Source organism: Brevibacillus sp. NPDC003359, from assembly GCF_042878995.1.
Lineage (GTDB): Bacteria > Bacillota > Bacilli > Brevibacillales > Brevibacillaceae > Brevibacillus.
Genome location: NZ_JBIAOR010000014.1, coordinates 1 through 115,343, shown reverse-complemented (window position 1 = coordinate 115,343; position 115,343 = coordinate 1). Strand labels below are relative to the sequence as shown.

The 115,343-nt window shown below is 45.9% G+C and carries 109 protein-coding genes and 4 pseudogenes; 70 read left to right on the top strand and 43 right to left on the bottom strand.

The window, feature by feature from the left end; translation table 11 throughout:
* The first annotated feature begins 209 nt into the window (after positions 1-209).
* A complete protein-coding gene (locus tag ACFYU8_RS25215) occupies positions 210-509 on the top strand; it encodes a DUF2089 family protein (RefSeq protein WP_390304976.1) in 300 nt (99 codons plus the stop codon).
* Positions 509-796: a hypothetical protein gene (locus ACFYU8_RS25210; RefSeq protein ID WP_390304974.1), complete on the top strand. Its 288-nt coding sequence runs from the start codon at positions 509-511 to the stop codon at positions 794-796. Before ACFYU8_RS25215 ends, ACFYU8_RS25210 begins: the two co-directional genes overlap by 1 nt.
* A 271-nt stretch (positions 797-1,067) precedes the next feature.
* On the opposite strand, the gene ACFYU8_RS25205 is transcribed toward ACFYU8_RS25210, so the two are convergent.
* Complete coding sequence (locus tag ACFYU8_RS25205; protein ID WP_390304972.1) at positions 1,068-1,337, bottom strand: hypothetical protein; 270 nt, start codon at positions 1,335-1,337, stop codon at positions 1,068-1,070.
* A gap of 225 nt (positions 1,338-1,562) precedes the next feature.
* On the opposite strand from ACFYU8_RS25205, the gene ACFYU8_RS25200 reads away from it, so the two are divergent.
* On the top strand, positions 1,563-1,946 hold the full coding sequence (locus ACFYU8_RS25200; RefSeq protein ID WP_390304970.1) for a hypothetical protein: 384 nt from the start codon (positions 1,563-1,565) through the stop codon (positions 1,944-1,946).
* A 159-nt stretch (positions 1,947-2,105) separates the two neighbouring features.
* On the opposite strand, the gene ACFYU8_RS25195 is transcribed toward ACFYU8_RS25200, so the two are convergent.
* The 6 genes from ACFYU8_RS25195 to ACFYU8_RS25170 form a co-directional block, all read right to left on the bottom strand.
* Positions 2,106-2,324, bottom strand: a complete 219-nt coding sequence (locus ACFYU8_RS25195) for a hypothetical protein (RefSeq protein WP_390304968.1) — start codon at positions 2,322-2,324, stop codon at positions 2,106-2,108.
* A gap of 391 nt (positions 2,325-2,715) precedes the next feature.
* The gene (locus ACFYU8_RS25190) at positions 2,716-3,030 is read right to left on the bottom strand and encodes a hypothetical protein (RefSeq protein WP_390304966.1); all 315 of its coding nucleotides are present in this window, start codon (positions 3,028-3,030) and stop codon (positions 2,716-2,718) included.
* 84 nt (positions 3,031-3,114) lie between these two features.
* Entirely contained in the window at positions 3,115-3,285 is a 171-nt protein-coding gene (locus ACFYU8_RS25185) for a hypothetical protein (protein WP_173621189.1), read from the bottom strand.
* Between the two features lie 454 nt (positions 3,286-3,739).
* Positions 3,740-4,720, bottom strand: a complete 981-nt coding sequence (locus ACFYU8_RS25180) for a BtrH N-terminal domain-containing protein (protein ID WP_390304964.1) — start codon at positions 4,718-4,720, stop codon at positions 3,740-3,742.
* 1 nt (position 4,721) lies between these two features.
* Positions 4,722-5,276, bottom strand: coding sequence for a PadR family transcriptional regulator (locus ACFYU8_RS25175; protein ID WP_390304962.1), 555 nt, complete (start codon positions 5,274-5,276; stop codon positions 4,722-4,724).
* A 264-nt stretch (positions 5,277-5,540) separates the two neighbouring features.
* Positions 5,541-5,672, bottom strand: coding sequence for a hypothetical protein (locus tag ACFYU8_RS25170; RefSeq protein WP_390304960.1), 132 nt, complete (start codon positions 5,670-5,672; stop codon positions 5,541-5,543).
* Between the two features lie 157 nt (positions 5,673-5,829).
* Here ACFYU8_RS25170 and ACFYU8_RS25165 point away from each other — a divergent pair, with 157 nt between their 5' ends.
* From ACFYU8_RS25165 to ACFYU8_RS25155, 3 genes are read left to right on the top strand one after another with little or no spacing between them, the layout of a single operon-like run.
* A complete protein-coding gene (locus tag ACFYU8_RS25165; protein WP_390304958.1) occupies positions 5,830-6,102 on the top strand; it encodes a hypothetical protein in 273 nt (90 codons plus the stop codon).
* 36 nt (positions 6,103-6,138) lie between these two features.
* Positions 6,139-6,312 (top strand): hypothetical protein, encoded by a 174-nt coding sequence (locus ACFYU8_RS25160; protein ID WP_390304956.1) that lies wholly within the window; start codon positions 6,139-6,141, stop codon positions 6,310-6,312.
* A 32-nt stretch (positions 6,313-6,344) separates the two neighbouring features.
* The gene (locus ACFYU8_RS25155) at positions 6,345-6,488 is read left to right on the top strand and encodes a hypothetical protein (RefSeq protein ID WP_390304954.1); all 144 of its coding nucleotides are present in this window, start codon (positions 6,345-6,347) and stop codon (positions 6,486-6,488) included.
* Between the two features lie 651 nt (positions 6,489-7,139).
* On the opposite strand, the gene ACFYU8_RS25150 is transcribed toward ACFYU8_RS25155, so the two are convergent.
* The 5 genes and pseudogenes from ACFYU8_RS25150 to ACFYU8_RS25130 all read right to left on the bottom strand — a co-directional run bounded on the left by ACFYU8_RS25150 (position 7,140) and on the right by ACFYU8_RS25130 (position 12,183).
* Positions 7,140-8,675 carry a thiol-activated cytolysin family protein gene (locus tag ACFYU8_RS25150; protein ID WP_390304952.1) on the bottom strand — a complete coding sequence of 512 codons (1,536 nt, stop codon included), beginning with the start codon at positions 8,673-8,675 and terminating at the stop codon, positions 7,140-7,142.
* Between the two features lie 473 nt (positions 8,676-9,148).
* Positions 9,149-9,424: pseudogene (locus ACFYU8_RS25145) on the bottom strand (transporter); the annotation flags it as partial.
* A gap of 252 nt (positions 9,425-9,676) precedes the next feature.
* On the bottom strand, positions 9,677-10,120 hold the full coding sequence (locus ACFYU8_RS25140; RefSeq protein WP_390304950.1) for a cell wall hydrolase: 444 nt from the start codon (positions 10,118-10,120) through the stop codon (positions 9,677-9,679).
* A gap of 150 nt (positions 10,121-10,270) precedes the next feature.
* A complete protein-coding gene (locus ACFYU8_RS25135) occupies positions 10,271-10,894 on the bottom strand; it encodes an acetate uptake transporter (protein ID WP_390304948.1) in 624 nt (207 codons plus the stop codon).
* Between the two features lie 206 nt (positions 10,895-11,100).
* Positions 11,101-12,183 carry a hypothetical protein gene (locus tag ACFYU8_RS25130; protein ID WP_390304946.1) on the bottom strand — a complete coding sequence of 361 codons (1,083 nt, stop codon included), beginning with the start codon at positions 12,181-12,183 and terminating at the stop codon, positions 11,101-11,103.
* A 330-nt stretch (positions 12,184-12,513) separates the two neighbouring features.
* Between ACFYU8_RS25130 and ACFYU8_RS25125 the strand changes: the two genes are divergently transcribed.
* Together ACFYU8_RS25125 and ACFYU8_RS25120 are read left to right on the top strand one after the other, a co-directional pair.
* Entirely contained in the window at positions 12,514-13,308 is a 795-nt protein-coding gene (locus ACFYU8_RS25125) for a glycosyltransferase family 8 protein (protein WP_390304944.1), read from the top strand.
* Between the two features lie 104 nt (positions 13,309-13,412).
* Positions 13,413-14,313 (top strand): annotated as a pseudogene (locus ACFYU8_RS25120) (glycosyltransferase).
* A 73-nt stretch (positions 14,314-14,386) separates the two neighbouring features.
* Here ACFYU8_RS25120 and ACFYU8_RS25115 read toward each other — a convergent pair.
* Both ACFYU8_RS25115 and ACFYU8_RS25110 read right to left on the bottom strand, forming a co-directional pair.
* Positions 14,387-14,728 (bottom strand): hypothetical protein, encoded by a 342-nt coding sequence (locus ACFYU8_RS25115; protein WP_390304942.1) that lies wholly within the window; start codon positions 14,726-14,728, stop codon positions 14,387-14,389.
* 82 nt (positions 14,729-14,810) lie between these two features.
* On the bottom strand, positions 14,811-15,257 hold the full coding sequence (locus ACFYU8_RS25110; RefSeq protein ID WP_390304940.1) for a hypothetical protein: 447 nt from the start codon (positions 15,255-15,257) through the stop codon (positions 14,811-14,813).
* 178 nt (positions 15,258-15,435) lie between these two features.
* Between ACFYU8_RS25110 and ACFYU8_RS25105 the strand changes: the two genes are divergently transcribed.
* Both ACFYU8_RS25105 and ACFYU8_RS25100 read left to right on the top strand, forming a co-directional pair.
* Positions 15,436-15,870: a HEAT repeat domain-containing protein gene (locus ACFYU8_RS25105; protein WP_390304938.1), complete on the top strand. Its 435-nt coding sequence runs from the start codon at positions 15,436-15,438 to the stop codon at positions 15,868-15,870.
* Between the two features lie 508 nt (positions 15,871-16,378).
* Positions 16,379-17,602 (top strand): chloride channel protein, encoded by a 1,224-nt coding sequence (locus ACFYU8_RS25100; RefSeq protein WP_390304937.1) that lies wholly within the window; start codon positions 16,379-16,381, stop codon positions 17,600-17,602.
* Between the two features lie 51 nt (positions 17,603-17,653).
* On the opposite strand, the gene ACFYU8_RS25095 is transcribed toward ACFYU8_RS25100, so the two are convergent.
* The 4 genes from ACFYU8_RS25095 to ACFYU8_RS25080 all read right to left on the bottom strand — a co-directional run bounded on the left by ACFYU8_RS25095 (position 17,654) and on the right by ACFYU8_RS25080 (position 20,061).
* Complete coding sequence (locus tag ACFYU8_RS25095) at positions 17,654-18,049, bottom strand: hypothetical protein (RefSeq protein WP_390304935.1); 396 nt, start codon at positions 18,047-18,049, stop codon at positions 17,654-17,656.
* Positions 18,050-18,065: 16 nt separating this feature from the next.
* Positions 18,066-18,227 (bottom strand): hypothetical protein, encoded by a 162-nt coding sequence (locus ACFYU8_RS25090; protein ID WP_390304933.1) that lies wholly within the window; start codon positions 18,225-18,227, stop codon positions 18,066-18,068.
* Positions 18,228-18,249: 22 nt separating this feature from the next.
* Complete coding sequence (locus ACFYU8_RS25085; RefSeq protein WP_390304931.1) at positions 18,250-18,420, bottom strand: hypothetical protein; 171 nt, start codon at positions 18,418-18,420, stop codon at positions 18,250-18,252.
* A gap of 318 nt (positions 18,421-18,738) precedes the next feature.
* The gene (locus tag ACFYU8_RS25080; protein WP_390304929.1) at positions 18,739-20,061 is read right to left on the bottom strand and encodes an esterase-like activity of phytase family protein; all 1,323 of its coding nucleotides are present in this window, start codon (positions 20,059-20,061) and stop codon (positions 18,739-18,741) included.
* A 142-nt stretch (positions 20,062-20,203) separates the two neighbouring features.
* Between ACFYU8_RS25080 and trpB the strand changes: the two are divergent.
* The 7 genes and pseudogenes from trpB to ACFYU8_RS25045 form a co-directional block, all read left to right on the top strand.
* Positions 20,204-21,235: pseudogene (gene trpB / locus ACFYU8_RS25075) on the top strand (tryptophan synthase subunit beta); the annotation flags it as partial.
* A 190-nt stretch (positions 21,236-21,425) separates the two neighbouring features.
* Positions 21,426-22,364, top strand: coding sequence for a nucleoside hydrolase (locus ACFYU8_RS25070; RefSeq protein WP_390305034.1), 939 nt, complete (start codon positions 21,426-21,428; stop codon positions 22,362-22,364).
* A 57-nt stretch (positions 22,365-22,421) separates the two neighbouring features.
* Complete coding sequence (locus ACFYU8_RS25065; protein ID WP_390304927.1) at positions 22,422-23,636, top strand: NupC/NupG family nucleoside CNT transporter; 1,215 nt, start codon at positions 22,422-22,424, stop codon at positions 23,634-23,636.
* A 142-nt stretch (positions 23,637-23,778) separates the two neighbouring features.
* Entirely contained in the window at positions 23,779-24,444 is a 666-nt protein-coding gene (locus tag ACFYU8_RS25060; RefSeq protein WP_390304925.1) for a CPBP family intramembrane glutamic endopeptidase, read from the top strand.
* Between the two features lie 135 nt (positions 24,445-24,579).
* Positions 24,580-25,158: a GNAT family N-acetyltransferase gene (locus ACFYU8_RS25055; RefSeq protein WP_390305032.1), complete on the top strand. Its 579-nt coding sequence runs from the start codon at positions 24,580-24,582 to the stop codon at positions 25,156-25,158.
* A 121-nt stretch (positions 25,159-25,279) separates the two neighbouring features.
* On the top strand, positions 25,280-26,155 hold the full coding sequence (locus ACFYU8_RS25050; RefSeq protein ID WP_390304923.1) for a radical SAM/SPASM domain-containing protein: 876 nt from the start codon (positions 25,280-25,282) through the stop codon (positions 26,153-26,155).
* Positions 26,127-26,396: a hypothetical protein gene (locus ACFYU8_RS25045; protein WP_390304921.1), complete on the top strand. Its 270-nt coding sequence runs from the start codon at positions 26,127-26,129 to the stop codon at positions 26,394-26,396. Before ACFYU8_RS25050 ends, ACFYU8_RS25045 begins: the two co-directional genes overlap by 29 nt.
* 271 nt (positions 26,397-26,667) lie before the next feature.
* On the opposite strand, the gene ACFYU8_RS25040 is transcribed toward ACFYU8_RS25045, so the two are convergent.
* The 3 genes from ACFYU8_RS25040 to ACFYU8_RS25030 form a co-directional block, all read right to left on the bottom strand.
* Positions 26,668-27,966 (bottom strand): MFS transporter, encoded by a 1,299-nt coding sequence (locus ACFYU8_RS25040; RefSeq protein ID WP_390304919.1) that lies wholly within the window; start codon positions 27,964-27,966, stop codon positions 26,668-26,670.
* Between the two features lie 23 nt (positions 27,967-27,989).
* The gene (locus tag ACFYU8_RS25035) at positions 27,990-28,601 is read right to left on the bottom strand and encodes a TetR/AcrR family transcriptional regulator (protein WP_390304917.1); all 612 of its coding nucleotides are present in this window, start codon (positions 28,599-28,601) and stop codon (positions 27,990-27,992) included.
* 146 nt (positions 28,602-28,747) lie between these two features.
* Positions 28,748-29,533, bottom strand: coding sequence for a class I SAM-dependent methyltransferase (locus ACFYU8_RS25030; protein ID WP_390304915.1), 786 nt, complete (start codon positions 29,531-29,533; stop codon positions 28,748-28,750).
* Positions 29,534-29,800: 267 nt separating this feature from the next.
* On the opposite strand from ACFYU8_RS25030, the gene ACFYU8_RS25025 reads away from it, so the two are divergent.
* The 9 genes from ACFYU8_RS25025 (at position 29,801) to ACFYU8_RS24985 (ending at position 40,109) form a co-directional block, all read left to right on the top strand.
* Entirely contained in the window at positions 29,801-30,499 is a 699-nt protein-coding gene (locus ACFYU8_RS25025) for a response regulator (protein ID WP_390304913.1), read from the top strand.
* A gap of 16 nt (positions 30,500-30,515) precedes the next feature.
* Complete coding sequence (locus ACFYU8_RS25020; RefSeq protein ID WP_390304911.1) at positions 30,516-31,631, top strand: sensor histidine kinase; 1,116 nt, start codon at positions 30,516-30,518, stop codon at positions 31,629-31,631.
* Positions 31,632-31,747: 116 nt separating this feature from the next.
* Positions 31,748-32,686, top strand: a complete 939-nt coding sequence (locus tag ACFYU8_RS25015; protein WP_390304909.1) for an ABC transporter ATP-binding protein — start codon at positions 31,748-31,750, stop codon at positions 32,684-32,686.
* Between the two features lie 15 nt (positions 32,687-32,701).
* Positions 32,702-33,832, top strand: coding sequence for an ABC transporter permease (locus ACFYU8_RS25010; RefSeq protein ID WP_390304906.1), 1,131 nt, complete (start codon positions 32,702-32,704; stop codon positions 33,830-33,832).
* Positions 33,829-34,977, top strand: coding sequence for an ABC transporter permease (locus ACFYU8_RS25005; RefSeq protein ID WP_390304904.1), 1,149 nt, complete (start codon positions 33,829-33,831; stop codon positions 34,975-34,977). The genes ACFYU8_RS25010 and ACFYU8_RS25005 overlap by 4 nt, the downstream gene beginning before the upstream one ends.
* A gap of 70 nt (positions 34,978-35,047) precedes the next feature.
* Positions 35,048-38,200: a hybrid sensor histidine kinase/response regulator gene (locus ACFYU8_RS25000; protein WP_390304902.1), complete on the top strand. Its 3,153-nt coding sequence runs from the start codon at positions 35,048-35,050 to the stop codon at positions 38,198-38,200.
* Between the two features lie 31 nt (positions 38,201-38,231).
* Positions 38,232-38,756 carry a DUF6933 domain-containing protein gene (locus ACFYU8_RS24995; protein WP_390304899.1) on the top strand — a complete coding sequence of 175 codons (525 nt, stop codon included), beginning with the start codon at positions 38,232-38,234 and terminating at the stop codon, positions 38,754-38,756.
* 189 nt (positions 38,757-38,945) lie between these two features.
* Positions 38,946-39,563, top strand: coding sequence for a TetR/AcrR family transcriptional regulator (locus ACFYU8_RS24990; RefSeq protein WP_390304897.1), 618 nt, complete (start codon positions 38,946-38,948; stop codon positions 39,561-39,563).
* A 12-nt stretch (positions 39,564-39,575) separates the two neighbouring features.
* Entirely contained in the window at positions 39,576-40,109 is a 534-nt protein-coding gene (locus ACFYU8_RS24985; RefSeq protein WP_390304895.1) for a GNAT family N-acetyltransferase, read from the top strand.
* 57 nt (positions 40,110-40,166) lie between these two features.
* Here the strand turns inward: ACFYU8_RS24985 and ACFYU8_RS24980 are convergent, their stop codons facing one another.
* The 3 genes from ACFYU8_RS24980 to ACFYU8_RS24970 all read right to left on the bottom strand — a co-directional run bounded on the left by ACFYU8_RS24980 (position 40,167) and on the right by ACFYU8_RS24970 (position 43,856).
* A complete protein-coding gene (locus tag ACFYU8_RS24980; RefSeq protein ID WP_390304893.1) occupies positions 40,167-41,912 on the bottom strand; it encodes a DUF4179 domain-containing protein in 1,746 nt (581 codons plus the stop codon).
* Positions 41,909-42,466, bottom strand: coding sequence for an RNA polymerase sigma factor (locus ACFYU8_RS24975; protein WP_390304890.1), 558 nt, complete (start codon positions 42,464-42,466; stop codon positions 41,909-41,911). The genes ACFYU8_RS24980 and ACFYU8_RS24975 overlap by 4 nt, the downstream gene beginning before the upstream one ends.
* Before the next feature lie 259 nt (positions 42,467-42,725).
* Positions 42,726-43,856: an SMI1/KNR4 family protein gene (locus ACFYU8_RS24970; RefSeq protein ID WP_390304888.1), complete on the bottom strand. Its 1,131-nt coding sequence runs from the start codon at positions 43,854-43,856 to the stop codon at positions 42,726-42,728.
* Here ACFYU8_RS24970 and ACFYU8_RS24965 point away from each other — a divergent pair.
* The 6 genes from ACFYU8_RS24965 to ACFYU8_RS24940 all read left to right on the top strand — a co-directional run bounded on the left by ACFYU8_RS24965 (position 43,828) and on the right by ACFYU8_RS24940 (position 49,394).
* Positions 43,828-44,583, top strand: coding sequence for a metallophosphoesterase family protein (locus ACFYU8_RS24965; RefSeq protein WP_390304886.1), 756 nt, complete (start codon positions 43,828-43,830; stop codon positions 44,581-44,583). The two genes, ACFYU8_RS24970 and ACFYU8_RS24965, sit on opposite strands and share 29 nt — an antisense overlap.
* Positions 44,584-44,711: 128 nt before the next feature.
* Complete coding sequence (locus ACFYU8_RS24960) at positions 44,712-45,695, top strand: polysaccharide biosynthesis protein (RefSeq protein WP_390304884.1); 984 nt, start codon at positions 44,712-44,714, stop codon at positions 45,693-45,695.
* Positions 45,692-46,774 carry an undecaprenyldiphospho-muramoylpentapeptide beta-N-acetylglucosaminyltransferase gene (locus ACFYU8_RS24955; protein WP_390304882.1) on the top strand — a complete coding sequence of 361 codons (1,083 nt, stop codon included), beginning with the start codon at positions 45,692-45,694 and terminating at the stop codon, positions 46,772-46,774. Before ACFYU8_RS24960 ends, ACFYU8_RS24955 begins: the two co-directional genes overlap by 4 nt.
* Positions 46,752-47,399, top strand: coding sequence for a response regulator transcription factor (locus ACFYU8_RS24950; RefSeq protein ID WP_390304880.1), 648 nt, complete (start codon positions 46,752-46,754; stop codon positions 47,397-47,399). Before ACFYU8_RS24955 ends, ACFYU8_RS24950 begins: the two co-directional genes overlap by 23 nt.
* Entirely contained in the window at positions 47,380-48,792 is a 1,413-nt protein-coding gene (locus ACFYU8_RS24945; RefSeq protein WP_390304878.1) for a sensor histidine kinase, read from the top strand. The genes ACFYU8_RS24950 and ACFYU8_RS24945 overlap by 20 nt, the downstream gene beginning before the upstream one ends.
* On the top strand, positions 48,789-49,394 hold the full coding sequence (locus ACFYU8_RS24940) for a pentapeptide repeat-containing protein (RefSeq protein WP_390304876.1): 606 nt from the start codon (positions 48,789-48,791) through the stop codon (positions 49,392-49,394). Before ACFYU8_RS24945 ends, ACFYU8_RS24940 begins: the two co-directional genes overlap by 4 nt.
* A 39-nt stretch (positions 49,395-49,433) precedes the next feature.
* Here the strand turns inward: ACFYU8_RS24940 and ACFYU8_RS24935 are convergent, their stop codons facing one another.
* Complete coding sequence (locus ACFYU8_RS24935; protein WP_390304874.1) at positions 49,434-51,053, bottom strand: DHA2 family efflux MFS transporter permease subunit; 1,620 nt, start codon at positions 51,051-51,053, stop codon at positions 49,434-49,436.
* Complete coding sequence (locus ACFYU8_RS24930; RefSeq protein WP_390304872.1) at positions 51,041-51,490, bottom strand: MarR family winged helix-turn-helix transcriptional regulator; 450 nt, start codon at positions 51,488-51,490, stop codon at positions 51,041-51,043. The genes ACFYU8_RS24935 and ACFYU8_RS24930 overlap by 13 nt, the downstream gene beginning before the upstream one ends.
* Positions 51,491-51,765: 275 nt before the next feature.
* Here ACFYU8_RS24930 and ACFYU8_RS24925 point away from each other — a divergent pair, with 275 nt between their 5' ends.
* Together ACFYU8_RS24925 and ACFYU8_RS24920 are read left to right on the top strand one after the other, a co-directional pair.
* Complete coding sequence (locus ACFYU8_RS24925) at positions 51,766-53,487, top strand: amidohydrolase (protein WP_390304869.1); 1,722 nt, start codon at positions 51,766-51,768, stop codon at positions 53,485-53,487.
* Positions 53,488-53,708: 221 nt separating this feature from the next.
* Entirely contained in the window at positions 53,709-54,185 is a 477-nt protein-coding gene (locus ACFYU8_RS24920) for a GNAT family N-acetyltransferase (RefSeq protein ID WP_390304867.1), read from the top strand.
* A 72-nt stretch (positions 54,186-54,257) separates the two neighbouring features.
* Here the strand turns inward: ACFYU8_RS24920 and ACFYU8_RS24915 are convergent, their stop codons facing one another.
* Together ACFYU8_RS24915 and ACFYU8_RS24910 are read right to left on the bottom strand one after the other, a co-directional pair.
* The gene (locus ACFYU8_RS24915) at positions 54,258-54,971 is read right to left on the bottom strand and encodes a response regulator transcription factor (RefSeq protein ID WP_390304865.1); all 714 of its coding nucleotides are present in this window, start codon (positions 54,969-54,971) and stop codon (positions 54,258-54,260) included.
* 35 nt (positions 54,972-55,006) lie between these two features.
* Positions 55,007-56,161, bottom strand: a complete 1,155-nt coding sequence (locus ACFYU8_RS24910; protein WP_390304863.1) for a sensor histidine kinase — start codon at positions 56,159-56,161, stop codon at positions 55,007-55,009.
* Between the two features lie 230 nt (positions 56,162-56,391).
* On the opposite strand from ACFYU8_RS24910, the gene ACFYU8_RS24905 reads away from it, so the two are divergent.
* From ACFYU8_RS24905 to ACFYU8_RS24825, 17 genes are all read left to right on the top strand, one after another.
* On the top strand, positions 56,392-56,775 hold the full coding sequence (locus ACFYU8_RS24905; RefSeq protein WP_390304861.1) for a MarR family winged helix-turn-helix transcriptional regulator: 384 nt from the start codon (positions 56,392-56,394) through the stop codon (positions 56,773-56,775).
* A gap of 38 nt (positions 56,776-56,813) precedes the next feature.
* On the top strand, positions 56,814-59,945 hold the full coding sequence (locus tag ACFYU8_RS24900; protein WP_390304859.1) for an efflux RND transporter permease subunit: 3,132 nt from the start codon (positions 56,814-56,816) through the stop codon (positions 59,943-59,945).
* 20 nt (positions 59,946-59,965) lie between these two features.
* Positions 59,966-61,195 (top strand): efflux RND transporter periplasmic adaptor subunit, encoded by a 1,230-nt coding sequence (locus ACFYU8_RS24895; protein WP_390304857.1) that lies wholly within the window; start codon positions 59,966-59,968, stop codon positions 61,193-61,195.
* Positions 61,196-61,201: 6 nt separating this feature from the next.
* Complete coding sequence (locus ACFYU8_RS24890) at positions 61,202-61,324, top strand: hypothetical protein (protein ID WP_390304855.1); 123 nt, start codon at positions 61,202-61,204, stop codon at positions 61,322-61,324.
* Entirely contained in the window at positions 61,325-62,776 is a 1,452-nt protein-coding gene (locus ACFYU8_RS24885; RefSeq protein WP_390304853.1) for a polysaccharide deacetylase family protein, read from the top strand.
* Positions 62,777-62,931: 155 nt separating this feature from the next.
* Positions 62,932-63,939: an ABC transporter substrate-binding protein gene (locus ACFYU8_RS24880; RefSeq protein WP_390304851.1), complete on the top strand. Its 1,008-nt coding sequence runs from the start codon at positions 62,932-62,934 to the stop codon at positions 63,937-63,939.
* Positions 63,940-64,113: 174 nt separating this feature from the next.
* Positions 64,114-64,881, top strand: coding sequence for an ABC transporter ATP-binding protein (locus ACFYU8_RS24875; protein ID WP_144617731.1), 768 nt, complete (start codon positions 64,114-64,116; stop codon positions 64,879-64,881).
* 13 nt (positions 64,882-64,894) lie between these two features.
* Entirely contained in the window at positions 64,895-66,772 is a 1,878-nt protein-coding gene (locus ACFYU8_RS24870; protein WP_390304848.1) for an FtsX-like permease family protein, read from the top strand.
* Between the two features lie 304 nt (positions 66,773-67,076).
* Positions 67,077-68,096 carry an ABC transporter substrate-binding protein gene (locus tag ACFYU8_RS24865; protein WP_390304846.1) on the top strand — a complete coding sequence of 340 codons (1,020 nt, stop codon included), beginning with the start codon at positions 67,077-67,079 and terminating at the stop codon, positions 68,094-68,096.
* The gene (gene fhuB / locus ACFYU8_RS24860; RefSeq protein ID WP_390304844.1) at positions 68,096-70,177 is read left to right on the top strand and encodes a Fe(3+)-hydroxamate ABC transporter permease FhuB; all 2,082 of its coding nucleotides are present in this window, start codon (positions 68,096-68,098) and stop codon (positions 70,175-70,177) included. Before ACFYU8_RS24865 ends, fhuB begins: the two co-directional genes overlap by 1 nt.
* A gap of 121 nt (positions 70,178-70,298) precedes the next feature.
* Positions 70,299-71,879 carry a helix-turn-helix domain-containing protein gene (locus tag ACFYU8_RS24855; protein WP_390304842.1) on the top strand — a complete coding sequence of 527 codons (1,581 nt, stop codon included), beginning with the start codon at positions 70,299-70,301 and terminating at the stop codon, positions 71,877-71,879.
* A gap of 117 nt (positions 71,880-71,996) precedes the next feature.
* Positions 71,997-73,031: an ABC transporter substrate-binding protein gene (locus tag ACFYU8_RS24850; protein ID WP_390304840.1), complete on the top strand. Its 1,035-nt coding sequence runs from the start codon at positions 71,997-71,999 to the stop codon at positions 73,029-73,031.
* 255 nt (positions 73,032-73,286) lie between these two features.
* On the top strand, positions 73,287-74,345 hold the full coding sequence (desA, locus tag ACFYU8_RS24845; RefSeq protein ID WP_390304838.1) for a Delta(5) desaturase DesA: 1,059 nt from the start codon (positions 73,287-73,289) through the stop codon (positions 74,343-74,345).
* 63 nt (positions 74,346-74,408) lie between these two features.
* Positions 74,409-75,551, top strand: a complete 1,143-nt coding sequence (locus ACFYU8_RS24840; RefSeq protein WP_390304836.1) for a sensor histidine kinase — start codon at positions 74,409-74,411, stop codon at positions 75,549-75,551.
* Entirely contained in the window at positions 75,548-76,147 is a 600-nt protein-coding gene (locus ACFYU8_RS24835) for a response regulator (protein ID WP_390304834.1), read from the top strand. Before ACFYU8_RS24840 ends, ACFYU8_RS24835 begins: the two co-directional genes overlap by 4 nt.
* Positions 76,148-76,491: 344 nt before the next feature.
* Positions 76,492-77,061: a helix-turn-helix domain-containing protein gene (locus ACFYU8_RS24830; RefSeq protein WP_390304831.1), complete on the top strand. Its 570-nt coding sequence runs from the start codon at positions 76,492-76,494 to the stop codon at positions 77,059-77,061.
* A gap of 227 nt (positions 77,062-77,288) precedes the next feature.
* Positions 77,289-78,506 carry a CynX/NimT family MFS transporter gene (locus tag ACFYU8_RS24825; protein ID WP_390304828.1) on the top strand — a complete coding sequence of 406 codons (1,218 nt, stop codon included), beginning with the start codon at positions 77,289-77,291 and terminating at the stop codon, positions 78,504-78,506.
* A gap of 39 nt (positions 78,507-78,545) precedes the next feature.
* Here ACFYU8_RS24825 and ACFYU8_RS24820 read toward each other — a convergent pair whose 3' ends face one another.
* Both ACFYU8_RS24820 and ACFYU8_RS24815 read right to left on the bottom strand, forming a co-directional pair.
* Entirely contained in the window at positions 78,546-78,737 is a 192-nt protein-coding gene (locus ACFYU8_RS24820; RefSeq protein WP_390304826.1) for a hypothetical protein, read from the bottom strand.
* Positions 78,738-79,111: 374 nt separating this feature from the next.
* Positions 79,112-79,879, bottom strand: coding sequence for a Matrixin (locus tag ACFYU8_RS24815; protein WP_390304824.1), 768 nt, complete (start codon positions 79,877-79,879; stop codon positions 79,112-79,114).
* A 234-nt stretch (positions 79,880-80,113) separates the two neighbouring features.
* Between ACFYU8_RS24815 and ACFYU8_RS24810 the strand changes: the two genes are divergently transcribed.
* Positions 80,114-80,827: an ROK family protein gene (locus ACFYU8_RS24810; RefSeq protein WP_390304823.1), complete on the top strand. Its 714-nt coding sequence runs from the start codon at positions 80,114-80,116 to the stop codon at positions 80,825-80,827.
* 60 nt (positions 80,828-80,887) lie between these two features.
* Here ACFYU8_RS24810 and ACFYU8_RS24805 read toward each other — a convergent pair.
* Together ACFYU8_RS24805 and ACFYU8_RS24800 are read right to left on the bottom strand one after the other, a co-directional pair.
* Positions 80,888-81,232 (bottom strand): annotated as a pseudogene (locus ACFYU8_RS24805) (Gfo/Idh/MocA family protein); the annotation flags it as partial.
* Positions 81,229-82,044, bottom strand: coding sequence for a Gfo/Idh/MocA family protein (locus ACFYU8_RS24800; RefSeq protein WP_390304821.1), 816 nt, complete (start codon positions 82,042-82,044; stop codon positions 81,229-81,231). The gene ACFYU8_RS24800 and the pseudogene ACFYU8_RS24805, both read right to left, overlap by 4 nt.
* A 70-nt stretch (positions 82,045-82,114) precedes the next feature.
* Here ACFYU8_RS24800 and ACFYU8_RS24795 point away from each other — a divergent pair, with 70 nt between their 5' ends.
* Positions 82,115-82,282 (top strand): Gfo/Idh/MocA family oxidoreductase, encoded by a 168-nt coding sequence (locus ACFYU8_RS24795; protein WP_390304819.1) that lies wholly within the window; start codon positions 82,115-82,117, stop codon positions 82,280-82,282.
* Between the two features lie 45 nt (positions 82,283-82,327).
* Positions 82,328-83,200, top strand: coding sequence for a sugar phosphate isomerase/epimerase family protein (locus ACFYU8_RS24790; RefSeq protein WP_390304817.1), 873 nt, complete (start codon positions 82,328-82,330; stop codon positions 83,198-83,200).
* A 104-nt stretch (positions 83,201-83,304) separates the two neighbouring features.
* Here the strand turns inward: ACFYU8_RS24790 and ACFYU8_RS24785 are convergent, their stop codons facing one another.
* Positions 83,305-83,658, bottom strand: coding sequence for a DUF805 domain-containing protein (locus ACFYU8_RS24785; protein WP_390304815.1), 354 nt, complete (start codon positions 83,656-83,658; stop codon positions 83,305-83,307).
* A 203-nt stretch (positions 83,659-83,861) separates the two neighbouring features.
* Between ACFYU8_RS24785 and speD the strand changes: the two genes are divergently transcribed.
* Entirely contained in the window at positions 83,862-84,671 is an 810-nt protein-coding gene (gene speD, locus ACFYU8_RS24780) for an adenosylmethionine decarboxylase (RefSeq protein WP_390304812.1), read from the top strand.
* Between the two features lie 447 nt (positions 84,672-85,118).
* Here speD and ACFYU8_RS24775 read toward each other — a convergent pair whose 3' ends face one another.
* From ACFYU8_RS24775 to ACFYU8_RS24755, 5 genes are all read right to left on the bottom strand, one after another.
* A complete protein-coding gene (locus ACFYU8_RS24775) occupies positions 85,119-86,828 on the bottom strand; it encodes a hypothetical protein (RefSeq protein ID WP_390304809.1) in 1,710 nt (569 codons plus the stop codon).
* Between the two features lie 184 nt (positions 86,829-87,012).
* Positions 87,013-87,678: an ankyrin repeat domain-containing protein gene (locus ACFYU8_RS24770; RefSeq protein WP_390305030.1), complete on the bottom strand. Its 666-nt coding sequence runs from the start codon at positions 87,676-87,678 to the stop codon at positions 87,013-87,015.
* A 100-nt stretch (positions 87,679-87,778) separates the two neighbouring features.
* Positions 87,779-89,248 (bottom strand): S-layer homology domain-containing protein, encoded by a 1,470-nt coding sequence (locus tag ACFYU8_RS24765; RefSeq protein ID WP_390304807.1) that lies wholly within the window; start codon positions 89,246-89,248, stop codon positions 87,779-87,781.
* A gap of 200 nt (positions 89,249-89,448) precedes the next feature.
* The gene (locus ACFYU8_RS24760) at positions 89,449-90,144 is read right to left on the bottom strand and encodes a response regulator transcription factor (RefSeq protein ID WP_390304805.1); all 696 of its coding nucleotides are present in this window, start codon (positions 90,142-90,144) and stop codon (positions 89,449-89,451) included.
* Positions 90,145-90,159: 15 nt separating this feature from the next.
* Positions 90,160-91,623 (bottom strand): sensor histidine kinase, encoded by a 1,464-nt coding sequence (locus ACFYU8_RS24755; RefSeq protein ID WP_390304803.1) that lies wholly within the window; start codon positions 91,621-91,623, stop codon positions 90,160-90,162.
* 170 nt (positions 91,624-91,793) lie between these two features.
* Here ACFYU8_RS24755 and ACFYU8_RS24750 point away from each other — a divergent pair, with 170 nt between their 5' ends.
* From ACFYU8_RS24750 to ACFYU8_RS24740, 3 genes are all read left to right on the top strand, one after another.
* Positions 91,794-92,591: a carbon-nitrogen hydrolase family protein gene (locus tag ACFYU8_RS24750; protein ID WP_390304801.1), complete on the top strand. Its 798-nt coding sequence runs from the start codon at positions 91,794-91,796 to the stop codon at positions 92,589-92,591.
* Between the two features lie 108 nt (positions 92,592-92,699).
* Entirely contained in the window at positions 92,700-92,948 is a 249-nt protein-coding gene (locus tag ACFYU8_RS24745) for a hypothetical protein (protein ID WP_390304799.1), read from the top strand.
* 706 nt (positions 92,949-93,654) lie between these two features.
* Positions 93,655-95,040, top strand: a complete 1,386-nt coding sequence (locus ACFYU8_RS24740; RefSeq protein ID WP_390304797.1) for an L-cystine transporter — start codon at positions 93,655-93,657, stop codon at positions 95,038-95,040.
* A 353-nt stretch (positions 95,041-95,393) separates the two neighbouring features.
* Here the strand turns inward: ACFYU8_RS24740 and ACFYU8_RS24735 are convergent, their stop codons facing one another.
* On the bottom strand, positions 95,394-97,025 hold the full coding sequence (locus ACFYU8_RS24735) for a peptide ABC transporter substrate-binding protein (RefSeq protein WP_390304794.1): 1,632 nt from the start codon (positions 97,023-97,025) through the stop codon (positions 95,394-95,396).
* Positions 97,026-97,248: 223 nt separating this feature from the next.
* Between ACFYU8_RS24735 and ACFYU8_RS24730 the strand changes: the two genes are divergently transcribed.
* From ACFYU8_RS24730 to ACFYU8_RS24705, 6 genes are all read left to right on the top strand, one after another.
* Positions 97,249-97,383: a hypothetical protein gene (locus ACFYU8_RS24730; RefSeq protein WP_390304792.1), complete on the top strand. Its 135-nt coding sequence runs from the start codon at positions 97,249-97,251 to the stop codon at positions 97,381-97,383.
* 665 nt (positions 97,384-98,048) lie between these two features.
* The gene (locus ACFYU8_RS24725) at positions 98,049-98,504 is read left to right on the top strand and encodes a MarR family winged helix-turn-helix transcriptional regulator (protein WP_390304790.1); all 456 of its coding nucleotides are present in this window, start codon (positions 98,049-98,051) and stop codon (positions 98,502-98,504) included.
* 33 nt (positions 98,505-98,537) lie between these two features.
* Positions 98,538-99,353 carry an SDR family oxidoreductase gene (locus tag ACFYU8_RS24720; RefSeq protein ID WP_390304788.1) on the top strand — a complete coding sequence of 272 codons (816 nt, stop codon included), beginning with the start codon at positions 98,538-98,540 and terminating at the stop codon, positions 99,351-99,353.
* 95 nt (positions 99,354-99,448) lie between these two features.
* The gene (locus ACFYU8_RS24715) at positions 99,449-100,753 is read left to right on the top strand and encodes a hypothetical protein (RefSeq protein WP_390304786.1); all 1,305 of its coding nucleotides are present in this window, start codon (positions 99,449-99,451) and stop codon (positions 100,751-100,753) included.
* Positions 100,754-101,496: 743 nt separating this feature from the next.
* Positions 101,497-102,756, top strand: coding sequence for an amidohydrolase (locus ACFYU8_RS24710; RefSeq protein WP_390305028.1), 1,260 nt, complete (start codon positions 101,497-101,499; stop codon positions 102,754-102,756).
* A gap of 60 nt (positions 102,757-102,816) precedes the next feature.
* Entirely contained in the window at positions 102,817-104,220 is a 1,404-nt protein-coding gene (locus ACFYU8_RS24705) for a M20 family metallopeptidase (protein WP_390304784.1), read from the top strand.
* Between the two features lie 88 nt (positions 104,221-104,308).
* Here ACFYU8_RS24705 and ACFYU8_RS24700 read toward each other — a convergent pair whose 3' ends face one another.
* From ACFYU8_RS24700 to ACFYU8_RS24690, 3 genes are all read right to left on the bottom strand, one after another.
* The gene (locus ACFYU8_RS24700) at positions 104,309-104,995 is read right to left on the bottom strand and encodes a class I SAM-dependent methyltransferase (protein ID WP_390305025.1); all 687 of its coding nucleotides are present in this window, start codon (positions 104,993-104,995) and stop codon (positions 104,309-104,311) included.
* A 130-nt stretch (positions 104,996-105,125) separates the two neighbouring features.
* Complete coding sequence (locus ACFYU8_RS24695; RefSeq protein WP_390304782.1) at positions 105,126-105,851, bottom strand: hypothetical protein; 726 nt, start codon at positions 105,849-105,851, stop codon at positions 105,126-105,128.
* A gap of 13 nt (positions 105,852-105,864) precedes the next feature.
* Positions 105,865-106,494: a YczE/YyaS/YitT family protein gene (locus ACFYU8_RS24690; RefSeq protein ID WP_390304780.1), complete on the bottom strand. Its 630-nt coding sequence runs from the start codon at positions 106,492-106,494 to the stop codon at positions 105,865-105,867.
* A 121-nt stretch (positions 106,495-106,615) separates the two neighbouring features.
* On the opposite strand from ACFYU8_RS24690, the gene ACFYU8_RS24685 reads away from it, so the two are divergent.
* From ACFYU8_RS24685 to ACFYU8_RS24675, 3 genes are all read left to right on the top strand, one after another.
* The gene (locus ACFYU8_RS24685; protein ID WP_390304777.1) at positions 106,616-107,599 is read left to right on the top strand and encodes a LacI family DNA-binding transcriptional regulator; all 984 of its coding nucleotides are present in this window, start codon (positions 106,616-106,618) and stop codon (positions 107,597-107,599) included.
* An 83-nt stretch (positions 107,600-107,682) separates the two neighbouring features.
* On the top strand, positions 107,683-108,552 hold the full coding sequence (locus ACFYU8_RS24680; RefSeq protein ID WP_390304775.1) for an AraC family transcriptional regulator: 870 nt from the start codon (positions 107,683-107,685) through the stop codon (positions 108,550-108,552).
* A 117-nt stretch (positions 108,553-108,669) separates the two neighbouring features.
* A complete protein-coding gene (locus ACFYU8_RS24675) occupies positions 108,670-109,164 on the top strand; it encodes a GNAT family N-acetyltransferase (RefSeq protein ID WP_390304773.1) in 495 nt (164 codons plus the stop codon).
* 438 nt (positions 109,165-109,602) lie between these two features.
* Here ACFYU8_RS24675 and ACFYU8_RS24670 read toward each other — a convergent pair whose 3' ends face one another.
* Positions 109,603-111,699 (bottom strand): sigma-54 interaction domain-containing protein, encoded by a 2,097-nt coding sequence (locus ACFYU8_RS24670; RefSeq protein WP_390304771.1) that lies wholly within the window; start codon positions 111,697-111,699, stop codon positions 109,603-109,605.
* A gap of 218 nt (positions 111,700-111,917) precedes the next feature.
* On the opposite strand from ACFYU8_RS24670, the gene ACFYU8_RS24665 reads away from it, so the two are divergent.
* The 3 genes from ACFYU8_RS24665 to ACFYU8_RS24655 all read left to right on the top strand — a co-directional run bounded on the left by ACFYU8_RS24665 (position 111,918) and on the right by ACFYU8_RS24655 (position 115,251).
* Positions 111,918-113,051, top strand: coding sequence for a M20 peptidase aminoacylase family protein (locus ACFYU8_RS24665; RefSeq protein ID WP_390304769.1), 1,134 nt, complete (start codon positions 111,918-111,920; stop codon positions 113,049-113,051).
* A gap of 30 nt (positions 113,052-113,081) precedes the next feature.
* On the top strand, positions 113,082-114,494 hold the full coding sequence (locus ACFYU8_RS24660) for a YfcC family protein (RefSeq protein ID WP_390304767.1): 1,413 nt from the start codon (positions 113,082-113,084) through the stop codon (positions 114,492-114,494).
* Between the two features lie 130 nt (positions 114,495-114,624).
* Positions 114,625-115,251: a class I SAM-dependent methyltransferase gene (locus ACFYU8_RS24655; protein ID WP_390304765.1), complete on the top strand. Its 627-nt coding sequence runs from the start codon at positions 114,625-114,627 to the stop codon at positions 115,249-115,251.
* Positions 115,252-115,343: the final 92 nt, after the last annotated feature.

Below are 115,343 nucleotides of genomic sequence, written 5' to 3'. Positions count from 1 at the left end.
ATCTACTTTATACACCCTCATATCCCTTAAAAAAATCATTATTACGCGTTTCTAAACTCTTCAAGAGCAAAAAAATGAAGTAAATATAACTTATATTCTTATATAAATTAATAAATAATTAAGATTTATGTTAAATAAAATTTATTTTTTGTTTTATTTAATTAAAGTTATGTGTTACTGTATTAATGAGAAAGGAGGGGAAATATGCCATGGATATAAAAAAAGTGCCTAACTGGATATTATCCTTGGAAAATGAGGATCTAGAATTCATAAAAAATTTAGTTCTCAAATCAGGTTCTTTGAAAGAAATCGCAAAAGTATATAAAGTGTCATATCCAACAGTAAGGATTAAGCTCGATAGATTGATTGAGAAAATAAAAATCAATGACGCTATAGATAATGAGGACTTCATCAAATTCATCAAAAACCTATCGATTGATGATCGCATAAGTGTAGAAGATGCAAAATTAATTATTGAAAAATATAAACAAGAAAGGAATGAGAAGTAATGGACTTTGGTTTTTATAATGCTTTTATAATTGCTGGTATTTTAGCTGTTCAATTCTTCTTTTCAACCAGGAACAACGTTTATTGGGGATCAGTTATACCAGTAGCCTATATTGTATTTTTAATATGGATGTTTGTTACTAATCGTATCGAAAATACTTTAGGTTTAATCCTGTACCTACTATTAGGGTTGCTTTTCCTTATTGCAGAATGGAGTGCAGGAAGAAAGTCCCTTAGCAAGAAGAGAAAAAAAGAATTGGATAAGATAAAAACTCACGATTTAAAATAGTTTATATTCAGAAGAAATCAAAGAATGGTCATCTCCTAGAATTAGATGATCATTCTTGTTATGTAAAATCAATTATCCTGCCCGTTAGTTCAATGAAATAAATGATAATCATCAATTCTGAACTTTAATACTTGATCTAGTGATGGAGTGGAAAGAAACTAAATATGTGCTTGATGCGTAAGACCTCGTATCCTAGAATTAATGTTTCGCACCAAGCTACATCATATTGATGAAAGCAAGTATATAGCCCCGACATATTGTCAGGGCTATATTAGTAGGTAGGGGGCGCATCATAAATTTTGTTATCTCTGAGCACTCCACACATGTTGAGAGTGTTGCGTGCTTGATATATAAGGGTTTTTGATCTGGTGGAAAGTGGATTGTTGACGAAATAAGGAGTCGGCATTTTAGCCGACTCCTTACGCTTTTTTATCCCGCATCCGAATAATGCTGTTAAATTTATTGGCAGCTTCTTTATCAGCGGATTGGAGCGCATGGCCATAAGTCCAAAGAAATAGGCGGCGCCGATCAGCAGCGCCACGATTGTCTATGACCTTCTGTTGTGGGATGAAAATCAAGTTGTAGACTGGTTGGATGCTCTAGGAATCATCAACAGAAGTCGGGTACTGGTCAGGCAATGGCTATGTTCAGCTCACGTTCTATTACTTCGCACACTGTGAATACTGCTTTAATGCAAATAATTGATAATATCCCTAAATTTGGTATAATTCAATTCATGAACATCCAAATATTAGGAGGTCTTACAATGAAAAAGAAGCTCATGTCTATTAGCCTTGCTACCTTATTAGTATCATCGTTTACATCTAATACGGTATTTGCTGCAAATCAGCAAGCAGAGGTTATAGTTGAATACAGTAATGATACCAAGTGGACGAGCGCGGTAAGTGGGCAAAATCAATATGGTCGAGTTACATTGATTTCGGAAGGTACTGGACTGGCAGGGGCGTTTGTATGGAAGAAATGTTCAGGAGACATTGACTATGTGGATACACAGATTCAACTTGGTACTGACTCTAGCTACAAACAAGATAGCAATAACGTATACATGCAAAGCGGATGCACGTACAAACTCGAAGTGAAAAACTATAACACTAATAAGGCAAAAGGGTATATTCGAAACTGGGACTAATCCGTATCTCGTCAAAAAGGACCATGAGGTTGACACATCCAAATTGTGTCGATCTCATGGTCTTTATTATTGATTTACCACGTTTCAGATTATTAAATTCACATCAAGCGGAAGAGAGCCGTGGATTACACAATCAAAGGAAAGCTACCACCGTAAACGTCATCCAGGATAAACTCGGCCGTGACTACCAAACAGTTCATGAACATGGCGATACACCCTGACATGGATGTCAGGAAACACGAATGCAACGGTTCCTTCATCAAGAGTTAATTTGTCAGATGGTTGTTCAATCACAAAAGGTATCTCAATAGCTTGTAGAGTCTCTTTCAAATAACTTACATCAGACCAAGGCACTGAGTAGTAAAATGATTTTTCCACGTGACCAACTCCTTGTGTATATTATGCCACGAGGAGACTGGAATAAAAAAGATGGGCACACAATCTCAATTTAGATAAAGATAAGCGATAAAAAAGACCATCCCTTGCCACTTTCATAGCTTTGGGACAGCCTTTTTGGAACTTTCATGAGATTAGCTACATCTAAGTGCAGATGCAATAAGGCAAATCGGGCAAACGTATACAGCCAGGTTGTTTTTCGCAAGGGAAAGGGTTACCTTTTGAGCTGATTCTTTTAAGGAGTTTCTTCCACATAGTTAATCACCTCCAATTAAAGGGAAATTTTACCATCAAATACATCTTAACATATGTAGGAAACTATAAAAATAGTAATTTTCCGAATATTCAAGATCGTGATTTAACAAATTGCTCATTATGTATCAATTGATTTGAATAAACCGCCAGTATGGAGATTGTAAATGAGTGTATCAAGTTCTTCATTTAGTTTTTTGAGATCCTCACCAGTGGCGTATTGAATTTGAGTTTGAATCTGGCTAATGATCCAAAACACATCACGTACAATTCTTCTACTTATTTCTGTTTTTGTACCTAGAAGTACACTGATTTCTTCAAGAAGATTGTATAAGGTATCAAATTTTTGTCTGTCAACAATGGAACATGGTCTTAAATCGCACAATATTTCGAGACACAAGTCTTCTAATCTCTTTTCTAATTGATTCAGCTGCATCTAAACACCTCAAAAATTAGTGGGATGATTTTAACAACATTATACAGATAAGAGTGCTGATAGTTAACAAATTGTGTACTAAGATTAATCACGGGTTTTAGGGAATTTCACCAAAACAACTATCATAAATGTTGCGATTGGGCCAAGTAAAAGTGAGATGAAAAACCAAACAAGTCCACTTAGATTTTTGCTCTGAGCCAAACCGGCATTAATAAGAGCTAAAGTCCCCCATCCAATTGCATATCCATTTTCCACTTTAACACACACCTTTTACAAATAATTACCAAATACATTACCGTCAACAAATCAATTGGTCAATCAGATTTAACAAAATGTAGTGTAGTGCTTAGCCAAAAATCCGTAAGGATTTTGAACAATAAACTTCTCGATTTTTCCTGGATTTCAACTCATTTTCTTCGTTTTTAAGCACTGACAGGGGCCATAAAAATGGGCCCCTTTTTAGCCATTTCGTGAGAAATTGCTGCGACACATCCCACGAGGTAATTATAGCGATATATCAAAATAGAAATTCTCGGGCCTGCTCACGAAACGGAAAAAATCGTACGCTAAGGAATGCTTTGCATGAAAAAAAACCGGACCTCACAAGGTAACCCGGTTCTCGAAATTGGTATAAGGGGTATCAATAAAAATCGCGTAAAACGTACGTTAAGCTTAATTCAAATAAGCCGACCTTATGTTAGCTTAGGAATTACAACAATAATTCCATAGCTGCTCGTTCTTTATCCGCAATCTCGAGCAAAAGCTTAGAAACCTGGTTTAGCTCCTGGTAGCTTCCCGTTCTTCCTGCATGGTAGATCAAAGAAGAAACGCTGGCCCACATTGGAGCGATTTCCGCGAACATCAATGATGCCTGCTCTAATTTTGGGTCTCCAAGCAGTTCTGTGCATTCTTTGAGAAAATCGCGATACAGGTTTCGAAACAATGCACCGCCGGTTCCCGCTCTTTCCATTAGCAACGCAGTTAAACATAGATCATGCTCAAAATTTTTGCTGCGCTCAGGCCACTTCAGAATTTCGCTGCTCATTTTCATAATGCCTTTATTCCCGATATTTCGAATGGGCGGATTCAAATAGTCATTCGCATTCTGGGTTAAGGACGCACGAATAGCAGGTACAAGCGGCGGAAGGGCAACAACCGACTCAATCGTGAAGGAACGATTTCGGGAGCTCATCGACCCCTTGGCATTGCGGGCCATGGCCAAATGATCCAAACGCGTCTTAACCAGTCCGCCCTGCTGTTTCGTATCCGCCATGTAGGCGTATTCGCCATCCATCCCATAGATCACCGCATAGTGGGCGGCAAAGTGCACTTTGTTTGTGAAATAATCCAAATAATAAGAGTCCAGTTTAAGTCCAACCGGTCTGCCGTGTTCGATGAAGCTCTGTACGTTCTGCCAAGCTTTGTCAACGGACGAAGTTTCTTGTATCCTGATGGTCAAGTTGAGTCGCGTGGCTAAGCAAGCAGCCAATTCATCCGGCTTCACTCTTCCTCCGATAAAAGGAAAGTCCAGCCCCTTTGAATCCCAATAAATGAATCCCAATCCTTGCCCGAGTCCGAATAACATGGGTTCTGAAAGCTGGACACCCGCAAATTGAAGCAAGTTCCCCATCGTCGTCGTCTCGCAATGTTCGCCCTGATAAGGAACGAAACCTTCAATGATTGTAGCCATGTTATTTCATCTCCTCCAATAATTCGTTGATTAGATGAACGACGAATGACCGTTCGCACTCAATAAGGCTCATAGCATGAAGGAAAAGCGCTCTTACATGCAACGGCAATTGAACGCCTCCTTGCGATTCGGACTTTCGCCCGATCTGTTTCGAAGTCTCCTTAAGAAAATCCAGCCGTTGCCGCAATGCTTCAATGGCTTCACCCTTCTTGATAAAAGGCAGAGCAGCCAGCCCAAGGTCGAACCGGGGGTCGCGTTCTCGCGAAGAAGACAGGCTGACAATGATTTGATTTCTTAGCAAGTCCATACCGGCTTCCATCATGATAAATCGTATCGGCATAGGTCCCTTACCGGATTTCTCACTGGAATCCTCTGACTCGATCAATCCTTTATCGTTCAATTTCTTCAGTCCTGTATATATCGAAGTCGTGCCGATATTCGCCCATTCCCGGTAGCCGCGCTGATCGATTAACTTATTGATGTCGTATCCCGACACTTGATTACATTCCGCGATAATTTGCAACAGCATAAATTCTACATTCGAAAGTTGATTCATGGAGAGACTCCTCATGATTTATATTTCACATATGTAATATAACGGTAGTATAATATAAGATCAATATCTTGTTCCTTTCGTTGCACACAAATCCACGGTTGGCAAGCATACGGTATTGAAATCAGGGAAATAGAAGTAGTTGCTTAACACATAGGTAATTGAGGAAAATGGGCTCAATTACCTACTTAAGACAAAACAAAAACCCACTGTCGCCAGTGAGTTGAAATTTTTTGTATTCCGAACTATGTTAAAAGACTGCTTTTCTCAGCAGGCCAAGCTGCAGCGTCCAACAAATGTTACGCACCATTGTGTCATATTAGGCTCGTGCAAGTCTGGTTTCGCTAGATTTACAAATGTCACTTGTACATCTAAATCAAACAAATCTTGTTTTTGCATTGTTAGCCCCTCCTAATAACATGGTTTTGTTTACAATAAACGGTAACACTAAAACGGTTTTTAGTAAAGTGCATGAATAGATATTTAGTTTTGTAGAGAGTACGGTTCCAGACAACTACATTTCGGTTCCGGTGACATTAGCGTTGGAAGCGGACTGTTGGCAATGGATGAGGCGGTGGGAGTCGTTACGTTCCGGCAGCAAGCACCGCGTGAAGTTGGAAGTCATTCAGAGCATGGCGCTGGTCATACTCTGGAGACCAATGAAACACCTGTGCGGATGACTTTCGAAAAAGTTGAAAGCATCGATGTAGTCATAAGACAGCTGGTAGAGGTCAGGGTAATGATGGTCGAAAAGATAGTCGGAATAGAATCAGGCTGCACTTGCAACGAAAGAGAATGCTGCCCGGAGTGCGATCCAGAAGAGAACTGAACAAAACAATCGATTTGTTAAATGGGAGGTAACGACATGCGGGAAATCAAGTTCCGAGCGTGGTTCACACTGAAAAACAAAATGGTTGGGCATGAGGATTTGGATCTTACCTACAGTAAGGACGAGGGGTTTACCTTCGCCTTCGACCACTCGTTACCAGTCGATGATGGGGATATTGACGAAAATCAGGAGCTTCTGCCGGCAATTTAACACAACATTACCTTTGGTAAGGAGGTGGGAACGTGGCAAAATCGACCGACCTGGAAGCAATGTTTTCTAAAAGCCACCCATCAGCCAAGAAGGGTTTTAATGCACAAGACAATGAAAGCAAGAGACAGCACAGAACACACTATCAAGAAGTTATTTTTCTTCTCCAGGTATCCTAGAGCGAATATGTAAATTGCCAATACAAAAAAACTAATGCTTCTCAAGATATTACTGTCTATGTAAAACCGACTAATGATAAGTAAAATTATTGCTATTGCGGCAAGAGCAAGAAACCACTTGGGACGTGCAAGGACTTTTTGAAACATTAAGACACCTCACCTTTTTCCGATATATTACCATTTTACCGTGGCGAACGATCAGATGACAACATCTATGCGAACCCGGAGTTGTTTCGTTCCATTTAACACAAGAGAAATTGTGTGAAATAGGAGCTGCCAAGTAATTTCATTTCTTGTTTAAAAAAGGGCAGCTAATAAAGCCACCCATAAACATTGAAAATCGGGCCAACTCTACTTAGAAAAAGCGACGACGACGTCGGCGGCGAAAGAAAAATCGACGGCGCCTACGGAAGAAGAAACCAAACATTACTCCACCCCCTCATCGTTTCATACCATATATGTAATCGAAAAGAGTAATAAATGATTGGACGAACCTACATGGAAATACATCTGTTTCCACGAATATGTGCTATCCCCTAGGCAAGCAATGTGAGGAACATCCGGAAACCGCTGTTCATTTGAATGAGGAATAAAAAAAGAAAAACGGCTGAAGTCCTTAATAAAAAGGATTTCAGCCGTTTATTTTCACAACTAATTAAATGTAATACCACCTGTTGGGTTTAATGTCGTTCCTCCAATTTCAACTTTAATTTCACCAGATAATGGAACATTGTATTCATCAATAACGGTTCTCCACCACTCCCAAGCAAGGCCGGTACATTCTTTCGCAAAAATCCTTATGTTTTTTGCATTAGGTGGCAGAGGAATGACTGTAGTGAAAGGAGCTGTTCTGTCTTGGTTGCTTCCTTCCCACTTTTTATGTGTTAGTACTTCTTCACCATTTTCATCATAGGAGACTTCATCCCAGGATACATCAAATTGAGCGACATACCAGCCATAGTGACCGAGGGATATTTTGCCTTTCGAATATTCTGTAGCTGTAGTCTCAATATAATCTGTATTGTTATGAACGGCAGCAATTGCATTATCTTTTAAGAAAACGCTTGTATATGAAATTGGATAGGCTGGGTTCTTTAGGCTAAATTCCGCATTATCTTTTATGATATTACGGATTTCACTAAAGTCTTTTGTAACAACCTTGTTATGCTCTTGTGAATCCCCGCCTAATACTACAGCAGTAAAGGAACTGTCTTCATAAATATCCTTGTACTCGGCATTCGTTTCTACACTGCCTTTATTCTGAAGCAAGGCTTTAAATGCTGCTTTTACGTCTTTGCTCTTAGAGGTTGTTTCTAATTTTACATAAATGGTTCTACCATAAGCTACATTGGATACCATAACAGGTGGGGATTGATCACTTACCCCTTTACGTTTTAAATCTTTAAAAGTAACACTATCATCAAAAAGATCTGATGGATCGTTAGGCAGTTCTGCATTTACCGTATAAAATATTTGTTTATATGCCGCCACCATCACTTTTTTCTCTCCACTAGAAATCGCATTAAAGTCAATTCCTAATGTAGAATCAAGATATTTAGCGTTAACATTTAGAGCACTTCCGATTTGAGATTTGCTATAAACCATTGATTCTGCATACTGCAATCGCGCAGGTAAAGTATGTGTTGCTGAATACTCATCGCTCCATTTAGAGACAAGCTCATCTACTGCTCCAGACACATTACCGTATGTTGGATTATCCACAGTAATTGAATTTTCCTTTTTCAAACCTGGTAAATCAATACTAATCGTCAAAGGTTTTCTTGGTACCAGTAATACACTAGGTTTATTTTCTGTAAAAGCTTGATTGGCAAGTTGTAATGCTCCTGGGTAAGTGCGATTAGTCATAGAATCAATAATGGAAATATCGACTGGAGAAGTTGCAAGTGACTTTTTTTTACGTTCTATGACGATAAACTTACCTTTTGGATTGATTCCTTCTTTTGGAACAAAGCTATCTATCTCATCACCACTTACTGCTAAAATTTCGTCATTATCATAGTCTAAGTCTGCTATACCGGTATTAATGTCGTCGGCGTTGCTTGTTTCACTGACTGAACTAGAATCAACTGTTTCGGCAAAAGAGATAACTGGATAATTTACAGTAGCGAAAATAACAGATAAACTAGCGATTAATTTGAAAATTCTAGTATGATTTCTAATCTTCATAAGGTATCCTCCTTTGAGATGTAAGCATAACTTCAATCAGATATGCTCACAGTAAATATTTTCCGGAATACTAACTATATCGGTAGTTTCTGAAATAATCTTTAGATTGAACCAGAAAAAGTATACGGTGGGGCATATTTTACAGCTTGTTCATACTGTTTACTCCGCACATGTGGATAGTGTTGCATGCTTGGTATATAAGGGTTTTTGATTAGGTAGAAAGTGGATTGTTGGCGAAATAAGGAGTCGGCGAAAATGCCGACTCCTTACGTTTTCTTATCCCGTATCAAATTATGAGTTTGTTATAAAAGAGGGGTTCAGTTGATGTTTAAATTTTTTTTTACATGGGGGCCATTTAACAAATTGTGTGCAAAGAAAAATAGCCGTTCTGTACGCAGCTTAAATAGGCTGCACGTTAACGACAAAGATAGTGCAGCCCATCGAATGGCTGGAAAAGGGAAGGGAGCTGTGGCTTAAAAGCATGTAAATGCAATAATTAACCGTAAATCAAATCCAGTTTGTCTCCAAGACCTCCCCGTCCATCTAAACCCTGCAACCGACCTAGAACCTATAAAAACGGGGAAAAACCAGAATTGCTCGCCATTTACAAGCCAAAGATACGTAAAACGAAACATACATCTTTCAATTGCCCTTGGATCACCTCTAAAGGGAGCGGGTTGTGGGGGGATGAACGATGGGGGAGGAGTTAACGGCTCTGGTACTTGTTGTGCTCCTGGCGGCTGACCCGGAGGTGGCCGAAATGCCATGAAAAATCACTCCTTTTACAATGAATTCTCAACAGTGTATGTTCAATCGAAAAACAATGATTGGGCAGGCCACATAGCAAATATTGATCCGCACGAAAAGCTACCTATGGATGTGACTAGCGTATTACACTTAGCGAATCATGCATGATCACATTCCAGCGCGAGCTTATAAAAAAACTGCCCCTTCTTTTCGCTTGGGGCAGTGCAATACCTGGGCTGTTTTCGCCCATAAAATTAAAAAGTATTATATACATTTTCACATTCTTTCGCGGTCGGCTCATAAAAACAATGAAGCTTGTATCGTCCTACGTGCGGCTGATTATACCAGGTTGGCGGACAAGGCAGGGGATTTTGCGCCGTTCCTGGACGAAAATACCAGAGGGAGAATTTGCCCGGCCAATGCCGCTCCCCATTCACAGCTCGTCGTGCCAGACGGCGTTCTCTATCTCTAGACCTTTGGTAGTACATACCATGTTGCAGAGCTTCAAACGCATGCGGCTGGTTGATCATTTGGGGAATGGTCCGTATTCCTTTAAAATCCGAGCAGTTCGCTCTTATTCGGTTAATGCCAACATTTCCAACAAGGAGCATACCCATTTCGCCTTCACCCACAGCTTCGGCTCGAAGCAACCTTGCCAACATGTCAATATCACTGCTCCTGGCTTTTACGACTGCCATCGGCTCACCTCTTTAGATTGTTCTAGGCCATCATATTGTAGATGAAGCGGATTTGTTACGCTGCTTTTTTGTTGTCTTTTAATAGACTTGCTTTTCAACAAATAGAAAAAGCCGCTCCATCCCGGATCGGCGAGATGTGCGGCTACTAAACTAAGAACGAGCTTTAAAAATCCCAAACGGACGCCCAACAGGAAGAAATACTTTGCCAAAGTGATTATTCAACACCGCTGCCCCTGCACCGTAGAAGGAGAGAAGAGCAATTCCCATCTCAGCATAAGCAGCCATTGGTTTGAATACGCCAGAAGCAATGCCAAAAGCATCAAAAGTCAAACCGACAAACAGGATGTCGATCAGTACGAAGATAAAGAACAATACCTTATGAGTCTCCATCGCTCCAATCGTCAAAAGAACGGAGAAGATGAGATATCCAGCGAAAGCAAAGCCGAGCTGTGCGCCGTCAGCATTAGCAGCGAGTGTCTCACCGAATACGCCTAGCTTCACAAGCCAGCTGCTGGCCGTCGCGAACCAGAAGAACGCATACGCTCCAAAAGCGGTCGTCCCGAATGTGTTGTTGTGCTTTGCATCGAGGATAGATGCGTAGAGTTGGGCAAAAGCACCGAGGAAGATAGCCCAAGGGATCACGAGTCCGAGACCTTCTGTTAGTCCAAGCTTTTGAGATGAAGCTACGAATGTAACGATAGCCAGTCCGAACAAACCGATCGCGCTCGGATCGGCTGTGACGATTTTGACGTTGGTATGTTGTTGACTGTTCATGATAGTAGTAAAAGCCTCCAATAATATCAGGGTACACCTGTGAAAGAATTTGACATTCTGCCGATTGCAGAACAACATTGATATATTCTAATCGAAAATATACTCAACGCATAGAGGGGAAATGAGCGAAAGTAAGAGGACTGTCTTAAGTAGAAATTGATCTTCTACCTAAGACAGTCCTCTTTGATTGCTTCAAAGTCATCACATCAGTCCTTATTTCCAAAGGAGTTATACGGCGTAAAGCGCAGGAGATCTTCCTGTCTTTTTTGCAATTTCGATAGCGGGATATGGTATGCCATATCGATAATTTTGCTTGCAACCTCAGCGCCGTTGGTAGGGATAAGACGAAATCTTTTTTGAATGACATCTTTATTTGCTAAAGCATACTGGATCTTTGGCACGAGATCTACCGGTTCCTGGATCGCTACCATATCACTATGGGCTATTTCTCTCAACATATCTATTTTTTGCTCGCGTTCTGCATCATCCGGCGGAAGGAAAAGCAATGGAGTGCCTGTAGAGATGCAATCTCCTAATATGCCCATGCCCGGTTTGCTAATGACCAGACTGGCCGCTTGTACAAGATTTTTGCCATTCGGGATAAGAGGGGCTTTGATGATCCTTTCATTGAATGGGTAATCTTCATCTGCCAATTGCCCAGCTACAACAAATCGATAACGGCCAGCAAGTGTGTTTATTTGATCATACCACTTCACGATCTGTTCATAACGGTTAGCGAGTCCGCCCCCCATGTGAATCAGAATAAACGACTCGTTCTGCTGAAGGCCTAACAACCGTCGCACTTCTTCCGGGGATTGGCTGATTTCCCTGGTGATTAAAGGAATAGGGATATAGATGCAGTTCATTTTCGGAGGGGTCTGCTTAGGCGGAATGAGATTCATGTGCAAAAAGATATCGGATTGATTGGCGATTTCTACAATGCGATTTTTATATTCCTGCATCGTAGTTGAATCATTTTTATCGATGATAAAGTCACTGTGATAGAGGGTCACGACCTTTGTGTTTCCACCAACTTTCCCCTCACTGCGAAATCGAGGCACATCGGAGCGCCAATCATTTATTAATAGTGTGGTTTGTTTACCTCCCTCGAATTTTTTGGATTTAAAGGTTTTCAACTGGATATCATTGTGCAGGTTTTTCGATAAATAGTCATGTGTTTCCTGAAACGCAAACACGTGAATGGGAAGACGTTGTTGCTGCAATTTTTCCGTTATGCTAATGCATCTACCGAGATGGCCCATACCTCTGCCAACCACAAAGGAGATCATATTTCATCACCCTTTTAAATAGGTACTTTCCTGTTCCCTGGTTTGGAGCTTGGACAAATTACCCACATGCATCTACTTTTTGAATCCTTTCTATAAGGTTATTGCCCGAGTCGTTCTCACAGCTAATATATTGTATGGGGAAGGTGTGAACATGCTCTAGTCGTATAACGGTTTTCATACCGATCTGAGAAAAAAGCCGCATTAGCGGAGGTAGGTAACTGTGAATTGTGCTCCCATCTAGGAATAATTAGGTATTTTCCTTACACAAACCAACGCTGTTCATGAATAGTGTGTATATATAGCTCAATAAGGATATGGGGTGGGAGAATAGTGGGCACGATTCATATTGTAACAGCCGTTAACGATGGATTTGCTGTACATCTCGCCGTTATGTTATATTCCCTTTTTGAAAATAAGGTTTCTAAAGACCCAGTCATCATTCACGTCATTGACAGTGAAGTCTCTGGGAAAAATAAATCCATCCTAACGAAAACTGTGAAACGATTCCATGCTCAAATCAATTATGTAACTATTGATCCGACCCTATATGATGGATTCCTCGTCCGTGATCATCTTACTCAGGAAACCTATCATCGAATTTCGATTCCAGACCTGTTGGACAAAGAACTGGAAAAAGTGATTTATTTGGACAGTGATATCGTGATTAAACAGGACATCACTCCATTATGGAACACAAAAATTGATCAATATTTGCTTGCAGCGGTGAAGGATTCTTGGCAAGGGGTAAATAAGTTAAGACATGCCGACCTAGCTATTCCAGATGACTGTGATTACTTTAATGCGGGCGTATTAGTCATGAATTTGAAAAAATGGAGAGAGCATGACATCTCAAATAAGATATTGGATTTCATGAAAAAGAATCAAAGTATTATTCGTTATCCCAGTCAAGATCCGATGAATGCGATTCTTCATGATAATTGGCTTCAACTTGATACAAAGTGGAATTATCAGTCCAAACATCTTTACAAAAGTAACCTTCGAATAGATCCGGCCATTATTCACTATACAGGGGAAGATAGTAAACCATGGTTGAGTAAAAAGCACCCGCTTCGCGATGAATATTTTAAATATCTCAAAAAAGTGAAGCAGTTATACAACGATTGATCTATTTTAAACGGACGGAAATCCCTTCGCGATGGAGAAATGATGGCTGGAGGGATTTTTGTGTTAACATTTTCAAACTGAGTATTCTTTTGGAGGTGGAGCAAGTGGCACGCGTACTGTATGTTACGATTCCAGCCGATGGTCACGTGAATCCTACATTGGGATTAGTGAAGCAGCTAGTCGACAACGGAGAAGAAGTCGTCTATATGTGCTCAGAAGAATATCGGGATAGGCTTGCCCAGACTGGGGCGCAATTCCTGACGTATCAACTGGATGAACAAGTATTTTGGGAGCTTGGTTTTAACCCGACAGAATTCAAACACCCACTTCATTTCACCGATTTTTTGCTGCGAGGCATTATTGAACCTCGCATTCCCGAGATTCTCAGGCAGACAGAAAACGAATCCTTCGATTACTTCGCGCCCTGATGCGCCTTCTTTTCCGTTTGAAAAGCTTCGCGCTCCATACGATAAGGTCGTATTCATTTCCATGGGCAGTATTTTGACCAAAGATGTGGAATTTTACAAACTGTGCTTTACAGCCTTTCAAGATATCCCGGTTCAATTCGTGCTTTCTTGCGGAAAAGACACGGAGCTGGGGGCGCTCGGAGACCATATTCCATCCAACTTCATCGTTGAGCCGTACGTTCCTCAACTGGAAGTGCTCCAGCAAGCCGATGCATTTATTACACATGCTGGCATGAACAGTACGAGTGAGGCTCTCTATTTTCATGTGCCACTCGTCATGATTCCATTAAGCTCCGATCAGCCGATTGTGGCGAAGCGGGTGGAGGAGTTGGGAGCGGGCATTATGTTAGAGAGAAGTCAGCTTACACCTGTAGTTTTGAAGGAGGCTTTGCTGCAAGTCTTGAACGAATCCACCTATAAAGAGTGTGCGATACAGGTAGGGGACTCCTTGCGTAACGCTGGCGGATACAAAGAAGCGGCAAGACGTATTATGGCTTTGTATTCGAAAAAAGAAAATGCAGGTACACCCCAGTCTTAACGGAGATATTCGTGCCTGATTAAAAATGAAAAGCTTCTTGCCTCCTTAATAGGAGAGGCGAGAAGCTTTTTTTCTATAACTTTTTCCATATGTTGAAATTGAGCAAATCAAGCGTCACCTGCAAGCTGCTGACTTTAACTGTTTGCGCCGAGGTATTATCAATTCGGTATGTGGCTGTCAGGGCGACGATTCCTTTATCGCTGAACCCTTGAAAAGACTTGACGTAAGCTGGCTCAATCGTCAGCTTTGCCCATTGATACCCTTGCAGTGTAATTATGATGTTGTCATACTGATCGCTCTTGTTTGGCTTGAAGGTAAAGAGTACTTGTTTTTTGGCTATTTTTTTGGTGGTGAGAAAATCTGTATAGGGTGGTTCAGGGGGCTGAGGCTTAGCAGCGGTACCATCCGCGAGCAAAAAGTCGCGACCGCCGATGCGCAGTATTTTTGGACTGGGCTGTTCAGGGAGGAAAAATAGGAGCTTTTTCGTTTTGCCATCCTTATAGGTGAGAGAGAGAGTTGAAAGACTCGTACTTGCCTTGAAGCTTCAGCCCAGTGGATGGTGTATATTTGATAAATTTATTACTGAGCGTGAGTTTGTTTCCTTTGATTTGATACGTCAGACATTTATCTTTACTGCAATTGAGTGCATCTATTCCGCCATCTGGGAAAGTTGTTGCCACCTGTTTATCGTTGATGAAGTAAAAATACTCCCAGCACAACGAGGAGCATCCTCTTGCTCCGCCCACATCCATCTCCCATTTTGCATAAAAGCCCTTTGGTACGAGATTGGCTGCGGCTAAAACATCAGTGTTTGTGGATGTCTCAGTCCTTTGCCCTGTGCCCCTTCTACGGATGGCACAAAGAGCAACAGTATGGCAGAGAGCATCATAACGCTGATCACCCAAAGGGATATTTTCTTCCTCCTGACCGCTAACAATAGGCAACCCTCCACTTCCTATCGATGTATAGACGGCAGGTTAACTGGCGAAATACCGTTCATTTTATTCATGGGGTGACGGGAACAGACCTCATTTTCGAGGAATTTATATGTGAGTAGGTGGTGTTATTTGTGTGACGTAGTGTCATAATAGAAGGATGATAGTCAGAAGGAGATAGATTCGATTGAATAATACAGAAATCAAAAATGAGTTTCCCCCGAATTTTGAGGAATTAAAAAAAGCCGCCAACCGAACGTCTAATTGGAGAGAGCGTTTCGAGGCTGTGGAAGAATTAGGTCAGTGGAAGCATGAAGAAACAATAAAATTACTGACGCGGATCATGAGCAACGATACTGTGTACAAAGTTCAAGAGGCTGCTTTTCATAAACTCAAAGCCTTTGGGGAAGGTGCCCGATTACCTGCTCAGAAAAAAGGCGACTTGATCAAAGGAGCAACAAAAGCTTTGGTAAGAATTAAGAAAAGCTTGCCAAAAGGTCATACGTTCGAGGAATTCAAAGAGAAGCTGCAAAAAATGAGAAGCGATATATATGATACGTACGAAGGGGAGAAAGGTGCTGACTTTGATCAGTGGCTGGAAAGTACGTGGGCCTCGTTATAAAAGGAGCAATAGAATAGCGGAGTATGGAAAGGGCTGTTCCACTGTAGTGGGACGGCCTTTTTACGAGGTTAGCGGGAAACATAGTATCAAAATTACCGATGCGACACATTTAGGGCAAAAAAGATTGTACGTATATATAAAAACGAGTGAAATAAGATCTACCGAGTATGCGAAAACCGGTGAAACTCGGTTAACTACTTGTGGACCACAACTTTTTCCGACGCAGTGTACCAATAGAGAGGTTTCTGTGACGTTTAAAAATGGTGGGGCCATCTGGCTATGTAGAATGTCCAAAACCATTAACCGGTACATGGAAAACAGATTTTGGAACCGCAATAGCAATCCATGGAATGGTACTCGTATTAGTTAGTATAAATGTGGAGATTGTGGCCCTATTGATCCGCATGACATCAGAATAGTGAGGAATAATAACGAGGATCGACCCTACACATGTGGCTAGAAAAGCATCTAGAGCTGAACTCAGATCGAAATGGGGCAATAGAAGAAAATGAAATTAGTAGGTTATAGTAATTTAATTCTATATAGCCTTGCTGTAGGAGGCGTTACAGGGCTTCTAACATGGAGTTTTTTAGCGATTGTTTCGTTAACGACTCACTTTATATGGTTTGATTTACCGAATGTGATTGCTGTTGAAAATTGGACCTTAATCGTGTGTGTGGTTGGCGGTGTTTTGGTAGGCTTATGTCAAAAGTACTTTGGTAATTACCCACGTAAAATGGATGATGTCGTTGCAGAATTCAAGGCAACAAAAAGAATTGATTACCGTTCAGGATATAAGAGCGCTATAACGGCAATTTGTGTTCTGTCCTTTGGTGCTAGTCTTGGTCCCGAGGCGGCTTTGGTAGGCATTGTGGGAGGGCTTGCCACATGGGCAGGAGATGTCATTAAATCCTTCGTCAAGAAAAAAACAGTCTTTAATGAACATGGAGATATTATGATTGAGTATAGTGTAGAGGCTACCATTGGCATGATCTTCAGGACACCGCTATATGGAGCGTCTACATTCTTTGAAGATAGAGAAGATTCCAGACGTATTAAGCTCATAAAGACACTGGTTTATTCAGTAACAACTGTTGCAGGGTTTTTCGTATTTATTCTTTTATCCAAGATCGATAACAGACAATTTTCGTTAGCGGATTTTGGTTCAGCAGCATTAGGCGGACATGAAATCATCGCTATCATTCCATTGATCCTTTTAGGAATCTTGCTCGGAAAGGTATACGAGTTTTTTGGATATATTCTCCCTACGATACTTCAACCACTTGAAAAATATAAGATAATAAAAGCTGTTATCGGTGGGGGAGTACTCGGGGTAATCGGAACTGTTCTTCCGATTACTTTATTTTCGGGGGAGCATCAGTTGACAGATTTAGTTGCAGAGTGGACGGATATGTCCCTTTATTTGTTAGTGGCAATCGGTATTGTTAAGTTGTTCTTAACAGAGGTTTGTTTAGCCACTGGTTGGCGTGGAGGGCATATCTTTCCTATTATTTTTGCAGGAGTAAGTATCGGATACGCCATGTCATTGCTATTTCCAATCGATCCAGTAACATCGGTCGCAATCGTTACTACTTCCCTCACAAGCACAATACTCCAAAAGCCACTAGCCGTATTATTGATTTTAATCATGATTTTCCAGGTCAAGCTGTTTCTACCGATGATACTGGCAGCCTATTTGCCCATGTATTTACGAAAGATGATACGAAGATAGCTTCCAGCCACAAAAACAGATCCATAAAATGTTGGATCTGTTTTTTTATGCTTATTGATCTAACTCAGGAACATCAGGTGTTTCAGTTGGTGTTTCAGTTGGTGTTTCAGTTGGTGTTTCAGTCGGTGTTTCAGCGAGTGTTTCAGCTAACATAATGGTCCTTGCCAGTGCGTTCGTCTCTAGCTGTAATTCTACTTGGAGTCCTTGTAACTCTTCGCGTAATGTTCTGAGTTGAGTGATCAGACTATTGAGGGTGAACGTGACGGCGATGAGATCATCTTCTTTTTCGCTTGGGGCTTTATTTGGATCAGTCAGTACAGCGAGTAGCACCGCGAAACCGAATGTAGCTCTCGCTTCTAAATTGATAATCGCTCTTTGAGTGGCCCGAATGCTTGTTGTTGTAGCAAAGATGTCTACTAAAAGGCTACTTTGAAAGTCAGTCAGCATGCAAATTTTCCTCCCTTCATGTCAGCAGCTGTCGAATGACGGCTAGTGTTTGTCGCAATTGTTCGTTAATATCCTCGAATTCATCTTCTATTTCGTCTGCCTCATGCAGAAATTGACGCGTGATGGTTTTTATGTTTTTCTCTATTTCTTCTAATTGTTTGCAAAGACTAGAACTCATGGTTCATACCTCCTTTTCCTATCTACGTGAGCAATGCTTGTTCGATTAATGCCTGGATCTCGTTGATTAGAGAGCTAGATTCTTCTGCTTCTTCTTCGCTCTCTTTTCTTACATGCTTTAGGCGAGATTGGAATTTTTTTAGAATCTCAGTGGTTTCCTCAATTTCTTCTTCTGCACATTTATTATTACTCATGGCTTTCCCTCTTTTCCTATTCAGGAGTTCTTCAGTGGTGCTATATATAGAATGCTGAAAGGAATGGAATGGTAATAGACAAGTATCAAGTAAGGTAGTCCATTTTTTGAGAGTCCTAGATTTGTAACTATAATTCGGTCGATGGGATGGCATACGTCTGTTCCGATGGGAGTTCTGGTGGTTTGGTCAGGAATCAGGCCGTCGAGCAGCAGGTAAAAACGGGGGAAAAAGATGGCATCATCAGCAAGTAGAGTTGATGGATTACCAAAAAGAAGCCCTGCCGCTTTTGGAAAGCGCAGGACTTCTTCTTTCTGTTTCTTATTTCAAATCCTTACCTACTTTAATCACATACATCTGCGTCGGATTGCTATTAATTTTAATCTTGCCCTTCTCGTCATAGCCATCTACGCCGAAATCATTGTCATTCACAATGGCAATCGTGTTTTTATCCACAATCGCCAAGCCTTCTAGCTTTTCATGCGGATAATTCAGCTTGGCTACATCCACCAGCAATTCCTTGGAAACCGGCACAATTCCTTGCTCTTTCACTTGGGCAACGGTTAGTTTTTCGAAGTCATGCTCACTTGTTGGTGTACCGAGTAAATTGGTTGCTTTCGAAAAATCAGCCTTGTAAATACGTTTAAGCTGTGCGGCTGCACCGGCATTTTTGTCGCGCTCGTCAATCAGTAAAACATCCTGGCTTAATGCGGCCAAGTCACTGATAACGACGTCTTTCTGTTTCACTTTCACGAAATCCTTAGCGTTCTCTGCGATGTACATGTACTCGCCTACGACTTTTTTGGTGGCCAGATCCATTTTTAGAATGCGCAAGTTACGGGAAGCTTCGCCTGTCTTTTTATCAGGGAGTGCCATCGGACTTTGAATCGAAGTATACAAGAACTTACCGTCTGGCGAGATCGTGACACCTTCGAAGCCACGGTTTGCAATACGTTTGGAATAGACGGCTGGCAGCGTATCAAAAATCTCCATCTGTGCGCCTGCGGCAAGCAAGGCTTCTTTGGCGCCCTTTGGTACATAGCGGCCCAGGATTGTGCCGTCGCGTTTTACTTGAATGATGGATGGGCGGTATTCGTCGGATATCCAAAACGTATCGTCGACTGGGTTGTAAGCGATGCCTTCCAAATCCAAACCATCTGGATCGTAACTAAGCTTCTTTGTTCCCGTTACATCGTAGGGGACTTCATCAGGGCCAGCGAGGTTCGGCAATCCGCTGATGTAGTTCGTTTTCGTAAAAGCGTTGATCTTGCCCTGTGGCAAACGCAGCTTGATTGTTTCCAAAACGTGAATGTTTCCGTTCTCCACTTTTATTTTGTACAAGCGTGGTGTGTAGTTTTGGTCAGGAAATGTACGCAGCTCGTCCTTGCCGAATTGGCCATTTGGTCCACGGTCAGCCAATGTATAAAAGATAGAAGGAGGATCGTTAGGAAGATGCACCAGACCGGAGAAGCCGCCTTCCTTAATACCCTCAGTAAGGACTGGGGGATTTTTCCACTCATGAATTTCGGCTACAACTGGTGCTCCCACTACATTTTGAGTTGCACCTGCTCCTTGTGTTCCGATCAATGTCAGAGCCGTAATTGTTGCGATCAGCAAGCCTTTTTTTTGAAAGTGAATCTTCATCAATATCCCTCCGAATGAAAAAACGACGTAGTGAACCGCTATTGTTAGAGTACCCGATCTATGTTGGGAAAATATGAAGCTGAAATGATGGTTTTGTAAAAAATACCAACATTCCGACACAACTAACGAATTCTGAATAATCGAAGAGTACAAGTATTATCTGAAAGAATATATAGGTCGGGAAAATCCGTTGACGTTTGCTCGTCATTTAACGGCAAAACTCGGCGGAGCCAAAATTTACTTAAAACGAGAAGACTTAAACCATACGGGCGCTCACAAGATCAACAATGTAATCGGTCAAATCCTTTTGGCAAAGCGGATGGGTGCAAAGCGTATTATTGCCGAGACGGGTGCAGGACAGCATGGGGTTGCTACGGCGACTGTTTGCGCGATGTTTGGTATGGATTGCGTGATCTATATGGGCGCGGAGGATACGAAAAGACAGGCCTTAAATGTGTTTCGAATGGAGCTTTTAGGGGCAAAAGTCGTAGCGGTGTCCAAAGGCCAAGGAAGATTAAAAGATGCGGTCGATGAAGCGCTGAATGATTTGGTTCAAAACTATCAAAACACGTTCTATCTATTGGGATCTGCGGTTGGTCCGCATCCTTTCCCTACGATGGTAAAGTATTTCCAATCGATTATCAGTGAAGAATCTAAGCGTCAAATCTTAGAAAAAGAAGGTCGTTTGCCGGATGCGGTCATCGCTGCTGTTGGCGGTGGCAGTAACGCAATTGGGGCGTTTGCCCATTATTTGGAGGAACCATCTGTTCGTTTGATTGGTGTTGAGCCTGATCAGGCACCTACCTTGACCAAAGGGGTTCCGGCTGTCCTTCATGGTTTTAAATGCCTTGTCTTGCTGGATGAAAATGGGGAGCCGCAAAAAACTTATTCGATCGCTGCTGGACTGGATTACCCTGGCATTGGCCCAGAGCACAGCCAGCTTAAGGTAAGTGGGCGCGCGGAATATTACACGGTGACGAATGAAGAAGTGCTGGCGGCTTTTCAAGAATTATCGAGAACAGAAGGGATCATTCCCGCCTTGGAAAGCGCTCATGCGATTGCTTATGCCTTGCAGCTGGCTCCCACTCTGTCCCCGGAGCAGATTCTGATTGTTAACCTGTCTGGAAGAGGTGATAAAGACGTCGAGCAAGTTTTCCATCTGTTAAACAAATAAAAACAGGCAGAGGCTGTCCCGAAAGTTGATTTTCTACTGGAGGGATAGTCTCTTTTTCGCCCATCGACTGTGAATTTCATTGTGAATATATATTTTTTAGTGAAACTTTAGTATTATTTTTTGAAGGGTTCCACATAATAGTGGTTTAATCGTACTTCATACAAGTTCATGTATGAGATGGGAGATAATGATGAAGAAAAACATTTACTTTAACCATGATGGCGGCGTTGATGATTTAATTTCTTTATTCTTGCTGCTCCAAATGGACAATGTGAATCTGACGGGGGTATCCGTCATTCCAGCGGATTGCTACTTGGAACCAGCGATGTTTGCCAGCCGGAAAATCATTGATCGCTTCGGTAACGGCGGTTTGGATGTCGCAGAGTCCAATTCCCGCGGGAAAAATCCTTTCCCAAAGGACTGGCGCATGCATGCATTTTATGTAGACGCACTGCCCTTGCTCAATGAATCAGGAGAAGTGATTACGCCAGTAGCGGATAAGCCTGCACATCTTCACATTATTGAAACGCTGCGTGCAACGGAAGGAAAAACGACCTTGTTGTTTACCGGTCCTTTGACTGACCTTGCGCGTGCATTGGATATCGATCCAACCATCGAAGAAAAAGTAGAGCGTTTGGTGTGGATGGGCGGAACATTCCGTGAAGAAGGAAACGTGCATGAGCCTGAGCACGATGGAACAGCAGAGTGGAACGTATTCTGGGACCCGGAAGCAGCTGCTCGTGTATGGGAAAGCGGAATCGTGATTGATTTGGTCGCACTGGAGAGCACGAACCAAGTCCCACTGACACTGGATGTTCGTGAGCGCTGGGCAAAAGAGCGCAAGCATATCGGTGTGGATTTCTTGGGTCAATGCTACGCAATGGTGCCGCCGCTTGTACACTTCTCGACCAACTCGACTTACTACCTGTGGGATGTATTAACCACAGCATTTGTTGGCAATAGTGATCTTGTAAAGGTGCAAACGGTTAACAGTATCGTCATTACAGAAGGTGCTAGCCAAGGCCGGACCGTTGAGACGGCTGACGGACGCCCGGTACATGTGGTCTATGACGTAGATCGTGATGCATTCTTTGATTACATGACAGAATTAGCGAAAAAAGCGAACTAGTACAAAGCAAGTCATCTTAGATATCGACACAGCTGGCGATACAGAAAGGATACGTTCATGCAATACATTTGGGGAGTTCTCGGCATCCTGGGAATTTTATTAATAGCCATTGCGTTTTCGAAAAATCGGAGAGCGATTAATCCGAGGACGGTCATTGGTGCGTTTGCCATTCAGTTTATTTTTGCTTTGGTCGTACTGAAATGGGATTTTGGGAAAAAGCTTCTGGAGTACTTGGCTTCGATTGTTCAAAGCATCATTGATTCGACGAATGCGGGAATTCAGTTTTTATTTGGCGGGATACTCGGTGCACAGAACGCTGGCTTTACGTTTGCCCTGCAAGTATTGCCGATCATTATCTTCTTCTCTTCCTTGATTTCGGTCCTGTATTATCTCGGAATTATGCAGTGGGCGACGAAAATCATCGGTGGATTTTTGTCTCGGGTGCTCAAAACGAGCGAAACCGAATCCATGTCAGCCTCCGCAAATATTTTCTTGGGTCCGATTGAGGCGCCACTTGTCGTAAAGCCTTATATTGAGAAAATGACCAAGTCCGAGCTGTTTGCTGTCATGACAGGTGGACTGGCGTGCGTTTCGGGTTCGGTTATCGGTGGGTATGCGATGCTTGGTGTTCCGATCGAGTATTTGCTGGCCGCAGCATTCATGGGAGCACCAGGTGGTCTGTTGCTTGCGAAAATTATGATGCCGGAAACAGAGCAGCCACACAGAGTGGAACGTGTGGAAGTAATGAAGGATACGGAGTCCAGAAACGTCATTGATGCGGCTGCTCGCGGAGCTTCGGACGGGCTAAAAGTAGCTGCTGGTGTCGGTGCGCTGTTACTCGCGTTTATCTCGTTGATTTTCTTGCTGAACTCAATTATTGGCTGGTTTGGCGGGTTAGTAGGACTAGAAGCGTTGACGCTTGAGCACATTTTAGGCTACCTGTTCGCGCCGATTGCCTTTATGATCGGGGTTCCATGGGAGGAAGCGCTAAAAGCCGGTTCTTTTATCGGGCAAAAGATTGTCCTCAACGAATTTGTTGCGTACACGGCTTTTGCACCTGAGATTGCGAATTTGTCGCAAAAAAGCGTTGTGATCATCAGCTTCGCCCTTTGCGGCTTTGCCAATCTGGCTGCGCTGGCTATGGTCATTGGTGGCTTGGGCGGATTTGCTCCGTCAAGAAGATCAGACCTTGCTGAGATAGGCTTGCGTGCGGTAGTTGCGGCAACCTTGGCGAATCTGCTGAGTGCAGCGATTGCGGGGATGCTCATTTAGATGATTTGATAGAAAAAAGTACGAGGGCTGGAGCGATCCATGCCCTCGTTTTTTTGGTACTACTCGAAGTTAGTACTACTCACTTTTGGTGTTTCCCGCTACAATCTTGTTAGTAAAAATCAAGCCTTGATTTGGTGGGGATATGATGAAGCATGTTCTGTTATTTCTAGGGCCAACGATCATGATCTTTTTGGGGTTACAAGTCATGAGTAGCGTCCCAGTCACGTTTCTGCTATTTTACGGATGGCTGTTTGTAGTTCCGTTTGTGGACATGATCGTTTTGAAAAGAAATACGTTGCGAGACACATTCAGGCAAATAGGATTGGTAACCAACCGCCGCAATATGTATCACGGCATTTTGACTGGACTTCTTTTCTTTATCACCATGATTCTCGCGGGATATTTCTTTCACAGTTTTCTGTTCGATAAAAATGATCTACAAAATTTATTGGTACAATGGAATTTCTCAGGCAATCTTGTCGTTTGGCTCATCCTTGTTTTGCTAGTGATTAACCCGTTTCTTGAGGAAATCTACTGGAGAGGATATATATTTAAAAAGCTAGAAGGAAAACGGACGAAGCGAACCATTATTTTACTGACGGCATTGTTTTACAGTCTGTATCATTTCCTCTCCATCATTCCGTTGTTTAGTTGGCCGTATAATATCGCGATGATTTTGCCAGTCTTTTTGGCGGGAATGATTTGGGGATATATGCGAAACAAGAGCAACTCACTGGTGGGTTCGATCATCAGTCATATCCTTGCAGATTCAGGGATTATGGCTGTCTATCTAGTATTCTTGAAATGAATGGTGCTGGTATGGAGGCAAGCTTCCATACCTTTTTCTATTGTGAGACATGTCTTATCGATTGGTTAAGGAGGAAAAAGAGTCATGTTGGAAAAAATAAGAAGTCAGGTAATCAAAAAAAATGGAGTTGAAATCATGAACGTAGACGTCCTTTTTAACCAGTTTCCCATTCGAAAGTCAGACGAGTACACCTTGAAGAAAATCGAAGAGCAGCATTTGGACGAAGTATTTGAAATCTACAGCAATGATAATGTATTTGCATACTGCGGCATTATCCCCAAGCATAAAAAAGAGACAGTGAAAAACATGATCGGGCATTTTGAGAGAGACTATCTGAAAAAATCCAGGATCAAATGGGGGATATTCGCCAATGATAACCCCGATCATTTGCTTGGCATTATCGAAGCCTTTGACTTTAATCAAAAGGTAAACATGGTGACGATTGGCTACTTCTTGTCTGAAGCGCATTGGGGAAAAGGGATTGCGACGGAAGCAGTAAAAATACTGCTCTCATTTTTGTTCATGGATGCCAACGTCAACAGAATTCAGGCAGAAGTGATGCCTCCAAACGAGACTTCCAAGAAAGTATTGTTGAAGAATGGCTTCACGAAAGAAGGGACGCTCAGACAAGCTACGCTATGGTCGGGCAAAGGAATCGTGGATGTAGAGATATACGGGATGCTAAAAGAGGACTACGAAAAAGGAAGGGGATGAGTGCTGCGAGTTATTGACCCCGATGTGCAAACCACCAGAATACACCGTTACCTGTAAAAGCTCTCCTATGTTACTATGATGGGTATGATCAAACATAGGTAGCTGGAATGGGGAAAACATCTTGAAAACATTTAAGAAAGTCTATATAGAAATCACCAGCGTTTGCAATCTCGCCTGTACCTTTTGTCCGCCAACGGAACGCAGTAAAAGTTTTATTAAAGTAGAAGACTTTGCGAAAAGGCTGGATGAGATCAAACCGCACACAGATTACATTTACCTGCACGTCAAAGGGGAACCGCTTCTCCATCCCAAAATTGATGAGCTGCTCGATATCAGCCATGAGAAAGGGTTCAAGGTCAATATCACGACAAATGGTACGCTGATCGCAAAAAATCGGCATAAATTACTTGGCAAGCCTGCGCTCCGACAAATGAACTTCTCGCTTCACAGCTTTGACGGACATATCGGCTCAACCAACCGCGAAGGATATTTGCGGGAAATTCTTTCATTTGTTCGGGAAGCCCAGGAGCATCAAGTGATTTTTTCTTTCCGTCTGTGGAATTTGACGCAGGATAACGCCACGAACATTCAAAAAAGTAGGAACCGCCAGACGCTCGAAGTGATTGAGAAAGAATTTGGTCTGGACTATCGAATCGAAGAAAAGGTAATGCCGGGCAGCGGGGTAAAAATCGATGACCGCGTCTATTTGAACCAAGATTATGAATTCCAGTGGCCGAGTCTGACAGCGCCTGAGGATGATGGAAAAGGCTTTTGCCATGGACTGCGCACGCAAGCGGCGATTCTCGAGAATGGAACAGTTGTGCCGTGCTGTCTCGATGGGGAAGGGGTTATTAATCTAGGGAATATCAATCAGACCTCTTTCGCTGATATTGTGGATGGCGAGCGGGCCAATAATCTGGTAGAGGGATTTTCTCGCAGGGAAGCTGTCGAGGAATTATGCAAAAGATGTGGGTACCGCCAGCGGTTTGGAGCGTAGCAAAAGCAAAACGTCCGAGTCACATGATTCGGACGTTTCGTTCATTTTTAGATTGACACTACTAACAACGGCGGTGACGACGACAGCGGAAGAAACAAAAACGACAGCGACGACGGCGGCGACGGAAGAAGAAACAAAACCGGCAGCGACGACGGCGGCGGCGACGGCGACAACCACAACGATCATGGTCGCGGTCAAAATCTTCGTCCACGTCTCTATCGATATCCCTGTCTATGTCTGAATCACAATCTTTTTCAACCCTGTGTTCTTTTTCTCGATCATTACAACCACAAGACATACATCCACCTCCTTTATGTTCATACCATATTCTATGAAAGCTGCTTGGACATGACTGGACGAACTATAGGGGAAAAAAGCTTGTTTTCATGCGCAGAAAAATGGCAATTGCCGCTATCCTCCCATAAGCCATGGGCAAACGTATTGGTAATAAACAAAAAAGATAGCCGATCCCAGAGCTAAGAGAGCTAATGAGAAAGGCTATCTATTTTTGCCTATGTTCTTCTCGCTTCCAATGCTTGTAGCTCCAGCTCATGTATCTTCCTCACACGCCCGATCATCATCCCGAGAATCGCAACAAGTATCCCCGAGACGACAAAGAGAAATCCAATCCCCCTGCCAGGCCCCGTTCCGATGATGTGCCCGACAGTTTGCCCGAGCAACCGTTTTGGATCAAATAACGGATTGAATACATGATCCGCCAAAAATCCTGCCGATCCAAATGCCAGTACGAACCCGATTTGTGAAATAGCCGTGATCATCGACCATACTCTGCCTTGCCGTTCATTCTCGACATTCGTACGAATGAGAACCTCCAGGCTCGTGTTCACAAAGGGAAGCGTGATGAAAAAGAGGAAGCCAAAAACCATGATCAGCCAAACGGAGGTGAACACACCCATCAGGGCATAAAACAAGCCAGCAAGTACGAGAGAGAAGGACAGCATGAACACCTTACTTTTTCCCATACCGAAAAGTCCGATCAAAAGGCTGCTGACGAGCATTCCCGATGCAGATACAGAGAGGGCGATACCGAGCGTCTTGGAATCAGTTATTGTGAGCATCATAGGCCCAAAAAGCGATTGCATCAGTCCGATGTAAAAGCAGACGACGGACATTAACAGAACTAACGAGAAAACCCCATTCTTGGAAAGGAGATAGCGGAAGGCTTCAGACATTTCCTGAAAAAAGCTTTGTCTTTCCTGTTTCTGGGGAGTGGCATCGTGTTTCATAATCAGCAACACGGCGCCGACAGCGAGAAGGAAGGTCATAATATCGATGAGTAATACGAGCTTGATATCAAAAGCACTGAGAAGAAACCCTGCAACCAGGGGAGAAATAAGATATTGAGCGGAATTTGCCAGTTGGATGAGCCCGCTTGCCTGCGAGTACAGCTCTTCCGAAACCAGATCGGAGACGGCGGCTTTAAAGGCTGGGTTTAGAATAGCCGCAGAGATTGAGCTGATGGCGACCCCAAAATAGATGTGCCATAATTCCATACGACCGGACAGCATGACAAGTAAAATGAACAAGATACCGACTATGGAACCGAGATCGCCAATGATCATCATTTTCTTGCGGTCAAATCTGTCTGCAAGCACTCCGCTAAAGGGAAGGAGAAGGAAGGAAGGGAGAAAAGAGAAGAGAATGATCAACGAATAGCTCATGGTAGATTGGGTCTGTTGAAAAACAAAGACACCCAAGGCAAAAGCGGTAAGTCCACTTCCGATAGCGGAAAACAGCTGTCCTGACCAAATGATCAGAAATCTGCGAAAGGCTGTATCATGAGCGTTCATTTTCTTTCCTCCTTTTTCATCCATTACAGAAACGAAAAGGACCCCGGTGCAGCTCCTAGTGACCTTTCAATCATCACTTGCATGGCTTGTAGTCGTTTTGACTGTTCATCTTGATCCCACTGAAAAATGCCTGATTCCAACAAGAATTGCGAGCCAGCGAGGAGAAACTGTACGGTCTCCAAGGCATTCTCGACATCAAAGACAGCTTCTTTATTCCCTTGTTCAATGACTTGCGCAAGGACAGGGGCGATTTTTAAGATAATGGCGATGTTCAGACGTTCGTGGAGTTCTCTGTTTTCAGGGCGATGCAAGCTTTCCATCCATTCGGCCTGCTTGTCGATTCCATGACTCTGGCTGCGCAGCATCTGGCGAACCTTATCCATGACGCTTAGGGTAGGGTCATCTGCCATTTTTTTATATTGTTCGCAAAGCGTATCGACCATGGACTGGACAAATGCTTCGAGGATTTCTTCCTTCGATTTGAAGTAGTAATAAAAGGTTCCTTTCGCTACGCCCACCTTTTGAATGATCGCATCTACTGTTGTATGGACATATCCCTGATTTCGAAACAGCTCCCCGGCTGCTTCCAATATTTCTGCTCGCCGTGTTGTGGGGTCTTTCACGATTCTTTTCATTTGCGCCTCCTTCGATTGTCAGTAAGTGGTTGGATACAGATTATCATATGACTGACCGTCAGTCTATAAGTGCGTGAAAGAAAAAGAGGAGTAATAGCCTCCTCTGTTCGGTATTGTGTATTTATTAGGATGATGGCAAACGTTCGTTATAATTTCTCGGCAATTATCGTGAATGTTTTCGGGATTCCTTTATCAAAAACTTCCGATGAAAGATTCGGGAGCTCTTCCAGCATTTTTAGGCACATCCCTTTGCTTGCAATGGACGTAACAATTTCCCCTAATGTCCAATTGCGTAACAATACTTTTGATTCAGCGTCATTCATCCCGTTCGAAATGAATTTGGAGAAGGCAATGTCCTTTTCCTCGAGAGAGGTGTCGAAATAATCGCCTGTTACTTTATGTTTGCGGATAGTAGCAGTCGTTCCGCGTGAGGAGATGAGTTTTGTGGATACCGGATGGAAATCTTGGAGGACGAGCACGCCGCCTTTTCGTAGGAGCGAGTTAACCACCTGGAATAATTCGGTTAAGTCCAAAAAGTAATGAAGAATACCGAATTCCATAAAAACGAGATCATACTCACTAGACAATACATCTGGAGGTAGCTGCAATACATCCGATACGATGTAAGTCAGGTCAACATCGGCAGCTGTAGCCAGTTCTTTAGCGTACTGCTCATTCTCATGAGAGAAATCGGCGATGGTCACGTCGGCACCTAGCAAGGCGAGCGCAACGGCTTTGTTTCCATTTGAACCGAGTAAATTGATAATCTTCTTGCTGCGAATATCCCCCATGTGCTCATATACTTTACCAATTCGCTTTTGGGGGTCTTCTTTTATTTTGACCGCTGCCTCAGCAGGTGTTCCAAATCGTTTCAGCCACGCTTGATAAGTCCCAGTGTTCCAAGCCGCTTTATTTAGTTGTGCTGTTTCCACAAATTCCCCTCCATCGAGTATTCCAATCAAAAACTGCCCCCGTTTTGTTGGTACGAGGGCTTAGGTAATTTATCATACTGACTCAATGCATTCGTGTCTATATATTTTCGAAGTGTTAATTTTTCCATGTGTGACCCTGAAATTGAGAACTATTGAGGGCGAGATTCTTCATTTGTTAAGCAAAGCAGGACAGTGGTAATATTGGGAAAAATAGATACGTCCGCTCTTTATGCGGTCGAGGGTTTGTTCGACGGGAGGCAAGCTGCTTTGAAAATCAAAGTGTTGATCGCAGACGACAATTCGTTTATACGGGAAGGCATGAAAATCATCCTGACGAGCTTCGAGGAGTTTGAAGTAGTCGGGATTGTGGAGGATGGGGTCGAGGCGGTGACGTTTTGTAAACAGAACGAGGTAGACGTCGCGCTTCTGGACGTTCGGATGCCGAACATGAATGGAGTGGAAGCGACCCGTGTGCTCACTGCCGAGACTACGGTCAAACCGCTCATTTTGACCACATTCGACGATGACGAATTTGTACTCGAAGCCATACAAGCGGGGGCACGCGGCTATTTATTGAAAAACAATGATCCCAACCGCATCCGAGACGCCATCAAGAGTGTCTATAACAACCATCATGTGCTGCAAGATGTCGTCCTGGATAAGATCAAAATGAACCTGAATACAGGGAAAAACAAGGATACAATGTCCACGACAGCTCCTTCCAAAGCGACAGCAGCCAACCCTACCGAAAGCAAAATCAACCAAAGCTTATTTACGGAACGGGAGCTCGATGTCATGAAGCAGATCGCGAAAGGGCTATCGAACAAAGAAATCGCCAAGAAGTTGTTTATTTCCGAGGGGACAGTTGCGAATTACATTACTTCCATCTTGAATAAAACAGCGCTTGAACACCGTACGCAGATCGCTATCTATTATTTGACGGGCGAAACGAACATGTCTGATTGAAAGGAGGTCACTACCGATGGGAATATGGACAATGGCTAATAAGGCAGCGGTGCTTGGGTTTATCATCGTGACTTCTTTTCTGGCTCATCCGACTTCTGAAGTTGACCCGTGGCAAATGCTTGTATACCTGTTGTATCTGGCTATCAATCTCACTATTCTTATTGTGAAACAAATGAATCATAAGCAATTATTTATGGGGTTATCCATCGGGTTCGTGGTAGCAAGTACACTTGTGTTGGACCCGTTATTTGTACTGCTCTTGCCAGTCCACATTTTTGAGCTCGCGTTCTTGGCAGGTAAGCAGAGGGTGGTCGTATTTGTGTGTATGTTGTTGCCCTTGTTCATCGTTTTGCCTGAATGGATGCCCTTGTATTTACTAACGGCCTTTCTTAGCTTTTTGCTGTACAGGTGTGGCAGTATGTTAACTGACAAGCTCGGCAGAGTAGAGGCTGAACGGGAGAAGATGAAAGAGGATTTACAAAGCTTGACCCGCTCCTTGAACGAAAGCAGCGAATACTTCCGCCAGTCGACCTATACGATTCAACTGGAGGAGCGCAATCGCCTTTCTCAACAAATCCATGACGATGTGGGGCATGCGGTGGCAGGTGCGCTCATTCAGATGGAAGCGTCGCGACTGCTGATGGCGACTGATCAGGACAAGGCATCCGAGCTGCTTCGCAATGCGATCGCGATATCGAAGGAAGGGCTGGAGCGAATCAGAGTGACACTCAAGGATGTGAAGCCACGGCCGGAGGAGCTGGGAATCAATCGACTCCGGTTGTTTGTCGATGAGCTGTCCGCCAGAGAGACGGTGACAGCCACGCTTACTTTTGATGGGGACATCGACGTCATTACACCGATTCAGTGGAAGATCATCCAGCAAAATGCAACGGAAGCGGTCACGAATGCACTCAAATATGCGAAGGCGACAGTGATTTCCCTAGAGGTACGGGTGCTGAATACATTCATAAAAGCAGTAGTCACAGACAATGGGGGCGGAGCAGAAAAGGTTGTAAAAGGGCTTGGTATTCTCGGGATGGAGGAGAGAGCTGCTTCCGCTGGTGGAACGGTGATTGTAGACGGTACGCGAGGCTTTAGCGTGACCACTCTGCTACCTTATCGCAACGAATGAAAAAGATCATGAGAAACAACATGAGGTTTCTCATACAGGGGGATGAACTTATGCACTGACATAAGGGCATCCTTTTTTATTACAATGCAGACATAACCACGAAGGGAGTGAGTTACGTGAGTCATGTATTGGAAATTCGTCAACTAACGAAAAAATTCGGTGATTTCGTCGCTGTCGACAATATGTCTCTGAACGTGCGTGAAGGAGAAATCTTTGGTTTCTTGGGGGCCAATGGAGCGGGAAAGAGCACGACCATCAACATGATCGCCTCCCTGTTGCGCGTAACAAAGGGCGAGATTAACCTGCTGGGAAAAAACATTGAGAAACACAAAAAATTCGCCAAAATGAACATCGGCATCGTACCACAAGATATCGCCATCTACGAGGATATGACTGCCTATGAAAACGTGAGGTTTTTTGCTGGCTTGTACGGACTGCGTGGATCACTGCTTCGCGAACGGACAGAAGAGGCACTTGAATTCGTAGGTCTCGGTGACAAATCCAAGAGCTATCCCAAAAACTTCTCTGGTGGGATGAAGCGTCGGTTAAACATCGCTTGCGCCATTGCTCATCGGCCGAAGCTGATCATCATGGATGAACCCACTGTCGGAATTGACCCTCACTCGCGCAATTATATCTTGAATTCGGTACGCAAGCTAAACGACATGGGCTGCACAATCATTTATACGAGCCATTACATGGAGGAAGTCGAGGAAATCTGCACGCGTATTGCCATCGTTGACCATGGAAAAGTCATCGCCGAAGGATCGAAGGAGCAGCTAAAAGCGATTATTACCGACACGAAGGAAATTTGGATTGGTATCAGAACGGATGAACCTTTGAACCTCCAGGCTCTTAAGGCGATTGCTGGTGTGACTGCGGTGCTTCAAGAAGAGAATACGATTAAAATCGTGTCCAAAGCGGAGATCAACAATCTGAATCGGATCATTCAACAATTGATCAAGGATCAGGTAGAAATCCGCTCGGTTGAAGAGCAAGCGCCGAATCTGGAGACTGTGTTCTTGACCTTAACCGGTCGAAACTTGCGAGACTAGAGGAGGGGCTTTGCCATGAACATATGGAATATCGCTGTAAAAGAAATCAAGTCCAGCCTTCGCGAAAAGAGAACGTTCAGTTTTATGCTAGCACTTCCCCTCATTCTGATGCTGATATTAGGTTCCGCCCTTTCCAATGCGTTCGATGACACAAGTACCGTAGGAGACATGAGCTTGCTGTATAAAAGCAACGGGACGGATGAGAAAGTTTCGACGGGATGGCATGCATTTATCACAGCGATCGAAAATAAGGGAGTTGAAGTCGTTCAAGCGGGACCAGACACAGACGGGAATGAAGAAGTTCGAGCGGACCGCTATACGGGTTACGCCGTCGTCAGTGATGATGGGATTGATTTTTATGGCAGCAGTAAGAATGCGATTGGAAGCAACATCCTTGCGGGGATGCTGACTGTTTTTGCCGATCGTTATTCGCTCGCATCCGCAGCCTATCAGGTAGATCCAGAGACTGCTTTGGCTACGATCACAACTGCCGGACAAAACGATGAATTTATTCGCGAGACGACCTTGCATCCGAATAAAAAGCCGAGATCAATCGACTATTACGCGATGGCAATGACAACGATGATCGGACTCTATGCGATGTTCAATGCCAGTTATTTATTCAGCGGAGAGCGAACGAACAAGACAGCCATTCGATTAATGGCAGCACCTGTAAGCAAAGGTACCATTTTTACCGGAAAAGTGATCGGTTGTACGGTGATCAACCTGTTTTTCGTACTCGTCGTGTTCTTAGTCAGCAAGTTCGTGTTCCAAGCAGATTGGGGTAATCACTACGGAATGGTTATTCTCGTGCTTTTGACAGAGGTGGTGCTTGCGGTCAGCCTGGGTCTGGGTATCAGCTTTCTTTTCAAAGGCGAAGGGGTAAGGTCAATCAACAATATTTTTACGCAAGTCGCCTCCTTTGCAGGCGGTGCCTATTTCCCTATTGATCAATCAGGCGGGTTCATCAGTCTTTTGTCCAATTTTTCTCCCCTTCACTGGGTAAATACAGGTCTGATGCAAATCATTTACACAGACAATCCGAAGGGCGCATGGTTTGCGATTGCGATGAATGTGAGCATTGCCACGGCATTCATCATCTTTTCTGTTATTACGATGCGCAGACGGGAGGGTGCTTTCGTATGAGTGAAATGGTATGGCTAATTCGGAAAACGCTGATGGAGACGTTTCGCAGCAAAAAAAACTGGTTCACCTACTTGGGATTGCCAATCGCAGGAGTTCTGTTGTCGCTTACCCTTTACAGCAATGCAGGCAGTGGCACGATCCATGTAGGAATCATCAATCAGGATGAGGACCAGATGATCACGCAGGACACGATCCGGTTTATCGAGAGATTGAATCATATCGAGGTCACCGTCATCGACGAACCTACGATGCGCGAAAAAATCGCCGCTGGTGAGCTGGATAGCGGAATTGTTTTCGAGCCGGGGTATGCTGCTAGTGTTCGAAAAGGGGCGCCAGCGCACTTGAATATTGTATCAGTAAAGGGTGAACAGGTTACTGCCTACGTGAAGGCCATGCTGCACAGTTATATCGGCAATCTTGCCGCTATTGGAAAAGCGGCACAGGCGGATGAGGCAAAGTTCACGAAGCTGTATTCGGCATACCACGAGCAAAGCTACAAGCTCAATACGGTAGCGCTTCAAGATACCTCGAACGTGACGCGTATGACGAATCAATCGATTGGTTTCCTCATTATGTTCATGATGTTTTCAGCGGTGAACATGTCGGAGATCATTTTAAAAGAAAAAGAGAATCGCACCTTTTTGCGACTACTTTCTTCGCCGATGTCGGCCAGATCCTATGTATTCTCGAATATCATCGTCAGCATTTTCATGTTGCTGCTGCAAATCACCGTGACCTTGCTCGTCATGAAAAATGTCTTCGGCATAGATGCAGGCGTCTCGTATAGTCAAATGATTCTGCCGTTGTTCGTGTTCGCGCTGGGGGCAATCGCACTCTCGTTGATGACTGTTGCCTTTGCGAAGAGTAGAGCAGGTGCCGGAGCTATTTCCAACCTGATCATCATCCCGACGTGCCTCCTAGCTGGCTGCTTCTTTCCCATGGAAATCATGCCGGACACCGTGCGCAAAATTTCAACATTCTTACCTCAGCATTGGCTGCTCGATACGGTGAATAAGCTTCAACAAGGGTACAGTCTGGGGAGCTTGTATTTGAACATGGTCATTTTACTCGCATTTGCTACTGTATTTGCCTTAATCGCCATCTATCGGTTTGGACGGAATAACGATAGTAGACAGTTTGTGTGAGAAAAATAGGACTACATGAACTGTAATATGACAAGGGATAATTCGAATTGTGTCGAAAGATGATCTTACTATGATAAAGCCAAGCAACTATAACCGGCGCAATTCAAAAGCACTCATAAGTAAGCATCTTGTGATTCTTCTCTTGTTTTTAGCATTTCTCCTAGGTCTTCGGACGTTCTGGTTTTCGTTTCATTCGTTTCCAGAGCATCCGCCTGTGGTTCAAGGGGTTCTTGATATGCGCGGGTGGGACTTTGAAAATTCCCCGTCTATTTCACTGGATGGGGAATGGGAGCTTTTCCCTGAATCTTTGATCACGCATGAAGATTTCAAGCAATCTTCGAATTACGAACGACAATTCCTTCAAGTGCCTGGCAATTGGAGCAGCGCTTTTTCCAGGGGCTCTCCGTCATCGTATGGCTATGGAACCTACCGTTTACGGATTTTGGTCGATCAACCGCTAAATCAGCCATACACCTTATGGGTTCCACAAGTGGAGGCATCTTCCACCGTAGAGGTTAACGGACAGATATTAGCCAGAGTCGGAGTGCCTGCAACAACAGCAGAAGATTACATTCCGCGGAAGCAATCCTTCACGGCTACGTACATTGCAGGTGATGCAAAGGTCATTGAAGTGCTTGTCCGATCTGCCAACTTTCATAATCCAATCGAAGGGGGCATCGTCAGATCGATTTACTTCGGGTCGCAGGCCGCTGTTGACACCGAACGTTGGTATTCTATCGGCTTTCAGATGACAACCTTCCTCATCTTGTTGCTACATGGCTTGTATACCGGCATCCTGTATATATTGAATGCCCGTCACAAAGAGTTTCTGGTGTTCTTGCTGTTGCTTTCTTGTGTAGGGATAAAAACTGTGTCTGATTATGACAACCTGCTGCTACTTTGGCTCCCCATCAATTATACATGGGCGATCAAGGTAGAAGTGCTCGCCTACATATGGCAGCCTTTGCTGTTGATATTATTGGTCCGAAGCCTATCTGAACAGGGGGAGAGAGAATACTCAAAACCGGTCAGGGCATATTTTTCCACGCTCAGTCTTTATTCGGCAGCCATCATACTGGGAACGGCTCAATGGGTGTATTTTTTAGCTGGAACGCCATTTTTGGTGTTTATTTATTTCAGTCCGTTTTTACTATTTGTATTCAGTATCAGCCGCATGCTAATGCAAAACAAGCATGACGCTGTGTTTTTGCTTATTGCTGCAACAAGTATTTTTTCCAATGTCTTTTGGTCGGCAATCATGGAATATCAAATCATGGATATCAAGTACGTTTATTATCCGCTCGACCTGATTGCTGCTCTTGTCAGTTTTTCTGCCTATTGGTTCAAGCGATTCTTTCGCAATTCAGAGGAAAAGGTAAAGCTGACGGAGCAATTGAAAGAAGCCGACAAGCTCAAAGACCAGTTTCTTGCCCATACCTCTCACGAACTGAGGACGCCATTGCATGGCATCATGAACATCGCCCAAACTGTCGTCAACAATGAAAAGAATGTCATGGGTGGTCGCAGCACGCAGGACATGGAACTTTTAATCACGATCAGCCGCAGAATGTCACATTTACTGGACGATTTGCTAGATGTCGTACGATTGCAGGACAAGCATATCGTGTTGCAGAGGAAGCCGTTGCATATTCAATCGATTGTTTCCGGTATCATCAGCATGCTTACCTACTTGGTAGAGGGCAAGCCTGTTCAACTGAAAATGGACATTCCGGAATCCATCCCGCCAATCTTGGCAGATGAAAAGCGGTTAGTTCAGATTCTGTTCAATCTTGTTCACAATGCACTGAAATTCACCGAAGAAGGATCTGTCGTCGTTTCTGCTGAGATCGTGAACGGACAGGTGGCGATCTATGTATCCGATACAGGAATCGGGATGGATGAGCATACCAAGGCACGTATATTTTTGCCGTATGAACAGGGAGCGCAAGCAACGAACGATGGAGGAGGAATCGGGCTTGGTCTCGCTATTTGCAAACAGCTGGTAGAGCTGCATGACAGTGAGCTCGGCGTCGAGTCTGAACAGGGAAAAGGCTCCGTATTTAGCTTTTCGCTGCCAGTGGTTAGTACAGATGAGATGAAAGCAGCAGAGAGCCAATATGTGGAGCAGATAGATAAGAGTCATCAAGTGGTGCCTATCAACCAGTTGAGGTATAGTGATGCCCCAGATATATTAGCTTTTCAGCAGACAGCTGCGCATGCATCTGTTGAAAGAAAGGCGAACATATTAGCGATCGATGACGACCCAGTTAACCTAAGGGTGCTGGATCGCATGCTCTCATCTTCGCAGTATCAAATCACCACGTGCACATCACCTAGAGACGCGCTCGATCTGCTTTTTACAGAGCAGTGGGATTTGCTTATCATCGATGTCATGATGCCGCATATGTCGGGCTACGAGCTGACACAAAAGGTAAGGGAGCATTTCTCCGTTTCCGAGCTTCCAATCTTGCTCTTAACTGCGCGCAGCCAGTCTGAAGATGTATACACCGGGTATTTGTCTGGTGCGAATGACTATGTATGCAAACCAGTCGATGGCATGGAGCTGAGATATCGCGTCTGGTCGTTGACGACGCTCAAGCAAACCGTCGATGAACGACTGCGCATGGAGGCTGCCTACTTGCAAGCACAGATCCACCCTCATTTCTTGTTCAACACGCTCAGCTCGATTATGGCACTCAGTGACATTGATACGGAGAAGATGCGTAAACTCGGGGATGCGTTTACCGCCTTCTTGCATATCAGCTTCGACTTTTTGAATACGGGAAAACAAGTAGCGCTCGCCCATGAGCTGGAGCTGGTTCAAGCTTATCTTTACATTGAAAAAGAAAGGTTTGGGGAGCGGTTAACGATCGAGTGGGATGTTGAACCCGGTATCGATCTTCTGATCCCGCCGCTTACCATTCAGCCGTTGGTCGAAAATGCGATCAATCATGGGCTTCTGACTCGATTAGAGGGTGGGACTCTCCATATCCGCATTGTCCGGCAAAAGAACGCTACTCTTTTTGAGGTGAAGGATGACGGTATAGGGATGGAGGAAGCGACTGTGCGGCAGATTCTTGATTTGTCGAGGAAGGAAAGAGGCGGAATTGGCGTGTCCAACACGAATCGAAGACTGACGCAAATGTACGGGAAGGGCTTGCGCATCACGAGTAAGCTGGGTGAAGGAACAACGGTGTCGTTTGTCATACCGGATCAGGCGTAAAGCGAAAAAAGTCGAGGTGAACTGAACAGACATGATTACCCTCCAATGCACCAAAAAGCTTGCAGAGGAACTACCCGTAACACTATCCGATAAAGAGAAAATTGTTTCACAGCCATTATACAGATGGCACGCTCACCTGATTTTACTGAATCGCAGAAAGTGTGTAGCGGTGATGAATAATGTGACCAGGTACAATTTCATCATCTATGGGTTAAAGAAAGCAGACTTTAAACGATTTGATCAGATATTTTTTGAAAAAATCTCTGAGAATCTTATCGCGGATGGCATAGAGCAATCGTTAATTCAGAAGTATTTGCATCATGCTAGTGAGGTCACTTTCACACAGACAAGTGATAGAAGCATTATTAGTCAATTGAACGACATGATTTTGTTGGCAAGATACGATATGGATAATAACTTAAGGGAAATCGGTGTAGAGGAATTGAATCAAGTCAATCGATTGTCGAATCAACATCCTATGTCTAAATTGCCGGAAATATTTCCACGCGATGCGATGCATCAGGCGTTACGAAATTTATCGTTGGTTAACACATAAATGGAAGACTTTTTAGCAGCTTTTATATAGGCACCGGAAGAACGGCGAGCATCCGCATACTCCCATGAGTAGGTAGGATGCTTTTTCCTTTTTATTTATTGAAAAACGACAATTATGTCGTTTATAATTGTGTTATCAAATAAAAACGACATTCATGTATATTTTGTTTGGAGGAGGTTGTGAAACCCGATGGCCCCAAGAGTAAGCGACGAATACAAAACGAAAAAGAAAACCGAACTGCTGCATGCCGCCAAGCGCGTGTTCCTCACAAAAGGCTATACACGGGCCACCATGCAAGACGTCATGGACGAGGCTGGCGTATCGCGCGGAGCCTTGTACGCCTACTTTGATAACCTGGAGCACTTATATATGGAGCTGCTGCAATTCGAGGATCAACAGGACGTACAGTTTTTCACGCCAATTACTGACGAAACGTCTTGGCAGCAAATGACGAAATGGGTCTACAAACAGCAAGGCGAGATTGAGAACATCGAACAAACACTATCCCAAGCCAACTCAGAATTTTTCCTGTCACTGAAAGATCAGCAAAAACAACAGAGCTATCCATACATCACGACTCGCTATGAAAAAATGGTGGATGTGTTGACAGCTTTTTTCGCGCATGGGACAGCGACAGGCGAGTTCAAGCCACAGCTACCACCCGAGGCGATCGCTCGCTATCTCATCTCGGTTATCGATGGACTGATGCTGGATACCACGCATTTGGGCGCAGAAAAAACGAAGGTGTCCGTGCAGATGGAAGCACTGCTGTTTTCTTTGAGAGCGATGCTGGGACCGGTTCAATAAGGAGGGGGAAGAATGTTGTTTCAATCAGAGAGAATCTATCTGAGAAAAATGACGGGAGAGGATGTGGACGTCTACCACACGTGGAGAAATGACGTGGAAGTCATGCGGACAACGAGTCCGTCTATGGACGTCTATACGTGGGACGATACGAACGGGTTTGTGAATCAGGTCATCCTGCATGCAAGCACATCGAAGAGCTACATGATCGTAGACAGCCAAACCAATCGACCGATCGGGATTACCTCCCTCATTCAAATCGACCTGAAAAACCGCAATGCGGAGTGCATCATCGATATTGGAGAGAAGGAATACTGGGGAAAAGGCTATGGACAAGAAGCGCTGAAGCTACTGCTGGATTATGCGTTCTTGGAAATGAATCTGCATCGGGTATCGCTTGGCGTCTTTTCCTTTAACGAAAAGGCGATCAGGCTGTACGAGAGGCTCGGCTTCAAGCAAGAGGGGATCTCACGGCAGTTTTTGTTTCGAGAGGGAAAATGGCATGATCTCGTGCACATGGGGATTTTGCAGCAGGAATATGTCACGTAAAAACAGAGGCTGGCGGTACGAAGGGTACCACCAGCCTTTTGCGTATGAGCGTTTCTCTTATTTTCCAGCGTAAATCGGTACTTTCCACTCCACATTTTTGTGTTCAACCATTCGTTTCTCGGAAGTAATGATCAGTTGCTTAGGCAGGGATGTGAGGTTTTCTAAGAATATGGAGCTTTCCAATATCGCCCGGCCATTCTTATACTCTGTTTTATGAATATAGTAGTCGACGTCTACGTACTTTCTCCCTGTTTCGTCTGAGATGGTCCAGTATTCAAAAGGGGTCATAGCAGCAGTATCTGGATCAAGCTTTCCCTCGAATGAAAGGTGGTAGCCCTCCAATTTCGTGGTGCTTCCATCGTCATTTACACGGTGTACACCGTCATAGCCTTCGATATCAACTACTGCGTTTGGATCTTTTTGATACTTCTTGAAGGTGAACTGATCTCCCTGGTCGTCCACTGCTATGGATTCTTTCTTCTCAAGCCGATCGGTGTCCAACTTCGCGTTAAGCGCAGCGGTTTCCTCTGTATATACAGACCCGAGCTTGAAGGTGAGGCTTTGGCTTTCGTCGATTGGTTGGAAGTAGTGGAAGTCTCTTGTTCCATTTTTAGTAGAGCGGGTATGATCCCATTTCAAATACGGGATGACATTGCTTTGTTTGCTGGCTTTACGGATGACAGTCTTGGAATCCCAAGCGGCGACGACTGTGCCCTTTTCATTGACTAACTCGTAGCTGTATTCTTTTCGCTGGTTATCCGTAGTCGAGCGATCTATGATCATTTCCACCCCACTCGGTGCAAACGTCATCTGTTTTACGTCCAGCTTGAGTCCTTGCGGAGTCGTGTATGTTTTGTTGATTTCATGTGTCTTCGTCGCGGCCTTTGCCTTTTTCATGTCAACAGGTACGGACAGCTTCCAGTTTCCTTTGATGTCGTCCAATTGTTTAATGTTGAACTCTACAATCAGCTCGTCCGGAATTTCACTGATATCATCAAAGTAGCTACGCAGCTCACGATCCAAGGACATGTAACCGGTATCTGTATGCATATCATTGTGCCAATCTTCATTTGGGTCTTCATTTGCAGACGCCTCAATAGGCTTCAGTACGTTCCCTTGTTTGTCTTTGATCGTAATGACTTGCTCCTTGTTATCTCTTCTGATCATTTCGCTCAAAAAACTGTCCATCGGTTTGCCATTCTTGTCTTTTACGATAGCGGCAATGCTGATGCGAAGAGGGTCAGCCATTACTTCGTTCACTTCAAAAGTGATACCTTGGTCGGTCGCACTTACATTCACGGTTTGAGCGAAACCTTTTTTGGCTGCTTGCTCAATACCAGAGTCCCTGGAATTTTGAAGAATACTATTGCTCACAGGCGCTACAGGATCAGCTTTGCCAATCGGGCTGTTCGTAAAAGCAGCATTGACATAACTAGCAAAAGTCGGGGAGACTAGCATTCCTCCCGATACGACGACGGTTAATGCAGCGGCGGCAAGTGTCATTCTTTTCATGATTGTGATACTCCTTTGTTTCCACGCTGGTGGTTGGTGTGAAGGCGTAGCAGGGTTCAATACTCTCACGGGATGAGGGGAGAGCATCTGAATAATCTTTTGATCCATATTTTCTGAGAGGGAGTCTTCCCACATCGTTTCTTCCGTTTGGTGCAGCTCATCGATCCATTGCTCCAGCTGGTGCTGGCAGTGTGTGCAATGGTCGAGATGACTTTCGACATTACGTTTGTTCACGGGCGATAAACGATCTTCCATGTAGGCGATCAGCTGTCTTTGCGTAAGGCAATTCAAAGCGGGGTACCCCCTTTCTTCTTCGGCTTGCTTAGCTGGTCTCGCAGCTTTTTCCTGGCATAGGAAAGGCGCATTCTCACGGTGTCCACAGACAGAGATAGTTTTTTGCCGATCTCTCTGTAGCTTAAATGCTGGAGATAGTGCAGATCGAGAATCGTCCTGTAGTTCTTGTCCAGAGCCATCATCTGCTGTCGCAAAGCATGACGCTGTTCTTTTTCCAGATAATCTTCCTCCGGGATTGGACATTCGTCTTTGACCTCGATATCCATCTCTGTTACGGAAGGCATTCGCTTTCGCTTCCGCAGCTCGTCAATTCCGCGATTAATCGCGATCCGATACAGCCAGGCAGAGAAGGAGTAGTTGGGTTTATAATCTGGCAGACTGTAGTACGCCTTGATAAAAACCTCCTGCACCATGTCTTCGGCATCATGAGAATGGTGGAGCGTGCGCCCAAGAATCGAAGCGATTTTTCCCTTGTATTTATTGACGATCAGAGCATAAGCCTCTTTATTACCTTGAAGAACCTCCGCAATGACCTCTCGATCGTCCTGCATGTTTTGTTACCTCCTTGCAAAAAGGTGCTGCGCAGCTTTTCCTTTTTGTGAAAAACGTCTCGACATTTTTCATGAAATTTAATCTAACCGCTTGCGGTCAAACAAAACGGGCATTAGTCCGTTTTCGTTGTTCAATAATATAGACGAAAAGAAGGGAGGACCCCTCTCAAGCTTTTTTCATAAAAATTGAAATTTGCATAGGAAGAGGATGCCTCTCTTCTTTCACTAGAAGGGCATCCTCTTTAAAAGTGTTGCTTTTTTACCGCGTAATCCGATAAACCTCTCCACTCAACCGTCCTCGGATTTTAAAAACATCCCCGACGGAAACAGCTATATCCTTAACACCTTTGATTAATATCTCTTGCTCCAGTCCTTCCACATACAGCGGGAAACGATTTCCGCCGATATCGTGTGTAAATAGTCTGTTTACACGCCCGATGACCTCGTGGAAGGAGCGATCTCCAATATGTCTAAGGGAGGGTTCCATACTTTTATCCAGTTTGGTCAGCTCTAAAACACTGAATGATATATGTTCCATGTACAGGGAAACCACAAGGTGATCGTTGACCTTTGTATGCTCTGAATATCCCCCTTCGCGCATGAAATCACCTGGGCAAAAATATTCAAACTGAAACAAAGAGTCATTGTTCAGCTTGCGTACATGCAAATCCCTAACATTTCCACCAAGCTTTATATCAGTAATGACACAGTCAAACTTGTCGTTTTGTTCCAAGTAGGCCCATCTATGCGTCATCTGCTGATTGAGCCATTTGAGATAATACTCTGCAAACGAATCACTGACAAAACGTGTACCCTGTCCATTACATGTATCGACGTAGTACAGCTTACCGACAAGCTCACCTGATACAATCATGACAATAAAATAACCGCAACCATCGTTATGCAGAGTGATAGTACCGTGAAGAGCTTCCGTGATCATGTGATCATATTCATCGTCTGTGATCGTATCGTCTTCCGTTTCGTCTAAATCTTCGTCAAAACAGCTATTGCATTTCTCCAGGGAAAAGGGGAGACGCATATATTCTAAGCCTACTGTTTTTCGTAAGCTTTCTTCCAAGCAATCCTTTGCATGCGACAATGACAGTGGGAACTGTTTAGAGTGTTTCCCGCCATTTCCGATGTGGAGCAGGAAATCTTTGTAGTCTTGCGGTAATACTATGTGAGCCGAAGCTTCGAACTGTTCGATCTGTTTCAATGTCAAAGGCTCATTCAAAACATACGGACAATTTCCGTCGTAGAGGCTGCGGTATTGGTCCAGCATTTCTTCGACCTTTGTTATAAACGCGCTTTTGGGAGCGATGTCTTTCATCCTGTCCAGCACCTCAATTGTAAAGGAGTATATGAGCTTGAGCCAAAACAACCATTCCATCGCAGTTATCTCCGACATACACAGCAACGCCTATGCATTAGAAGCCGTGCTGCACGACATTGATTCCCGCGGAATTCAAACCATCGTGAATTTGGGCGATACCTTATTCGGACCGCTTGATCCGCTCAAAACGGCGGAGCTCTTGATGGAGCGATCTACTATCACCCACATTATGGGTAATTGTGACAGATATTTACTAGGAGAGCAAATGGATTCCATTACGTTTCAATACATAAAGCCGCTGCTATCAGAAGAAATACTGAAGTGGATCGGGTCATTCCAAAAGCAATGGATTCATGATGAACTTTTGTTTTGCCACGGCACACCTTTTGCCGATGATGTGTACTTATTGGAGAGTATCGCTCCATATGGGATTGACGAGAAAAGCGCAAACGCATTGATGATCGAGCTGACAGGTGTCCAGCAGAAAGTCATTTTTTGCGGGCACTCGCATGTACCCAAATCCGTGTGGCTCCCAGATGGCAAGCTCGTGGTAAACCCGGGAAGCGTGGGACTCCCAGCGTATTTTGAAGAAGAACCGTACCCGCATTCGATGGAATCGAAGACGCCCCATGCCAAGTACGTCACAGTAAAACGACAAGGTGGCTCGTGGCTAGTCGAGCACGTATTGGTTCCCTATGATTTCGAGAAGGCAGCGAAAAGAGCGGAAGAAAACGGGCGCAAAGACTATGCGTATGCGATCCGTACGGGAAGAGCAGAGTTGTGAGGCCAAAGTGACGTCAGAGATCCTTTCTGGCGTCATTTTTTCATTTTCTCGTTATTTGTCACACTGGCGTAACACACGACCTCTACGATATTCATGTCAGTCACATGAATGCTTCGGAGGTACAGCAGATGAAAAACAAAACCATTTTAATAACGGGTGGTACAGGCTCTTGGGGTTGGGAGCTCGTGAAGCAACTCCTGCCGCAGCAGCCAAAAGAAATCCGTATTTTTTCGCGCAATGAAGCACTGCAAGTAGAAATGAGCCATCATTTTCAAGATAAACGACTGCGTTTTATGAATGGGGACATTCGGGATCAGGAGGAATTGATGCAGGCATGTCAGCAGGTCGATTATGTGTATCATCTTGCGGCATTGAAGCATGTCCCGATTTGTGAAAACCAACCGTATATTGCCTTGAAAACAAACGTGATCGGCACGCAAAATGTCATCGATGCGGCCATTGCCAACGGTGTGAAGAAGGTTATCTATGTCTCCACAGACAAAGCTTCCAATCCTTCCAGCACATATGGGATGACCAAGGCGATTGGGGAGCGGTTGATCATCCAGGCCAACACTCGTGATGTCATTACCCGGTTTGTTTGTGTGCGAAGCGGCAACGTTTTGGGATCGACAGGCAGTGTGATTCCCCTTTTCAAAAACCAATTGCAACAAGGATTGGATCTCGGTGTGACAGATGAGCAAATGACGAGATTTTTCTTGAGTCTGGAAGAGGCGATCCACCTGCTCTTTACGGCTACGCATAAAAGTCTGGGCGGGGAAACCTTCGTACTGAAAATGCCCTCTTGCCGGATCATGGATATAGCGGAGGTCCTCAGAGAAGAGGCGGGAGCGCAGGGCAGCCGTATTGTCACCATCGGTATGCGCCCGGGTGAAAAGCGCTATGAAATGCTGGTGTCCGAGATGGAAAGTGACAGGGCGATTGACCTGAATGACCAATACTTTGTCATCCTGCCTGCTTTTCCGCAAGACGAACTGCACGCCTATTACGCTGCATATCCGAAGGTCGACTTTTCCAGCTTCCATTCCGAGTCGATGGTCTTGACCAAGGAAGAGACGAGAGCAATGCTGCGGGCAGGAGGTTTCCTTTCATGAAGACCATTTTGTTTACGGGCGGAGGTTCTGCCGGGCATGTGACAGGCAATCTCGTTCTAATTCCCAAATGCCTGCAAGAAGGTTGGCGAGTGCATTATATCGGCTCAGAGACAGGAATAGAAAAACAGCTCGTAGAAACACAAAAAGCCGTACAGTTTCATAGTATCTCGACTGGAAAGCTGCGGAGGTACTTCTCATGGAAAAACGTGTCTGATGTTTTCCAGGTGCTCCGCGGTATCCTTCAAGCGTATTTCTTACTACGTAAAATAAAGCCTGATGTCGTATACTCACTGGGTGGCTTTGTTTCAGTTCCTGTCGTGCTCGGCGCCCGCATGAACAAGATCAGGACGATTATTCATGAGCCCGATGTGCATATGGGGCTTGCCAATCGGCTCTGTCTGCCTTTTGCAGATACAGTATGCACGACATTTGCGGAAACAAGGAGAAAGCTGAACAGCGAAAAAGCGATCCATGTCGGGCCGCTCATAAAGGAGTCGCTCAAGGCAGGTCAACGTCTGCGCGGAATCGCCGCCTGCGGGTTTCATGAAAAGCAGCCCGTGTTGTTGATCATGGGAGGAAGTCAAGGGGCAGAGACGATCAACCGCATCGTTCGCGGGTCGCTGGCGAATTTGCTGTCCCAATTCCAGGTCATTCATATATGTGGGCAGGGAAAGGTTGATTACTCTGTTCATTATCCGGGGTATAAGCAGTATGATTTCGTTGGAGAGGAACTGGCTGATTTATTGGCAGCCGCCGATGTGGTTGTATCCCGGGCTGGTTCCAATGCCATTTCTGAATTGCTCGCATTACAAAAACCGATGCTTCTCCTCCCACATACGAACGGAGGGGCACGTACAGGTCAACTCGTGAACGCCCAAAACTTTCAAACTGCGGGTTACGCAGATGTACTTTTACAGGAACAGATGACGACACAGATGTTTGTGGAGAGAATCCTCGCCCTGTACAAAAATCGCGAGACTTATCTGGCGAAAATGAGGAAAAATAAGGATGGAAGAGCAGTCGACAAGGTGTGGGCATTGCTAAAAGGAGTTGCACATGAACATTTTGATCGCGGATGATGAAGAATACATGGTCAAAATCGTGAAAGCCTACTTCGAAAAAGAGGGCTTCACTACGTATACCGCCAAAGATGGGCAAGAAGCGCTGAATATGTTGTACAACGAACAAATCGACCTGGCGATCCTGGACTGGATGATGCCCCAAATAAGTGGCATCGAGGTATGCAAGGAAATCAAGGCAAACAGTACAGTAAAAGTCTTGATGCTGACAGCCAAAGGGGAAATAGATGACGAGCTTCATGCCTTGCAAGCGGGAGCTGACGATTACGTACGAAAGCCATTTGACCCGAGAATCTTGTTAGCGCGCGCCAAAAAGATGCTGCATCTGGATGGGCAGTATACGTTTGGACAGATCAAGGTGGATTTGGAGGCGCAAAAAATATATCACGCTGGAGAAGACCTGCATGTGACCAACAAGGAATTCCAGCTCATGAAATACTTTGTGCAGCATGAAGGAAAAGTATTGACGCGAAAAGCCTTACTCGACCATGTGTGGGGATTCGATTATTTCGGTGAGGAAAGAACCGTGGACACCCATATTCGCCGCTTGCGAGAGAAGATCGGCGATAACTGGATAAAAACACATCGAGGGATGGGGTACAGTTTTGAAAATCCGGATAAATAAGATGGGACGGCGGCTGTTTGTGCAGATTGCCATTGTGGTTGCAGTCGTGTACGTTTTGTCTTTTCTTATTAACACGTTCTTTTTGCCGAAGTATTTTTTGTATGAGAAGAAAAATACGTTATCCGCGATTACTTCCCAGATGGAAGGCTTCACAGCAAATGCTCTGCAAAATGAGATCCAACGGCTTGAAAATGAGTACCGCGTCACGATCGTGTACACCTCGTATACGGGAAACAACAATGATTTGAACAAAGCTCTGCTTGCGCTTTTTGCCCAAAAAGGATTACCGCTCAGCAAGTTTTGGGTCACTAAGGAGACTGTTGCTTCCTTACAGGATGGAGAATACGTAAACAAGCTGTATATGCAAGAAAAATTGAAATCGAATGTACTCGTCCGGTTCATGATGAAGGAGCGAGTGGTTTTCGCGATCAGTGAATCGGTTGCGTATTCCAGTGATACGATTCGCATTGTGAATCAGTTCAATACGTATATTTTTCTGGGGGCGTTGCTCTTAACCGTTGTCGTGGGCGGGATGTTTGCCAAACGGATGATTGACCCACTCGCACAGCTGAAGGATACGGCGGAGGAGATTTCCAATCTGCGTTTTCAAAAGGCAGACATTCGGACGGGCGATGAGATAGAGGAATTGGCCCAGAGTATTAACCGGATGAGTGACAAGCTCCAACGCGCTCACGAAGAGCTGGAAGCGAGAAATCGGAATCTGCGAACGTTTATTTCGGATATTTCTCATGAGTTAAAAACGCCACTGGCTTTAATCAAGGCGTATACGGCGGGCATCAAGGATGGTCTGGATGACGGGACCTTTCTGGCGGTCATTGAAAAGCAGACAGACGGTATCTCGGAGTTGGTCAACAAGCTGCTGGAATTGTCCCGCTATCAAACGGATCAATATTCGTTTACTGCTGTCTCTCTCCAGGCTGTGCTGGAACAAACGCTGGAGAAATACCAGTTGCTTATCCAGCAAGAAGCGATTCAGCTCACGATCCAGAAGGAATCGGATGCGAATGATTGTGTGTGGGCTGATCGTGACAAGCTGGAAATGGTGCTGGGTAATCTGCTTGGCAATGCTGTTACGTATACGACAAATGGGCGCATTGATATTTCGATCAGACAGACGGGGGATACCGTCGTTTTTTCCATCAAAAATGGGGTCGGACGTATAGACGTCGCGCAATTGAAGCAAATTTGGGAGCCATTTTATGTGATCGAGCAGTCTCGCAACAAACAGCTTAGCGGAACGGGACTAGGACTCTCCATCGTCAAAGCTGTGTTGGACAAACATCAGGCTCTTTATGATGTGCAGATAGAAGGCGAGGAGATTGTGTTTGCTTTTTCCTTGCAGGGATGTTCCGTGGGGGGAGTTTCGTTATGATGCATCTTGATGATATCGTGAAGCAATTAGAATTGCACAAGCAATGGATTGATTCGATCGGGGAAACAGGAGAGAGATTAGTCGTCGATGAAGTAGACTTTCGCTCTATAGATGTAACAGAGTACCCTTTGGACCAATCTCGTTTGATCGCCAGTACATTTGACGGAATGAATCTAAAGAAGAAAGATTTCTACGCAGCGCACCTCTTCTCATCTACGTTTCGATCAACGAATTTAGAAAATGCCCTTTTCATTAAAAGCGAAGCGTCTTATGCAGACTTTACAAATGCGAATCTACAAAAGGCAAACTTTGTAAAATGCTCGTGCTTTGAAACCGTGTTTGCGCGAGCCGATTTGCGGAAGGCAAAATTAGTGAATGCACTCTTTTATCAGGCAGATTTCAGAGATGCCGATTTACAGGATGCAGATATCCGTAATTCTTCGTTTGAAGAAGTGTTAGTTAGGGGAGCGCAATTACAAGGTGTAATCGGATTAGAAGAAGCTTTTATCATAAGCATAAATATCGGTACCGCCGAGCAGCCAGTCATTCTTGTAGAGGAGGAAGCGAGAGCATGGCTCATGCGGCAAATCCATACGCCATGAAAAAAAAGGAAGAGGACAAGTGCCCTCTTCCTTTTCCCATTAAGCCTTCCCTGCTTCATCCTCCGGCTTCTCCCCCATATCCTTCCCACTACGGAGTGGAATTTCCTTCAGGAACAGCGCGATGATGACCGCGATTCCCGCTACAATCGCCCCAGTCAAAAACGTAGTCGTAATCCCATAGCTCATCGCTTCCCGGATCATATCCAGCATATGAGTAAACAGCGGTTGCAAATCGGGTGGCAGACTAGCTAGTGTGGCTTCAATTTTGGGTTGATCCAACAAATTTTGCGGATTCGTAAAGAGCGACAGCTTCTCTGCCAGAGCGGGGTCGGCTGCTGCGGGATTGTTCCCTTGGCCCATGGCTCCCGACAGTTGCGTCATTTTCGCAGACATGCTGGCACTCATGACGGTTCCCATGACAGCAATTCCGATGGTTCCACCGAGGTTGCGGAAGAGCTGCGAAGTTGCTGTAGCAACACCCAGTTGCTGTGGTGCGACTGCATTTTGCACGGTTAAGGAGAAGACCGGCATCGCAATCCCGATCCCCAGACCGAGAATGACCATGTAGATCACGAGTAAATAAATCGGTGTAGCTGGGGACATGAAATACATCAGCACCATGCCCAAAGCCATGATGGAAAGTCCGCTCAACGCCATCTTTTTATATTTTCCGGTCTTGGTCATAATTTGTCCTGCGAGTGCGGAGGTCGCGAGCATGGCAATAGACATCGGCATCGCCACATAACCGGCCATCGTCGGAGAGATGCCTTTGACTCCTTGGACAAAGAACGGCACATAGATGATTGCGCCCATCATCCCGGCATTCAGGAAGAATCCGACCAAATTGGAGACGGTAAAAATACTGTTTTTGAACAAGCCCAGCGGAAGCACTGGGGTCTTTACTTTCATCTCAATCATAATAAACACGATCAACGAAACGATTGTGGCGGCAAACAAACCAATTATTTGCCACGAGCCCCAAGCGTATTTGCCCGGCCCATCACCTGCCCATGAGAAGGCGAGCAGCATCGGTACGATGGTGAGCGTCAGGAACAGCGAGCCGAAGTAGTCGACAGACTCTCCTTCTTGCTTCGCTACCTTCGGGAAATGAATCATGATCAGAAGAAAGGCAATCACGCCAATCGGCAAGAAGATCCAGAACACCCAGTGCCAGTCGAGATGTTCGACGATATAACCGCCCATCAGAGGGCCAAGCACACTGGATACGCCGAAGACGGCACTCATGATTCCGCCCCATTTCGCTCGCTCGCGAGGTTCGTACAGATCACCCATGGCGGTAAAAGCAGTGGACATGATGATCCCTGCACCCGCCCCTTGAATCCCACGATACGTAATCAGTTGAAAAATATCGGTGGAAAACCCGGACAACAAGGCCCCGATACTAAATAACCCGATACCCGTCAAAATAAAAGGCTTCCTTCCATATATATCGGAGAGCTTCCCTACCAGCACAGAAGCGACAGTGGAGGTCAGCAAATAAATCGTAATCGCCCACGAATAGTAATCCATGCCACCCAGCTTCGAAATAATGCGGGGCATGGCCACCCCGATAATGGTCTGGTTGATCGCGGCGAAAAACATGGCGGTAATAATCGCGATCATGATCGTCACTTTCTTTTTCTCTGTCAGCTGTTGCAATCTTGATGCTCCTCTCTTTGTTGCTCTATATTTTTCAGAACCTGGCGATAGATGCGGACCAAGTGTTGCTTGTCATCATCAGATACGCCGGCAAAAAACTGTTCAATGGTGCTGCTTACCACGGCTTTATATTGCCGCAGGATGTCTTTTCCTTGATCGGTGATGTCCAGTTGCACGACGCGTCGATCCGTACTATCACGATTTCTCGTGGCATAGCCACAAGCAATCAATTTATCAGCGAGACTCGTAACGGCTCCGGGGGTAATATTCATACGTTCTGCTATAGAAGATGCCTTCTGCGGACCATTCACATCCAGAATTCGCAAAAGCATGGCTTGTGAACCTGACACGAGTGGGTCCAGACGCTTGTGTGACTCAGCCGAAACTTTTCGTTGGAGTTGAATATAAAGTTCTTCAAAATGGACTTGGCTTTGCATGGTACCCTCTCCTATTTTCGCTACTTAATTATATATGGAGTTAAATGTTTACCCCCTAAAACAATTACGAGTATACATCGATTCATGTAGGGAAGTCAAAATCAACCTTTTACCAATTTGACCAATTCAGTTGGTCATTATGTGATTAATTTCGTCAAAAATCGGGAAAAAATACTAAATTTCGACCTGATTTCATGGAATTTTCAGAGTTGCGATGCTACAATCAGTTTTGGCTTTCTTTTCATATCAGATAAATAGATAGGTGGGATCTTAACGTGTTTGGGAAAAAATTAACCAGCGCATTGCTCGCAACAGCGCTGATGAGCCCGATGTCGGCTTTGGCAGCTCAAGGGACGAAACAGCCAGCAGATGTCGTGTTAACCAACGGCGCGGTCTACACAGTGGACATAAAGAACAGCTGGGCAGAGGCAGTGGCAATTCGCGGTGACGAAATCGTCTTTGTCGGCGCAGATGAATATGCGAAAGCACACATTGGCAAGGATACGAAAGTAATCGATCTGAAAGGCCAAATGGTGCTGCCAGGCTTTATCGATAGCCATACGCATGCGAGCAAAACGACAGGACTCATTTACTCCATTGATTTGTTTGACGGAGGCTCTGTCGAGGAGTACGTTGCGACCATCGAGAAATTCGTAAAAGAGCATCCAAACGAACCAACACTGCAAGGTCGCGGCTGGAGCAATCCGGTAGTGCCTGGTATCGGTCCACGCAAGGAAGTATTGGATAAAATCGTGCCAACTACGCCCATCGCACTGACCTCAGATGATGGTCACTCTCTGTGGGTGAACTCGGCAGCGTTGAAGCTGGCTGGAATCACGAAGGACACGTCAAACCCTGAGGGCGGCATTATCGAGCGCGATCCGAAAACAGGCGAACCATCTGGAACGTTGCGTGAAAGTGCCATGGATCTGGTACTGTCAAAAATCGGCGGATACACCGTACAGCAATACAAGTCCGGAATTGAAGCCTACCAAGAAAAAGCAGTGGAACGCGGTGTGACTACGGTGCGCGACCCGGATATGCTGCGCTATCCGAATGTACTGGAAGCATATGAGGAGCTCGCGAAAGAGGACAAGCTGACCATCCGCTTCCGCAATGCGTTGACAGCGAATCCAGAAAAAGGACCTGAGCAGGTCGCAGAATTCGTAAAAATCCGTGAGCGCAATCAAAACCCGTTATTCCAAGTAAACGCCGTTAAAATCTTCTTGGATGGTGTCGTAGAAGGCGCTACAGCTTACTTGGAAAAGCCGTATGTCCATAAGGAAACAAACGGAGAATTGATTTGGAAGCAAGATGTTTACAATCAAACAGCTGCCGCAGTAGACAAGGCAGGCTTCCAATTGCACGTCCATTCTATCGGGGACGCTTCTACCCGCATTGCACTGGACGGTATGGAGCTCGCTGAAAAACAAAATGGCAAGCATGATGCTCGCCACTCGCTCGTTCACTTGCAACTGGTCAATGAAACAGACATCGAGCGCTTCAAAAAGCTGGGTGCAGTCGGAATTGTGCAGCCGTTCTGGTTTATGCAGGAAGAGGGCTACTACGATGAGATCGAAGTGCCGTACTTAGGTAAAGAACGCGCAGAAAAAGAATACCCGATGAAGAGCTTCCTGAATAAAGGGGTTCATGTAGCTTCTTCGTCTGACTACATCGTAACGCCAGAATTCAATCCACTGCACGGCATTCAACAAGGCATTACGCGGATCGAGGACGGAGTAACCGATCCGAGCAAAATTGCCAACCCAGACGAGCGTGCGACGCTTGCGGAAATGATCGCCAGCTTCACGATTGATGGTGCTTATGCCAATCACGTGGATGACATTACAGGCTCGATCGAAGTCGGCAAGAAGGCAGATCTCATCGTGCTCGATAAAAACTTGTTTAAAATTCCGGCCACTCAAATCAAAGATGCGAAAGTCGTGCTGACCTTGGTTGAAGGGAAGGAAGTCTATCGTCAAAAGGAAGCAAAGTAAGAGGGGAAAAATGGTCGTCCGTTGCGATGGCCATTTTTTTTTTGTGAGAGGAATCTCATCTGTCTTTGAGGAATAATTCATACGATTCAGATTCGAGCAAATGCTGGAGGTGTCTGACTTGACCCAAACAGAAGGAATCAAAACGATCAAACTGGAGATGGACGTAGGAGGCAATCCATTCGTCGTCCGCACAAAGGACGCAAAGGACGGTATCAATTAACATGAACATCCGCAGAGCAATCGGACAAGAAGCAAGCAAACTGAGCGAGCTAGCCTATCGCTCCAAAGCTTATTGGGGATACAGTGATGAATTCATGGAGGCCTGTCGTGATGACCTGACGTTATCGCCTGCCTATATCGAAAAGCACGAAGTATATGTGCTAGAGGATGAGGGAAGCATCAAGGGCTTCATGAGTCTGGAAGAGGATCAAGAGCAAGAGCAGTGGCTATTAGGTTTTTTGTTCATGGAACCGGAGGCAGTAGGAAAAGGGTACGGAAAGGCTCTGTGGCATCATATGGTAGAGATGGCACAAGAACTAGATATCCCAGTCATCACCATCCACAGCGATCCGTACGCAGAACCGTTTTACTTGTCGAGGGGAGCGAAAAAAGTAGGAGAAATCACGTCTACCGTTATCCCTGGAAGAAAATTGCCGTTGTTGGAAGTGGAGATCATAAAGGTACGGAGTATGGAATAGCTGTAGTCTGTTCCAATCAGCGACAACGCTCAAGCATGCTTTGGATGCTTGGGCTTTTTTACGTTTCCTTCCTTATTTCACGATTTTATACCGGATCGCCTTGGCAACTGCTTGCGTACGATCTACTACGCCCATTTTCTGCAAAATCCGATGGATATGCGTCTTGACTGTACCTTCTGTGATGAGCAAGTGCTGCGCAATCTGATCGTTGCGTTTGCCGTAGGATAGCTGCTCCAGTACGTCCAGCTCTCGATCGGTCAACTGATCAAACATGACAAGAGGGGGAAGCACAGAGTCTGGATTAGAGTCAGAATGAGATGCAGATTCGTGATTTTCTTGTTGAAACTGTAGAACCTCCGCAAGAGCCTTGGCAGCTGTAGCCGTGTAGAACAGTGCCTCTCCCTGATGGGCTCTGCGAATGAGGTCCAACATATCCTGTGAATCGGAATCCTTTAGCATATAGCCGACCGCACCTGCGCGAATACCATCTACGATGTAATCGTACGTGTCAAATGTTGTGAGGATTAACACTTTTACCGAAGGATGGAATCGAGTGATTTCTCGGGTCGCTTCAATTCCTGACATGTTCGGCATTTGTACATCCATTAAGACGACATCAGGGATCACTTCTCCTACGAGCTTCACGGCTTCTTCTCCATTGGAAGCCTCCCCGCTTACTTCCATATCCTTCTGCATTTTTATGACATACCCCAAGCCTTGACGGATCATCGTTTGGTCATCGACCAGGACCACACGAATGGTCTCTTTTTTGTTTTTATTTACCATGCTGGCATTCCTCCGTATTTATCGCTATTTGCTTATCAAAGCGGAAAGCTGATGTCAATTTGAAAGCCATGGGGTTCTCGAATGGAATAGGAAAGGTCTCCGTTTAATTGCTTGGCATGTTCTGCGATACCTATTAAGCCAATTCCCGGTTTGATTTGATGATGATTCGTAATAGTCCCATTGTCCCAAATAGAGAGGAATAGGAAGTTTTGCTTTTTTTCAATCGCGATGAAAATCTCCGTAGCATCAGAATGTCGAATGGAATTGGTAATAGCTTCTTGGAGAATCCGGTAAAGCGTAATCGTCATCTGCTGAGAGAGAGGAATGTCTGCATTGGGACTGATCAGATGCATTTTGATGTCGGTATGCTGTTGGGCTCGTGATAAAAGTATACGCAGTGGTGTGATTCCCAGAGATGATTTGTCTGCAGCTAATGTATGTACAGACGAGCGTATATTATCGAGGCTTTGCTTGGATACCGTAAGCATGTCTCGCACAGCCTCCTGTGCGTCACTCGGTCCGCCTTGCAGCATGTATTTCAAAGCATTCAATTGAACGATTAACGATGTGAGACTGTGTCCCAAGGCGTCGTGAACATCGCGGGCGATTCTGGTCCTCTCCTCCAGGACAGCGGCACGAAGTGTATTCACAGAGGCCGCTTGAAGTTCAGAATGAGCTTCTTGGAGTCCAACATGCGCCTCTTGCAGTTGTTTGAGATGCTGTTGACTCGATTCCTTTGCTTGATTTTGAAGAGATAATCCTCGTGCGCCGATATACCATCCGATATAGGCCACGACATAGCCGATTACCTCCTCAAAATTATAGTCTTTATAAAAGTACATGTAAGAAAAGGAGCATCCCCCAAAAAAAGTCGCATAGTACAATGCTCGGCGTTCAAGAATGTGAAATCCAATAAAAGCTGCCAATGGCAAGGATAGACCGATCTCTTTTCCTACATATAGAACTTTTATAAATGACACGGTACCAAGAACGATAATGGCAATGTCTTTTTGAAAAGGTTTCCAGTTCTTTTTGGGCCTGAGAAACATCAGCAGGAAGCAGAAGATGATGATCAGAGAGATGATAAATGGAATGGTGGGTTCATGCATGTAAGCAGTTGGAATGAGAAAAAATGAGATCAATACAAAAAAACAAATGAGCAGGAAACGGGAGCGAGTTGAAGCGTTCAAGAAGACAACCTCCTTCCTTGGAATACGTACCCATTATAGTTTCATTTTAGCATGCACTGTCGTCTATCTCCCGGTGTATGGTCTTCTATCTCTGGATAGATAAAATCGAAATCCACAATTTGACTATCTGATAGACTTCGGCGACGAATCGTATAAGTAAAATGTGATCTGTGGAGGGAACGCCTCGAACGAGAGGGTCCGAAAAATAGACGATAGGTAGGGAGGCTTTTATGAACGAACTGTTTCAGTTAGCGAAGATTCTACGGGAAACGAGCACCGTGTTTTCCACGCTTTCCTTGCAAGCATTGGATTCAAGTGATATTACCTGGCAACAAGTTCTCATTCTGGAACAAATCGCAATAAGCCCGAAGACAATGGGAGAAATCAGCAAGGCGATCAATCTGTCGTATAGTACGACCTCAGGATTAATCAGTCGGCTGGAACAGATGAACTTGGTGCGCAGATTTCGTGATAAATCGGATCGGCGAATTGTGTGGGCAGCATTGACGGAGCGTGTACCAGCGAATTGGGAGCTACAAGAGGGAAGTGCTTGCACACCTGCATCGCTTGATTCCTTGCGCGAGCTTATTTTGGAGAAAGAAATACTGAGCTGATACGTTACGCTTCCTATAAATAATGAGGTGAGAAAATTTTGAATATATCAGAACTGTCCATTAAACGTCCGGTCACGATGATTATGATATCCGTAGCCATCTTCATTTTTGGTTTGGTTACCTTTCCTCGATTAGCTATTGAATTGATGCCGTCGTTAAATGCTCCGGTTGCGGTGGTCGTTACGTCTGTTGAGGGGGCCGCTCCAGCTGAGGTAGAAAAGCTGGTTACCAAACCGATTGAAAATGCATTAGGTACGGTTCCAAATCTAGACAAGATCACATCGAGCTCGGTGAACGGCTCCTCCATGGTAACTCTTAATTTCAAATGGGGAACAGACATGGATCAAGCCACGCTTAACATGAGAGATAAGGTGGATTTGGTTCGAGGGAGCTTGCCGGATTCAGCTGGTTCACCAAGGGTGTTGAAATACGATCCGTCAAGCCAGCCGATTATTGACCTGGCTGTAACTGGCGATCAAGATGTCAACAAACTGAAAAAAATCGCAGATGATTTGATTAAATCCCGTTTGGAACGAATTAACGGTGTCGCTTCTGTCACTGTTACTGGTGGGCAAGAGCGAATCGTCGACATCATCGTGGACCCCGCCAAACTAGCTGCCTATGGATTGACATTGGATCAAATAAAGTCAGCACTAGAAAACAGTAATGTATCTGGATCAGCCGGAGCGATACGGGAAGGTGACGGAAAGACCAGTATCCGCGTGCAAGGAGAATTCACCAATGTGGACACCATTGCACTCACTCCGATCTCTGTCGGTGGGAGCTTCATCCGATTAAGTGATATCGCCAAAGTAACAGACACCATCAAAGAAGTGACCGAGCTGAGCTACGTTGATGGAAAGCCGAGCTTGGCAGTTGCTGTGATGAAAGGCACCGGCGGCAATACGATCAAAATCGCGAAAGAAGTAAAGGCAGAGCTGGAGAAGATTAATAGCACGCTTCCAGCAAATGTAGAAACGCGTATCGTTTTCGATACCTCGACATACATCCAGAGCTCTGTTGACAACACGGTGGTACATGCTCTAGCAGGTGGTGCCATTGGCGTACTCATGCTGTTCTTCTTCTTGGGCAGTCTGTCGTCAATGCTCATTGCGGTCATTGTCCTGCCTGTATCGATCATATCAACCTTTCTCTTGATGTATATGACAGGTCAAACAATCAACCTGATTTCCCTGGCAGGTCTCACGCTCGGATTGGGATCATTAGTGGATTTCGCGGTCGTTATGCTGGAAAACATTTTCCGTCAGCGGGAACAGGGCAAGAGTATGATGGAAGCGGCATTGGTCGGCTCCAAAGAAGTAGGAACCGCAGTGATGGCTTCCGCATTGGCACAAATTTGCGTATTCTTACCGATTGCGCTGACACAAGGTCTTGTTGCTGAGCTGTTCGCACCGTTAGCTTTGACGGTCGTTTTCTCACACATCGCAGCGCTCGTTTTCACGTTCTTGCTGGTTCCGATGATGAGTGCTCGCATGTTAAAAACAGTACCGGAGCATACGAATCACGAAAAATATCGAGGCTTCAATCCGCTGATCTGGTTTAATATCGGGTTCCATAAAGTGGAAAAAGGCTATCAAAGGGTACTCAAATGGGCATTGGGTCATCGAAAAACGGTGATTGGATCTGCTTTTGCCATGTTGATTGGCTCATTGATGCTAGTTCCATCTCTCGGAGCAGGATTTTTCCCAGAAATGGATCAAGGATTAATCCAGGTAGAGATCAAGTTACCAAAGGGTACCGTTTTGACGGAAACAGAAAAAGTGATGAAACAGGTAGAAGAAGTGGTCAATCAAGTGCCAGAAAAGAAATTGGTCAAGTCTTCGATCGGGGGTAGCGACGGTACTTCAGAGAGTGGTGCATCTACTTCTCATAAAGCAACAATCGATCTGCAAGTTGGAGAGATTTCTACGAGAAAGCGATCAACAGAGGAAATTGCTGTGGGCCTGCAAGAGCAAGTCAAGCATATTGCAGGAGCAGAAATCAAGGTGCTATCCCTTTCTGGTGGTATGGGGGGCGGACCAGCAATCTCCATTGAAATTCGCGGAGATGATCTGGCCGTCTTAACGGAACTGAGTGAGATTGTAAAAGGGGAAGTAGCCAAGGTACAGGGAACGATGAACGTATCTACCAGTGTCCAGGAAATGAGTCAGGAGTTCGATGTGAAGGTCAATACAGAGAAGGCGAGCTTGTACGGATTGACAACAAATGAAATCCTTTCTGCTGTGCGAACTTCTTTCCATGGTCAAACTGTTACCCAGTATCGTACAGGTGAAGATGAAATTGATATAAATCTCAAGCTGCCAGAAGACTATAAGGAAGATATCAATTACTTGAAGAACCTGCGTATTTCCACGCCGACGGGTGCACAAATCAGCCTCACTTCCGTAGCGACCATTAGCAAAGTCGATGTACCGCCATCGATTGAGCGCAAAAACATGACGCGTGAAGTGACGGTCACAAGCGATATGATCGGGGATAACTTGCAAGCGGTCTCGACAGAAATTACGAGTATCGTCAATAAGCTGAATGTTCCGGACGGATACACCATCGAAATTGGCGGGCAAAGCGAGGATATGGGAAATTCTTTTGTAAATCTGGGTCTCGCGATTGTTTTGTCCGTCGTGCTTGTGTACATGGTTATGGCTGCTCAGTTTGAATCCTTTTTCAGTCCATTTATCATCATGTTCTCGGTTCCTCCGAGCCTTACTGGGGTCATATTGGGACTTTTGTTTACAGGCACGCCTATTACCGTATCTGTCTTGATCGGATACATTTTGCTGATCGGTCTGGTCGTCAACAATGCGATTGTATTAATCGACTTGATCAATCAATTGCGTGCAAAAGGTTGGGAATTACATGAAGCGATTTTACATGCGGGGCCTGCTCGTCTGCGTCCGATTTTGATGACAACGCTCACGACGATTATGGCCATTGCACCGCTTTCCGTTGCAGCAGGGTCTGGTTTAGAGCTGCAAGCGCCTATGGCTACTACCGTCATGTATGGTCTGATCTTCTCCACCATGATCACACTGATACTCGTACCTGTGGTTACGGTATGGTTTGACGAAATGGGGCAGAAGCGACGCAACAAACGTAAGCAAAAACAGGAAAAGAAAATGATTGCCACTTTGGAATCGACAAACGCATGAGAAAAGAGGAGGAACCATTCATGATCATAAATAAAAGAATCGCGATTGTGGCGCTACTTTCCCTTACCTTGATCACAGGATGCGCAAGCCAGGAAGATGCAGCAACAACTGCTCCTCCACCAGAAGAAACGGTTACCCCTGTAAAGGTTGAAACGGTAGTACAAGGCGTTGTGACCTCTGAGTCCGGACTGACAGCAAAATTGGCACCGAGTGAGGAAGTGCAAATGTCACCCAAAACCAGCGGGAAAATTACGTCTCTACCCGTAAAGCTGGGTCAGCTCGTAACAAAAGGTCAATTATTGTTTACACTCGATACGAATGAGCTGTCTAACAGCGTAAGAGAACAAGAAGCAGCTCTCCGTGTGGCAAATGCAAACTTAACGCAAGCAGGCAGCACCTCTGACCAAGGCTTGGTGGAAGCACAAAATGATTTGACAGAAGCGGAAAGAGCGCTTGCGGACGCAAAACTAAATCAACAACGTAATCAGAAGCTGTTTGAACAAGGGGCGATTGCTGCTGAGAAAATGGAAGAGGTAAATTCAACGCTCACAAAAGCCCAGATTTCCTATGACAATGCAAAGCAGAAGCTGCAAAGCGCGAAACAAAAAACAAGTGTGCAAGTATCGGCAGCTAGTGTATCGGAGTCACAGGTCAGACTGCAAAATGCGCGAGAGCAATTGGCGAACGCCACTGTCGTCTCTCCGATCGACGGATTTGTCGCAAGCGTGACTGGAGCAGTTGGACAGATGGCAGGCCAGCAAGCAATTGTGACCGTCGTCAAAACAAACCCACTTGTGGTCAAAGCGAATTTGTCCGAAGCAGATGTAACGAAAGTAAAGATTGGAACCGTTGTAAAAGTAAATGTGCAGTCAACAGGAAAAACGATTGAGGCAAAAGTAACGGCGATTAGTCCCGTCATGGATTCGCAGCTCAAAGCCTATCCAGTAGAAATCACGATCCCAAATGCTTCTAATGAATTGAAGTCCGATATGGTCGTGAATATTACCTTCTCACAAGGTTCAGAAGGAGCGAAGTCACTGGTCATTCCTCGTAAGGCAGTCTTTGATCGGGAAGGCAGACAGTACGTGTTCAAGCTGGAAGGGGAAACAGCCAAGCAAGTGGAAGTGTCGACGGGCAACTCGACAAGCGAGTTGATTGAAGTGGTGTCCGGCCTAGCGAGCGGAGAAAAAGTCGTGGTAAAAGGACAGACACTGCTTACGGACGGCGGCAAGGTGAGTATTCAGGAGTAAGCAGAAATGGACGAAAAAGAGGCGGAGCAGATCCGCCTCTTTTTCTTATCAAATGGAAAGATTATCTACTCTACCAAAATTGCCAAACAGAGTATAATTTTAGCTATGGCAGTTGATAAGGAGTCATAAATGATTATTTCCACCAAACTGTGCAAAGGGATTGTCCTGCTCATGACAGTCGTGCTCGTCTCCGGATGCTCGATGTTTGCGAGTAAAGATGAATCCACTGAGCGCCAGAAGATAGAGAAGAAACAGAAAATCACCCGATACACGGGTGAAAAAAGCAAGGTGCTGTCTCAAGTATACACGGGGCGCAAGGAACTAGCTCTGACGTTTAACGGCATGGGCGACGATAAGATGATGAAAAGTCTTTTGGAGCAGCTAGATGCTCATAAGATCAAAGCAACCTTTTTTCTCCCGGGTATGCGAGTCGCCGAGGAACCAGACATCGCCAAGGACATTTTGGCTCGCGGTCATGAAATCCAAAACAACACACTGAATCAACTGGACATGAGCAAGCTCAGCTACGAGCAAATCTTTCGGGAGATTCAGTTGAGTAATGAGGTATTCAAACGCGAGACGGGTATTTCGCCTCGCTATGTGAGAACCAAATCCGGCGATGTGACTGATGATGTTCGTTTGGCAGCGGCCCATCTCGGGATGGAAGCGGTCGTCAGCTACAACATCAACCCAAAGGACCGTGATTTGCAGAAAGACGCCAAAACCATCGGAGATTACATAGCTCGCTACATGTCCAGGGGCAGCATTATCTCACTCAATACAGATATCAACCCTGAGGTGATTCCTGCCATTCCGTTGATCGCCAAGGCGGCAGCAGATATTGGCTACCAGTTTGTTCCGCTCAGTGAGATGGTGAAAAACGGCGGTGAACGCAAGCCGCTGGAACAAATACCAGGCTTTGACGCGGCGAAACTGAATCCGAACTACGAAAATGCAGAGTACGAGATCATATCCCAGGTCGACACAAATAAAAAACAGATCGCGCTAACCGTTGACGACTGGGGAAGCGACAAAACCGTAACGAAACTATTAGACATTTTGGCAGAGCATGATGTGAAAGCGACCTTCTTCTTGCGGGCAAAAGGGGTGGAGAACAACCCGAATTTGGCGAGAGCGATGGTGGAGGGTGGTCACGATGTGGCAAACCATTCTTATAACCATCCGGTCGTAACGACGCTGACAGCCGAAGAATTGCAGAAGGACGTGGTCAAAGCACACCAGGTCATTACGGAAGCGATCCAACAGCAGCCTGTCATGCTGTTCCGTCCACCGACTGGCGTAGTAGACGATCACACAGCCAAAGTGATTGCAGCCACGGGATACAAGGTCATTGCGTTGTACGACGTCACCACTCTGGATTGGGATAAGAAAAACAGCGCTCAAGATATTGTGAATGGTGTCATGAGCAAGACGAAAAATGGCAGTGTCATTTTGCTGCATATGCTCGATGACATCCACACGATTGAGGCACTCCCGCTTGTACTGGAAAGCTTGAAAAACAAAGGCTACACCTTTGTGAAGATGGACGATATGATCAAGCAAAGCCGTTCCGGCAACTAAACCCTTTCTCAGAAAGGGTTTTTACCTTTTTTCGCAAAGCTCGGGCGATTGACAGTAAAAATACTCTTTGTTATAGTTTTGACGATAATGATAATCAATATCGATAATAGCGATTCTTACATCTATCTTACAAACGTACATAAGGGAGGCTCATCATGATTACGAACAAAACAGGTAAAGCTATCCTAGCTGTTATTTTTGTGTTCTCGCTTTTTTTGACGGCGTGCGGTGGAGCAAATACGGCAACGCCAGCACCAGCGACGGATTCCGCTTCCAAGCCAGCTGAAAAGTCAACAGAAGCGCCTGTTGAGAAAAAAATGCGGAGCATCGAAACGCCAAAAGGGACAATTCAAATTCCTGACAAGCCACAGCGTATTGTGACTGACTACTACGCCGGGGAGTTGATTGCAGTAGGCGGAAATGTAATTGGTGCAGAGACGGAAGCTTTCAAAAGCCCGTTTACCATTGAACAATTGAAAAATGCGCAGGACGTGGGGAGCCCGCGGATCAATGCGGAGAAGACATTAGAACTCGCTCCTGACCTCATCGTCGTCATGTATGATGACAATTATGAAGCCTTGTCCAAAATCGCTCCAACCGTTTATTTGCCGTACGGTACGGCGACAAACATTTACGATACGGTCAAATTGTTCGGAGAAGTGGTTGGGGATAAAGAAAAGGCAGACAAGTTCATCGCTAACTTTGACAAAAAGGCTGCTGAGGGCCGTGAAAAGTTGAAAGGCATCGTGGATGAGAATGCAACGGTTGGACTCTACGAGTTGACGAACAAAGGAGATTTATGGATCTTCGGTGACAACGCAGGGCGCGGTGGTCAAACGGTGTACAATGCATTGAAGCTGAAAATGCCACATGCAGACAAATCCAAAGAGCAAACCGTACAGCTATCCATGGAAACCTTGCCAGAATACGCGGCAGACTACATGTTCGTGACTTTTTACAACCCGGAAAAAAATAGCGAAGCCCTGAAAACCTTACAGGAGTCCGCTGTCTGGAATGCGACCTCTGCTGCCAAAAGCAATCAGATTTTCTACAACGACTACGACACATTCTATCGCTATGACCCGATCGCGATCACAGCACATATTGATATGTTCGTAGATATGCTGATTAAAAGACACGAAGAGAACAAGAACAAAAAATAGATCACAACAAAAACCATCCCTCACAGGATGGTTTTTTCGTCTCACGTAATAAACCTTACAAAATGTAAAGATAACTGTAAGGAACATCAATAGCTCCTATTCTGGAATTTGGTTACAGTTGATAGCGACGGAAACAACGAACGCTAGTCAATAGAAAGAATGGAGGAACGTAAAATGAGTACTGCTGTACTAGAAGTGAAAGACGTTCAAAAAATATATGGGACAAAAGGTGAAAGCCAGTCGCATGCCTTAAAAGGCGTATCGATGACGATAGACAAAGGAGAGTTCGTCGGAATCATGGGGCCATCTGGTTCGGGGAAGACGACTCTGCTAAACGTCATTTCCACTTTGGATCGTCCAACGGAAGGCTTTATTGAAATCGCGGGCACGAACATTACACAGATGAAACGTAACCAGCTCGCAGATTTTCGTTCGCAAAAGCTCGGCTTTATCTTTCAAGATTTCAACCTGCTAGAGAATTTGTCCGTGTACGAGAACATTGCACTGCCTCTGTCTCTGCAAGGTGTTTCTTCCAAAGAGATCACCACTAAAGTAAGTAAAGTAGCACAAACACTCGGGATCGAAGAGATTTTGCAAAAATATCCGGTTCAAATTTCCGGGGGACAAAAACAACGCGCAGCAGCAGCACGTGCACTCGTGCATGATCCAGCGATTTTGCTTGCGGATGAACCGACAGGAGCCCTCGACTCGAAGAATGCCAAAAGCTTGCTGGAAACGATGACAGATTTGAACGAGAACCACCAAGTATCCATCATGATGGTTACGCATGACGCCTTTTCCGCGAGCTATTGCAAACGAATCCTGTTCATTCAGGACGGCAAGCTGTACACCGAGATTCAGCGCACGGGAGATCGTCAGCAATTTTTCAAACAAATTCTGGATGTACTGGCCGAGCTAGGTGCATCACATGATGTACGCTAGGAGGTAACGTTACATGCTTTTAAAGCTATCATTGTCAAGTATGCGGAAGATGATGAAGGACTATCTGGTTCTACTCGTGGGTCTGGTCATCTCCATCTCAATTTTTTACATGTTCCAGACGCTTGCCCTCAATTCTGACTACACGAAAAACAACTCGATGATCTCTTCGATTCAAATCGTGTTCAATGTAGGGGCATTCCTGCTAGCGTTTATCACGATTTTCTATATCTTCTATGCGAACTCATTCCTACTCTCGCTGCGGCGCAAAGAGTTGGGAATGTACATGGTCTTAGGTGCGAAGAAGGGGAAAATCAGCCAGATTTTGTTCCTGGAAACATTGACAATGGGGATCGTTTCTCTGGTAATCGGTAGTCTCGTCGGTATTGCGCTCGCGAGTGGCATCGGTGTCTTGCTCATGAATCTGTTGGAGATTTCGACAGAGGGTTACTATGCTTTTTATCTGCCGGCAATGTTGATTACATGGGGATTCTTCCTCGTACTCTTTCTGATCACCTCCACGATTAATGCCATTCGTCTGGCTCGTGCTACTGAGCTCGCTCTCATCCGTGCCGAGCAGCAAAATGACACAATCAAGTCAAAAGGAATCGGAGCGGTGTTGGTAGCCATCCTTGGAGTTATCCTGTTGGCTCTGGGCTATACATGCTTGCACTTGCTTATGTACCTGCAAGTACTTGGTTTTATCGTCGGGGCTATTTCATGCACCATCGGGACGTACTTGATTTTCATCTCGTTGCTGCCCGTTCTTGTACAGGCTTTGAAGAAAAATAAAAAGCTGAATGATAGCAAGTTGAACGCATTCACCTTTGCTCAGCTGCGCTTTCGGGTGAACAACTTGACCAAAATCCTTGGTACAGTAGCAATGTTGATCGGGCTTGGTGTCGGGGCGATGGCAGGGGGCTTGGCGTTCCAGCAAAACGTCAATTTGTTTACCACTGTGTTCCATGTGTATGACGTGAATCTGCATGATCCGGTAGAAGAGGATTATCAGGCACTGAAAAAAATGAACGTCCTGGAGCAAAATACGTATCGATACAAAGTCGACGACAAGTCGTATTACTACCTGAAAGAAGACTTGCTCGCAAATCCGTTGCTGATTTCCACAAACAGCATTCAAAATTACTCTGCCGAAAACAAGCCAAAACGCGTTACAGAACCAATGCCTAAAGATGTGTACATCATGAATGCGACAAAAGAAGAAAGAGGGAATATCGATTCGGTTCCAGACGATTGGGAAAATGCGATCTCTACCAATTTCGTTAACTATCAGATGCTGGAGGGAAAATCTGTCCGCATTGTCGATCAGGCAACGTATGAAGGGATCTCAGGAAGTGAACACAAGGTTCTCCTTGCCCAAGTGGACGATTATTTAAAATACACGCAGGATTTAAAAGGAATGGATGAGCGCCAAAAGCAATTGGTTGCGTCTATCGTTAATGTAAAAGCAGAAGATGTATATACGTCTTCCAAATACAGCACGTATGCGGGCATGTTCATTTTCACAAGCGGGACGATGTTCATGGGCTTCTTCCTCGGAATTGCCTTCTTGGCGATGATGGCGAGCTGCCTGATGTTCAAAATCTTGTCCGGGGCTGCTCGTGACAAAGATCGTTACAGCATGCTGAGAAAAATCGGCGTTCGTCAATCGTTGCTCGTAGGGTCGATCTACAAAGAGCTGTTCATGGTATTCATTTTCCCGGCGATTATCGGTCTGATGCACGTATTGATCGGTATGGAGATGTTCTCGTTCATCCTCTTGGATCCGTATCTGAACATCTGGATTCCAACGGTGATTTTCGTGGTGGTCTATGCGATTTACTATTACATCACAGTCCAGCTTTATCGTGGAATTGTGTTGCCAAAAGAAGCGTAAATAAAAATCCTCCTCAATTGAGGGGGATTTTTTCGTGTTTTATACTGGCAGGGAAACCCCATTGTACTTCGACTGATAGCCACTGTGATTTGACCTGCAAACGCTGTGAAAATGGTGAAAAACCATAGCTGTACGGAAGCGCTTCTTCCCGACCACAGCAGTTTGAGGACAACAAATAATGAACACATTCCACCATTGACAAAGATAATGATAATCATTATCATATCTAACTGGAAGACATGTCCTTTATGTACCATCCTTAATCAGTCAAAGTATCACCTAGAAAAGTAAGGGGGAATTTTTCATGCGTCTTATGAAATTACCAGTCATGCTTGTATTTTTGTCTGCGATGCTGCTACTTGCTGCTTGCGGCAATGCAGGGTCAACTGCACAATCTGGTTCCAACCAAGCTGCTACAGCTCAGCCTGACGCGGCGAAGCCAGCAGAAGAGCAAGTGCGCACAGTGAAGCACATGATGGGAGAGGCGACGATTAAAGGAACTCCTAAGCGCATCGTTGCATTGGAATGGAGCTCAGCAGAGCATTTGTTGGCTCTTGGTATTCAGCCTGTAGGGATTGCAGATATTCCAAATATGAAAAAATGGGTGAAACTTCCTGTGGAGATTGCTCCAGAAGTAGTGGATGTAGGGAGCCGTACTGCACCAAACCTGGAATCGATCATGATGTTGAAGCCAGATTTGATTATCGGTATTAAGCGAAATGTGGAAGCGAATTACGACGAAATGAGCAAAATTGCTCCAACGATTGCTTTTGATACGAATCCTGCTGAAGGTCAAGGATCACAGTATGATCGAATGATCGAGATCTTCAAGCAAATTGCGGATATCACAGGTAAAAATGCAGAGGCAGAAACCGCTTTGAAAGACCTCGACAAGACTTATGCGGAAGCAAAAGAAAAACTGACCAAAGCTGGCGTAGATAAAGTTCCATTTGTTCTCGCGATGGGCTACAGCAGTCAAAATGCAGTAGAATTCCGTTTGTCCACGGATAACTCTACAGCAGCAAGCATCTTGATTAATATCGGTCTGACAAATAAGTACAAGCCAAAGAAATTTGAGCAAACAGGATTGACACTGGCAGACGTGGAGGCGCTTCCAGCGTTGCAGGATGCGAATTTCCTCCATATCATTCAAAATGATGACAACGTGATTGAGAATCAATTGAAGAACAATCCGGTTTGGAACGGTCTTACTTTTGTGAAAGAAAATCGCGTCTACGCCCTAGGCGGTGATTTGTGGCCGTATGGTGGTACCATGTCTGCAAAGATTCTTGCTAATAAAGTTGTTGATTTGTTGGCAAAATAATGAGTTTAGCCAAAAATAAAATGTTCACACGAACTGACATCACTCCAGCCACCTCCTCACAAAGAGGGGGCTGGAGATTGTTCTTGATGTTAGGGAGTGGACTAGTCGCTCTGTTAGTGCTTACATTTGTCAGTTTGACACAGGGAATGGCAGACATTTCTCTGCGTTCTGTCGTACAGGCCATCATTGATCCGCAGGATATTTCAGATCACCATATGATACAAGGTGTCAGGCTTCCGAGAACGGTCATGGGGCTTTTGTCTGGTGCAGCATTGGCTATTGCCGGAGCATTGATGCAGACGGTGACACGAAACCCGCTCGCGTCAGAAACGACACTCGGCGTAAATGCGGGTGCCTATTTCTTCGTGGTGTTCGGGATGGTTTTTTGGCCATCATTTTTGCATGATCACCCGCTTCCATTTGCGATGGCAGGCGGAATACTAGCAGCCGTTACCGTATATTTCATGTCTGGCGGGCAAAAAGGTACGCCAGTACGTGTGGCATTGTCCGGGATGATTGTCACCTTGGTGTACTCCTCCTTGACGAGTGCTATCATTTTATTTAACGAAGAAACGACAAATGGCATTTTCCTCTGGGGCTCAGGCTCCTTGAAACAAAATGACTGGTCGGGTGTAGAATTCAGTTGGCCTTGGATTGTAGTTGGGCTTTTGGTCAGTTTTTTCATGGCCAGGCAGCTTGATGTACTTACATTTAATGAAGAAACTGCGAAATCATTGGGGCAAAAGGTGGCTAAGACACGGCTTTTCACCATGTTTATTGCTATCTTGGTTACATGCGTCAGTGTCAGTGTGGTCGGGCCAATCGGTTTCATCGGACTCGTGGCTCCGCATTTGGTGCGATTGTCTGGCATCACCCAGCATAGATGGCTGCTGCCGCTATGTGCCATCTGGGGGGCAGCGCTGCTTGTAGCTTCCGATACGATTGCACGTATGTTTATCAATCATTATGGTGAACTTCCGGCTGGAGCCATCACGGCAGCTATTGGAGGACCATGGTTGATCTGGCTGGCTTTGCGTGTCTCGCGCAGTATGAGTGCTGGGTCTGGAGGCTCGATGAGCGTCGGAGGAGCACAACGCAAAGTTTCGTATCCGCTGATTGTTTGCACGCTTGCTGTGCTGCTTGTGGTCGTTTGGATGCTCAGTTTGTCTAGCGGAAACTTGTACCTGCCGTGGTCAGAGATCATCGCCATTTTCATGGGACAAGGAAACGAAATGTACAGTCAATTAGTGTTTGAGCTTCGAATGCCGCGACTGTTGACAGCGATGTTGGCAGGTGTGGCACTCGCGATCAGCGGAAGTCTCATGCAGAGTGCAGTACGAAATCCGCTGGCTGATCCACAGATTGTCGGTGTCACGAGCGGTGCGGGTGTAGGGGCGATTATCGTGCTCCTCGTGTTTCCTCAACTCTCGGCTTGGATGCCGCTTGGAGCCGTTGCAGGAGGAATCATTTCTGCCGCGATTGTGTACGCGGTTTCTTGGAGAAGGGGACTCAATCCAATCATATTGACGCTAGTAGGAATTGCGGTTTCTGCCGCAGGTGGCGCCCTTATCAATATCTTGATCGTACATTCCATGATTTTGGCAGCACCTGCACTCACATGGCTGGCAGGAAGTACATATGGGCGGGGATGGATGGAAGTAGGCCGCCTACTGCCTGCGATCCTCGTTTTAGTACCGATTGCGTGGTGGTTAGGACGTCGGGTAGATCTCTTGTCCTTTAACGACGATAGCTCGACTGGATTGGGGTTAAAGGTTCGGATGACGCGGTTGTCTGTGGCAGTCATTGCAGTGCTGCTCGCTTCAGCGGCAGTTGCCAGTGTCGGAGCCGTAGGATTTATCGGTCTTCTTGCTCCCCATGCGGCACGTATGCTGGTTGGACCTCATCATCGCCGTGCAGTTGTCGTCTCCGCCATGCTTGGAGCCGTATTGCTGGCTGCTTCTGATTTGTTGGGAAGGATCGTCATGATCCCGAAAGACATTCCGGCAGGGGTCGTGGTGGCATTGCTAGGCGCGCCCTATCTGTTCTTACTGATGTTCCGTTCGTCTCGTTCCTCACAATAGTTAGGCAGGTACTTGCCAAATAGAAGGATCTCCAACATGATGAAAGTAGTACAGGCTGATTCTAGCAATCAGCTTGTCTACTTTTTCTTGTTATTTCCGGTGATAGAAGGATGTGAGTCTGTTGACGATTTATCAAGATTATCCTGGCTTTTTGATGACCGCCTTTCGCAAACAGCGATTGAAGAAATTTCACCTGCGTCAGGTGGAGGTAAACACCCATGTCCTTTGCTATGTGGCAGAAGGAAGCGCAGAGATTACGGTTGATGGTCAAAAGCAGGTGCTCGACACCGGAAAGCTCTTGTTGTTGCGCCCGAAGACAAAGGTAGAAGAATTGCGGTGCCAATCAGGACCGTTGCACATATACAGGCTGCATTACGTGGAAGCGAGACGCGATCAGCACGAGAGCGTTCCCGAGAGAAAAGAAGTCCAGGTTTTGGCTGTCTCTACGCCCGCCTCGTTTCTGACGGTATTGGAGGAGCTCTCTCATTTGACAAAAAAGCGGGACTACTCTTCTTTTTTGCGGAGCCAAGCGCTGCTCTATGAGCTACTTGGTGTTGTTCATGATGAACAGAAAAAGAAAGAGGATAAGGGCATTGGAGCGATTGAGGAGACCATCACCTACATGCAAAATCACTACCGCGAGTCACTTGAATTGGGAAGCTTGCCTAAGCTGGCGGGGTTGACCCCCAGCTCTTATTGCCGTGCTTTCAAACGTGCGACGGGTATGACACCAGGGGAATATTTGACTGAGTTGCGGATGGGGCATGCCAAGGATCTGCTTGCCCATACTGGAGGAAGTGTGAAGGATGTGGCTCGTAGCGTAGGGTATGCCGATGAGCTGTATTTTAGTAGACTCTTCAAAAAACGAGAAGGATTGTCGCCGCAAATTTATATGAAGCAAAGTGACCAGCGGGTAGTCGTGGTCAGCAAGCTGTTTTTGCAGGATCATTTTCTTGCGATGGGAATTCAGCCGATTGCTGCCCCCTCCTTCCCGAACTACTTTGAAACGAGGACGGGTTTTCCGTCTTATTTGCAGCAAAAGCTGCGCGGGACAAAAGCACTGAATGCAGAGCAGTTGATCGATCCGAAAGAGATTTTGACCTTGTCGCCTGATGTGATTGTCAGGATGAATTTTTTCCACAATCGGGAGGCTGGAGACTGGGAAAAAATAAAAGGAACGGTCTTCTTTGACGGCTATCCGAACTGGATTGACTACCAAACCAAATTGGCGACGCTCTTCAAAAAAGAGAGTCAGGCAGAGAAAATCATCAAGCACATTGAAAAAGTGGAAAAACAAGCAAGAGATGCACTATTGCCGGTTACACGCACGGGTGAATGGACGATGATTCGCGTGCTGAAGGATGAGGTGCGCCTGTATGGCGTAGAGGGACACGCCCTCGCTGATTTGTTTTATCACAAGCTGGGATTTCAGCCTGACCCGAATGTGACCCACGCGGCCTATCAACCAAATGCGCTCAACGATCTGATCGAATTGAACCCGGAGAGAATCATCGTGTTCTGGAGCGAACGGGAGCATGTGGCAGCACTGTGGAACAACCCGCTGTGGAGAGAATTGCGTGCGGTGCGGGAAAACAAAGTGTACCATCCTGCCAATCACGAATGGGACCCTTGGGGACCGTTTGGCAGAGAGCATACGATTCAAAGGGGTACAGCGTATTTTCTCCAGGTCGCACAAGGGTAATCTGGTCCATGGCAATTAGACAATCACGTCCATAGAAAAGTAAGAGGAGTCTCTATATACTATCAATTGATAATTGTTATCACTAAGTTGATAAGCAGAAGTGGGGGCATTCTCGATATGAAAAGTAAGACCAGTTTACGTACCATGCGCCACATCATGACCAGCTTCTTCGCGCTGTGCTTGCTGGTTGTCCTTGCCGGTTGCGGAGGCAATGCCAATCAAGCTCAACAGGCGCCAGCAGCATCGGGAACGACGACTGAGGCTACTCCAGCACCAGCGCAAACAGCACCAGCCGATTCTAAAGAAGTACGTGAAGTGAAACACGCAATGGGTACCACGAAAATTAAGGGAACACCAGAACGCGTGGTTATTTTAACAAATGAAGGTACCGAAGCTTTGCTTGCACTTGGCGTTAAGCCAATCGCTGCTGTACAATCCTGGGATGAAGATCCTTGGTATCCTCACATCAAGGATGAGATGACAGGTGTAGAAGTGTTGGGCTTCGAAGACCAGCCGAATCTCGAAGCGATTGTAAGCCTGAGCCCTGATTTGATCATCGGTAACAAAGTACGTCATGAAAAGATTTACGATCAACTGTCCAAAATCGCTCCAACCGTATTCTCTGAAGAGCTGTCTGGAAGATGGAAAAGCAACTTCACCCTCTATGCAGAAGCACTGAACAAGAAGGCGGAAGGTGAGCAAGTCCTGAAAGGATTCGACGACCGTGTAGCTGCTGTGAAAGCAAAGCTTGGTTCTAAAGGATCTACCAAAGTATCCGTAGCGAAATTCTCCAAAAAAGGTGTACAGATCTATCAAAAAGATACCTTTAGCGGTGTGCTGCTCAATCAGCTGGGACTCGCACGTCCAGCTTCCCAGGACGTAGACAGCTTTGCAGAAATGATCAGCGAAGAAGGTATGTCCGCTATGGACGGGGACATCCTGTTCTACTGGGTAACGGAGCCTACGAAAGAATCTACAGACATTGCGAACAACGCGAAAAAATGGATGGAAAGCCCAGTCTTCAAATCTCTGAATGTGGCGAAAACCAATCAAGTTTACCAAGTAGACGAAACGATCTGGAACAAAGCAGGCGGCATCAAGGCAGCGAATTTGCTGCTCGATGACATCGTGAAGCGTCTCGATGTGAAGTAAGAAGAATACGGCTTCAAAGCCAGAGACCTCATCCGAAGTATGGATGGGGTCTTTTCTTGGTATAATATGGGATGTCCCGCTTAGTTTACTCCCCCTTAATTTTCCAGATATATATTCAACCATGACATTTGTCATGTCCTCGACTTGACGTTTATGACTACAGCGGCAAGACGCTATTTCCTACAATAAAGATAGAATATTGCGTCCGGCGAATTCACATGTCCCTGTGCGCATCAATCGAGGAGGAAACAATTGATGCATGAATCCAACATTGCCCAGCTGAAAAAGAATGTTGCCCCCTTTGAAAAAGCAGACTTGAAAAAGAGTATCCGACAGCTATTCAATACGTTAGTTCCGCTGATTCTACTCTGGTACGGTGCTTATCTCAGTCTGTCTGTGTCCTATTGGCTCACGCTGCCTATCGTCATCGTCGCAGCCGGCTTTGTCATCCGTACATTCATCATTTGCCACGATTGCTGCCACCAATCCTTCTTCAAAAATCGTCTGGCGAATGACATCGTTGGTACGATAACCGGTGTGCTGACCCTCGTCCCTTATGAACAATGGAAAAACAGTCACAATATTCACCATGCAACGAGCAGCAACCTCGACAAACGAGGCGTAGGCGATTTGTGGATGATGACTGTCAATGAATATCTCGAGGCTTCTACTTGGCATAAAATCGCTTATCGGCTGTATCGCAATCCGATCGTGATGTTTGGTTTGGGACCTATTTTTGTCTTTTTGCTTCAGTATCGTTTTAATGTGAAGAGAGCTCGCCGCAAAGAGCGGTTGAATACGTATTTGACGAATGTGCTGCTGGTCGGTCTTTATGCGCTTTTGATCTGGGCGGTTGGCTGGCAAGCATTCCTGTTGATTCAAGGTCCGATCTTTTTCGTCTCCGCCTTGTTTGGGATTTGGCTGTTTTATGTGCAGCATACGTATGAGGATTCGTACTTTGAGAACGATGAAGAGTGGAGCTACGTGAAAGCGGCAGTAGAAGGAAGCTCCTACTACAAGCTGCCGAAGGTTTTGCAGTGGCTCACAGGCAATATTGGCTTTCACCACGTTCATCACTTAAGCCCACGCGTACCGAATTACAACTTGGAAAAAGCACATAACGAGACACCGCCACTTCAGATGGCGACAACGATTACACTGGCGGCCAGCTTGCAGTGCCTGCGTTTTCATTTATGGGATGAGAGCAACAAACGTTTTGTGAGCTTCAAAGGCATCAAGCGGCTGGCTGCTGCTCAGTCGGAAGCAATCATAGATGCACTTCAAGGCTCCAAACCAAGTTTGGAAGGAAAATAAGCCTGCCATAAACCTTTGAATTCCGATACACTTGAGAGAGTGGCGAAGAAAAGGTGGGCAAGTATGCAGAAGCTGAAGTGGTATCAAATTCTTCAAAAAAATACGGGCTTGAGCCCTTATGTGTGGGTTGTCTTCTACATCCTGCCATTCTATTTCATCTTCCGGTCCTCTTCGACGTACGAAGCTGTGATCGGAATCATCATGATCATTTTGTTTTTCGTTTGTTATGTATTCTCTTTCCTGTCAAAGGGCTGGCTGATTTACTTTTGGACGAGTGTGCAGATCATCATATCCGTCGCCATGACCTTGATGTTCGGCTATGTGTATTTCTCGCTCTTCCTGGCATTTTTTATCGGGAATATCCAGAACAAGATCGGTTTTGCTACGCTATACACGATACATTTGATTAGCACCACCATATCGGTCAACATCGGCTTTTTCACCAAAAACACTCAATTGATTGGCCAGCTTCCGTTTGTTTTGGTTAGCATGATTGCAGTCATTCTCTTGCCCGTGACCACGTACAACTGGAATAAGCGAGAGAAGCTACAGGGAGAGCTAGAGCATGCGAACAAGCGAATATCGGAGCTGGTCAAGCTCGAGGAACGCCAGCGCATTGCCCGCGACTTGCACGATACGTTGGGGCAGAAGCTCTCCTTGATTGGGTTGAAAAGCGATTTGGCGAACAAGTTGATCAGCAAGAACCCTGCTCTGGCGAGAAGGGAGATAGAAGAAATCAGGCAAACGGCGCGAATCGCTTTGAAAGAAGTACGGGAAATGGTCACGCAAATGCGTGGAACGCGGCTAGAGGATGAGATGTTTCGGATCAAGCAAATTTTCAAGGCGGCCGAAATTGAATTCATGCTCGAAGGCGACACGAATCTGACCAACACTTCGCTGATGACGGAAAACGTGTTGTGCATGTGCCTGAAAGAAGCCGTTAACAATATTGTGAAGCATAGCAATGCCACTGCCTGCTCCATCGTCATCGATCCTACCCGCACCGATCTCGTCGTAAGTGTAACGGATAATGGGATCGGGATGGCGGAGGAATTGGTCTACCGCGGCAACGGTTTGCGTGGGATGAAGGAAAGGCTGGAATTCGTCAACGGAAGCATGGAAATCCAGTCCTCAGAGTCTGGAACACAGCTAGTGATTCGGGTACCCAACGTCTTCAAACAACCGGAACAGGAGGCGGGAGGATGATTCGCATTGTCATTGCAGAGGATCAGCGGATGCTTTTGGGCGCCCTTGCTTCCCTGCTCGATTTGGAAGAGGATATGAAGGTCGTCGGGAAAGCCAGTAATGGTGAGGATGCTGTCAAACTCGTGCATCAGCATCAACCCGACATTTGCATCATGGATATCGAAATGCCGGTTAAAAGCGGATTAGACGCTGCTGAGGAATTGAAAGGCAGCGGCTGCAAGGTGATGATTCTGACAACCTTTGCTCGCCCAGGTTACTTCGAACGAGCACTGAAGGCAGGGGCAAACGGCTACTTGCTCAAGGACAGTCCGAGTGAAGAGCTGGCCAGCTCGATTCGCAGCATTATGGCGGGCAGACGGATCTACGCCCCTGAGCTGGTTGATGAAGCATACGGGCAGGAGAATCCGCTGACGGAGCGGGAAAAGGAAGTCCTAGTCTTGATCGCAGACGGGAAGAACACCAAGGAGATTGCCAGCCAGCTGTACATTACGACAGGGACGGTGCGCAATTACATCTCCGTCATTCTCGACAAGCTCGGTGTGAGCAATCGAATTGAAGCGATTATGCATTCCAAGGAAAAAGGCTGGTTTAAGTAGCAGACCAGCTGGAGGAGGCCCTTTCTGTTTTTGCAGGAAGGGTTTCTTTTTTATGGGGTCAATCTCTAAGTCCAGCGGAAATGATCTCGAAGAGGTAGCTGATCGTATCCCAATAAAAATAGCAAAAGAAGGCCGTGAAGATGAGGGATGCAAGCCTGGTACCAGAGGGATGTTATCAGAAGAGAAGAGAAAACAGACATTATCAAAGTATAATATAATACACGTAATGAATGTTATGATTGATGATCTGGTATATTTAGTATGATTTCATCCACTATAGTAAATAAAATGCTACTAGCAAATTTTTTTATAGTTTCCATCGATATTGCAAAGGGAGGCTTAAAGTGAATCTAGAAACCGATGATCCAAAACAAGTTGTTTTACAGGTTGGAGGGGTATTAAAAAAACTTCGTAAAGAGAAACATTTGAGCCTTGAAGATTTATCAGAATTATCGGGTGTGAGCAAGCTGACACTTGGAAATATTGAACGTGGAGAAACCAACCCAACAATCGGGGTGTTGTGGAAGATTTCGAAATGCTTATCTATACCACTCTTGGCTTTATTTTCAACCGAAAACAGTGTGAATCTGTCCCGGGCTGGGAAGGGACTCAAAATTGCTGGGGATAATAAAGATTGGGTAATTGAGCCAATCTTTCAAAACGTAAGTAATGAAATTGAAACGTATAGAGCTTATTTACAACCGAATAGCTCATACTATCCAGAGAAGCATCACCACAATACAACGGAAATTGCGACAGTAATGTCAGGAGCCCTTTCCATCAATGTTAATAATGAGTCATACACCTTGAATCAATTTGATTCGATTAGTTTTTGTGCAGATGGCACGCATTCATATATAAATCAATCCGACGATGTTGTTGTGATCCATATTATTTTGAAATACGGGGTCTAAAAATCTATCCCCTGTATTCTCATAGACTACGACGACTATGACCCTTTATCCGACCGAATGGTTGATAAAGGGTTATTTCTTGTTGTGATTTATTAGAGAGGATAGATATTGGACAATTGTTATTAGTTGTATTATAGTACTCTTTGTTGAACGAAAAGTATATTATAATATACTTTTTGATTTGAATTAACTTCTGCATTAAATTTTAAAAACTAGGAGGGAAAATCATGAGCACTCAAGATATAAAATCAACTCCAAATGTTACCAGATCAGCAGTTTGGGTGGTGATTGTAGGTATTATATTTATTGCAATTAATTTACGGGCTCCTTTAACCTCGGTAGGGCCTCTAGTTGGTCTTATTAGGGACGATGTTCACATTTCGAATACGCTGGCAGGTATGATTACCACGTTACCTCTATTAGCTTTTGCACTTTTTTCTCCTATTGTGCCTAAATTAGGACGAAAGTTTGGAGTAGAAGTAATGATTCTGTTTTCCATTATTCTTCTTACTTTTGGGGTTGTTTTGCGTTCCCTGTCAGGAATCGCTACTTTATATATCGGTACTGCTGTTCTTGGATTGGCAATTGCTGTCTCTAATGTATTGTTGCCTAGCCTTATTAAACGAGAGTTTCCTAGAAGAATTGGTTTAATGACGGGTGTATATTCCATATCTATGAATTTATTAGGAGCAATAGCCTCTGGTATTAGTGTTCCCATTGCAGTTGGATTAGGACTTGGATGGCAAGGTGCACTGGGAATTTGGGGTATTCTTAGTTTAGTATCCGTATTCTTTTGGTTACCTCAAATGAAACGCCGCCATGTGGAAACAGATACCCTTCATAAGCAAACGGCTGATAGCAGCGTGAATTTATGGTGTTCTGCACTAGCATGGCAAGTAACGTTGTTTATGGGACTCCAATCTATGATTTTTTACGTACTTATTACATGGCTACCTGAAATCTTAAAACAACAAGGAATAAGTTCAGATCAATCTGGCTGGTTACTTTCTATTATGCAGCTAGCTTTGCTTCCATTTACTTTTGTCGTTCCGATTATTGCAGGACGTATGTCCAGTCAACGTTCATTAGTTACGATTACGACGATTTTGCTTTTAATTGGAACTCTTGGGTTACTTTACGGAAGCTCGAATTTAATCGTTTTGTGGATCATCGTACTAGGAATTGGGGGAGGTTTTGCATTTAGTTTATCCATGATGTTTTTTGGCTTACGTACAGAGAATGCACAACAGGCTGCCGAGCTGTCCGGTATGGCTCAATCAGTTGGATACCTACTTGCTGCAATAGGCCCGACCCTTTTCGGATATCTGCATGATGTAACTGATAGCTGGACTATTCCACTTCTCATTTTGGTTTGCGCGTCAGCCTTGCTCTTTATATTTGGTCTAGGTGCAGCTAGAAATCGTTATATTGGATCACCCAAATAGGAAAACATATTAAAAAAAGCCTGTACAGAGTACAGACCGTTAATTGTTCATCAAGGCCAGGATGAAAGCAACGATTCCACCGATAGCCATACCTCCAAAAGCAAAGTAAGCAAACCATCTTACAGGTGCTGGCATGCTATTTAAATCAGCGGATTTGCTCGGGAGTCCTTCGATATTTTGCATGTGACTCATTGCGCTGTTAAAGGCTTGATTGTTGTTTGAAGAATTCATGCTGTACACCTCCAGTTAAGAAGTATTGTAGCATAAGCCTACAGTGGAATCCCGTGATGAAAGCCCGATCTTTAGAGGAAAACATATCCAAATACTATCTCTCCAACGAATAAAAACAGTCATTCACCATCTTACCCGCAATTTCAGTGCTTTCGGGCACGATTTTATCCAGCTTCATTTCAGCCTTCTCCAAAACGCGTCGTGAAGCTGCATGCTCTTCAGAACAAACGGCCGTATCCTTCCAGAATGATGAAGCCCACTTCGGCTGTGAGATGTTCTCGGTTACGGGTACAGATGCTAATCAAAAAGCGGATCAGCTCCCAATCGTGTAAGGCCACTTTGGTCTATTACCATGAGTTGGGCTGGCAATGAAGCTATCGACTATAGATGTTTCGAAGCTCATTGATGTCGTTTGGTGTGGGACCTGTGATTCTCGTTAGCCAGGAATTATTCATGATCGAGTAATCGGACCTGTGATTTAGGCGTATGACATGTCCAATCTCATGAGTAGCCAAGGCTTCTAAATAAGCTGCGTTTCTGTTGCTTACTCTGTTCCATTGGATGACAGTGCCACCGGTAACTCTTGAGCCATTCGATTGCCACCAGCCAAGTCCATCATAACCTCTCGTATAACCTTCACCTAAGGTAATGGGAGCATTTTGTGACGGTGTTAATAAAACAATGCCAGTGTCATTCCAATTTCGAATCGCATTTTCATAGGCCTGTCTAAGAGCCGGAATGTTTGTGGTAATGGTTACTTGGTACGTAACGAAGGGGTTATTTTGATCGATTTCAGGTGGGTTTCCATTAATAAAAGCAGAGGCGACATAGTATTTCACGCCGTTTTTCTCGTAGAAGAACCATCTATTATCTGAGGCGTTTGTCCAATAATCAGTGAGCGAGGTACCTCGGGTCCAACCAGAAAATTGTACTCGGGTATTAGGAGAAAGCCTGTCGATGATTGCAGCAGAAGTAGATGGTCCGGTGCGGATATTGACAGGGATGGGAGCGGATACACCGCTAAAATCTACTTTATATTCGGATTGATCCTGTGCGTTTGTCGGTGTGATAAAGTATCCATTTACAAGAGTAACAAGAGTAAGCGTGAATAGTAGGAGTGTACGTAAAATTCTTTCTAACATCAGTGGGGCTCCTTTCCATTACAATAGTAGTTTTTTACTGAAAATTACTGGGAATGGTGATTAAAAAGGAGTAGTGGAGGAGGGAGCATGAACGATCAACAATTGTGAGTTGGATTTTCCAGAATAATCTGGACGAATAGGAAAGGGTGTGCTACAAATAAAGCAAAGTTGAGTTTATAAAGCCATTGGAGAAACTAATGTAAAGCGGTTACGGTAAACGAAGGAGAGACGAGCATGGCAAAAGAGGAATATGCGATTGGACTGGATTTGGGCGGGACCAAAATCTTGGCTGGTCTGGTGGATCAGACAGGCGGATTGATCGCACAAAAGCAACTGCCTACGCACGCGGAAGAGGGAGAGAAGGCAGTGATCGAAAGGGTGCTGTCCGCCACGCACGATGTCCTGTCAGCAAGCGGCATTCATCCTGAAAAAGTACGCGGTGTAGGAATCGCTTCAGCTGGTGTGATTAACAGCGATAGCGGCGAAGTCATTTTTGCGAGTAATTTGGGTTGGCGAAATGTACCGATTGGCACGTTAATTGGGCAAAGGTTCGGATTGCCTGTTCAACTGTTCAATGATGCGAATGCAGCGGCAATTGCGGAGTGGCTATGGGGCGCAGGTGTCGGTACACGAAATATGATTTACGTCACGGTTAGCACAGGGGTAGGGGCAGGAATCATCAGTGACGGGCGGTTGGTTTCAGGTAGAGATGGGAGTGCGGGAGAATTCGGTCATATCTCGATCGATTGGAACGGACCGTCGTACCGCTGTGGAAATCGCGGATGCCTGGAAAATTACGCTTCTGGTACCGCCATCGAAAACGCAGCCCGTCACAAACTGACAACTGCGAAGGAGCCCGTGACCAATCGAACCCTTGTTGAAAATGGAGAACTGACGGCAAAGGTGATCAGTGAAGCTGCTCTTGCAGGAGATCCATTTTTCGCGTGATTGAACAATCTGTTTGACGTTTTCCATCACGGGTGCAAAACGAACAGGATAGGCAACCTGAAGCATGACACCTTCTACTTTGCAAACCTGAATCATTTCGCGTGCATCCGCAATCTCGGTGGCAATTGGCTTCTCACACAGAATGTGCTTTTTCGCTCGCGCTGCCGCAATCACGTGCTCCTTGTGCTTGGCATTTTCCGAGCAAATAATGATCGCGTCGATACCAGACTGCAAAAAGGCTTGCAGATCTTCGTAAAAATCGAGCTGGTAGGCTGTCGCCATTTCCTCTCCACGACGCAAGTCATCATCCCAGACCGCTATCAACTGCACATCGGGGTGCTTTTGCAAATAAGTAACGTAGCTATGCGCATGCATATGGGCGAAGCTGATGATTCCTACCTTCATCCCTCGTCACCTCCGTGGATGAGCTTCACAGGTTGTCCCGTCTTGACCGATTTTCTCGCCGCTGCAACGATATCGAGTGCGGCTAGCAGATCACGAGAATGCAGACGTGCCACTTCCTGTTTTTGTACACAGCGAACGAAATGCTCCCGCTGTCGCTGCATCAGGTCCAACCCTGGGAATGTTGCCGAAAGAGACCGCTCTCCCCCACTCCAGCGAATTGGGATGCTATCCCGGCTATCATGTGTAATCATCCCTTGATCACCGGTAAGCTCAATGGAAGCATGTTCTGTCCCCTCCGCCCAAGATAGCTCTACATGAGCAATCGCCCCGCCTGCCATTCGAAGCATGACCAGCGCATAATGGACGATCTTTCCTGACTCATTCGTGTGCTTGACCTCTCGCGCCATTACTCGCTCAACCTCACCGAACGTCCAGCGCAGCCAATCGAATTCCTGTATTCCAAGCTCTTGAAATAGGCATTCCCCTGCATTTTCAGCCAAAGCAGGAGCACCTCTTCGCAATCGAATGACGCCTGCTTTGCCTATCGCCCCATTCTTTATTTGCTCGTGCGCTTGCTCGTATTCTGGAGCAAAACGCAGCGTATTTGCGCATTGCAGCACTACATCATATTGATCGCACAAACTGATTCCTTCACGCCCTAGACCAGAACCATCTACGCATAAAATATGCTTTCCCGCCTGTGCAGCAATCGTCACCCATGGGTCAGCGCTTTCTGAAACCAAGCCAATATCCACGATATCCACTTCTGTTCCCTGCAAGATTTCGCCCAAAGAAGACAAGCTGTCAGCCACACCTACAATCTCTGCCTCTTTGATCCGAAACCAAGCCTGCGACTCTTTGACACTTGTTCAGGCTGTGGATATGGATGAGCGGCTTATTGCCGATTTTGTGCAAAATGTCATGGAAGGCCGACCTCCGTCTATTACAGGAGAAGATGGACTGCGGACGCTCGAAGTGGTGAAGGCAGCCTATGAATCCCATCGTCTCAAGCAAGTCGTGACTATCAACAAGGTTCATTTCTCATCATGATGAGCAGTAGCCTTTCTATACAATAAATCGAATGAGGTGGAACGGATGAAAATTGGATTGAGCACTTACAGTCTGCTGACAGCAATCCGAGCTGGTGAAATGGATGTACTGGATGTCGTGCAATGGATCGCGGATAACGGCGGCGAGCACATGGAAATCGTGCCGTACGGTTTTACACTGGTCGATAACTACGAATTGGCAGACGCTGTTCGGGATAAGGCAAAAGCGGTAGGGATTGAGCTGTCCAACTACTCGATGCCGACCAACTTTATTCAGCCAGACGAAGAAGCCTTCGAAGCAGAAGTCGGACGTGTAAAGACACATGTCGATTTGCTGCACCGCATGGGCATCAAGCATATGCGCCACGATGTGTCCGCCTTTACTGTTCCCGTAGAGGAGACGACGATCGAATACTTTGAAAAGCATTTGGCTGAGATGGTAGAGGGAAGCCAACGAATCGCTGATTATGCCGCACAATTTGGAATAACGACGACAATCGAGAATCACGGCTGGCTCGTGCAGGCAAGTGATCGCGTGCAGCGCGTCCTGCATGAGGTCAACCGTCCGAATTTCAAAACGACGCTGGATATCGGAAACTTCATGTGCGTAGACGAGGCATCGCTGGTAGGCGTGCAAAAAAATCTGCCATATGCTTCGCTCGTGCATTTCAAAGATTTTTACTTCCGTCCGTCTTACCATGATCAAGGCGCAGGCAAATGGTTCAAAACTGTCAACGGCAACTTCCTGCGTGGGGCGATAGTTGGACAAGGCGACATCAACATCCGGGAAGTCGTCAAGCTGGTCAAGCAATCCGGCTATGATGGCTATATCACAGTCGAATTCGAAGGCATGGAAGATTGCCGCGAAGGGTCCAAGATTGGGATGGACAACCTGCGACGTTTTTGGGACGAGGCGTAAAACGGTCATAGATCAACCGGCATTTGGGGAGCCCCGAATTGCCGGTTTTTCTTTGGGCAAAAAATGAAAAAACCTCTCCCTTATGAGGAGAGGCGATAGAGACATTAGAATGATTGCGATGTTTTTGGGTTCGCACCGTACTTGTTGTCTCCTTGGCTGTCTTGGCACATGAATACGATCAAAATAATTGCGCCGATTAAAGGAATCAATCCAAGAAGGATCCACCAACCGCTTCTTCCAGTATCGTGCAATCGGCGAGCAGTTACGCTCAAACTAGGCAGTAATACTGCTAGTGAATAGATCATACCCAAAACAGATGCTGTACCAATTAATGAGTCTACGAGAGCAATTACCAGAGACACGATGATGTTGAACAAAGTGAACATCCAATATTCTTGACGTCTAGCTCTTCCTTCAAAAGCAACGTATTTCTTCAATACGCTTGTATACCAATGCATGATAATTTCCCCCTTTCTGCTAAATTTTGACACACTTCGATATTTTATCACTAAACCAAAGGAATTAGAACCATATCCTGTAAAGTTTTACTGATGCTAATGAATCATTTTTGTCTAGGACAAAAGTAACTGGTATTTATGAAGGAGATGGAGGAAAAAGTAAGAGCGAACGAGTTTTGATGCTACCACAGGGGGAAATGCGCTTGGAACAAAAAACAGAACAAAACGTTACGCTGCACGGCTTCAACAATTTAACCAAGTCACTCAGCTTCAACATGTACGACATCTGCTACACGAAAACAAAAGCGGAACGGGAAGCGTATATCGAATACATAGATGAACAATACAATGCCGAGCGTTTGACGAATATCCTGAAAAACGTGTCGAATATTATCGACGCACACGTACTGAATGTCGCCCAACAAGATTACGTACCACAAGGTGCGAGCGTCACTTTTCTTGTATCCGAGGGGCCAGTCGTAGAAGTCCCTACTGAATCTTATGAGGAATCCCCCGGACCTTTACCTGAAAATGTGGTGCTGCAATTGGACAAGAGTCATATTACGGTGCATACATACCCTGAGTACCATCCAACGGAGGGCATCAGTACGTTTCGGGCCGATATCGACGTCTCGACCTGTGGCGAGATTTCTCCGCTCAAAGCACTAAATTATTTAATTCGTTCGTTTGATACAGACTTGATGACGATCGATTACAGGGTGCGCGGATTTACCCGGGATATACATGGATACAAGCTGTTTATCGATCACGACATCAGTTCGATCCAAAATTATATTCCCGAGGAAATTAAGGAATTGTTCCACATGATTGATGTAAATGTGTACCAAGATAATATTTTTCATACCAAATGCAAGCGGAGGCAATTTGATCTGAACAATTATTTGTTCGGATACACAAAGGATAAGCTGACACTGGAGGAGCAGGCGGATATTACGGAGCAATTGCAAATAGAGATGGACGAGATTTACTATGGGAAAAATATTGTGAATTAAAGAGGGGGCCTTCTCCGATGAGGGGGCTTTTTTTCGTAGCTGTAGTGGGGGAAAGAAGCGCATTTCCAGTCTACGCTTCGGCCTACGCCCCGCTGTGGGGTGGACTGTCCGCTCCAGGCTGAATAGCGGGAGCCGCTTCAAAAGTAGAAGTTTCGATGAGGTATTCGCAGAGTTGAAGCTAAAAGCACTCCCTCCATTCAGCCCTCCGCTTTGTTGGGCTCCAGAGGCGCTTGGACTGGAAATGCGCTTCTTTCCACGCAGCTTTGTGTGCTTCCCTGAACGTTAATTCAAAAGATCTTAAATCGAAATAATTCCTACAGGCTACACAAAAGGGTGAAACAAAAGTTTCACCCTCAAAAGACTTCCAGACATAACTGACAAAAAGGTCTAATCCCCCGAAATAATCCTCTGCTGTTCGAAAGTCATGTGGCATGGCTTCTCCCGACCTCAACAGTTGGAGGTGAACCTTTCATTTGCAGTAGGGTTAAGATAGTAAGCTCGAATCTCCTCCAGCGTTTTTCTAGCAGGCTGCACGAATTCGCGGTCCCAATCTTCCGGAGGGGAATCCAGCGAAATGCCTTTTTCTTGCAAGGTTCGAAACAGCTCCTTGTCCGCTTGTGTAGGTATCCACCACGTGTAGACGGGATTCGTTTTGCCATTGAGCAACGATTCGAACATAAATTTTACGTATGTAGCTGTAGAGAGTTCGCCGTAATTGACGTCGAATTCAGGCTCGGGAGCCGGGTAATCTTCTGGATAGCGGAACGGGCCAAAGTGAATGGAAATACCGAGAAAGCCGACAGGTGGAATGTTGTTTCCATACCCGGGAAGGGAAAACGGCAGATCGGCTGCGAAGTGCAGGCGGATCATGACAGAGTTGATGAATTGCCGTTCGAAGAAACTTTCTTTTTGCCAAATGCCGAGTTCCCGTGAAAGGGTATCCCAGTGAATAATGGACGTATTGTGCGCGAGCCAGAAGGAGGACGACATCTGTTCAAACGTTTTGTAAAATTCCTCATCGTGATCATGGAAGGGATCAATCATGTCGAACAGGCTGAAACACCCGTGTTTTCTCCTCCATTTTTGCGCGATGATCAGAAAATCAATCAATCGTTGGATTCGCAGCTCCGGGCTGCTCTCATTATTGGCAAACAAATACGTAGCTTCTATTAAATCGGCAGTGAAGTTGCCGTTAACAAAATCCCAGTAATTGATTTCACCAGCTTCTACGCGTTCTTCGTTAATCCGCTTCGTATCCGTTTCCCACCGTGCAAAGGTGGTGACATCAATACCGAAATAAAGCTCAGGCAAGAGGTCGCCCAAAATACTAAAGCGATAAGGACTGGACTGTTGGAACCAAGTTTTGATGAAGTCCAGTCGAGAAGAGGGAGACACGACTGCGGCCCGCTCCACGTAGTTCGTTTTGGCAACGGTTGACTCGAATTCTTCAACGGATGAGGCGATCGCTACGAAAGGGGCTGCTGAGGTCAGGAAGTCCACTCCGTCTTCGTCGTTGTCGTATTGCACAATGATGTGCTGGAAGCTTGCCTCAGCCAAGGGAGATAACACGAGCTGATTCCAATGGTGCGCATTTGTATCGTCAATGGCACCGATGACGACGACGGGTTTGTCTGATTCCCCACGAAAAGAAATAGAGGCACCGTTTTGGACGACGATCCTGTTTTGGCAGCGTACGTTGATGGATGTATTTGCTTCAAAGCTGATAGAGGCCCCAGCAGCTACGATGACATCCTTTGGTCCGATCATGTATGGACCATTTTCTGCGGTAAATTCCTCGGATTGATTGATGATCCCCGATAGGCGTTTGTACTTATCCACGTGCAGTTGATAGGTGTGCTGGGGGTCTGGATCAGGACCAATCGTCAGTTGCACGTAGTAAAGACCTTCTTCCTCCGGAAAAAACGGAAGGATGATGGGCGCGTTCGGACTATAGTCAGCTTCTGCGAGTTTTGTTCGATGGCTGTCATAGATTCTGATGGTAGTCAAAGGATGCGTCAGGTTATTCATGTGGATTTCTATAGCGTCTGTAGAGGCAAGAAAGAGCTTGTACATCTCCACCTTGGCTTCAAGGTTAGGAGAAGCTTTTCGGATTCGTTTGTCCGTTTCCAGAATAGATGAATACGAGCTGACGGTCATGTAAAACAGGCTCCTATCAAAATAGTATAGGTATAATGGAATAGTTCACTAGTAATTGACGCCTGAATATAGAAAAAGTTTTGAGTTTGGCAAGGTCTTTAGGTCTAGAAAATAAGAAAAAGGATAGGGGGCAGATGATTTCTGACGACCCTATCCTTTTTCAATTAAGTTATCTTCTATCTTCTTATTTTCCGCCAGTCTGCGTGAGCATTTCAATCATTTCCTTGTAGCCATGCTTCTTCGCATGCGCAAGAGGCGTCACATCATCGTGATCAGCGAGATTGACATTGGCTTTGTGCTCGATCAAAAGCTTCACGATTTCCTGATGCTTCTTGCCACCATCGCCCAAAATCACTGCTTCTAAGAGAGCGGTCCAGCCCAGCCTGTTGACGTGATCGATGTTGACATCAGAGGTGGTGAGCAGTTCCTTGACGATCTCGACATGTCCGCGATCAGCCGCAGGAATCAAGGCCGTTCCGCCAAAACGGTTTGTAATGGTAGTGTCGGCACCTGCTGCTATCGAAGCTTTTACGAATGCTAGCTGACCTGCTGCGCTTGCAAAGAGCAGAGGATTGTCTAAGTTGTTGTCTCGAATGTTGATGTTGGCTCCGTGTTCAACCAACAAATTGAAAATGTCGAGTTGAGCAGAGTGGACCGCGATCATCGCAGAGGTGCGGCCTCTACTATCGGTAGCGTCAATATCTGCGCCTTCTGCAAGCAGCTTCTCAATCGATGCTTTATCTCCTTGACTGGCTGCTGTCAATAAGGCTTGATTCAGCTTATCCATTTCAACTTTCACCGCCTGGGTTGCTTGCTGCTCGCCACTTGTTAAGAGGGTATTCCAATTCATCTCACACCCTGACAGAATAATGGCAGCCGTCAAAAGACCTGCATACAGCACAGCGAGCCCACACCTTTCTTTTGATTTGGATACTTGCATCACACAAAGACTACTCGACTGTCAGCTCGGCAGAAGATTTGCCAGCCCAATCGCCGACAGGTGTTACCGTGTATGTGGTACCTGCTTTCAGTTTACCATCTTGCTGGATGTCAAACACGCCTGTGGTACCTTTGCGGCTGGAATATTTGTACGTCGCCAGCAGTTTTTCTCCGTTTGCACTCGCGAGTTCTACGCTGCGTCCGGAGAACAGCTCGTCTCCCGGATCCTCTGTCAGGGTAACGGTGATAGAAGTTTCACTAGCTGTATTGGCTTCGCTGATTTCGAGCGGAGCGATTTCTTTTGCAACGAAGGTTGGATTCGCGATAGTCGCCCAGTCGGAGGTAATGGTGTACGTAACGCCCGGAGTCAGGACTTGGCCTTCTGGGAGACGGAATTTAATTTCTTGTTTGCCGTCTGTTGATTGTGTGAAAGGCACGTATTTCGCTACGATTGGTTGTCCGCCTTCTGGTGTAATGGTCACTTGTCTTGCTTGCATGGAAGGAATGATTTGATACGTTTTGCCGTCTGCTCTGTTGTTTTGATCCAGTACCAATGCATTTGCACCGCGCCCTCCACTGTAGGCAGAGATGATATATCCATAATCGATGACACTATTTGCTCGCAAGGACTCGACTTCAAACGTGTCGTTTGTTACTTGGCGCACTTCCGTCATGTCGATCTTGGTTGCGTTGCCTGTGAATGTGCCCGCTTTTTTCCCTTTGTATGTCAGGGAATAGGTGGTTCCTGGCTTTTGAACCGATGTTGGCACGATGTAGGTATGGGTAGATCCTGTTTTTAGGCGCGGCATGTTGGTCAGTGTCAGCCCATCGCTAAAGACGAAGTCTTCTTTTGCTTTGGCAAATGCTTCGTTTTCTGCGGTCAACGGAGCGTCGAAGGTCACAATCAATGTAATTTCGTTCAAGGCTTTTACGTTCGTGATGGCCGCTCTATCAGAAGGGATTGCCTGGCGAGCCACATTCAAAAGATAAGCGGCTTCACCGCGAGTAACGGTGCTGTCTGCGGAGAAGAAGCGTTCTGCCCAGTGATTAACCGACTTCACATCACGCTTGAGCGCTTTTGCAACGATTTGTGTGAATTCAGTATCTGTCACGGTTCCACGCGGATCAAATTGACCATCTTTTGCTTGCATGATATCGAGGGATACCAAATCAACCGCGTATTTATAGAACCAGTCATTTGCTTTCACATCCGTAAACGCTACGGATTTATCTGTTTTGCCACCTTGCAAGCCAAAAGTGTGTGCGACCATTTTTGCCAGCTCGGCACGCGTAACTTGATTGTGAATGTTATTGCCTTGCATGACTTTCAGCTTGGAGAGTTCAGTAACGGCTTGTTGAATTTCTTGAGCACTCAGGGGAGTGGAAGCTGCTTGCACGTTCAGTGCAGCGTAGGGAAGGGATGCTGTGCCCAAAACGGTTGCGAGCATCATAATCGCGATTTTGTTGGAAAACTTTCTCATCAGTTGGTCCTCCTTCAGATCAGTTGCTTTTGTTTGTTACCTGTAGGATAGTCGAGAGACCTAAACTGCCAAGAAACAAGAGATTAATAGAATCTAAAAAAGTTCTTAAAAAATTATTAAAAAACCTTCAGCTTTGACGGGGAGCGGCAAATCCGCCCTCGTCGAAGCTGAAGGTTTTGTGATGGTCATGGTATTCACGCTTAGACAGTAAATCGGTAACCTGCACCCCAGACCGTCTCGATATACTGCGGATTGGACGGATCGACTTCGATTTTTTCCCGCAGCTTGCGAATGTGCACCGTAACTGTGGCGATATCTCCGCTGGAATCCATGCCCCAGATACGTTCGAACAGCTCATTTTTGTTAAAAACCCGATTCGGGTGAGTCGTTAAAAATTCAAGCAGATTGAATTCTCGTGTCGTGAAAATGACTTCCTGATTGCGTACGTAGACTCTCCGCGATACTTTATCGATGACGAGACCGCGAATATGAATCTCTGCGTTCGATGGTTGAGTTTGTCGGGCTGTCAAACGTTCGTATCTTGTCAGATGGGCTTTGGCTCTGGCTACTAATTCGCTTGGACTAAATGGCTTTGTAATATAGTCATCGGCACCGAGATTAAAGGCGCGGATTTTATCGATCTCTTCTTTTTTGGCGGAGACGATCAGGATCGGCACTTCCTTGACTTGTCTGATCTGGTTGCACAATTCGAAGCCGTCCATGCCAGGAAGCTGCAAATCAACGATGATCAAACTGTAGTCGCCATTGAGGGCAAGCGGCAGGCCTTCGCTGCCAGAGTGGCATAAATCGACCTGAAAGCCGTTCAGTTCAAAATAGTCCCGTTCTAGCTGAGCGATGGTCGTCTCATCTTCAATGATGAGGATGCGTGAAGACATGGAAATGTGCACCTCCTATTGTTTGTGGGTACGTTTTAACGTAAAGAACAGGCTGGTACCTACTCCATGCTTGCTCTCCACCCAGATGGTGCCACCGTGACCCTCGATGATCTGGCGCGCGATAGAGAGTCCGAGACCGCTACCGCCTGTGGAAGAATTACGGGATTGCTCCACTCGATAAAAGCGTTCGAACAGGTGAGGAATGGCTTCTTGCGGGATACCGATGCCGTTGTCTTTTATTTCAATGGTGGCCCAATCAGCGTCCCCTTGAACCGAGACACAGATAATTTTCTCAGGTTTATCCATGTATTTTTGCGAGTTGCCGATGATGTTTAAGACGGTGCGCTTGATTTTTTCCAGATCGGCGATGACCAGGATGGCTTCTGCTGTGCGCTGATTCCACTGAATACTGATGCCCTTCTTTTCCAGATCGTAGTGCAGCTCGTCGATGCAATCATCCAAAAACTGCACGATATCCACATGTTCAAACGTAAAGGGCACTTGCTTCAGATCGAGCTTGGAGTAGAGAAACAACTCATCGACGAGCATGTCGAGGTCTACCGCCTTGGAGTAAATGATGTTTACATACTTGTCCATTTTCTCCGGGGTATCAGCCACACCATCGCGGATTCCCTCGATGTAGCCTTTGATATTGGTAATCGGTGTACGCAAATCATGCGAGATGTTGGAGATCAGTTCTTTGCGGCTTTCTTCGTCCGCAAGGCGCAGCCGTACTGATTCCTGCAATCGCTTGCGCATGTTTTCGAACGCTTCGTTCAGTTGTCCGATCTCGTCCTTCGTGTGCAGATAGAGTTCAAAATCCAGATTGCCTTCCTTGATGTTCTCAGCCGAATTGCGCAATAGATCGAGTGGCTTGACGACGCTACGGGTAATCCAGCGGTACAACAAGACGTTTGCGATGACAATGACGCCGAGGAGAAGGAACACGAGAATCGGCAGCAGTTTGCGGATAACTTCACCAAATGGACTGCGCTCGCGGATCACAAAGACACTGCCTTTTGCGCCATCCGAGAACTTGAAGTCAAACTTGGCATACGCATAAAATCTTTCGCCGATGTTGAACGTGTTGCGAATCTGGTTGTTGTTCAAGTCATAGGGCGGCAAGCTGTTTTCCAGCTCGGGTTGATTGATGGTTGGGGAGGCAAAGACTTGATTGCTCTCCCTGCGGACATACAGGCCGGCTCGTACCGTTTTGAGCTTGAAATCGTAATCGGCGAGCAGCTCCGCGTTTTGCAGCTGGTCCGGCTCATTCTTCGCGAGATATTTCAATTCAAGGAAAATATTCTCTTCCTGTTCTGTGAGCGGGTTGAGCTGATAATGCACTTTATAAAAATCGCGAAAGCTGTTGATATCGCCTGTCGCCGCAATCGTAAACAGGCTGGCACCGACGAAAAACGTCAGCAAGCTGATGACTAGCATTCCTGTGTAAGAGAGCAGCAGTTTGATACGGATTGACATGGACTCACCTACTTCCAATGAGGTGAAAATTTATTCGCAAGATGACAAGTCCATTATATACAAGACATCCAGTTGGTAAAGCATATTTGCTTGGAACTCGGTCAAAATCAGTTATACTAGCAAGTAAGAAAACGAGAGATCTGAATGAATGGGAAGGATGGGGGATATTCATGAAAGTAGCAATTGCACAACTTACAGCAACGATGGATAAGACGCAAAATTTGCAAAAAGCAGCTGATTACATCGCAAAAGCAAAGGCAGCAGGGGCAGATTTTGTGATTTTGCCTGAAATGTACAGTGCACCTGCCACGCCAAAGTCGGGAGTAACGCCAGCGGAGGTAGCGGAAAAGCTGGATGGTCCATTTGTTTCCGGTTTGGCGGAGCTTGCGCGTGAGCATGGGGTACACGTGGTTTGCGGCGTGTTTGAATCGATCGAGGGTGACGAAAACCGCGCGTACAATACGACCGTTTTTCTAGGCCGTGAAGGACAGCTACTTCATGCGTACCGCAAAACACATTTGTACGATGCCTTTTCCTACACAGAATCGGATTTCATCGCGCCTGGGGATAATCCGTATCAAGTGGTGGAAACGGAATTCGGCAAAATCGGGCTGATGGTTTGCTACGAGGTGCGCTTCCCGGAGATCGCGAGACAGTTTGCGCTCCAAGGTGCCGATATTTTGTTTGTGCCAGCAGGCTGGGTAGCCGGAGCGATGAAAGAGGATCACTGGGAGACCCTGGTTCGTGCGCGTGCCATTGAGAACACGATGTTTGTATGTGCGGCTGATCAGGTTGGAAATATTTTTGCCGGACGGAGCATGTTCGTCGATCCAATGGGTGTCGTGATCGCCAGCGCAGGGGAAGAAGAAACGTTATTGATCACAGAACTGGATTTAAATCGGATTGAACGAGTACGGGGCAAATTGCCAAGCGTAGCCAACCGCCGAGCGGAACTGTATACCAATTAAATGCCTATGCACACTTTCTCATTTGTTCAATATGATGGTAACAGATAATTAGTCATTATTTTGGCCCTTATGTAAGCGTCACCATCATGAGAGAGGGAGTGTGTACGAATGTTTTGGTTCGTATGGGCTGTCGTCGGTGTGGTCGTTTGGTGGGCAATGAGTAAGATCTGTACAGGAAAAGCGGCAGGATCAGGCTGGTGGGCTTCGCTCATTGCTGCTCTTTTGGGTAGCTGGCTGGGCGATTTGGTACTGGGTGATTGGCTGTGGATGTGGGCCGGCTTCAACGTCATTGCCGGAGTCATTGGTGCGGTCGTCGTTACTTGGCTGTGGTGTTTGGTAAGAAAACAACTGCAATAAGCGAAAAGATTTCGTACGACTAACGAACCAGGAATCGTCCAAAGGGGCGGTTCCTGGTTTTCTTATGCAGGGCTGTAGTGGAGAGAAGAATATTTCCAGTCTAGGCTCCAGGCTCCGTCCTGCTGAGGGTTAAGACTGCCCGCTCCGAAAGGATTCGCGGGGAAACGCAAAAGTGGTAGCCGCTTCGTAGCGCGAGCACGTTGCGTTTCTTTTGCCCGCGAATCCCTTCTCCGCTCGGTTGGACTCCACAAGTCGCTACGTCTGGAAATATTCTTCTCTAGCGTGACCGAATACGTTCTGCATTCTTTTAAGGCTTTTAAAACCCGAATAACTCGGAAAGCTCGTAGAGGAAACAGGAGAAAACAGCGAAGATCTTTGGGACGCCGACCGAGACGCAATGCAAAAAGCGAAACACGCTCTTAAGCGTCCACCTCTGAAATAACTTCGAGGAAGAGACCACTTTGGACGCGGTTGCGCTTTTTGCATGAAGTCGGGCAGTCAATCTCACAGCGGGCGGGACAAGAAGCTGAGCGTTTTCTCCTGTTTCCTCCCCACCACTACAGCTGGATATTATGTACCTCTGTAAAACAGTTTGGAATAATACAAAAACAATTCATACTTGACCAGTAGGGATTGTTGGTAATATAACTATATCTATACCGAATACAATAATGAGAGGTACATAGAACGAAAGGGAGGGGAATATATGTCGACGTTATTGATCATCGTAAATATTCTTGTGTTGCTCTTATTCATTGCTGGATTGTATGCCATGCAAAAGAAGCATATTTCTTTTTCCAAGCGGGTATTTGTTGGTCTCGGACTCGGGATTTTATTTGGACTCATTTTGCAATACGTATACGGAGCCAAATCGGACGTACTCAAATCCACCATCGAATGGTACAACATTGTAGGTAAGGGCTATGTGAAGCTGCTTCAAATGATCGTAATGCCACTGGTATTCATCTCTATTTTATCAGCTTTCACCAAAATGAAATTAACCAATAACATTGGGAAAATCAGTACGCTGATTATCGGACTTTTGGTAGGGACGACTGCTGTCGCGGCAGCAATCGGGATTTCGACTACCTTGGCATTTAATCTCGATGGGGCACAATTCCAGCAGGGGGATGCGGAAGCGGCTAGGATTGAACAGGTGGAGCAGCGCTTGGGTGATATCCAGAACTTGAGCATGCCAGCCAAAATTCTGGAATTGCTTCCGGCGAATCCTTTCCTCGATCTGACTGGAGATCGGGCGACTTCTACGATTGCCGTCGTGATTTTCTCTGCGATTATCGGAGTTGCCTATTTAGGGGTAAAACGCAAAAATCCGGAGCAAGCTGAATTGTTCGCGAAAATTGTGGATGCATTCCATACGATTATTATGCGTGTCGTGACTTTGATCTTGCGCCTGACGCCATATGGTGTACTGGCAATCATGATTAGAGTTGCTGCGACCAGTGATTACAATGCCATCTGGCAGCTGGGCAAGTTCGTTGTCGCTTCGTATGTGGCGATGATCATCATGTTTATCGTCCATCTGTTGCTGTTGACGTTTGCAGGGTTGAATCCAATCACCTATGTGAAAAAAGCATTCCCTGTCCTGACGTTCGCGTTCACTTCGCGTACGAGCGCCGGCGCGTTGCCGCTGAATGTAAAAACGCAACAAAGCATGGGTGTTCCTGAGGGAATTGCCAACTTCGCAGGCTCCTTTGGACTCTCCATCGGACAAAACGGTTGCGCAGGAACGTATCCAGCGATGCTGGCTATCATGGTGGCTCCAGTCGCAGGAATTGATCCATTGACACCATCATTCATCCTGACGCTTATCGCAGTAGTGGCACTCAGCTCCTTTGGGGTAGCAGGCGTAGGGGGCGGGGCGACCTTTGCAGCACTGCTCGTCTTGTCCACGATGAATTTGCCAATTGCAATTGTCGGTCTGCTCATTTCCGTTGAACCGTTGATTGACATGGGCCGCACAGCTTTGAACGTTAGCGGAAGCATGACGTCAGGGCTACTCACCAGCAGAGTGACAAAAGAGCTGGATACCAATGCCTACCACGGAAACGAACAAAAAACGCTAGCTGTATAAATGTAATAAAACAGGCTGTACCGTCTATCTAGACAGGTACAGCCTGTTTTGTTTGGGTTATGTGTTTTAATGAAGCTCGTGAATAAATAATGCTACGAAGAGGAAGAGAAAAACGGAGCGACCGGAGGCCTTGGCGCGCCCTCCCAGTCGGAACGGAAAAAAGCGGTACACGCTTGTCGACCAACTTCTTCATCGAGAAGCTACCGCCCATCGGGTGGCTTTTGGTCGACGTACCGCTTTTTGGAGTGGAGACGGACTTCCCTGCTTCCTCGTTGGCGTGCCACCAACGGAGGAAGCCCGTTTTTCTCTTCCACACCACTATGTTCGCACAAACATAAATAGGATTTTATCTCTTATGGATTAACCGAGGTGTACTTGAAGTACGCGCCTCCAAGCGGGAAGATGATGAAATCCTTCACCTTGTCGTTTTTCACGTAAGGACTTCCCCGGAAGTTGATCGGCGCCAAAGGCATTTCCTCCATGAGGATCGTTTCTGCTTCGAGCAGGATTTTTTTGCGCGCGTCCAAATCAGGCTCGTTGTAGCTCTTGTCGATCAGCTCTTTGAACTTGGCATTTTCCCAATCCGGGTGGTTGTTTCCGCCCGTTTTGTCACGGAACATCTCCAAGAAGTTGATCGGGTCGTTGAAGTCTGCGCCCCATTGGAAGCGAATCATGTCAAAGTTGGCTTGCGATCTCATGTCGCGGTATACCTTTAGCTCTGCTGTGTACAGCTTCACGTTAACGCCGAGTGCTTTTTTCCACTGGTCTTGCAGGGCTTCGGCCAGCTTTTTATTGGTATCGTTCGTGTCAAAGGTGTAGGTGACAGTCGGGAAGGTCGAGAGTCCGAGCTCCTTCATGCCTTCCTCCAGCAATGCTTTGGCTTTCGCCTGGTCTTCTGTAAAGTAGCCGTCTGGTTTGATTCCCATAGAAGTCGGGACCCAACCGTAGGCGGCTGGAACGCCGGTCTGCAAAATGTTATCGATGATTTCCTGACGGTTGATCGCATAAGCGAAGGCCTGACGGATTTTTTTGTTATTGAACGGCGGTTTGTTTGTATTAAAAACAACGGATTGTGTGCCCGGATTATCCGCGACCATCAGCTTGCCTGCATCTTTGAGAGTAGGGATTGCATCTGTAGGAAGTGTTGACGCAGGATAGCCGCCCCAATCGATGTCGCCATTCTCAAACATCGAGAACGCTGTATTGTTGTCCTCGATCATGGCGATTTCAATCCGGTCGAGTTTGACGTTGTTTTTGTCCCAGTAGTTCGGGTTTTTCGTAAAGACGATCTTGCTTTTGTGCTCCCACGTATCCATGATGAATGGACCATTTCCCACGATCGTTTTTGCCTCGTCAGCCCATTTCGGGTTTTCTTCCAGCGTTTTTTGATGTAACGGGAAGAGAGTTGGGAAGAAGGTCAGCTCACGGAAAAACGGAGTCGGTGAATTCAGGTTGAATTCGACGGTATAGTCGTCTACAGCTTTGACGCCGACGTCCTCTGCTTTACCTTTCCCTGTATTGTACTCCTCTCCTCCTTTAATGTAGTAAAGCTGATAGGCGTACTCGGACGCCGTTTTTGGATCGAGGTTGCGTTTGATCGCATAGACGAAATCATGGGCGGTGACAGGATCACCGTTGCTCCACTTGGCGTCCTTGCGAATTTTGAAGGTATAGTTCATGTAATCCGGAGAGTTGGTGAAGCTCTCAGCCGTTGCATTGACGAGCTGTCCGTTCACGTCGTAGCTGGTCAGCCCTTCAAAGGCAGCGTAAATCATGTCAAACGAATCCGCGTCGACGGCGATCCCAGGATCCATCGAAGGAGGTTCGCTGTTGATGCTCCATTTTAACACCATTGGTTCTGTCTTTGGTGTTTTTGCAGGTGTTGTTGAGCCAGTGGGTTCAGCAGGTGCGGAAGAGTTCGAGCACCCCGCTAGTACCCCGAATAGCAAGGTAAGACAGGTTGCAATTGCCAGTCCCTTTTTCATAAATACCCCCTTGAAAATGATAGAAACGTATATTCAGAATATTTGCTTGTGTTTTCGATAGCAAAGGAATTTTTTTAGTTTCTCGATAAAAAATATTTACTTAGGTCATTGATAGATAGAAATAGTGGTATAAAATTAATTGATTTTTCTAAAAAATTTACTCATTTTTAAAAATATGGTATATTTTGTAAATTATTAATTGGTAGGAGAGGTGGGGATCACTATGTTCAAGAAAATGGTTTTTTCAGCATTAAGTGTAGCCGTATTTTCTGCAGTGCTAACGTCTCCGATTCAAGCCACAAACACATCATCCATTGTTGATGAGCTGAAAGAACAATCATTAGCTTCTGCCAAATAGAGTTCAGATGAGGAATGGATTCGAAAATCCGCTGCTGTCCCACCGGGGTGGGTCGTTATTCGTGAAGACCTAGGTTCCAAGCTCATTAAAAATACAGCAGGTGCTCCCTATGGTACGGAATTAAGAGTTAGCAAATATTCTCCCGTTCCACAAGGATGGGTAGTTTTAAGAGATGAATTAGCTGGTCGGGTAATAAAATTTACAACAGGAGCATCTTATCGTACGGAGTTCAATGTGACCAAGTTCTCCCCCATTCCAACTGGATGGGTTATATCGCGAGAGAATTATGATAGCAAAACAATCATGAATGTCGTTGGAGCTCCTTATGGAACCGTATTATTAGTGAGCAAATATTCACCTGTTCCTCCAGGATGGATTTACGAGAGACAAGTGGCTAATGGTAAGTACATTAAAAACTTGAATCGCTATTAGTCGTATTAAATCTTCGAACTCAACTTAATAATGGAAAATTTTTCATAGAGAAAGAACTGATGGATAAGGTGTATATAACCATCAGTTCTTTTTAATTCTATTTCAGTCCCGATTTTAGTTTCTCGACAAAAATATTTACTCGCGTAATGAAAATGCTTTGCCCATTGACAAAAAAATACAGATGGATTACATTTCGAGTTGTTAAGCACTTAACTAAATGAGGGGGGAAGAGCATGGTAGATGATCTCGAAACGTATGTAAACCAGCCCCCTATACGGACAAAAGCATTCTTTTCCTTGGTAGACGCCACCGCAGATTTGGTGGGGCTCTCAGAAAAATATTGGCATGCAAAAGGCATGAACGGTGCAAGAATCCGACTATTGGTAGAGATCGTGAAGCATGGTGACAGTATCCTGCCTTCACGCTTGGCAGAGTGCATTGGAGTGACGAAGGCCAACATTAGTCTTTTGCTTGCACCACTGGAAACAGACGGTCTGATACACCGGGCTCCCCATCCCAAAGACGGCAGAAAATCCGTAATCTCACTGACGGAAGCAGGAAAACAGCTTCTTTTCGTGCACCTTCCCGGGAATCGCCAGGTAATTGCAGAGGGGCTAAAAGGACTGGAGGAGCAGGAGCTGCATCAACTGATATTTTTATTAGAGAAAATAAGGCAAAGTGTGAGATGAACTTTGAGGTGCGGGGGTAAAGGGGGCAAAAGCATGTCCATTCTCATCACAGGAGCAACGGGCAAATTAGGGAGCTTGATTATCGAACAGCTTTTGAAAAGGGTGGAAAGAGAACGCCTCATTGCCTGTGTACGCGGACTGGACAAAGCGACACGGCTAAGAGAGTTGGGAATCGAGGTAAGACAGGCGGATTATGATGACCCTCTGTCTCTGGAACGCTCTTTTGCGGACGGCACGAAGCTTTTGTTTATTTCCAGCCCGCACTCTGATGATACGGTTCGTGTACGACAGCATAGTCATGTCATAGAAGCGGCGAAAAAAGCAAACATCACTCACATGGTGTATACCAGCTTTGCCTTTTTGAAAAAAGCAAATATCTCGCTCACGCATCTCCATTTGGCAACGGAGCACGCCATTCGCACGACAGGGATACCGTATACGTTTCTGCGGAATGGACTTTACAGTGATGTGATTGCGGCATTTGGTATTCAGCAGGCAATCGAAACAGGAGAGCTCATTACATACCCTGGCAAGTGGAGCTTTCATACAGTGACACGTGAGGATCTTTCATTGGCTGCTGCCACTGTCATCAGCACAGAGGGGCACGAAAATCAGACTTACGAGCTTACGGCTTCCCGAGCTTGGAATTTCGCAGAGCTGGCTGAAGTATTGACGGCACAGACAGGGAAATCCATCAGGCATCGGGAGGACCCTGTTGCAGAAAGTTGGCTGTATCGCTTCTTGATGCAAATTGATGCGAGCAGCACGACGACGGATTTGGAGAGAATCATCGGCAAGCCCACTGCTTCACTCGAACAAATGGTTATGCAAATTATGGAGCAAGCGTAGTACAGCATGCTTGGCATCCAGTAGACAAAGAGAACGGCACATGATATGAATGAGGAAAAGGTGTCTATCATGAACAGGTAGGAGAAAACGCCCTTATGTATAGAATCGGTGTTGTAGGACCGCGGCCTTCGGTGGAGCGGATACTGGCGGTCGCCAATGAGTTTGAGCATGAAATCGAATTCGTTCCTTTTCGTTATGAAGACGTACGGGATGTGAGTAAAATCGTTCTGGAGCATCATGCAGATTTAAACGGTTGGTTTTTCTCTGGCCCGATTCCATTTACCATCGCGAAAAACGTACTCAGCCCGGATGCCAATATCGTGTATTGCCCACCGAATGGTTCAAATCTGTACCGCTGCTTCATTCAGATGTCGATTGATCAAAAGACAGCTGTGAACCGTGTATCCATAGATATGATTGATTCGGAAGGAACACATTTGCGCGAGTCGATGTCGGAGCTGGACATACCCAAAGAGGGGATTTATGTCAGTACGTACGACGAGAATTTTGACCTCGATGCGATCACGCAGTTTCATGTTTCACTCTGGCGTGAAGGCAAGACACAAGGAGCGTTCACCACGTTTTCAGTGGTTGAACATGCGCTGCGCGAGGAAGGCATTCCTGTCTATCGTGTCCTGATGACGAAAATGGAGATTCGTCAGGCGATGAAAATCGTCATTGAGAAGGTGAAAAGCTCCTATTTCAAGGACACACAAATCGGGGTAGAGATCATTGAGCTGGAGCAGTTTGACAAGATTCCCGAGCGGGCAAGCACGCGCTTTTACTTGCAGCATCTGGAGCTGAAGATTAGACAAATTCTGCTTGCGCTCTGTGATCGACTGGACGGCTCTCTGCTGGCAAATGGCAACGGACGCTACCAGATTTTCAGTTCGCGCGGTGCGATTCAACGAGAAATTGAAATGCTACGACATACGGTGGAACAGCTCTCCTTGGAGGCAGAGGTTCCGGTTGCAGTAGGTGTGGGCTTTGGGGATACAGCTTTTTCTGCGGAAAACAATGCGCGAAAAGCGATCCAGCACGCAAAAGAACGACCAGGGGCTGGCATTGTCGTCGTACAGGATAATGGCGTCATGATGGAATCAGTGGGAGAAACAGAGGAGCTCACCTATTCGTACCGCTCCAGTGATCGCGAGCTGCTGGAAAAGCTGAACCGTGCGAACGTCAGCGTCAAATCGTATCATAAGCTCCGTGCGTTGGTTCAGCGTATGGGTTGGAAGTCGTTTTCCACAACGGATATCGCTTCGCATTTATCAATGACGGTACGGAATGCACAGCGCATCATGGGCAGTTTGTGCGAAGTCGATTTGGCCGAGTTCAGCGGGGAAGAGCAGCAGGCGGTGCGTGGACGACCGAAGAAGCTTTATCAGCTTAAAAAATGAAGGCACCCGACGTGATTTTCGGGTGTTTTTTTATTATGGGGCTGCGGTGAAGAGAAGAATATTTCCAGTCTAGGCTCCAGGCTCCGTCCTGCTGGGGGTTAAGACTGCCCGCTCCGAAGGGATTTGCGGGGAAACGCAAAAGTGGTAGCCGCTTTGACGTAGGGGCACGTTGCGTTTCTTTTGCCCGCAAATCCCTTCTCCGCTCGGTAGGACTCCACAAGTCGCTACGTCTGGAAATATTCTTCTCTGTCGTAACTGATAAGGTTCTTCAATCTTTTCAGGCATTAAAAAATCGGAAAACAAGGATAGCTAGTAGAGGAAACAGGAGAAAACAGCGAGGATCTTAGGGACACCGACCGAGACGCAATGCAAAAAGCGAAACACGCCTTTAAGCGTCCACCTCTGAAAAACATCTGGAACGGACCACTTTGGACGCGGTTTCGCTTTTTGCATGGAGTCGGGCAGTCATTCCCCCAGCGGGTGGCCCTAGAAGCTGAGCGTTTTCTCCTGTTTCCTCCCCACCACAACAGTGGGACAAAGTTTTTCTGTTTTTCAAGAAGTCTAACAACTTCTATTGAAAAAACAGAGAGGCAACTATATAATTCAATTAAGCGAAAATGTCTTTTAATATTCGTATATTGTAAGGGTTTACATTTGCCAGCTTTCTCATATTTCTAGAGCTTGCCTATCGGACCTGGGCATGGAAAAAGTCATGCTCCAGAGTTAACAGGAGGAATTGAATGATGTTGGATCTGGTTTCGTTGCGAAGAGATTTTCATAGACATCCAGAAGTGGGTTTTACGGAGTTCCGTACCGCTTCCAAGGTAGTAGAGATTTTGACGTCCCTCGGCTATGAAGTCATTTACGGACAAGAAGCAATAGATGGAGATTCCCGTCGGGGCCTGCCTTCCGAGACGGTACTCGAGGCAGCGTATGAAAGAGCGTTGCGCGATGGTGCAAACCCGGCGATCGTTGAAAAAATGCGTGGTGGCTATACAGCAGTGATCGGTGTGAAGAAAGGGAAGGCACCTGGACCAACGGTTGCTTTTCGTTTTGACATGGATGCACTGCCTGTATTGGAAAGTACAGAGCAAGACCATTTTCCACAAGCGAATGGCTTCCGCTCCCATTATGAAGGCAACATGCATGCCTGCGCTCACGACGGTCATACCACGATTGGCTTGGGATTGGCAGAAGCGCTTGCAGCAGGAGATTTTTCCGGTACGCTCAAACTGATCTTCCAACCAGCCGAAGAAGGTGTTCGCGGTGGATACGCGATCGTGGAAAAAGGTCACTTGGACGATGTTGACTATATTTTCTGCAACCATTTGGGTGTCAATGTGCCACTCGGTGAGGTACACGGTGGTGCTTATGGATTTTTGGCGACCACGAAAATGATGGCGCATTTCTACGGTGTTTCTTCTCATGCTGGTGCGTCGCCAGAGCAGGGGAAAAATGCATTACTCGGAGCGGCTACCGCCCTGTTGAACATTCACGCGATTCCGCGCTTCAGCACTGGTGATACGAGAATCAATGTGGGTGTGCTAGAAGGCGGAACAGCAGCGAACATCATTCCGGCCTATGCCAAATTGGTCGTGGAGACTCGTTCTATTACCGAAGAAGTGAATGCTGAATTGGAAAATCGCGTGCGCAACATTATCGCCCACAGTGCCGCTATGCATGAGCTCGACTACAAAATCGAAGTCGTCGGGGGAGCCATTCCGATCAACTACGATGTGGAGATGGCAGAACTGGCATTGGAAGAAGCCAAGCAAGTAGAAGGCTTCCATTCCTTTAAACATGGCGACTACAACTCGATGGGCAGTGAAGATGCCAGCTTTATGATTAAACGCGTTCAGGATCGTGGCGGAAAAGGAACGTACATGGCAATTGGTACGGATATCCCGGCGCCTCACCACCATCCGAAATTCGATATACAAGAAGAGATTTTGCCACGCAGCGTAGCGCTTTTGAACCGAATTGCAAGACGATTGCTGACGTAAAAACGTTCCTAACTGAGCGAAAAAGCACGTGGACAACAAGGGCAGAGAGGATGTTTGCGAATGCATACCAAGCGAATTGCAGAAATGATTGAGAAGAAACGAGATGCCTTCATCAAGGTGAGCGACCGGATTTGGGATTTCGCGGAGACGCGTTTTGAAGAGCACCAATCTGCTGAGTTGCTGGCTCAAACACTCGAAGGAGAAGGCTTCCAGGTAGAACACGGCGTAGGCGGGATCAAAACGGCCTTCATCGGAAGTTTTGGCAGCGGTAATCCTATCGTGGCGATTCTGGGTGAGTTCGACGCTCTGTCGGGCATGAGCCAGAAAAAAGGCCACACCACAGAAGAGTCTCTCGTAGCGGGGGCAAACGGCCATGGCTGCGGACACAACCTGCTCGGTACCGCTTCTCTTGCGGCAGCTGTTGCAGTGAAAGAGTACATGGAAGAGAACAACATGACGGGGACTGTTCGTTACTACGGCTGCCCAGGGGAAGAAGGCGGCTCCGGGAAAGCGTTCATGGCGAGAGCGGGATTGTTTGACGACGTGGACTTCGCACTTTGCTGGCACCCAATGGGCTACAACAGCATCATGTCCATCGATTCCCTCGCAAACTATCAAATCTACTTCAAGTTCAAGGGAAAGAGCGCCCACGCGGCAGCAAGCCCTCATCTCGGTCGAAGTGCATTGGATGCGGTGGAATTGATGAACGTCGGTGTGAACTACTTGCGTGAGCACATCATCCCGGAAGCACGTGTGCATTACGCCATCACGAACTCCGGCGGCTTGTCGCCAAATGTGGTGCAGCCAAAAGCAGAGGTGCTCTATCTCGTACGTGCGCCAAAGGTGGATCAAGTGCAGGAGATTTACGAGCGCGTATGCAAAATTGCGCAAGGCGCTGCGCTCATGACCGAAACCGAGGTAGAGATCGTATTCGACAAAGCGTGCTCGAACCTGGTACAGAACAAGCTGCTCGAAGAGGTCATGTACAAAAACTTCCAGGAGCTGGGCGTCCCTGTGCATGATGAAGCGGAACTGAAATTGGCAAAAGCAATGCGTGCGACACTGTCCAAGCAGGAACTCGCTACCTCGGAAAAACAGTCACCAGACATGCCTGCTCCAGACATGGTTACTTGGCTCAATCCATTCGACGGATCCAAAATTCCACTGAATGGCTCCACCGATGTGGGGGATGTGAGCTGGATTACGCCAACCGCGCAATGCACGACTGCTTGCTATATTAACGGCTCCACGCTGCATTCCTGGCAATGGGTGTCTCTCGGGGCAACATCGATGGCACATAAAGGGATGCTGCATGCGGGGAAAGTCATGGCTTCTACAGCCATTGACATGTTGAAAAACCCAGAGCTGATCGAACAGGCAAAAGCCGAGCTGAAACAGCGACTGGGCGATCAAACGTACGTGTGCCCGATTCCAGAGGGTGTCCTGCCTTCTGTGAAAAAATAAGAGACACGCGGAAATAACACGTGGACGACTTCTGAACGATCAGGGGTCGTCTTTTTTGTTCAAGAGCAAGGGCTTCGCCTCATTGCAATCATACCGTCAGCCACCATACCCCCGCACATTCCGGCAAAGTCACCAGCTTCTCCAGGGCGACTCTGTCCGCAAGTTCATCCCCAAAGAAAAATCTTGCTTGCCGTTCTGCTTCTTCCCAGTCTACAAATCGGTAGTCCAAGCGAATCCATTTGTGAGAGAAGCCGTATTTGTTTTCCAACAAAGAATAGTACTGGGTAAGAAATTCAGGTGGGTGAGGTGTTTCATATCCAGTTCCCATCGTCTCCATGATGACGATCGTTCCACCAGGACGAAGCACGCGTTTCATCTCCAGAATGATTTTTTCAAGATTATGCTCGTTGTTGGGAACTGCAGAACTGGTGAGGTAACAAACCGTCCATCCCGCTACGATGACATCCGCACTATGATCGTCTGCGGGTATTTCGCGATGATCCGCAACGCTGGTTTTCCAATTGGTAAGGCCAGATTGCGTCAGCTGTTGTGCATTCACTTCTAGCATGGCAGCGGAAGCATCGAGAGCCAAAATGGATTTGGCATGAGGGGCGAGCACAGAGGTGAGTCTTCCTGAGCCAGCTCCTAGATCGATTACGTCCAGTCCTTTGATGGGGGTAATTTCTTCGATGACAGCGAGTAGACTCGGTTGTCTGGAAATCATCAGATCGTACTGTTCCGATTGATTTTTATAAATTTGTTCGTGGTTTGGCATCATTCACCCTCCAGTTCCTTGATCGTACTGGAAAATATCGTAAAGCTTCACGCCACGTGAAGGTCAAGAGAAAGAAAAAGGATTCCGCCTCGCAGTCTTATGAGCTACAAGGGGAATCCTTCCTTTTCGTTTAGGAACGGACAGAAATTAAATCCTTCGCCAGCGCTACCATCTGATCATGAAGGGTAGGGTCCAGTTGATTGCTTCCGTTGTGGTACGCGAGATGATACAAGATTCCTTGATCATAAAACTCCATCTCATGGGCGTTTGTGACGATCAGATTTACAGCCTGATTTTTATCATCGTACTTGTAAAAGTTATAAACATAAGAGCTGTTCGTCGTGATGATATGATGATAGAAAGTGATATTGTCCGACAATGGCTCAACGTGCATGACGTTCCCGAACGAATCCAGTCCAGAAGCAGATGGCTTCACGTGGGCCAAAGGGTTTTCATCTGTCTCTGTCATACGCACAATGAAGAAGTTTTCCGTGATATGAACTCCGTTTTCCTGCGAATATGTCAGCTGCAGCTGGTGTCGCATTACTTTTTCGGAGCCTGAGGAGAATGAGACGAGATAGGCCATCTCTTTTTCGACAGGAAAAGGCAGCTTCGTTTTATCCACTGGCTTGATTCTGCTTTGGAAAGACGAAGGCAATAGCGGTGTCATTTCCTGAATACTCATCGGCTGGTAATGGATTACGTTTTCAGGATCTTGGGTCAGTCTGTGAATTTCGCTCTGGGCAAAAACATCTCCGCTAGCTTTGACGAGGCCAGTGGAAGAGGAGCAACCGACAAGCAATAGTAACAGGCTCACTACAAGGGAACACACAACTTTCGGTCGAAAAATTCTCAAGGCTTTCCTCCTTTTATGCCTTCGCCTCCTTCGTTTGATTTGCGAGACGAAGCATCTTATTCCCGACGTTGATTGCTGCTTGAATAATGTAGCCAGTCGTAAACGACAGCACAACCGTTCCATAATAAATCGGGCCATCTAACAGGAAGCTTGCGCTAAGAAACATGCACGCCAGCAAAATTTCTGTCCGTCTGAATGTCCACTTTAATCTTTTCGACATGACGAGTACAAATGCCTCTTGGGGAGCCGTGCACACTTGCGTACACACATACAGCCCGATACCGCTTCCGATGCAAATGTTTCCGAGTGCCATGGTTAGAAGCGGCGGCAATGAACGGATAGCAGCCATGAGCGCATCGATGGACCCAATCAAATCGACGAAAATAGAGATCAGCATCATGACCAAAATGGCACCGACTGTAATGTAACTGCGATCCATGAAGAGGACAATAATGACAAAGGTCAGGTTAATGGCAAACATCCAGAAGCCGATCGATATCCCGAAGTTTTGATACAGGGCAATAAATAGAGAATCATACGGGCTAAGACCAAAGGATGTAATGGTCGTCATCATGTTGATCCCGAGCGCCAAAATCAATAAGCCTACGATAAACAAGAGATATTCAAATTTTAAGCGAATCACAAAACACGACTCCTTTCATTCTACATAAGGAGAGCATAATGTGTGGAACGCTTTTCAGAGCAAGCGGAATGTGTTTTGATGTATGTAATAATTACTGATCCGACTTAGAGGAGTAATCTGAGTGGCTAACATAAGAGAAATCGCGAAATTGGCAGGTGTATCCGTTTCAACCGTTTCCCGTGTGCTTAACAACCATCCGTACGTGAACGAGAAAAAACGCGCGGAGATTCTCAAGATTATTGAAGAACAAAATTATGTTCAAAACAGTAATGCGGTTCACCTCTCTACCGGAAAAACGATGGTAATCGGTGTGACATTGCCTCTCGTCAACAACCAATATTACAGCTCGATTATCGAAGGGATTGCAGCAGAAGCAGCCCGACATCATTACAAGCTGATGGTGTGCCAAACGAATAACAACGCTGAGCAAGAACGCAGCGTTTTACACTTGCTCAAAAATAAAAAAATCGACGGACTAATCATGTGCTCCAGATCCAGCTCTTGCGAAACGCTCAATGACTACGCAGGATATGGGCCGATCCTCACTTGTGAAGCAAATGATACTACCTCTGTTTCGAGTGTTCATATCGACCACTATCAAACGTTTCTGATCGGGATGGAGTATCTGATTAAGAAGGGGCATCGGCGGATCGGGTATTGCATCGGCAGAAAAAACAGCTTTAACAGTCAGCATCGCAAACGTGCCTATTACGAAAAGCTGCATTCGATTGACGTGACCCCCTCGCCTGAGTGGTCATTTGAAGAGTGCTTAACGATCCAAGACGGGAAGAATGTCATGGGGAAACTGCTGCAAACAGAAGAGCGGCCTACAGCAATGATCGTATCGTGCAATCACATAGCGGCAGGGATCATTAAAGAAGCGAGCAGATTGGGGCTTAGCGTACCGGAAGACTTAGCCGTAATCGGTTGCGATGATCAGCCGATCGGAGAACTGCTAGAGATCACCACCGTGTCCAGCTCCAGTACGTTAATGGGAAAATACGCATTTGAGATGCTGCATGAGCGGATTTGGACACAGCAACTGGATGGGAAAAAGGAAGAGAAGGAACTGTCGCCCGTATTGGTAGAGCGACTGACGACGTAAAGCTTGAAAGATAGCACAGTTGATCAAAAAAACGCCAGTGATCTCCCGCATACTAGAGAAAAAATAGGTGAAGGAAGTCAAAGATGGACACGTACAAGCGGATTCAGGACGCGATTGATTATGTGGAAGAGCATCTTCAGGAAGAAATGAACATCACAGATATTGCTTCTCAAGCGCATTTCTCTGCGTTTCATTTTCAGCGGCTGTTTCAGGCAATCTCAGGCTTCAGCGTACAGGAGTACATTCGCAAGCGCAGATTGTCGGAAGCTGCTCTTGCACTAAAACAGACAAGTGACAATGTACTCGAAATAGCTGTGGCCTATCAGTACCAGTCGCAGGAAGCATTAACACGCGCTTTTGAGAAGCAGTTCGGCATCACACCAGGAAGGTATCGTAGGGAAAATCATTCGCTACCCTATCTCGCTAAAATGGACTTCTTGGCCCTTCGCCAAACCCTCAAAGGAGAGATCACGATGAACAAACCAACCATCACGACATTGGATGACATTTGTATCATTGGGCGCAGGTTCCGCACGAGTTTACAGGATGAGCAGCAATTTAAAGACATTCCAGGTTTTTATTATGAATTCGGTCGTAATCAAGACTATTTGCGGATTCCGAATAAAGCGGCAGAAGATATGTCGTACGGAATCGCCTGCGAATTTGAAGAAGACGGGAGCTTTTCTTTTGTGATCGGGGAGGCTGTGCATCGTGCTCCTGATGAATTGCCAGAAGGCTTTATTTCACTCGTCTTGCCTGGCGGAAAATACGCTGAATTCAAAGTGACGGGTGATGCCGACCTTGTGCAAAACACACGTCGCTACATTTACGGAACATGGTTGCCTCAATCGAATTATGAGAGAGGCGAGGGACCGGATTTTGAAGTGACAGACGTGAGGGGTTCGAGCTTTCCTGAGGCGATGAAAATATCTATCTACATTCCGCTTCTATAGACGTTTGTTCAGCCGGACGCAATGAATTTTACAGTACTTTCACACGACATCCATTCCAGCTTTATACCCGTTTGCTACAGTGTAAATGTAAGAGCGATTGTACAGGAGGCGGGTAGGGTGGAATTGCAGATTGAGCGTGTCGTAAGAGATGATTTTGCGGAAATGATCACGTTGGCGGATATGACATTACCCGATCGAATGAACTTGCATGAGCTGAAAAAGTATATGGAGCTGTTTCCTGAGCTGATTTTCAAGGCGACCTATAACGGCCAGCTCATCGGTTTTAGTTGTGCAGGAATTGATATGTATCAGACGACGGGCTGGCTTTTGTTCAGCAATGTGAGCAAGGAGTTTCAAGGTCAAGGCATCGGCAAGCGGCTAATCGAAGCCAGACTGCAAGCCCTGCGCCAATTTCCGACGCTTCGTACCGTGCAGGTCACGGTGAGTGAAACAAACGCATCCTCCATTCGCGCCTTGTCTGCCTATGGCTTCCGTCTGGCTCACGCGGAGCAGGATTACTACGGGCCGGGCAAGCATCGAAATTTGATGGAGCTGCCTATTTTGCCTATGATTCAACCAGAAAAAATACAATCGTCCATCGTAACTACCTAGGTGGAATAACGTACAAAAGCGGAGGAGCTAGAACCTGCCGCTTTTTTTCATAGGCTGATACCGATGCTGTAGTGGAGGGAAGAAGTGCATTTCCAGTCTACGCTTCGGCTTACGCCCCACAAGGGGGATTGACTGGTCGCTCCGAAATTCCTCGCTATTCATTTCTACGCTGGGAAGGGCTCCAGAGGCGCTTGGACTGGAAATGCACTTCTTCCTACGTGGCTTTGGTCAACACCTTGCGAGTAATTCAAGAAGTTGTAGCAAGTAAGCTGCTTTGCACTGACTTACAAGACGATTTTAAAAAATGAATAAAAAATTGCTGTAAAGAAGTCCTGCCACATGTTTGGAAGGAGACCGCCCGAACGAAGAGAGGATATAGGCGACTGGAAAACATGTGACAGGGCTTCGGGCTCCACATCTGTTGGAAGACAACCATAATTATCCCTTATCTTTAATAAGCAAAGCAGCCAACACCTGCTGCCCAAACGCAGTAATCTGCGTCCCTTGCTTCTTAACCCCAATCGAGACGCATCCAGCGCGGTCCAGCACCGTCAGCTTGTGCCTGATTTGAGCCTCGGTCAATGTAGGACTCTCCATCCTCGCAAGCAGGGCACTGCGTCCAATACGCTCCTGACGCTTGTAGCAATCAGACAGTACTTGCAGGCTCGCTGCGTAATCTCCCAAGGAGCCCTGCCTAGACAAATACCGGATTGTATCTTCCAACATATCATCCTGGTGAGAGAGAAGTGGAGGAGTAGAGATGTGCCCCGCAAAAAAGCGCTCTGGCAAATGAGCCAATTCCACCTGATTCCCCTCTGCGATGACGACTGCATAGTGAATGAAATTTTCCAACTCGCGAATATTGCCTGGCCAATCGTAACGGAGTAGCTGTTCCGTCACTTCTCGTGAGAAGGACAAACGCTGCTTTTTTTTCTGCAAAAAATAATCAATCAGCACCAAAATATCATCTGGACGATCACGCAGTGGCTGGATGTGCAGCGGCAGGACGTTCAGTCTGTAGTACAAATCCTCGCGAAACGTCCCTTTTTTGACCATTTCCATCAGGTTGCAATTCGTAGCGGCGATGACGCGGACATTGACCGGAATGACGCGATAGCCCCCTACGCGCATGACCTGTTTTTCCTGGAGAACGCGAAGCAGTGACGCTTGGATGCTAAGTGGGGCATCCCCAATCTCGTCCAGAAAAATGGTCCCGTTGTGAGCCAGCTCGAATAGCCCCATCTTTCCACCTTTTCGTGCTCCTGTAAAAGAACCTTCCTCGTACCCGAACAATTCGCTCTCTACCAAGCTCTCGGTCAGCCCTGCAAAATTGACGGGGACGAACAGACCGTCACGGCGCGTCGAGTGTTGATGGATGGCTTGGGCAAAAACTTCCTTCCCAGTTCCGTTTTCCCCTGTGATGAGAATTGTAAAGTCGCTTTCGGCTAGCTTGGTCGCCACTCGCTTGTTGGCCTGAATGGACGGGCTTTTGCCGATGATATTGTCAAACGAATACTTGGTCATCAGTCCGAGATTGGCACTCTTCGTCCGTATTTCCTGTTCGATCTGCTGTACCTTCGTCACGTCTTGAAAGGTAATGACCGCGCCGAGAAATTGGTCATCCAAGAACGCGGGAATCTTGGTAACCAAGAGGTACAAATCGCGGAATTCCAATACTTGCTTCGTTACTTCGGTGTGTGACTCTACTACTTCCAGAATAAGAAATTCGGGAATGACCTCTGCTACATTTCGCCCAATGCAAGTTGTTTCAGTCATATGTAAAATTTTCTCGGCTTCTTTGTTCAGCGCAGTGATCTTCCCTGTGGCATCTGTCCCAATGATGCCTTCATGGACGGCATTTAAAATGGAGCTCAATTTTTCATTCAGCTTCCGTTCATTGTGTACCGAGTTGGTCAGCTTGCGCCCGATATGGACGAAATCACTGATGAAATCAGCCGTGTACAGGTTTGCCTTATCTGGAGACAGATCAAGCAGGCGCGAAATATCAAAGATCGTAGTCAAATCCAGAGGGCGGTGCCCCAGCTCAATGATGTTTTCAAAATGAGCAGGAATCAACTCCCTGAGTCCATGACAGACAGCGACATCTATTTGATCTTTTTCAGGAAGCGGGGTTTCGGTATCGGGAACGTACGGCACAAATGTAAGATGAGAGAATCCGAGATGAAACAATAGCTCAATCGCGCCTTCTACCATTTCGATGGAGTTGGAAACAAATAGACAGCGCGTTTCTGGCGGCAAGTCCATGAGCTGATCCAATTTGTTAATGTCAATCGTGCGCCTTGCCAGCAGCACGGGGATGTCTGACGGTGGAGCGGGCTGATCGTGCAAGAGACTGGTATCAGAAACGAGGATGAGATCAACTTTATCGTACACACTCGGGTGAAGCCGTTCTTGCATGTGGTTTCGAATGATGTCCAAGCGGTTGCCGAAAAAAGATGTAAGCGTGTTTGCGAACAGCAAGCTGATCGTCTCCAGCCGGGTCATCAACAGGATGCATGGTTTCTGGTTCTTCATGATGCGACTCCTTTATCTCTGTCTGTTAGGCTTTGCATTAGGTGAATATATTGGATGGATGATCCGTTAAAAACAACCTATATTATAACCTAAAAAACTGAAATTGTTCAGAAATGCTTAACTTTTATAATAATACAGTTTTGGCACAATTCTTGCTATACATCTGGTAGAGCAAAACGAGATACTAGAGATAGACACCAGGGAGGATGATGAATCGGATGAATCCGTTCTTATACATGGACGAGCATCACGACGAAATAGTGCGAACATACAAAGAGTTGCATCAATTAGCGGAACCGAGCTGGTACGAGGAGAAAACTGCGAGGTATTTGCGGGAACGCTTGGAGGCGGCTGGTATTGCCGTCACACACTTCGAGGGGCACCACGGCTTTTATGCAGAGATTCCTGGAGAGAGCGCTGAAATCGTAGCGTTGCGTGCGGATATGGATGCACTCGTGCAGGAAGTGGACGGCGTGGTGAGACCGAATCATTCATGCGGGCACGATGCTCACTCGACACTGGCTCTCTACAGCGCCTTGGCTATTCAAGCAAGCGGAGTTGTGCCGCCGAAAACGATGCGCTTTCTTTTTCAGCCTGCTGAGGAGAAGATGGGCGGAGCCTTGCAGATGATGAAGGATGGCGCACTGGAAGGCGTGACAAAGCTGATCGGCGTTCATCTGCGCCCGGAAATGGAAGTGCCGTATGGTAGCGCAGCTCCGGCGATTTTGCATGGATCGTCTAGCTCCATCAGAGGGACGATTACAGGGCTGCAAGCACACGGAGCCCGTCCGGCGCTCGGTAAAAACGTCATCGAAGCCGCTTCGTTTTTGGTTATTGCGTTGCAAAATATTCGCTTGGAAGACGGATGCTCTTTTTCCGTGAAGATGACCCAATTGCAAGCAGGGGGAGAAACGGTGAACGTCATCCCTGATCGAGCGACCTTTAGCCTCGATGTACGTGCCCAGTCCAATGAAGGCATGGCAGAATTGCGGAGAAAAACCGAGCATGCCATGAGTCAGGCAGGTGCTTTGATGGGCATGGATGTGGAGTGGGAATGGTCAGGAGTCACACCGGCTGCGGTTGCCAATACGAACATGATCCAAGTAGCGAAAAAGGCAATTGGGCAAGTGTTGGGTGAGGACAAAATTGCCGATATATGTGTGACGCCAGGCGGAGAGGACTTCCACTTTTACGCGATTCATCGCCCTGAGCTAGCCACCACGATGATTGGACTGGGATGTGGTCTCACACCTGTTCTGCATCATCCACAGATGACTTTTCAGACGGATGCCTTGATCTATGGGGCGAAAATTATGACAGCTGCGATTTATGAAGCTGCCCAACATTCTTAGAGAAGCGCTACACACGCAGGGGGTTACCTTATGACAGAGAGCAAGCAACTAAAAAAGAAAAGCTTATTTCGGCTAGACGCCTACGTCCTTTTGTTTTGCATCTTACTTCTATGTGCGTTGGCTACCTATGTGGTCCCGACAGGAGAATTTGACCGTGTAAAAAACGGCAATGTGACGACGGTTGTCCCGGGCAGCTATCATGCGGTGGAGCCGAATCCTACGGGCTTTATCGAGTTTTTTACCGCGATCCAGACAGGGATGGTCAAAGGCGCTCCGATCATCTTCCTCGTTTTGTTCACAGGCGGTGCTTTAGCTGTTTTGGATAAGACAGGTGCACTTAACGCAGCGATTCTAACTATGGTCCGAAAATTAGGAAATCGAGAGTGGCTGCTGGTTATTTTGATCACTTCCGTCTTTTCCGTATTGGGTACGTTGGGTGTCATCGTCAACTCCGTCATTGCTTTCGTTCCGCTTGGCATCATGATTGCGAGAGCGATGAAAATGGATGCGATCCTCGGAGTGGCTCTGATTTATCTGGGTGTGTATGCCGGATTCAATACGACAATTGCATTTCCAGGAACGCTGGGCTTGTCCCAACAAATTGCGGAGCTGCCGCTGTTTTCAGGTATCGGTTACCGCACCATCATCTACGTTACGTTTGTGATCGTAACCATTCTGTACATCGGGCGTTATGCGCGGAAGGTTCGTCAAAACAAGAGTATCTTGGGGGACGAGCTCTTTCCTTCTGATAGTGGTTCAAACACAGTGGAAGTAGACACGAGAAATGTTGATTTTACAACCCGTCACAAATTGATCTTGGCGTTTACGGGGATCGTTCTGATTGGTTTTATCGTCTGTACGATCTTGTTCAAATGGGACGTAAACGAGATGTCCGGAATCTTTATTTTTATTGCGATCGGAGTAGGCTTGCTCAACAAGATGAGTGGCAACGATATTGCCAAAACGTTCTTAAAAGGCTGTCAGGGACTAATTTATGGGGCTTTGATTGTTGGTATGGCACGTGCGATCACGGTCATTTTGGAAGACGGGAAGTTCCTCGATACCATCGTGTACGGGCTTGCTACCATTCTGGAGCCGCTCTCACCGATGGCAGGGGCGATTGGGATGTTCCTCGGAAGCGCCGGGCTGCACTTCTTGATTTCGTCCGGTTCAGGTGAAGCCGTTATGCTGATGCCGTTGTTGGCTCCATTGGCTGACCTGATGGGCATTACGCGCCAAGTGGCAGTAGAGGCTCTGATGCTCGGCGAAGGTGTGGTCAACTGCATTAACCCGACCTCGGGTGTTCTGATGAGTATTTTGGCGATGAGTGGCATTTCCTACGGTAAGTGGCTGAAGTTCATGCTTCCGCTCACAGCAGTATGGACAGCTCTCTCTATCGTGTTTATCGTGATCGGGGTCTTGATTAACTGGGGCCCGTATTAATCCGCCACTCGATGACAAGGAAGGCTTCGCCAACATGACTTGGCGGAGCTTTTTTTCATGAAAATCCTTCTTGCGCATAAACTGTGCAACGACACATCATTTTCGAAGGCAGAAAGTGGGGAAGCTCACCATGAGTACGGAAAATCAATCCGCTTTTGATTATCGGAAATACTGGGAGGATAATTACGCTTCGGGTGGGAATTCTGGACTTGGTTCCTATGGCGTGCTGGCTCTTTTTAAAGCAGAAGTGATCAATGCATACATCAAGGAGCAGCAAGTGAAAAGCGTCATTGAATTTGGCTGCGGAGATGGCAATCAACTTCTCTTTATGAAATATGCAGATTACTTGGGGTTGGACATTTCGCTGACTTCCGTACAGATGTGTGCCAGAATGTTTGGGAAGGACCCGTCGAAAAGCTTTCTTTTATACCATCCGAAATCCTTTTACAATCAAGGATACTTGAAAAGTGATCTAGTTGTTTGCTTGGATGTGCTGTATCACATTACCGAAGATGGCGACTTCGAAAAAACATTAGATGATATCTTCTCTTGCGCAAAAAAACATGTCATTCTCTACACGAAGGTAACGAATGGAACAGAGCCTCAAATCGTCGATATGATCAAAGACCGAGACATCTTGCACTACTTGAAAAAGTACAACGATTTCTCCATTACACAAAAGATTGGGCAGAAATATCCGGATATGTCCTCTGCAAGTTTTTTGATTCTCGAAAAAAATCCCCCAACGGCTACATGATCTGTGACCCGTATGGTGGACACTTTTAAAAAGTGACCCCTTGCGGGTCATTTGTGTTTTAATCAAAGTAATCAAGAATACACAGAGGGATG

Coding starts and splice junctions, on each gene's coding strand:
- ACFYU8_RS25215 (WP_390304976.1), top strand. CDS start 210: ATGGATATAAAAAAAGTGCCTAACTGGATATTATCCTTGGAAAATGAG.
- ACFYU8_RS25210 (WP_390304974.1), top strand. CDS start 509: ATGGACTTTGGTTTTTATAATGCTTTTATAATTGCTGGTATTTTAGCT.
- ACFYU8_RS25200 (WP_390304970.1), top strand. CDS start 1,563: ATGAAAAAGAAGCTCATGTCTATTAGCCTTGCTACCTTATTAGTATCA.
- ACFYU8_RS25190 (WP_390304966.1), bottom strand. CDS start 3,030: ATGCAGCTGAATCAATTAGAAAAGAGATTAGAAGACTTGTGTCTCGAA.
- ACFYU8_RS25180 (WP_390304964.1), bottom strand. CDS start 4,720: ATGGCTACAATCATTGAAGGTTTCGTTCCTTATCAGGGCGAACATTGC.
- ACFYU8_RS25175 (WP_390304962.1), bottom strand. CDS start 5,276: ATGAATCAACTTTCGAATGTAGAATTTATGCTGTTGCAAATTATCGCG.
- ACFYU8_RS25170 (WP_390304960.1), bottom strand. CDS start 5,672: ATGCAAAAACAAGATTTGTTTGATTTAGATGTACAAGTGACATTTGTA.
- ACFYU8_RS25160 (WP_390304956.1), top strand. CDS start 6,139: ATGCGGGAAATCAAGTTCCGAGCGTGGTTCACACTGAAAAACAAAATG.
- ACFYU8_RS25150 (WP_390304952.1), bottom strand. CDS start 8,675: ATGAAGATTAGAAATCATACTAGAATTTTCAAATTAATCGCTAGTTTA.
- ACFYU8_RS25140 (WP_390304950.1), bottom strand. CDS start 10,120: ATGGCAGTCGTAAAAGCCAGGAGCAGTGATATTGACATGTTGGCAAGG.
- ACFYU8_RS25135 (WP_390304948.1), bottom strand. CDS start 10,894: ATGAACAGTCAACAACATACCAACGTCAAAATCGTCACAGCCGATCCG.
- ACFYU8_RS25130 (WP_390304946.1), bottom strand. CDS start 12,183: ATGATCTCCTTTGTGGTTGGCAGAGGTATGGGCCATCTCGGTAGATGC.
- ACFYU8_RS25100 (WP_390304937.1), top strand. CDS start 16,379: ATGAAATTAGTAGGTTATAGTAATTTAATTCTATATAGCCTTGCTGTA.
- ACFYU8_RS25095 (WP_390304935.1), bottom strand. CDS start 18,049: ATGCTGACTGACTTTCAAAGTAGCCTTTTAGTAGACATCTTTGCTACA.
- ACFYU8_RS25090 (WP_390304933.1), bottom strand. CDS start 18,227: ATGAGTTCTAGTCTTTGCAAACAATTAGAAGAAATAGAGAAAAACATA.
- ACFYU8_RS25085 (WP_390304931.1), bottom strand. CDS start 18,420: ATGAGTAATAATAAATGTGCAGAAGAAGAAATTGAGGAAACCACTGAG.
- ACFYU8_RS25080 (WP_390304929.1), bottom strand. CDS start 20,061: ATGAAGATTCACTTTCAAAAAAAAGGCTTGCTGATCGCAACAATTACG.
- ACFYU8_RS25070 (WP_390305034.1), top strand. CDS start 21,426: ATGAAGAAAAACATTTACTTTAACCATGATGGCGGCGTTGATGATTTA.
- ACFYU8_RS25065 (WP_390304927.1), top strand. CDS start 22,422: ATGCAATACATTTGGGGAGTTCTCGGCATCCTGGGAATTTTATTAATA.
- ACFYU8_RS25060 (WP_390304925.1), top strand. CDS start 23,779: ATGATGAAGCATGTTCTGTTATTTCTAGGGCCAACGATCATGATCTTT.
- ACFYU8_RS25055 (WP_390305032.1), top strand. CDS start 24,580: ATGAACGTAGACGTCCTTTTTAACCAGTTTCCCATTCGAAAGTCAGAC.
- ACFYU8_RS25040 (WP_390304919.1), bottom strand. CDS start 27,966: ATGAACGCTCATGATACAGCCTTTCGCAGATTTCTGATCATTTGGTCA.
- ACFYU8_RS25035 (WP_390304917.1), bottom strand. CDS start 28,601: ATGAAAAGAATCGTGAAAGACCCCACAACACGGCGAGCAGAAATATTG.
- ACFYU8_RS25020 (WP_390304911.1), top strand. CDS start 30,516: ATGGGAATATGGACAATGGCTAATAAGGCAGCGGTGCTTGGGTTTATC.
- ACFYU8_RS25010 (WP_390304906.1), top strand. CDS start 32,702: ATGAACATATGGAATATCGCTGTAAAAGAAATCAAGTCCAGCCTTCGC.
- ACFYU8_RS25005 (WP_390304904.1), top strand. CDS start 33,829: ATGAGTGAAATGGTATGGCTAATTCGGAAAACGCTGATGGAGACGTTT.
- ACFYU8_RS25000 (WP_390304902.1), top strand. CDS start 35,048: ATGATAAAGCCAAGCAACTATAACCGGCGCAATTCAAAAGCACTCATA.
- ACFYU8_RS24995 (WP_390304899.1), top strand. CDS start 38,232: ATGATTACCCTCCAATGCACCAAAAAGCTTGCAGAGGAACTACCCGTA.
- ACFYU8_RS24990 (WP_390304897.1), top strand. CDS start 38,946: ATGGCCCCAAGAGTAAGCGACGAATACAAAACGAAAAAGAAAACCGAA.
- ACFYU8_RS24985 (WP_390304895.1), top strand. CDS start 39,576: ATGTTGTTTCAATCAGAGAGAATCTATCTGAGAAAAATGACGGGAGAG.
- ACFYU8_RS24975 (WP_390304890.1), bottom strand. CDS start 42,466: ATGCAGGACGATCGAGAGGTCATTGCGGAGGTTCTTCAAGGTAATAAA.
- ACFYU8_RS24965 (WP_390304886.1), top strand. CDS start 43,828: ATGAGCTTGAGCCAAAACAACCATTCCATCGCAGTTATCTCCGACATA.
- ACFYU8_RS24970 (WP_390304888.1), bottom strand. CDS start 43,856: ATGGAATGGTTGTTTTGGCTCAAGCTCATATACTCCTTTACAATTGAG.
- ACFYU8_RS24960 (WP_390304884.1), top strand. CDS start 44,712: ATGAAAAACAAAACCATTTTAATAACGGGTGGTACAGGCTCTTGGGGT.
- ACFYU8_RS24955 (WP_390304882.1), top strand. CDS start 45,692: ATGAAGACCATTTTGTTTACGGGCGGAGGTTCTGCCGGGCATGTGACA.
- ACFYU8_RS24950 (WP_390304880.1), top strand. CDS start 46,752: ATGAACATTTTGATCGCGGATGATGAAGAATACATGGTCAAAATCGTG.
- ACFYU8_RS24940 (WP_390304876.1), top strand. CDS start 48,789: ATGATGCATCTTGATGATATCGTGAAGCAATTAGAATTGCACAAGCAA.
- ACFYU8_RS24930 (WP_390304872.1), bottom strand. CDS start 51,490: ATGCAAAGCCAAGTCCATTTTGAAGAACTTTATATTCAACTCCAACGA.
- ACFYU8_RS24920 (WP_390304867.1), top strand. CDS start 53,709: ATGAACATCCGCAGAGCAATCGGACAAGAAGCAAGCAAACTGAGCGAG.
- ACFYU8_RS24915 (WP_390304865.1), bottom strand. CDS start 54,971: ATGGTAAATAAAAACAAAAAAGAGACCATTCGTGTGGTCCTGGTCGAT.
- ACFYU8_RS24905 (WP_390304861.1), top strand. CDS start 56,392: ATGAACGAACTGTTTCAGTTAGCGAAGATTCTACGGGAAACGAGCACC.
- ACFYU8_RS24895 (WP_390304857.1), top strand. CDS start 59,966: ATGATCATAAATAAAAGAATCGCGATTGTGGCGCTACTTTCCCTTACC.
- ACFYU8_RS24890 (WP_390304855.1), top strand. CDS start 61,202: ATGGACGAAAAAGAGGCGGAGCAGATCCGCCTCTTTTTCTTATCAAAT.
- ACFYU8_RS24885 (WP_390304853.1), top strand. CDS start 61,325: ATGATTATTTCCACCAAACTGTGCAAAGGGATTGTCCTGCTCATGACA.
- ACFYU8_RS24880 (WP_390304851.1), top strand. CDS start 62,932: ATGATTACGAACAAAACAGGTAAAGCTATCCTAGCTGTTATTTTTGTG.
- ACFYU8_RS24875 (WP_144617731.1), top strand. CDS start 64,114: ATGAGTACTGCTGTACTAGAAGTGAAAGACGTTCAAAAAATATATGGG.
- ACFYU8_RS24870 (WP_390304848.1), top strand. CDS start 64,895: ATGCTTTTAAAGCTATCATTGTCAAGTATGCGGAAGATGATGAAGGAC.
- ACFYU8_RS24865 (WP_390304846.1), top strand. CDS start 67,077: ATGCGTCTTATGAAATTACCAGTCATGCTTGTATTTTTGTCTGCGATG.
- fhuB (WP_390304844.1), top strand. CDS start 68,096: ATGAGTTTAGCCAAAAATAAAATGTTCACACGAACTGACATCACTCCA.
- ACFYU8_RS24850 (WP_390304840.1), top strand. CDS start 71,997: ATGAAAAGTAAGACCAGTTTACGTACCATGCGCCACATCATGACCAGC.
- desA (WP_390304838.1), top strand. CDS start 73,287: ATGCATGAATCCAACATTGCCCAGCTGAAAAAGAATGTTGCCCCCTTT.
- ACFYU8_RS24840 (WP_390304836.1), top strand. CDS start 74,409: ATGCAGAAGCTGAAGTGGTATCAAATTCTTCAAAAAAATACGGGCTTG.
- ACFYU8_RS24835 (WP_390304834.1), top strand. CDS start 75,548: ATGATTCGCATTGTCATTGCAGAGGATCAGCGGATGCTTTTGGGCGCC.
- ACFYU8_RS24825 (WP_390304828.1), top strand. CDS start 77,289: ATGAGCACTCAAGATATAAAATCAACTCCAAATGTTACCAGATCAGCA.
- ACFYU8_RS24820 (WP_390304826.1), bottom strand. CDS start 78,737: ATGAATTCTTCAAACAACAATCAAGCCTTTAACAGCGCAATGAGTCAC.
- ACFYU8_RS24815 (WP_390304824.1), bottom strand. CDS start 79,879: ATGTTAGAAAGAATTTTACGTACACTCCTACTATTCACGCTTACTCTT.
- ACFYU8_RS24810 (WP_390304823.1), top strand. CDS start 80,114: ATGGCAAAAGAGGAATATGCGATTGGACTGGATTTGGGCGGGACCAAA.
- ACFYU8_RS24795 (WP_390304819.1), top strand. CDS start 82,115: ATGGATGAGCGGCTTATTGCCGATTTTGTGCAAAATGTCATGGAAGGC.
- ACFYU8_RS24790 (WP_390304817.1), top strand. CDS start 82,328: ATGAAAATTGGATTGAGCACTTACAGTCTGCTGACAGCAATCCGAGCT.
- ACFYU8_RS24785 (WP_390304815.1), bottom strand. CDS start 83,658: ATGCATTGGTATACAAGCGTATTGAAGAAATACGTTGCTTTTGAAGGA.
- ACFYU8_RS24775 (WP_390304809.1), bottom strand. CDS start 86,828: ATGACCGTCAGCTCGTATTCATCTATTCTGGAAACGGACAAACGAATC.
- ACFYU8_RS24770 (WP_390305030.1), bottom strand. CDS start 87,678: ATGAATTGGAATACCCTCTTAACAAGTGGCGAGCAGCAAGCAACCCAG.
- ACFYU8_RS24765 (WP_390304807.1), bottom strand. CDS start 89,248: ATGAGAAAGTTTTCCAACAAAATCGCGATTATGATGCTCGCAACCGTT.
- ACFYU8_RS24760 (WP_390304805.1), bottom strand. CDS start 90,144: ATGTCTTCACGCATCCTCATCATTGAAGATGAGACGACCATCGCTCAG.
- ACFYU8_RS24755 (WP_390304803.1), bottom strand. CDS start 91,623: ATGTCAATCCGTATCAAACTGCTGCTCTCTTACACAGGAATGCTAGTC.
- ACFYU8_RS24750 (WP_390304801.1), top strand. CDS start 91,794: ATGAAAGTAGCAATTGCACAACTTACAGCAACGATGGATAAGACGCAA.
- ACFYU8_RS24745 (WP_390304799.1), top strand. CDS start 92,700: ATGTTTTGGTTCGTATGGGCTGTCGTCGGTGTGGTCGTTTGGTGGGCA.
- ACFYU8_RS24740 (WP_390304797.1), top strand. CDS start 93,655: ATGTCGACGTTATTGATCATCGTAAATATTCTTGTGTTGCTCTTATTC.
- ACFYU8_RS24735 (WP_390304794.1), bottom strand. CDS start 97,025: ATGAAAAAGGGACTGGCAATTGCAACCTGTCTTACCTTGCTATTCGGG.
- ACFYU8_RS24730 (WP_390304792.1), top strand. CDS start 97,249: ATGTTCAAGAAAATGGTTTTTTCAGCATTAAGTGTAGCCGTATTTTCT.
- ACFYU8_RS24725 (WP_390304790.1), top strand. CDS start 98,049: ATGGTAGATGATCTCGAAACGTATGTAAACCAGCCCCCTATACGGACA.
- ACFYU8_RS24720 (WP_390304788.1), top strand. CDS start 98,538: ATGTCCATTCTCATCACAGGAGCAACGGGCAAATTAGGGAGCTTGATT.
- ACFYU8_RS24715 (WP_390304786.1), top strand. CDS start 99,449: ATGTATAGAATCGGTGTTGTAGGACCGCGGCCTTCGGTGGAGCGGATA.
- ACFYU8_RS24710 (WP_390305028.1), top strand. CDS start 101,497: ATGTTGGATCTGGTTTCGTTGCGAAGAGATTTTCATAGACATCCAGAA.
- ACFYU8_RS24705 (WP_390304784.1), top strand. CDS start 102,817: ATGCATACCAAGCGAATTGCAGAAATGATTGAGAAGAAACGAGATGCC.
- ACFYU8_RS24700 (WP_390305025.1), bottom strand. CDS start 104,995: ATGCCAAACCACGAACAAATTTATAAAAATCAATCGGAACAGTACGAT.
- ACFYU8_RS24680 (WP_390304775.1), top strand. CDS start 107,683: ATGGACACGTACAAGCGGATTCAGGACGCGATTGATTATGTGGAAGAG.
- ACFYU8_RS24670 (WP_390304771.1), bottom strand. CDS start 111,699: ATGAAGAACCAGAAACCATGCATCCTGTTGATGACCCGGCTGGAGACG.
- ACFYU8_RS24665 (WP_390304769.1), top strand. CDS start 111,918: ATGAATCCGTTCTTATACATGGACGAGCATCACGACGAAATAGTGCGA.
- ACFYU8_RS24660 (WP_390304767.1), top strand. CDS start 113,082: ATGACAGAGAGCAAGCAACTAAAAAAGAAAAGCTTATTTCGGCTAGAC.
- ACFYU8_RS24655 (WP_390304765.1), top strand. CDS start 114,625: ATGAGTACGGAAAATCAATCCGCTTTTGATTATCGGAAATACTGGGAG.